Annotated in this window: 104 protein-coding genes, 2 tRNA genes and 1 riboswitch (2 of these 107 only partly in view); of the genes, 71 read left to right on the top strand and 35 right to left on the bottom strand. The window is 72.5% G+C overall.

The window, feature by feature from the left end; genetic code table 11:
• Positions 1–2284: the 5' portion of an aminopeptidase N gene (gene pepN, locus AC29IT_RS14950; RefSeq protein ID WP_358434675.1), read on the bottom strand. 296 nt of this gene lie to the left of the window's left edge; 2284 of the gene's 2580 nt are visible here — the first part of the coding sequence; the start codon lies at positions 2282–2284; its stop codon lies off the left edge, out of view.
• A gap of 313 nt (positions 2285–2597) precedes the next feature.
• On the opposite strand from pepN, the gene AC29IT_RS14945 reads away from it, so the two are divergent.
• From AC29IT_RS14945 to AC29IT_RS14930, 4 genes are all read left to right on the top strand, one after another.
• Complete coding sequence (locus AC29IT_RS14945; RefSeq protein ID WP_358434672.1) at positions 2598–3212, top strand: mycothiol-dependent nitroreductase Rv2466c family protein; 615 nt, start codon at positions 2598–2600, stop codon at positions 3210–3212.
• A gap of 234 nt (positions 3213–3446) precedes the next feature.
• Positions 3447–4196 (top strand): alpha/beta fold hydrolase, encoded by a 750-nt coding sequence (locus AC29IT_RS14940; protein WP_358434669.1) that lies wholly within the window; start codon positions 3447–3449, stop codon positions 4194–4196.
• A 129-nt stretch (positions 4197–4325) separates the two neighbouring features.
• On the top strand, positions 4326–5753 hold the full coding sequence (locus tag AC29IT_RS14935; protein WP_488219061.1) for an aldehyde dehydrogenase family protein: 1428 nt from the start codon (positions 4326–4328) through the stop codon (positions 5751–5753).
• Positions 5754–5855: 102 nt separating this feature from the next.
• Positions 5856–6530: an endonuclease V gene (locus AC29IT_RS14930; protein ID WP_488219060.1), complete on the top strand. Its 675-nt coding sequence runs from the start codon at positions 5856–5858 to the stop codon at positions 6528–6530.
• Between the two features lie 15 nt (positions 6531–6545).
• Here the strand turns inward: AC29IT_RS14930 and AC29IT_RS14925 are convergent, their stop codons facing one another.
• The 8 genes from AC29IT_RS14925 to AC29IT_RS14890 all read right to left on the bottom strand — a co-directional run bounded on the left by AC29IT_RS14925 (position 6546) and on the right by AC29IT_RS14890 (position 15568).
• Positions 6546–6905 (bottom strand): toxin-antitoxin system YwqK family antitoxin, encoded by a 360-nt coding sequence (locus AC29IT_RS14925; protein WP_488219059.1) that lies wholly within the window; start codon positions 6903–6905, stop codon positions 6546–6548.
• Positions 6906–6953: 48 nt separating this feature from the next.
• On the bottom strand, positions 6954–7205 hold the full coding sequence (locus tag AC29IT_RS14920; RefSeq protein WP_488219058.1) for a hypothetical protein: 252 nt from the start codon (positions 7203–7205) through the stop codon (positions 6954–6956).
• A gap of 180 nt (positions 7206–7385) precedes the next feature.
• On the bottom strand, positions 7386–7766 hold the full coding sequence (locus AC29IT_RS14915; protein WP_488219057.1) for a hypothetical protein: 381 nt from the start codon (positions 7764–7766) through the stop codon (positions 7386–7388).
• Positions 7767–7776: 10 nt separating this feature from the next.
• The gene (locus AC29IT_RS14910) at positions 7777–8652 is read right to left on the bottom strand and encodes an immunity 49 family protein (protein WP_488219056.1); all 876 of its coding nucleotides are present in this window, start codon (positions 8650–8652) and stop codon (positions 7777–7779) included.
• A gap of 15 nt (positions 8653–8667) precedes the next feature.
• Positions 8668–13671, bottom strand: coding sequence for a WXG100-like domain-containing protein (locus AC29IT_RS14905; protein ID WP_488219055.1), 5004 nt, complete (start codon positions 13669–13671; stop codon positions 8668–8670).
• A 46-nt stretch (positions 13672–13717) separates the two neighbouring features.
• Complete coding sequence (locus AC29IT_RS14900; protein WP_358434647.1) at positions 13718–14038, bottom strand: WXG100 family type VII secretion target; 321 nt, start codon at positions 14036–14038, stop codon at positions 13718–13720.
• Complete coding sequence (locus tag AC29IT_RS14895) at positions 14035–14589, bottom strand: YbaB/EbfC family nucleoid-associated protein (protein WP_358434644.1); 555 nt, start codon at positions 14587–14589, stop codon at positions 14035–14037. Before AC29IT_RS14895 ends, AC29IT_RS14900 begins: the two co-directional genes overlap by 4 nt.
• Positions 14590–14770: 181 nt before the next feature.
• Positions 14771–15568: an MBL fold metallo-hydrolase gene (locus tag AC29IT_RS14890; protein WP_488219054.1), complete on the bottom strand. Its 798-nt coding sequence runs from the start codon at positions 15566–15568 to the stop codon at positions 14771–14773.
• A 112-nt stretch (positions 15569–15680) separates the two neighbouring features.
• Here AC29IT_RS14890 and AC29IT_RS14885 point away from each other — a divergent pair, with 112 nt between their 5' ends.
• The 3 genes from AC29IT_RS14885 to AC29IT_RS14875 are packed head-to-tail and all read left to right on the top strand — an operon-like array spanning position 15681 to position 17348.
• Positions 15681–16151, top strand: coding sequence for a ribose-5-phosphate isomerase (locus tag AC29IT_RS14885; protein ID WP_358434639.1), 471 nt, complete (start codon positions 15681–15683; stop codon positions 16149–16151).
• 6 nt (positions 16152–16157) lie between these two features.
• On the top strand, positions 16158–16499 hold the full coding sequence (locus tag AC29IT_RS14880; protein WP_358434636.1) for a hypothetical protein: 342 nt from the start codon (positions 16158–16160) through the stop codon (positions 16497–16499).
• A 27-nt stretch (positions 16500–16526) separates the two neighbouring features.
• The gene (locus tag AC29IT_RS14875; protein WP_488219053.1) at positions 16527–17348 is read left to right on the top strand and encodes an Fpg/Nei family DNA glycosylase; all 822 of its coding nucleotides are present in this window, start codon (positions 16527–16529) and stop codon (positions 17346–17348) included.
• A gap of 60 nt (positions 17349–17408) precedes the next feature.
• On the opposite strand, the gene AC29IT_RS14870 is transcribed toward AC29IT_RS14875, so the two are convergent.
• The 3 genes from AC29IT_RS14870 to AC29IT_RS14860 form a co-directional block, all read right to left on the bottom strand.
• A complete protein-coding gene (locus AC29IT_RS14870) occupies positions 17409–18176 on the bottom strand; it encodes a hypothetical protein (protein WP_488219052.1) in 768 nt (255 codons plus the stop codon).
• 427 nt (positions 18177–18603) lie between these two features.
• On the bottom strand, positions 18604–19236 hold the full coding sequence (locus AC29IT_RS14865; protein ID WP_488219051.1) for a 2'-5' RNA ligase family protein: 633 nt from the start codon (positions 19234–19236) through the stop codon (positions 18604–18606).
• A gap of 46 nt (positions 19237–19282) precedes the next feature.
• Positions 19283–20767 carry an MDR family MFS transporter gene (locus AC29IT_RS14860; protein WP_358434624.1) on the bottom strand — a complete coding sequence of 495 codons (1485 nt, stop codon included), beginning with the start codon at positions 20765–20767 and terminating at the stop codon, positions 19283–19285.
• Between the two features lie 323 nt (positions 20768–21090).
• Here AC29IT_RS14860 and AC29IT_RS14855 point away from each other — a divergent pair, with 323 nt between their 5' ends.
• Positions 21091–22209, top strand: a complete 1119-nt coding sequence (locus AC29IT_RS14855; protein WP_488219050.1) for a restriction endonuclease — start codon at positions 21091–21093, stop codon at positions 22207–22209.
• 45 nt (positions 22210–22254) lie between these two features.
• Here AC29IT_RS14855 and AC29IT_RS14850 read toward each other — a convergent pair whose 3' ends face one another.
• Both AC29IT_RS14850 and AC29IT_RS14845 read right to left on the bottom strand, forming a co-directional pair.
• Positions 22255–23721, bottom strand: coding sequence for a dihydroorotase (locus tag AC29IT_RS14850; protein WP_358434618.1), 1467 nt, complete (start codon positions 23719–23721; stop codon positions 22255–22257).
• Positions 23718–25097, bottom strand: a complete 1380-nt coding sequence (locus AC29IT_RS14845; protein ID WP_488219049.1) for an FAD-dependent oxidoreductase — start codon at positions 25095–25097, stop codon at positions 23718–23720. The genes AC29IT_RS14850 and AC29IT_RS14845 overlap by 4 nt, the downstream gene beginning before the upstream one ends.
• Before the next feature lie 206 nt (positions 25098–25303).
• On the opposite strand from AC29IT_RS14845, the gene AC29IT_RS14840 reads away from it, so the two are divergent.
• The 8 genes from AC29IT_RS14840 to AC29IT_RS14805 all read left to right on the top strand — a co-directional run bounded on the left by AC29IT_RS14840 (position 25304) and on the right by AC29IT_RS14805 (position 33734).
• Positions 25304–26092, top strand: coding sequence for an IclR family transcriptional regulator (locus AC29IT_RS14840; protein WP_488219048.1), 789 nt, complete (start codon positions 25304–25306; stop codon positions 26090–26092).
• Positions 26089–27300, top strand: coding sequence for a CaiB/BaiF CoA transferase family protein (locus AC29IT_RS14835; protein WP_488219047.1), 1212 nt, complete (start codon positions 26089–26091; stop codon positions 27298–27300). Before AC29IT_RS14840 ends, AC29IT_RS14835 begins: the two co-directional genes overlap by 4 nt.
• Positions 27297–28151, top strand: a complete 855-nt coding sequence (locus AC29IT_RS14830) for an HpcH/HpaI aldolase/citrate lyase family protein (protein WP_488219046.1) — start codon at positions 27297–27299, stop codon at positions 28149–28151. The genes AC29IT_RS14835 and AC29IT_RS14830 overlap by 4 nt, the downstream gene beginning before the upstream one ends.
• Positions 28148–28960, top strand: coding sequence for a cyclase family protein (locus AC29IT_RS14825; RefSeq protein ID WP_488219045.1), 813 nt, complete (start codon positions 28148–28150; stop codon positions 28958–28960). Before AC29IT_RS14830 ends, AC29IT_RS14825 begins: the two co-directional genes overlap by 4 nt.
• Positions 28957–30384, top strand: a complete 1428-nt coding sequence (locus tag AC29IT_RS14820) for an MmgE/PrpD family protein (RefSeq protein WP_488219044.1) — start codon at positions 28957–28959, stop codon at positions 30382–30384. The genes AC29IT_RS14825 and AC29IT_RS14820 overlap by 4 nt, the downstream gene beginning before the upstream one ends.
• 91 nt (positions 30385–30475) lie before the next feature.
• Positions 30476–31762 carry an MFS transporter gene (locus AC29IT_RS14815; protein WP_358434597.1) on the top strand — a complete coding sequence of 429 codons (1287 nt, stop codon included), beginning with the start codon at positions 30476–30478 and terminating at the stop codon, positions 31760–31762.
• Positions 31759–33084: an MmgE/PrpD family protein gene (locus tag AC29IT_RS14810; RefSeq protein WP_488219043.1), complete on the top strand. Its 1326-nt coding sequence runs from the start codon at positions 31759–31761 to the stop codon at positions 33082–33084. The genes AC29IT_RS14815 and AC29IT_RS14810 overlap by 4 nt, the downstream gene beginning before the upstream one ends.
• A gap of 11 nt (positions 33085–33095) precedes the next feature.
• Complete coding sequence (locus AC29IT_RS14805; protein WP_358434591.1) at positions 33096–33734, top strand: aspartate/glutamate racemase family protein; 639 nt, start codon at positions 33096–33098, stop codon at positions 33732–33734.
• Positions 33735–34263: 529 nt separating this feature from the next.
• On the opposite strand, the gene AC29IT_RS14800 is transcribed toward AC29IT_RS14805, so the two are convergent.
• Positions 34264–34337: transfer RNA gene (locus AC29IT_RS14800), tRNA-Gly, on the bottom strand.
• A 127-nt stretch (positions 34338–34464) separates the two neighbouring features.
• Between AC29IT_RS14800 and AC29IT_RS14795 the strand changes: the two genes are divergently transcribed.
• From AC29IT_RS14795 to AC29IT_RS14760, 8 genes are all read left to right on the top strand, one after another.
• A tRNA-Pro gene (locus AC29IT_RS14795) sits at positions 34465–34538 on the top strand.
• 200 nt (positions 34539–34738) lie between these two features.
• Positions 34739–34909 carry a hypothetical protein gene (locus AC29IT_RS14790; RefSeq protein WP_488219042.1) on the top strand — a complete coding sequence of 57 codons (171 nt, stop codon included), beginning with the start codon at positions 34739–34741 and terminating at the stop codon, positions 34907–34909.
• 243 nt (positions 34910–35152) lie between these two features.
• Entirely contained in the window at positions 35153–36577 is a 1425-nt protein-coding gene (gene tig / locus AC29IT_RS14785) for a trigger factor (RefSeq protein WP_488219041.1), read from the top strand.
• A 285-nt stretch (positions 36578–36862) separates the two neighbouring features.
• Entirely contained in the window at positions 36863–37435 is a 573-nt protein-coding gene (locus AC29IT_RS14780) for an ATP-dependent Clp protease proteolytic subunit (RefSeq protein WP_358434747.1), read from the top strand.
• Between the two features lie 37 nt (positions 37436–37472).
• Positions 37473–38102: an ATP-dependent Clp protease proteolytic subunit gene (locus AC29IT_RS14775; RefSeq protein WP_358434582.1), complete on the top strand. Its 630-nt coding sequence runs from the start codon at positions 37473–37475 to the stop codon at positions 38100–38102.
• Between the two features lie 446 nt (positions 38103–38548).
• On the top strand, positions 38549–39829 hold the full coding sequence (gene clpX, locus AC29IT_RS14770) for an ATP-dependent Clp protease ATP-binding subunit ClpX (RefSeq protein ID WP_358434579.1): 1281 nt from the start codon (positions 38549–38551) through the stop codon (positions 39827–39829).
• A gap of 174 nt (positions 39830–40003) precedes the next feature.
• A complete protein-coding gene (locus AC29IT_RS14765) occupies positions 40004–40627 on the top strand; it encodes an RBBP9/YdeN family alpha/beta hydrolase (RefSeq protein WP_488219040.1) in 624 nt (207 codons plus the stop codon).
• Positions 40628–40744: 117 nt separating this feature from the next.
• On the top strand, positions 40745–41641 hold the full coding sequence (locus AC29IT_RS14760) for an alpha/beta hydrolase (RefSeq protein WP_488219039.1): 897 nt from the start codon (positions 40745–40747) through the stop codon (positions 41639–41641).
• Between the two features lie 54 nt (positions 41642–41695).
• Here the strand turns inward: AC29IT_RS14760 and fdhD are convergent, their stop codons facing one another.
• The gene (fdhD, locus tag AC29IT_RS14755) at positions 41696–42541 is read right to left on the bottom strand and encodes a formate dehydrogenase accessory sulfurtransferase FdhD (RefSeq protein WP_488219038.1); all 846 of its coding nucleotides are present in this window, start codon (positions 42539–42541) and stop codon (positions 41696–41698) included.
• 213 nt (positions 42542–42754) lie between these two features.
• On the opposite strand from fdhD, the gene AC29IT_RS14750 reads away from it, so the two are divergent.
• Genes AC29IT_RS14750 through ligD form a run of 3 tightly spaced genes read left to right on the top strand, consistent with a single transcriptional unit; the run spans position 42755 to position 44879 of the window.
• Entirely contained in the window at positions 42755–43354 is a 600-nt protein-coding gene (locus AC29IT_RS14750) for a YwqG family protein (RefSeq protein WP_488219037.1), read from the top strand.
• A gap of 47 nt (positions 43355–43401) precedes the next feature.
• Positions 43402–43992 (top strand): DNA polymerase ligase N-terminal domain-containing protein, encoded by a 591-nt coding sequence (locus tag AC29IT_RS14745; protein WP_488219036.1) that lies wholly within the window; start codon positions 43402–43404, stop codon positions 43990–43992.
• The gene (gene ligD, locus AC29IT_RS14740; RefSeq protein ID WP_488219035.1) at positions 43989–44879 is read left to right on the top strand and encodes a non-homologous end-joining DNA ligase; all 891 of its coding nucleotides are present in this window, start codon (positions 43989–43991) and stop codon (positions 44877–44879) included. The genes AC29IT_RS14745 and ligD overlap by 4 nt, the downstream gene beginning before the upstream one ends.
• Before the next feature lie 4 nt (positions 44880–44883).
• On the opposite strand, the gene AC29IT_RS14735 is transcribed toward ligD, so the two are convergent.
• Positions 44884–46098 carry a helix-turn-helix domain-containing protein gene (locus AC29IT_RS14735; protein ID WP_488219034.1) on the bottom strand — a complete coding sequence of 405 codons (1215 nt, stop codon included), beginning with the start codon at positions 46096–46098 and terminating at the stop codon, positions 44884–44886.
• Positions 46099–46473: 375 nt separating this feature from the next.
• Between AC29IT_RS14735 and AC29IT_RS14730 the strand changes: the two genes are divergently transcribed.
• Positions 46474–47025 carry a hypothetical protein gene (locus AC29IT_RS14730; RefSeq protein WP_358434552.1) on the top strand — a complete coding sequence of 184 codons (552 nt, stop codon included), beginning with the start codon at positions 46474–46476 and terminating at the stop codon, positions 47023–47025.
• A 527-nt stretch (positions 47026–47552) separates the two neighbouring features.
• Here AC29IT_RS14730 and AC29IT_RS14725 read toward each other — a convergent pair.
• A complete protein-coding gene (locus tag AC29IT_RS14725) occupies positions 47553–49889 on the bottom strand; it encodes an FdhF/YdeP family oxidoreductase (protein WP_488219033.1) in 2337 nt (778 codons plus the stop codon).
• A 123-nt stretch (positions 49890–50012) separates the two neighbouring features.
• Between AC29IT_RS14725 and AC29IT_RS14720 the strand changes: the two genes are divergently transcribed.
• From AC29IT_RS14720 to AC29IT_RS14675, 10 genes are all read left to right on the top strand, one after another.
• A complete protein-coding gene (locus tag AC29IT_RS14720; RefSeq protein ID WP_488219032.1) occupies positions 50013–52649 on the top strand; it encodes a valine--tRNA ligase in 2637 nt (878 codons plus the stop codon).
• A 21-nt stretch (positions 52650–52670) separates the two neighbouring features.
• The gene (locus AC29IT_RS14715; RefSeq protein ID WP_488219031.1) at positions 52671–52889 is read left to right on the top strand and encodes a hypothetical protein; all 219 of its coding nucleotides are present in this window, start codon (positions 52671–52673) and stop codon (positions 52887–52889) included.
• Positions 52886–53092, top strand: coding sequence for a DUF397 domain-containing protein (locus AC29IT_RS14710; protein WP_488219030.1), 207 nt, complete (start codon positions 52886–52888; stop codon positions 53090–53092). The genes AC29IT_RS14715 and AC29IT_RS14710 overlap by 4 nt, the downstream gene beginning before the upstream one ends.
• 124 nt (positions 53093–53216) lie before the next feature.
• Entirely contained in the window at positions 53217–53411 is a 195-nt protein-coding gene (locus tag AC29IT_RS14705) for a DUF397 domain-containing protein (RefSeq protein ID WP_358434537.1), read from the top strand.
• A 120-nt stretch (positions 53412–53531) separates the two neighbouring features.
• The gene (locus AC29IT_RS14700; RefSeq protein WP_488219029.1) at positions 53532–53726 is read left to right on the top strand and encodes a DUF397 domain-containing protein; all 195 of its coding nucleotides are present in this window, start codon (positions 53532–53534) and stop codon (positions 53724–53726) included.
• Between the two features lie 155 nt (positions 53727–53881).
• The gene (gene folC, locus AC29IT_RS14695; RefSeq protein ID WP_488219028.1) at positions 53882–55249 is read left to right on the top strand and encodes a bifunctional tetrahydrofolate synthase/dihydrofolate synthase; all 1368 of its coding nucleotides are present in this window, start codon (positions 53882–53884) and stop codon (positions 55247–55249) included.
• Positions 55246–55683, top strand: coding sequence for a DUF4233 domain-containing protein (locus AC29IT_RS14690; protein ID WP_358434532.1), 438 nt, complete (start codon positions 55246–55248; stop codon positions 55681–55683). The genes folC and AC29IT_RS14690 overlap by 4 nt, the downstream gene beginning before the upstream one ends.
• 56 nt (positions 55684–55739) lie before the next feature.
• A complete protein-coding gene (locus tag AC29IT_RS14685; protein WP_358434529.1) occupies positions 55740–55988 on the top strand; it encodes a ribbon-helix-helix protein, CopG family in 249 nt (82 codons plus the stop codon).
• Positions 55985–56413, top strand: coding sequence for a TA system VapC family ribonuclease toxin (locus tag AC29IT_RS14680; protein WP_488219027.1), 429 nt, complete (start codon positions 55985–55987; stop codon positions 56411–56413). Before AC29IT_RS14685 ends, AC29IT_RS14680 begins: the two co-directional genes overlap by 4 nt.
• 85 nt (positions 56414–56498) lie before the next feature.
• On the top strand, positions 56499–56657 hold the full coding sequence (locus AC29IT_RS14675; protein WP_224959660.1) for a hypothetical protein: 159 nt from the start codon (positions 56499–56501) through the stop codon (positions 56655–56657).
• 30 nt (positions 56658–56687) lie between these two features.
• On the opposite strand, the gene AC29IT_RS14670 is transcribed toward AC29IT_RS14675, so the two are convergent.
• Positions 56688–57788 (bottom strand): zinc-binding dehydrogenase, encoded by a 1101-nt coding sequence (locus tag AC29IT_RS14670; RefSeq protein WP_358434521.1) that lies wholly within the window; start codon positions 57786–57788, stop codon positions 56688–56690.
• Between the two features lie 301 nt (positions 57789–58089).
• On the opposite strand from AC29IT_RS14670, the gene ndk reads away from it, so the two are divergent.
• Positions 58090–58500 (top strand): nucleoside-diphosphate kinase, encoded by a 411-nt coding sequence (gene ndk / locus AC29IT_RS14665; protein WP_224959664.1) that lies wholly within the window; start codon positions 58090–58092, stop codon positions 58498–58500.
• A 360-nt stretch (positions 58501–58860) separates the two neighbouring features.
• Positions 58861–60822: a TIGR03960 family B12-binding radical SAM protein gene (locus AC29IT_RS14660; RefSeq protein WP_358434517.1), complete on the top strand. Its 1962-nt coding sequence runs from the start codon at positions 58861–58863 to the stop codon at positions 60820–60822.
• A gap of 88 nt (positions 60823–60910) precedes the next feature.
• On the opposite strand, the gene AC29IT_RS14655 is transcribed toward AC29IT_RS14660, so the two are convergent.
• Complete coding sequence (locus AC29IT_RS14655) at positions 60911–61807, bottom strand: AraC family transcriptional regulator (RefSeq protein WP_488219026.1); 897 nt, start codon at positions 61805–61807, stop codon at positions 60911–60913.
• Between AC29IT_RS14655 and AC29IT_RS14650 the strand changes: the two genes are divergently transcribed.
• Positions 61763–63034 carry an aldo/keto reductase gene (locus AC29IT_RS14650; RefSeq protein ID WP_488219025.1) on the top strand — a complete coding sequence of 424 codons (1272 nt, stop codon included), beginning with the start codon at positions 61763–61765 and terminating at the stop codon, positions 63032–63034. The two genes, AC29IT_RS14655 and AC29IT_RS14650, sit on opposite strands and share 45 nt — an antisense overlap.
• 82 nt (positions 63035–63116) lie before the next feature.
• On the opposite strand, the gene AC29IT_RS14645 is transcribed toward AC29IT_RS14650, so the two are convergent.
• On the bottom strand, positions 63117–64487 hold the full coding sequence (locus tag AC29IT_RS14645; RefSeq protein ID WP_488219024.1) for a S8 family peptidase: 1371 nt from the start codon (positions 64485–64487) through the stop codon (positions 63117–63119).
• Positions 64488–64718: 231 nt separating this feature from the next.
• Here AC29IT_RS14645 and AC29IT_RS14640 point away from each other — a divergent pair, with 231 nt between their 5' ends.
• Entirely contained in the window at positions 64719–65552 is an 834-nt protein-coding gene (locus tag AC29IT_RS14640; RefSeq protein ID WP_488219023.1) for a TIGR03936 family radical SAM-associated protein, read from the top strand.
• A 172-nt stretch (positions 65553–65724) separates the two neighbouring features.
• A complete protein-coding gene (locus AC29IT_RS14635; RefSeq protein WP_488219022.1) occupies positions 65725–68985 on the top strand; it encodes a translation initiation factor IF-2 N-terminal domain-containing protein in 3261 nt (1086 codons plus the stop codon).
• Positions 68986–69064: 79 nt separating this feature from the next.
• Here the strand turns inward: AC29IT_RS14635 and AC29IT_RS14630 are convergent, their stop codons facing one another.
• From AC29IT_RS14630 to AC29IT_RS14620, 3 genes are all read right to left on the bottom strand, one after another.
• A complete protein-coding gene (locus AC29IT_RS14630; RefSeq protein WP_488219021.1) occupies positions 69065–69784 on the bottom strand; it encodes an ASCH domain-containing protein in 720 nt (239 codons plus the stop codon).
• A 97-nt stretch (positions 69785–69881) separates the two neighbouring features.
• On the bottom strand, positions 69882–70853 hold the full coding sequence (locus AC29IT_RS14625) for a glycosyltransferase family 2 protein (RefSeq protein WP_488219020.1): 972 nt from the start codon (positions 70851–70853) through the stop codon (positions 69882–69884).
• Positions 70850–72589: a hypothetical protein gene (locus tag AC29IT_RS14620; RefSeq protein ID WP_488219019.1), complete on the bottom strand. Its 1740-nt coding sequence runs from the start codon at positions 72587–72589 to the stop codon at positions 70850–70852. The genes AC29IT_RS14625 and AC29IT_RS14620 overlap by 4 nt, the downstream gene beginning before the upstream one ends.
• A 433-nt stretch (positions 72590–73022) precedes the next feature.
• On the opposite strand from AC29IT_RS14620, the gene rplU reads away from it, so the two are divergent.
• The 4 genes from rplU to proB all read left to right on the top strand — a co-directional run bounded on the left by rplU (position 73023) and on the right by proB (position 76324).
• The gene (gene rplU, locus AC29IT_RS14615) at positions 73023–73331 is read left to right on the top strand and encodes a 50S ribosomal protein L21 (RefSeq protein ID WP_224961929.1); all 309 of its coding nucleotides are present in this window, start codon (positions 73023–73025) and stop codon (positions 73329–73331) included.
• Positions 73332–73345: 14 nt separating this feature from the next.
• On the top strand, positions 73346–73606 hold the full coding sequence (gene rpmA / locus AC29IT_RS14610) for a 50S ribosomal protein L27 (RefSeq protein ID WP_224961931.1): 261 nt from the start codon (positions 73346–73348) through the stop codon (positions 73604–73606).
• A gap of 109 nt (positions 73607–73715) precedes the next feature.
• Positions 73716–75203 (top strand): GTPase ObgE, encoded by a 1488-nt coding sequence (gene obgE, locus AC29IT_RS14605; protein ID WP_358434738.1) that lies wholly within the window; start codon positions 73716–73718, stop codon positions 75201–75203.
• On the top strand, positions 75200–76324 hold the full coding sequence (gene proB / locus AC29IT_RS14600) for a glutamate 5-kinase (RefSeq protein ID WP_488219018.1): 1125 nt from the start codon (positions 75200–75202) through the stop codon (positions 76322–76324). Before obgE ends, proB begins: the two co-directional genes overlap by 4 nt.
• Here proB and AC29IT_RS14595 read toward each other — a convergent pair.
• Positions 76321–77601, bottom strand: coding sequence for an MFS transporter (locus AC29IT_RS14595; protein WP_488219017.1), 1281 nt, complete (start codon positions 77599–77601; stop codon positions 76321–76323). The two genes, proB and AC29IT_RS14595, sit on opposite strands and share 4 nt — an antisense overlap.
• Before the next feature lie 83 nt (positions 77602–77684).
• Positions 77685–79802 (bottom strand): RecQ family ATP-dependent DNA helicase, encoded by a 2118-nt coding sequence (locus AC29IT_RS14590; protein ID WP_488219016.1) that lies wholly within the window; start codon positions 79800–79802, stop codon positions 77685–77687.
• A 96-nt stretch (positions 79803–79898) separates the two neighbouring features.
• On the opposite strand from AC29IT_RS14590, the gene AC29IT_RS14585 reads away from it, so the two are divergent.
• Together AC29IT_RS14585 and nadD are read left to right on the top strand one after the other, a co-directional pair.
• Complete coding sequence (locus AC29IT_RS14585) at positions 79899–81215, top strand: glutamate-5-semialdehyde dehydrogenase (protein ID WP_488219015.1); 1317 nt, start codon at positions 79899–79901, stop codon at positions 81213–81215.
• 93 nt (positions 81216–81308) lie between these two features.
• Positions 81309–81932, top strand: coding sequence for a nicotinate-nucleotide adenylyltransferase (gene nadD, locus AC29IT_RS14580; protein WP_358434485.1), 624 nt, complete (start codon positions 81309–81311; stop codon positions 81930–81932).
• 89 nt (positions 81933–82021) lie between these two features.
• Here the strand turns inward: nadD and AC29IT_RS14575 are convergent, their stop codons facing one another.
• The 3 genes from AC29IT_RS14575 to AC29IT_RS14565 form a co-directional block, all read right to left on the bottom strand.
• Positions 82022–82198: a hypothetical protein gene (locus AC29IT_RS14575; protein WP_488219014.1), complete on the bottom strand. Its 177-nt coding sequence runs from the start codon at positions 82196–82198 to the stop codon at positions 82022–82024.
• A 236-nt stretch (positions 82199–82434) separates the two neighbouring features.
• Positions 82435–82677 carry a hypothetical protein gene (locus AC29IT_RS14570; RefSeq protein WP_488219013.1) on the bottom strand — a complete coding sequence of 81 codons (243 nt, stop codon included), beginning with the start codon at positions 82675–82677 and terminating at the stop codon, positions 82435–82437.
• Between the two features lie 241 nt (positions 82678–82918).
• On the bottom strand, positions 82919–83428 hold the full coding sequence (locus AC29IT_RS14565) for an N-acetyltransferase family protein (RefSeq protein ID WP_488219012.1): 510 nt from the start codon (positions 83426–83428) through the stop codon (positions 82919–82921).
• 132 nt (positions 83429–83560) lie between these two features.
• Between AC29IT_RS14565 and rsfS the strand changes: the two genes are divergently transcribed.
• The 5 genes from rsfS (at position 83561) to AC29IT_RS14540 (ending at position 88880) form a co-directional block, all read left to right on the top strand.
• A complete protein-coding gene (gene rsfS, locus AC29IT_RS14560; RefSeq protein ID WP_358434476.1) occupies positions 83561–83944 on the top strand; it encodes a ribosome silencing factor in 384 nt (127 codons plus the stop codon).
• Positions 83941–84552 carry a histidine phosphatase family protein gene (locus tag AC29IT_RS14555; RefSeq protein ID WP_358434473.1) on the top strand — a complete coding sequence of 204 codons (612 nt, stop codon included), beginning with the start codon at positions 83941–83943 and terminating at the stop codon, positions 84550–84552. Before rsfS ends, AC29IT_RS14555 begins: the two co-directional genes overlap by 4 nt.
• A 27-nt stretch (positions 84553–84579) precedes the next feature.
• Positions 84580–85440 (top strand): DegV family protein, encoded by an 861-nt coding sequence (locus AC29IT_RS14550; protein ID WP_488219011.1) that lies wholly within the window; start codon positions 84580–84582, stop codon positions 85438–85440.
• A 159-nt stretch (positions 85441–85599) separates the two neighbouring features.
• Complete coding sequence (locus tag AC29IT_RS14545; protein WP_488219010.1) at positions 85600–86514, top strand: ComEA family DNA-binding protein; 915 nt, start codon at positions 85600–85602, stop codon at positions 86512–86514.
• Positions 86511–88880, top strand: a complete 2370-nt coding sequence (locus AC29IT_RS14540) for a ComEC/Rec2 family competence protein (RefSeq protein WP_488219009.1) — start codon at positions 86511–86513, stop codon at positions 88878–88880. The genes AC29IT_RS14545 and AC29IT_RS14540 overlap by 4 nt, the downstream gene beginning before the upstream one ends.
• Positions 88881–88936: 56 nt before the next feature.
• Here the strand turns inward: AC29IT_RS14540 and thrC are convergent, their stop codons facing one another.
• Positions 88937–90205 (bottom strand): threonine synthase, encoded by a 1269-nt coding sequence (gene thrC / locus AC29IT_RS14535; RefSeq protein ID WP_358434461.1) that lies wholly within the window; start codon positions 90203–90205, stop codon positions 88937–88939.
• Between the two features lie 12 nt (positions 90206–90217).
• A riboswitch (SAM riboswitch) is annotated at positions 90218–90345 on the bottom strand.
• 106 nt (positions 90346–90451) lie between these two features.
• Here thrC and holA point away from each other — a divergent pair.
• On the top strand, positions 90452–91435 hold the full coding sequence (holA, locus tag AC29IT_RS14530; protein ID WP_488219008.1) for a DNA polymerase III subunit delta: 984 nt from the start codon (positions 90452–90454) through the stop codon (positions 91433–91435).
• Between the two features lie 267 nt (positions 91436–91702).
• On the opposite strand, the gene rpsT is transcribed toward holA, so the two are convergent.
• Positions 91703–91963, bottom strand: a complete 261-nt coding sequence (gene rpsT, locus AC29IT_RS14525; protein WP_224960363.1) for a 30S ribosomal protein S20 — start codon at positions 91961–91963, stop codon at positions 91703–91705.
• A 228-nt stretch (positions 91964–92191) separates the two neighbouring features.
• On the opposite strand from rpsT, the gene AC29IT_RS14520 reads away from it, so the two are divergent.
• From AC29IT_RS14520 to AC29IT_RS14490, 7 genes are all read left to right on the top strand, one after another.
• On the top strand, positions 92192–92998 hold the full coding sequence (locus AC29IT_RS14520; RefSeq protein ID WP_488219007.1) for a TSUP family transporter: 807 nt from the start codon (positions 92192–92194) through the stop codon (positions 92996–92998).
• 256 nt (positions 92999–93254) lie between these two features.
• Positions 93255–93458: a cold-shock protein gene (locus AC29IT_RS14515; RefSeq protein WP_358434451.1), complete on the top strand. Its 204-nt coding sequence runs from the start codon at positions 93255–93257 to the stop codon at positions 93456–93458.
• Between the two features lie 92 nt (positions 93459–93550).
• The gene (locus tag AC29IT_RS14510) at positions 93551–93931 is read left to right on the top strand and encodes a VOC family protein (RefSeq protein ID WP_488219006.1); all 381 of its coding nucleotides are present in this window, start codon (positions 93551–93553) and stop codon (positions 93929–93931) included.
• Positions 93932–94030: 99 nt separating this feature from the next.
• Positions 94031–95887, top strand: a complete 1857-nt coding sequence (gene lepA, locus AC29IT_RS14505) for a translation elongation factor 4 (RefSeq protein ID WP_488219005.1) — start codon at positions 94031–94033, stop codon at positions 95885–95887.
• Positions 95888–96199: 312 nt separating this feature from the next.
• The gene (locus AC29IT_RS14500) at positions 96200–98560 is read left to right on the top strand and encodes an arylsulfatase (protein ID WP_488219004.1); all 2361 of its coding nucleotides are present in this window, start codon (positions 96200–96202) and stop codon (positions 98558–98560) included.
• Positions 98561–98671: 111 nt separating this feature from the next.
• Entirely contained in the window at positions 98672–99565 is an 894-nt protein-coding gene (locus AC29IT_RS14495; protein ID WP_488219003.1) for a LysR family transcriptional regulator, read from the top strand.
• 90 nt (positions 99566–99655) lie between these two features.
• On the top strand, positions 99656–100720 hold the full coding sequence (locus tag AC29IT_RS14490) for a DNA polymerase III subunit beta family protein (RefSeq protein ID WP_488219002.1): 1065 nt from the start codon (positions 99656–99658) through the stop codon (positions 100718–100720).
• A gap of 33 nt (positions 100721–100753) precedes the next feature.
• Here the strand turns inward: AC29IT_RS14490 and AC29IT_RS14485 are convergent, their stop codons facing one another.
• Complete coding sequence (locus AC29IT_RS14485; RefSeq protein ID WP_224960355.1) at positions 100754–102214, bottom strand: XRE family transcriptional regulator; 1461 nt, start codon at positions 102212–102214, stop codon at positions 100754–100756.
• Positions 102215–102334: 120 nt separating this feature from the next.
• On the opposite strand from AC29IT_RS14485, the gene aceA reads away from it, so the two are divergent.
• Positions 102335–103657: an isocitrate lyase gene (gene aceA / locus AC29IT_RS14480; RefSeq protein WP_358434432.1), complete on the top strand. Its 1323-nt coding sequence runs from the start codon at positions 102335–102337 to the stop codon at positions 103655–103657.
• A gap of 332 nt (positions 103658–103989) precedes the next feature.
• Positions 103990–104553 (top strand): Uma2 family endonuclease, encoded by a 564-nt coding sequence (locus AC29IT_RS14475; protein ID WP_358434429.1) that lies wholly within the window; start codon positions 103990–103992, stop codon positions 104551–104553.
• Between the two features lie 87 nt (positions 104554–104640).
• On the opposite strand, the gene AC29IT_RS14470 is transcribed toward AC29IT_RS14475, so the two are convergent.
• Positions 104641–104859, bottom strand: a complete 219-nt coding sequence (locus AC29IT_RS14470) for a hypothetical protein (protein ID WP_488219001.1) — start codon at positions 104857–104859, stop codon at positions 104641–104643.
• A 316-nt stretch (positions 104860–105175) separates the two neighbouring features.
• On the opposite strand from AC29IT_RS14470, the gene AC29IT_RS14465 reads away from it, so the two are divergent.
• Complete coding sequence (locus AC29IT_RS14465) at positions 105176–106228, top strand: NAD(P)H-dependent flavin oxidoreductase (RefSeq protein ID WP_488219000.1); 1053 nt, start codon at positions 105176–105178, stop codon at positions 106226–106228.
• Positions 106229–106319: 91 nt separating this feature from the next.
• The gene (locus AC29IT_RS14460) at positions 106320–106952 is read left to right on the top strand and encodes an MOSC domain-containing protein (protein ID WP_488218999.1); all 633 of its coding nucleotides are present in this window, start codon (positions 106320–106322) and stop codon (positions 106950–106952) included.
• Here AC29IT_RS14460 and AC29IT_RS14455 read toward each other — a convergent pair.
• Positions 106927–107934, bottom strand: a complete 1008-nt coding sequence (locus AC29IT_RS14455; protein ID WP_488218998.1) for a methyltransferase — start codon at positions 107932–107934, stop codon at positions 106927–106929. The two genes, AC29IT_RS14460 and AC29IT_RS14455, sit on opposite strands and share 26 nt — an antisense overlap.
• A gap of 282 nt (positions 107935–108216) precedes the next feature.
• Positions 108217–108885: a GntR family transcriptional regulator gene (locus AC29IT_RS14450; RefSeq protein WP_358434416.1), complete on the bottom strand. Its 669-nt coding sequence runs from the start codon at positions 108883–108885 to the stop codon at positions 108217–108219.
• A gap of 135 nt (positions 108886–109020) precedes the next feature.
• Here AC29IT_RS14450 and AC29IT_RS14445 point away from each other — a divergent pair, with 135 nt between their 5' ends.
• The 5 genes from AC29IT_RS14445 to AC29IT_RS14425 all read left to right on the top strand — a co-directional run.
• Positions 109021–109827, top strand: a complete 807-nt coding sequence (locus AC29IT_RS14445; RefSeq protein ID WP_488218997.1) for a sugar phosphate isomerase/epimerase family protein — start codon at positions 109021–109023, stop codon at positions 109825–109827.
• A gap of 202 nt (positions 109828–110029) precedes the next feature.
• Positions 110030–110794: an SDR family NAD(P)-dependent oxidoreductase gene (locus AC29IT_RS14440; protein ID WP_358434411.1), complete on the top strand. Its 765-nt coding sequence runs from the start codon at positions 110030–110032 to the stop codon at positions 110792–110794.
• A gap of 101 nt (positions 110795–110895) precedes the next feature.
• Positions 110896–112233, top strand: a complete 1338-nt coding sequence (locus tag AC29IT_RS14435) for a GntP family permease (protein ID WP_358434409.1) — start codon at positions 110896–110898, stop codon at positions 112231–112233.
• A gap of 90 nt (positions 112234–112323) precedes the next feature.
• Complete coding sequence (locus tag AC29IT_RS14430; protein ID WP_358434406.1) at positions 112324–114027, top strand: dihydroxyacetone kinase family protein; 1704 nt, start codon at positions 112324–112326, stop codon at positions 114025–114027.
• A 195-nt stretch (positions 114028–114222) separates the two neighbouring features.
• Positions 114223–114902 carry the start of a CoA-acylating methylmalonate-semialdehyde dehydrogenase gene (locus tag AC29IT_RS14425; protein ID WP_358434404.1) on the top strand. 820 nt of this gene lie beyond the right edge of the window, so the window shows 680 of its 1500 coding nt (coding positions 1–680); the start codon lies at positions 114223–114225; its stop codon lies beyond the right edge, outside the window.

Raw genomic sequence — 114902 nt, 5'->3', positions numbered from 1 at the left:
CGTTCGGCAGTTCGTCGTCGTGCACGGCGCGCTGCCAGGCGCGTTCCTTGGACTCGGGGGTGGGGATCAGCGACCGCGCCCGCTCGGCCTTGCGGCGGCCGGTGGCGGTCCGGTCCTGGTCCAGCTCGGCGTCGATCTCGGCTTCCGCGGCCGCACCGTGCGCGACGAGCGCCTGTAGCAGCAGCCAGCGCAGGTCGGTGTCGACGGCGAGCCCCGGCAGCGGCGCCGTGCCGTCCAGCCAGCCGCGCACCGCCGCCAGGTGCGGCTCGCCCAGCACCGAGGAGGCCAGCGTGTTCACGAACGCCAGCTGGTGGTCCGAACCCGGCTCGGCGGTCTGCGCCAGCTCGAGCATCCGGGTGGAGAACCGGTTCCAGCCCTCCGGCTGCCAGTCCGCGTCGGCGTAGGAGGCCAGCGCGGTCTGGGTCTGCAGCAGCACCCGCTGCACCACGCCGATCTCGCTCTCCGCGCCGATGCCGGAGTCGGCGGAGCGGCCCAGCACGAGGCTGACGAAGTCGCGCGCCTTGAGCTCCGCCTCCCGGGTCATCTCCCAGGCGGTGGACCAGCACAGCGCCCGCGGCAGCGACTGCTCGATGTCGCCGATGCGGTCGATGAGCGTGGCCAGCGACTCGGGGTCGAGCCGCATCGTGCAGTAGGTGAGGTCGTCGTCGTTGACCAGCACCAGCTTGCCGCGGTGCACGCCCACCAGGTCCGGCACCGCGGTGCGCTCGCCGCTGACGTCGAGCTCCACCCGGTGGGTGCGCACGAGTCGCCCGGTCGCCGGGTCGTCGTCGTAGACGCCGATCGCGAGCCGGTGGGTGCGGTGCTCACCGGCGCCGGGACGGGCGCCGTTCTGCACGACGGTGAACTCGGTGAACCGGCCCTCGTCGTCGGTGCTGAACCGCGGGCGCAGCATGTTCAGCCCGGTGGTCTGCAGCCACTGCGCGCTCCACCAGGACAGGTCGCGCCCGGACGCCTCCTCCAGGGCGAGCAGCAGGTCGTTGAGGGTGGCGTTGCCCCACGCGTGCCGCTCGAAGTAGACGCGCAGCCCGGCGAGGAAGTTCTCCAGCCCCACGTAGGCGACGAGCTGCTTGAGCACCGAGGCGCCCTTGGCGTAGGTGATGCCGTCGAAGTTGACCTCCACCGCCTGCAGGTCGGGGATGTCGGCCGCCACCGGGTGCGTGGAGGGCAGCTGGTCCTGCCGGTACGCCCAGGACTTCTCGACGCTGGCGAAGGTGGTCCAGGCGCTCGTGTACTGCGTGCCGCCGACCTGCGCGAGCACGCTTGCCCAGGTGGCGAAGGACTCGTTGAGCCACAGGTCGTCCCACCAGCGCATGGTGACGAGGTCGCCGAACCACATGTGCGCCATCTCGTGCAGCACGGTCTCGGCGCGGCGCTCGTAGAGGTAGCCGGTGACCTTCGACCGGAAGACGAAGTCCTCCAGGAAGGTGACGCAGCCCGCGTTCTCCATGGCGCCCGCGTTGAACTCGGGCACGAAGCACTGGTCGTACTTGCCGAACGGGTAGGGGACGCCGAACGCCTTGTGGTAGAAGGCGAAGCCCTGCTTGGTCTCGGTGAACAGCCGCTCCACGTCGAGGTGCTCGGCGAGGGACGCGCGGCAGTACAGGCCCAGCGGGATCGGGTCCTGGCCGTCTTCGCCGGGGAACTCGTCGCGCCACTCCGCGTAGGGGCCCGCGACGAGCGCCACCAGGTAGGTCGACATCCGCCGGGTGGTCTCGAACGCGTGGGTTCGGGTGTCGCCGGTGCCGGTGACCTCGGCGGGTGCGTTGGAGATGACCTTCCAGGACGCGGGCGCGTGCACCGTGATCCGGTAGGTGGCCTTGAGGTCGGGCTGGTCGAAGCAGGTGAACATCCGCTTCGCGTCGGCCGTCTCGAACTGGCTGTAGAGGTAGACGCCGCCGTCGACCGGGTCGATGAAGCGGTGCAGGCCCTCGCCGGTGTTCGTGTAGGAGAGGTCGGCGCGCACCACGAGCTCGTTGTCCGCGGCGAGCTCCGGCAGCGCGAGCCCGATGTCCTCGGCGTAGCCGGACACGTCGAGCTCGACGCCGTTGAGCGTCGCCCCGTGCACCTGCGCGGCCATCAGATCGATCCAGGTGGACTCGCCGGGCCGGGTGCTGCGGAACCGCACCGTCGTGGTGGAACCGAAGGTCCGCACGTCCGGCCCGTTCGCGCCGTCGGAGAGGTCCAGTTCGATCACGTAGGACTCGACGTCGAGCAGCGCGGCGCGCTGTTCAGCCTGGTCCTGGGTGAGGTTCGGCGGAGCCACGGATCACCTCGTTGTTCGTTGGGATGGCGCACCGGACGATCCGCGCCGGTGCGGGGCGCTGGAAATCCAATCACGCCGCGGCGCGGCCGTCCCGCCCGACGCCTGATCATCGCCGCCGGGCGTGTCGGCCGTGCCCGGAAATCCCGGGGAATTCGCGGTATCCGGGCCGTTCATCCGGGAATACCGGCACATTCCCCACTCGATCGGGCCGAACGGGAAGACTCGCGGACGGCGCCGGGTTGTACCGGGAGCGGGTGACCGCCCGCGCCGGCCGACGTGCGTGCCGGGTACGGAGCACTGTGGAGGGTTGTCCATGAGCACCGAGCGTCCGAAGGTCGACTTCTACTTCGACCCGGCCTGCCCCTTCGCTTGGGTCTCATCCCGCTGGATGCTGGAGGTCGCCCAGGTTCGCGACATCGACCTGCACTTCCGGGTGATGAGCCTGTCGGTGCTGAACGAAGGGCGGGACGGCCTCGCCGCGGACTACCAGGACCTGATGAAGCGGGCGTGGGGCCCGGTCCGGGTCGCGATCGCCGCCGCCGAGCAGCACGGCGAGGAGGTGCTGAGCCCGCTGTACACCGCGCTGGGCCGCCGCATCCACGACGAGGGGAACAAGAACTTCGAGCAGGTGATCGCGGCCGCGCTGGACGAGGTCGGGCTGCCCGCGTCGCTGGCCGGTGCCGCACAGGTCACCGACTACGACGAGAAGCTGCGCGCCAGCCACCACGCCGGGATGGACCCGGTGGGCGACGAGGTGGGAACCCCCACCATCCACGTGGACGGGGTGGCGTTCTTCGGACCGATCACCACCCGCATCCCCCGCGGGGAGCAGGCGGGCGAACTGTTCGACGCGGCGCGCACGCTGGCCGGATATCCGTACTTCTTCGAGCTCAAGCGAACTCGAACCGAATCCCCGCGCTTCGACTGAGCTCCGGCTGCGGTCCCCGGCGGTCCGGTCGCGGAACCTCGGCGGTCAGCTCGCCGCGGGTTCGACGTCTCCGGTGGCTTCGCGCCACCGGAGACATCGCCGTCCTCGCGAGGCGGCCGCTGCGAACCCGCGGGTGCGCTGGTCGTCGCCGCAGCGGTTTCGCCGCTGACAGGACGGGGATCGCGGCTGTAGCGTCCCGGCTTCGGTGGTGTTCGGGTCGGTGGGGGTGTCGCGGTGGGCGCCGAGGTGGTGATCACGCGGTCGGGCGCGCGGACGCCCGGTGCTCCGGCGCTGCTGTGCCTGCCGGGCACGATGTGCGATCCGGTGATCTTCGACGGGCTGGCGGCGGCGACCGGCACCGACGTGCTCGTCGCGCCGTGGCTCGAATGGCCCGGGCCGCACGAGGTGGCGCGGCTCGGGGAACGGGTCGCGGAAACGGCCGCGGAGCACGGGCCGGTGGTGCTGCTGGGGCACTCGACCGGTGCGGTGATCGCGCTGTGCGCCGCGCTGCACGACCGGGCGTCGCACGCTCCGGCGGTGCGCGGCGTGCTCTGCTGCGACAGCGGCGCGAACATGCGCGGCCACGGCGACGTGGACGCGATCATCGACCGCGTCGCGCGGAACTGGGGACCCGAGCTGTGGCGGGCGGTGGCGCGCCGCTCGGTGCACCTGCCGCCACCCGCGGCCGTCGCCGAACTCCTCGACGCCTACCCGGCCGGGCTCGACCGGGAGGCGGTGCTGGCGGTGCTGCGCAGCCAGCGCGACACCGACCTGCTCCCGCGGCTCGGCGAGCTGGCCGGACTGCCCGCGCTCGTGGTGCACGGCCGCTTCGACACCGCGCGCACCCCGGGGCATGCGCGTGAGCTGGCGCGTGCGCTCGACGCACCGGAACCCGTGCTGCTGGAGTGCGGGCACACGCCGCCGGTCGAACTGCCCGCCGAGTTCGGCGCGGCAGTGGCCGCGTTCCTGCAGCGGCTGCCCTGAACCGGCTGCCCTGAACCGGCGTTCCTGCTCGCCGCGCGCCCGAAAGTTCCGATCTTCGGATGGTGCGCTCGCGTTCCGGGGTGTGCCAGGCTCGGTGGAAGCCCGATCATCGATCTCCCGGAGGAACTCATGGCGGCGCCCACGACCAGCCGGACCGACCACGTGATCGGTGGCGACTACGTCGCCGGCACCGGGGAGCGGATCGAGGTGGTCAACCCGGCCACCGAGCAGGTGATCGGTTCGGTTCCCGCCGGAACGGCTCGGGAAGTGGACGCGGCGGTCGCCGCGGCCCGCGCCGCTTTCGACGACTGGGCCGCGCGCCCCGTCGAGGAGCGTTCCGCCGCGGTGCGCCGCATCTCGGAGGGCATCGCGCGCCGCCGCGACGAGATCGCCGCGACCGTCACCGCCGAGATGGGGTCGCCGATCACCTTCGCCACCCAGGTGCACGCGAGCGTGCCGGTGGCGACCTCGCGCGGCATCGCCGACCTGCTCGACCGGGGCTACGAGTGGACCGAGGAATCGGGCGGTTCGCTGATCGTGCGCGAGCCGATCGGGGTGGTCGCGGCGATCACGCCGTGGAACTACCCGCTGCACCAGGTGGTGGCGAAGGCCGCCCCGGCGCTGGCCGCGGGCTGCACGGTGGTGCTCAAGCCCAGCGAGGTCGCCCCGCTCACCGCCGCGATCTTCGCGGAGGTCGTCGCGGAGGCCGGGCTGCCCGCCGGGGTGTTCAACCTGGTGCACGGCACCGGCCCGGTGGTGGGGGAGGCGCTGGCCGCGCACCGCGACGTGGACATGGTGTCGTTCACCGGATCCACCCGCGCCGGTCGCCGCGTCTCGGAAGTGGCGGCGCAGACGGTGAAGCGGGTCGCGCTGGAGCTCGGCGGCAAGTCGGCGAACGTGGTCCTCGACGACGCGGACCTCGCGAAGGCGGTGAAGCTGGGCGTCGCGGGCTGCTTCCCGAACGGCGGCCAGAGCTGCAACGCGCTGAGCCGGATGCTGGTGCCCGAATCCCGCTACGCCGAGGCGGTGGAGCTCGCCGTCGGCGCGGTCGGCAAGTACACCGTCGGCGACCCCGCGGACGAGGGGACCCGCATCGGGCCGATGGTCTCGGACGTGCAGCGCGACCGCGTCGTCGACTACATCCGCACGGGCATCGCCGAGGGCGCCTCGGTGGCCGTCGGCGGCCCGGACGCACCGGACGGGCTGGACACCGGCTACTTCGTGCGCCCCACCGTGTTCACCGGGGTCACCCCGGACATGACGATCGCCCGCGAGGAGATCTTCGGCCCGGTGCTGTCGATCCTGCCGTACCGGGACGAGGAGGAGGCGATCGCGATCGCCAACGACTCCGAGTACGGCCTGTCCGGCGCGGTCTTCGGCTCCGACGAGCGGGCGCTGGCGGTGGCACGGCGGCTGCGCACCGGTCAGGTCGCGGTCAACGGTGGTGCCTTCGACCCGAACGCCCCGTTCGGCGGCTACAAGCAGTCCGGCAACGGCCGCGAGTTCGGCAGGCACGGCCTCGAAGAATTCCTGGAGGTCAAGGCCATCCTCCGGTGAGCCGCGCGGCTCGGCGGATGTCCGAGGGCGAGGCGGTCGCGCGGCTCAACGAGTGCTGGACAGGTACCTGACCCGCCGACACCCGCCGCTTAACCTGGTGGCGTGGTCGAGGTCCAGGAGTGGCACGAGTGGCCGTCGTCGGCGGCGGAGGCCGTCGCCGTGCAGGAACGACTCCGGTCGCAGGTGCGGTTCGACGGGTTCCCCGCGGAGGTCCGCACGGCCGCCGGGCTGGACGTCGCCTACGGCGCGGACGACGACGAGGTGATCGCCGCGGTCACGGTGCTCGACCTCGCGGATCTGTCCGTCGTGGACAGCTCAGTGGTGCGGACCCGCGTCGACTTCCCCTACGTGCCCGGCCTGTTCGCCTTCCGCGAGGCCCCGCCGCTGCTGGCCGCGCTGACCGGGCTGGCGGTGGATCCGGACGTGCTGGTGTGCGATGGGCAGGGCCTCGCACACCCGCGGCGGTTCGGGCTGGCCTGCCACCTCGGGGTGCTCACCGGCCTGCCGAGCATCGGCGTCGGCAAGACCGCGCTGGGCCGCTACGACCCGCCCGGCCCGGAACGCGGCGATCGAGCTCCGCTGCTGCTGGACGACGAACCGGTGGGCGTCGCGCTGCGAACCCGCCGCGCGGTGAAGCCGGTGTTCGTCTCGGTCGGCCACCGCTGCACCCTCGACGAGGCCTGCGACCTGGTCCTGCGCCTCACCCCGCACTACCGGCTCCCGGAGACCACCAGGACCGCCGACCGGCTGGGCCGCGCCGAAGCCCGCGGCACCTGAGCGCACCCGCTCCGGTCACCGGCGCCCGGTCGGCTCCACGACGAGGTTTCCGCCGCGGTCCCACCGCTCGTGGCGCACGAGGTTCCCGGCGGCGTCGAACTCGCGCCGTTCGGCGAGGCGGCCGTTCGCGTGCCACTCGCGTTGGCTGCCGACGGACCGGCCATCCCGCATCCGGCCGTCCTTCCGCAGCCGTCCCGAGGACCGCCATTCCCGGTAGGGGCCGTCGGGGTATCCGGCGAAGTACGAGCGGGTCGAGACGAGTTCGCCGTCCGCGGACCGTTCCACCACGACGCCGGTGAACGGTTCGCCGCGGTGGAAGACCAGACCGGTGGGATCCATCTCGATGTCGTCCTCATCGACGCGAACCTCACCCACGTCGGTCCTCCTCGCTGCTCGGCCCTTCCGCGCGAGTGCCGGGGCGGATCAGCGCGCTTCGTCCGCTGCGCGCAGCTCGTCGGCGAACCACGCCGGGACGTTCGACTCGTCCCGGGGGAACGTGGCCTGCTCGTCGGTGTACGCGCGCAACGGCGGTTCGTCCTGCCACTGCGGTGCGTTGTCGCGGTCGTGGACGATCTCGAACTCGTCCGGCGGGCGCAACCGGGAGAACGTGGAGAACCAGGCGCCCAGGCGCGGCCGGCGCATGCCGACGCGGAGGCGCCGGAGCAGGTTCCACACCTCCTCCGGAGGCGCCCACCGGACCGGTTCGCCCGCCGAGTCCTTCGCCCGGCGCCCACCTGGACGTGCCGGCCGATCGCCTCGTGCTCGACGGCGAGGCGGCTCCAGTCCTGCGATGCGGAACGCAGGACGATGTCGGTGACCTCGTCCAGCAGCGCCTGCTGCTCGGTTCCAGGTTCGTCATCGTCTGCTCGAATCCGTTCTCGCCGGCGGGCTGATCCAGCCGCCCTGGCAGCGTCCGGCGAAGACGGGGCCGGGTGCGGTTCGTTCTCGGATCCGCTCCTCCGGGAACGCCCTGCGGCGCACGGCGAACCGGTTCAGTTCGTATTCGAGGTTCCCGTCCGGGTACCGATCACGGACGAACCCTTCCTGGATGCCTTCGGCGTGCTCGGTGGAGCACATCGGTGTGCCGTCTTCCGAAAATTCCTCCTCCGCGCCGGTGAACGGTTGCCCACGGCAGTGGACAGGGCCTGCGTGGGCCTCCAGTTCATTCTCGTGAACTCGGAGCATTCCGTTCTTCGTGCGGCATCTGGTCTTGCGCTGTTCGCCTGGATCGTCCACCGGGAATTCGTCAGGGGCTGATCCGAGTGCCGTTGATCAGGTCCTGCGGGAGGTAAGGGGATCGGACCTCGACGGGCATGCCGAAATCGTGCGCGAGCGCGGCGAGCGCGGTCGGTCCGGGTGCCCAGAATCCGTCGGGGTCGGTCGCGCGTTCTTCGTCGGCGGACCAGAAACTCCGGTGGAGCTCGACGGCTTCGCGCAGGTCGGTGTTGAATTGTTCCGCGTTGCGGCCTGCCACGTCGAACAGGAGGTTCATCGACGGGTAGTAGCGGTGGAGGACGATGTCGGGCGGAGTTCCTCCGGTGAGCTCTTCGGGGGCCGTGAGCTCAATGCTCCGATTGATCCTGGGGTAGAGATCCTCGTCCCGGGTGAAGAACGCTTTGAGCGCGTCGACCCAGGCGTACATGTATTCGTCGAAGCGGCCGCCGGCGTTGCGCAGAGTGTCGGTGGGGGTCGCGCACAATTCGACGACGAGGTGCCGGGCGCGGCAGATCACCGCTGTCCAGAGTGCGTCGAGCCAGTCCGCTGCGCTGTGGATCCTGGTCGGGCCGACTGCTTTGAGGAGGAGGTCGTCATCGCCGAGGGTCCAAGGGAATCGGCCTTCTTTGTTGGCGGCGGCGAAGAATCCGGTACCTGCTTGGGCGGCGAGGAGCACGCTGTCGTAGGTGGCGCGTTCCGCGCCGTCCGGGTCGACCAGCAACCGATGGGCGATCTGCATCCGCGCGTACTTCGCGATGTAGTACGTCGACGTCGGGCGTTCGGACGCGTTCGCCAGGAACCCTTCGAGCTGCCCGGGCAGTTCCGCGAGGATCTCGTCGGTCACCGCGGTGCGCTCGGCGTGCCTGGTCATCGGGTTCATGTCCGGCCCCTTGTCGGTCTGCCACATTTCATCACTGCACGGTCAGTCTTCGGCGGAGAGATCGAACCGTCTCCGATTGTAGCCGGTGTACGTGTCTTGCCTGATCGGGTTACCACGCGCATCGAGCTGTGGAGAACCGTTCTCGTCGAGGACCGGGACCGAATCGACGGTCGGTCGAACCTCGTCGTAGACCAGGCTGGGCTCGAATCCCGGCGTTCCGCGCTCGAGGTCGTCGAGGGTCAGCGAGTCGGCGAGCGCGGCGGCGATACCGCGCTGGTCGGCATCGGCGCCTTTTCGCATCCGATCCACGATCGTCTCGAAGTAGGGCCGGGACCCCTGCTGGGACGTCTCGCCCGTCAGGTCCTTGCGAGCTCCCAAATCGGCGCTGGGGCCCTTCGCTTCGATGACGACGATTCGACCATCGGGAAATTCGCCGATGACGTCGAACACTCCGGGACCGTGGAGAGTCGTCACCCGCGTAGGCGGAACACCGTAATCGTTGGCCAGGGAATCCCGAGCCGCCGACTCGCCGAAGGCCTCTCCCGTCAAGGTGACCGCGTGGTGCGCCTGCCGCAGTTGTTCGGCGCTCGCCTCCGCTTGGCGGGATTCGTCGCGCGCGATCTCGGTTCCGTCGGCGTCCTTCCGGGCCGCGTACTGCGCGTCGTCCGCCTTCGCGTCTCGTAGCCCGTCGAGGTGCGCGCGGCGCTGGTCGACCAGGTCGGCGTGCCGGGCCACATCACCGGGGCGGGGCTCCTGGTGCCCGAGATCGCTCCACCTCGCGAAGTTGTCGATCGAGTTGCTGGGCACCGTGTACGTGTCGGTGTCGGCGGCGTAGTGCAGTGGAGGCACCGCCTCGCCCGCGCCGTCCTCGATCCCCTTGACCCGGCGATTGCACACCCCGTCGGGATTGGGGCTGTTGTAGTAGCGGTTCCGGTACGCGGGGTCCTGCTCAGCGCGGTCCCTCGCGGTCGGATGCGCCTTGTTCGCTTCCGTGCCGGGGGTTTCGGACTCCACCGGTTCCCCCCGCGGCGGCTGGCGGAAGTCGTCGCTCCCGGAGCGTCGGCGCCCCCGGCTCTCCGCGTCGTCCGGGGCCGGGCCGGGGTCGTCGCCGTCCCGGGTGGGGTGGAAGCCGTCGGTGCCGTCGGGGGTGTGGGTGCCGTCGGGGTGGTGGGTGTCCCAGCCGCCGTTCGGGGGCCAGCCGGGGCGGCCGTCGGGGCCCAGGTCGGAGGCGAAGACGCGGCCGTTGCCGTCCGTCCAGGCGAGACCGCGGGGAGCCGTGACGGGCACGCCCAGCTCGTGGGCCAGGTCCCGGGCGAGGCCGCTGGTACCCGCGTCGCAGGACAGCAGGCGCAGCGGCTTTCCGTCCCAGTTCGGGTCGCGGCGCAGCACGTCCGCGAACTCCTGCGCGCTGAACGCGTGATCACCGACGCGGATCCGGCCGTCCGGCAGCGCGTGCACGTCCACCGTGTGGTGGATGCCGTCGTCGGGGACGCGCTGCGCGAGGTCCCGCATGCCCGGGTCGTGGTGGTAGGAGGAGCCGCCCGGCGTGTGCTCGCGGGTCGCCTCCGCCTGGTCCAGCTGGTGCTGCCGTTCGGGAGTGCCCGGTTCGGCGTCCCGGTCGGGCGGCGAGTCGGCGTCGTGCGGGCGCTGGTCGGGGTCGTGCTGCCGGTTCGGGCCGTCGTGCGGCTCGGGGGTGTCGTGCGGGCGCGGTTCGGCGCTGTCGTGCGCGGGGGCCTCGGGCCGGGGCGGGCCGTCCGGGCGTGCGGCGCCTTCGGCGCGGGTGGGGTCGGGGCCGTCCGCGCGCGGCCGCTCCGGGCTACCGGTGTGCGGCCGGTCCTGCGCCGACGGCGGGGAGTCGGGGCGGTGCGGGCCGCGGGTCTCCGGCCCATCCGCGGCGCGCGGCGACGCGGCCGGCCCGTTCGCGGGACCGGTGTCGGTGGTGCCACCGGTGCGGTGGGAATCCGCGGCACCGGAGTGGTGCGGTGCGGGTGAGTCGGTTCGGTGCGCCGGGCCGTCCGCCCTCGGTGGCGCATGCGGACCGTCCGTCCTCGGTGGCGCGGCCGGGTCGCCCCAGTGCCGCGGATCGCCGGAGTGCCGCGGGCCGCCCGCCGACGGTGCGCCGGGGCGGGCGGGGGCTTCGCCGGCCGGGCCGTCCGCCCGCTGCGGTCCGTCCGGTCGTGCCGGGTTCGCGGGGCCGTCCGGATGCGATCGGACCGGCGGCCCGTCCGGGCGGGCCGGGGAGTGCGGTGCGGCTGCCGAGCGCTGGTCGGGGACCTCCGACGACCGGGTGTGCCTGCCGCCGGACGGCGGCGCCGCCGGTGCCTCCGCCGCTCCCCGGGCCGCCGGTGCGCGTTCGCCGCGCGGGCCGCCGGGCCTCGGCGAGTCGCCACCGATCGGGCGGCCCGCCGCCCCCGGCGTGCCGGACGTTCCGGTCCAGCCGCCGCCCGCGCCGGGACGGGACCCGCCGGACCCGGCGGGGTTCCCACCAGCGGGCGCGCCACCAGCCGGAGCGCCGCCTGCCGGGGCGCCGCTCATCGCGCCGCCGCCCGCGGCACCGCCCTGATCACCGCGAGCGGGCGTGCCCGGCGCGGCGGGGGCGACCGCCGGTTCCGCCGGGCGAGCCGGTGCGTCCACATTGGACGCGGAGGCGGTGCTTGCGGGGCCGTTGCCCCCCGGCTGGCCGCGGTGCGCGGAATCCCCGCCGCCGGGCGAAGCCGCACCGCCACCGCCCAGGCCGCCACCGGCACCTGCGGCGCTCGACGAGCCCGCACCGTCGCCGTGCGACCCGGCATCCGCCGAACCACCGGAACCGCTCGGACTCCCCGCTCCCGAACCGGCGGAGTCCGCCCGCGCGGACGCGCCGGAACCGTCCGGCGCGGCGGCGCGGGCCGAGCCGCCGTCGTCCCCGCGCGGCGAACCTGCGGAGTCCGCGGAACGCGTCGAACCGCCGTCGGCATCGGCGCCGCGCCCGACATCGGAGTGCGCGCCCGTGGAACCGGTGGACCTGGTGGCGGGCCCGTCGGCGTCGGAGGTGCGCGCCGAACCGCCGTCGGCGTCCGGAGATCGGGTGGAGCCGCCGTCCGCGGCAGCGGCGCGCTGCGCGCCCGCATCGGAGTCGGTGGACCGCGCGGAGCTCCCGTCGGCATCGCCGGATCGCGTCGCACCGCCGTCCGAGCCCGGGGCGCGGCCGCCGTCGGAGTCCGGCCCGCGCGAGGTGCCACCGTCGGAGTCCGCGGCTCGCGTCGCGCCACCCTCGGCTTCGGTGGTGCGCGTGGACCCGCCCTCCGACTCGGCGGCCCGCGTCGCGCCACTGCCGGAGTCCGCGGCGCGGCCGGAGCTCGCATCGGAATCCGCGGACCGCGCGGACCCGCTGTCGGTGTCGCCGGACCGCGTGGACCCGTCGGTGTCCGTGGTGCGCGCCGAGCCGCTGTCGGCTTCGCCGGACCGCGTGGGCCCGCTGTCGGTATCGCCGGACCGAGTGGACCCGCTGTCGGTGTCCCCGGTGCGCGTGGACCCGGTGTCGGTGTCCGTGGAGCGCGTGGACCCGCTGTCGGATTCGGCGGTGCGCGCCGAGCCGCTGTCGGTATCGCCGGATCGCGTGGACCCGCCGTCGGCGTCCCCGGACCGCGCGGACCCGCCGTCGGACCCGCTGTCCGCGCCGGAACGCGGTTCGCCGCCGCCGGAGCCAGACTGCCCGCCGTCCCCGCGCGCCCCGGACTCCGAGCCGCCGGACGCCCCGGAATCCGAGCCTCCCGACGAGCCGCTGCTCGCCGCCCCGGATGAATCTCCCGAGCCGGCACCGGAATCACCGGACAGCATGTCCTCGATGGACGAACGAGATCCGCCGGAACCGCCGTCCGCGGCCGAATCCGAGCCGCCCGTCCCGGAACCGGATTCGCTCCGATCCGAGCCGCCCCCGTCCGAGCCGCCCGAGGCCGAGCTGCTCGACGACGAAGCCCCCGCGCCGTCCCCGGCATCCCCGGCCCCGCTCGTGTCCGGCACCTCCGGTGCGTCGAAGTGGTTCGACAGGGCCGCGCCCCCGGCGCCCATGCCCGCGCCCATCGCGCCGCCGGACATGGCGCCGGTGCCGACGTCGCTCCAGTCGATCTCGCCTTCGGTGATGAGCTGTTCGGCGGCGCTGCCGATGGCGCCCTGCGCGGCACCGGTGGCCGCGCCCTTGACGGCTTCGGCGCCGACGCTCTTCGCGGCGCTCTCCCCGGCCGCGCCGGCCGCATCGCCCGCGGCCCGTCCGGCGGCGCTCGCCGCGCTGCCCGCCGCATCGCCCGCGGCGTCCCCGGCGGCCCGCCCGGCCGCGCCCGCCGCGGTTCCGGCGGCGTCCCCCGCGGCGTCGCCGACGGCTCCGGCGGCCTTGCGGGCGGCGACGTTGCCGACGCCCTCGAAGACGCCGCCGACGGTGCCGCTGATCGCACCGCTGATGGCGGCGTCCTTGAACTTCCCGCCGTCCAGGCCCTTGCGCTCGCCGGAGGCGATCTGGACGCCCTGCACCGCGGCCTCGATGGCGACGGAGGTGGCGACCTCGATGGCGACGTTCTTGGCGATGCTCAGCACCAGCTGCTTGAAGATCTGCATCACCACGGTGCGGGTGATGCCCTGGGCGATGGGGATGCCGGCGGTGGACGCGCCGAAGCTGAACGCCGCGCTCGCGATCATCGCGGCGATCTGGATGGCCAGCGCGATCAAGGAGGCGATGATGGTGAGCTTGGTGTGCTCCACGTCCAGCGCCGCGTCGTCGCAGCCCTGCGCGAGCTGCTCGCACGCCTCCTGGATCTTCGGCAGCGCGGCCTCGCCGCCGTTGCCGATGTCCTGCCACAGCTGCTCGAACGCGTCGTGGGTCTGGCCCTCCATGCCGCTGAGCGACTGGGTGGCGCCGCCGTTCGCGTCGGTGGTGACGCCTTCGACGCCGTCACCCGCGGCGCGCCAGGCGTCCGCGAGGCGGCGCAGCGCGTCCTCGTCACCTTCCGGCCAGGACTGTCCGACGACGATCGGCAGCAGCCACTTGACCTCGTCGGGCATCTCGAGACTCATCGCGGTACGACTCCCCAGTCGATCTACGGCCCGCGCGGGCCCGGTGTCAGCTCTGCGGCACGTTCGCGATGTCGGAGGCGGACTCGGCGTCGCGGCCTTCGGTGTCGTCGGCGGTGGCCTTCAGGTTGTCCATGATGTTGCCGAGGGCTTCGGCGAGCTTCCCGATGCCGTCGGTGACGTCGGTGCTGTTCTGCACGTAGGTCTCGGCGAACTTCTGCCCGGCCTCGTCATCGCCCCAGCACTCGCCTTCACCGTCCAAACTGGACTTGAGCTGCTTGAGGACCTCGTCGAGCCGGTCCCCGGCGGCGCCGATGCGCGCACCGCCCGCCCGGATCTCCTCCGGGCGCATCCGCATCCGGCCGCTCACCAGCGGCCCTCCGTCATGAACGACTGCGGCGGCTCGTCGTCGTCCTCGGCGGGGCGGTCCCGCTGCGGCCGCGAGGCCTGCTTCCCGGTGCGGGCGGCGCGTTCCGCGGCCGGATCCGGCGGGGCGACGAGCGGGCCGCTGCTGGGCATGAAGTCCGCCAGGTAGGGGGCGCCCGCGAACAGGTCGGGCAGCTCGGGTGGCTCGGCGAGCGAGGCGAAGTCCGATTGCAGGGACTGCTGGGCGCTGCCGGTCGCCTCGCGGACGACGCTGGTGATGGTGCGGGCCAGCTGTTCCGGGGTGGTGCGCTCGAAGGCCTTCGAGCTCAGCAGCAGCTGCTCCAGGGTTCCGGTCGCGTCCACCCGGGCGGTGATCACGCCGTCCTCCGAGGTGACCTCGTGGGTCTTGGCCGCCGCCTCGGACTGCTTCTCCTGGATCTCGGCGGTGCGGCGGCGCAGGTCCGCCAGCATGCCGTCGATCTGGCCGCGCAACGCGTCGTTGCCCGCCTGCAGCTGCTGCCGCCGCGCCGCATCGGACTGGTCCGGACTGGACACCGTCGCCTCCCAGAGTGTTGTTCCGCCGCACACCGTCGAGATCGCCCCAGCGCAGTGCCGTTGTGCGGGTCTTCGGCCGGGGGTTCTCCGGCCGTTGCCGAGCATGACGCCCGCGATCGTCGATCGGTGCCCTTCGTGGCGAAAATGACTCCGTTCGGCCCAGTCGATCGGGCCGAAAGGTCTAGTGGTGCCTGCGCAGGGCGCGTTCGGTGGTGTCCGCCGGGTAGGGGGAGTCGCGCAGCACCTGGGCGGTGGTCAGCTCGCCCCGCTCGTGCCCGGCGCAGAGCGCGGCCAGCAGGGCCAGCTCGTCCCGCTGGGTGCGCACGGCCGCCGCGTCGACGGGTTCCCCGTGGCCGGGCACGACGACCTCGGGTCGCAGCGCGAGCAGCGCGTCGAGCGCATCCGGCCAGGTCCGCGGGTGGGCGTCCTCGAAGTCCGGCGGCGCGCCCTGCTCGACGAGGTCGCCCGCGAACACCACGCCCGCGTCCGGCACCTCCACCACCAGGTCGTGATCGGTGTGCGCCGGGCCGAAGTGGTGCAGCCGCACCGGTCTGCCGCCCAGGTCGAGCTCGGCGCGGTCGCCGACCGGCCGGTCCGGCGGGACGACCTCGCTGCGCTCCACCGCCGCCGCGACCTCCGGGCGACCCTCGTCCCGGTAGTGCGCGCTCCACTCGCGGCGCTGCCGCTCGGCGTGCCCGCGCAGGAAGGCCGCGCAGCCCTCGTGGGCGTGCACCGGGGCGGGCCGGAACGCGGCGGTGCCGAAGCAGTGGTCGAAGTGGCCGTGGGTGAGCACCACCTCGCAGGGCAGCGCCGTCTTCGCCCGCACCGCCGCCGCCAGCTCCGCGCCCTGCCGGTGGTCGCCGCGGGTGTCGATCACCAGCGCTCGCTCGGCGCCCAGCACCAGCCCGGTGCCCAGGTCCAGCTCCGCGTACCGCCGCACCCACACCGCCTCCCCGACGGCCACCCAGCGGCCGGTCACGACGAGGCCCCCGGCTGCTCGCCGCGGGCGGGACGGGTGGTGCGGAGCCCGGTCATGGATCAACCGTAACCAGGGTGCGGGTCGGCGGTGGGGCGTTTGGCACACTGCCTGCGTGCGCGTCTACCTAGGATCCGATCACGCAGGCTTCGACCTGAAGAACCACCTGGTCACGTGGCTGACCGAGCGAGGTCACGAGGTGACCGACGTGGGCCCGGCGGCCTACGACGCCCAGGACGACTACCCGCCGTTCTGCGTCGAGGCGGCCCGCCGCGTCGTCGCCGACGAGGGCAGCCTCGGGCTCGTCATCGGTGGCTCCGGCAACGGCGAGCAGATCGCCGCGAACAAGGTCCCCGGCGCCCGCGCGGCCCTGACCTGGAGCGTCGACACCGCGAAGCTGGCCCGCCAGCACAACAACGCGCTGCTCGCCGGCATCGGTGCGCGGATGCACGCCGTCGAGGAGATCGAGGAGATCGTCGAGGCGTTCCTCGGCACCGAGTTCGAGGGCGGCAGGCACCAGCGCCGCATCGACCTGCTCTCCGACTACGAGCGGACCGGCACCCCGCCGGCGCTGCCCGCGGAGTGAACTGACATGACCGGTGCACGCCCGGCGACCGCGCTGCTGACGCCGCTGGTGGCGTTCGGCGGTGCGGTGCTGGGCGTGCTCGTCCTCTTCTCCGCCCAGCGCGCGTTGAGCCCCTACCTGGTGGGCGGCCCCGGTGCGACCTGCACCGCGCCGGATTGCGCGCTGGGCGTCGGCCTGTGGCTGCTGGTCGGCGGATTCCTCGCGGTGTGCTTGGCGTTCGTCGCCGGGACCGCGGTGGCGCTGGTCAAGGGTGCGGCGCCGGGAGCGGTGCGCCGCGGCCTCGTCGTCGCCGGCTGCTGCGTGCTGGCCTACCTGATCGAATCGATCGTGCTGTGGGTGCTGTTCTGAGCGCGGCGCGACGGCCGGCGGCGTGCGATGCCTGAAGGCCACACCTTGCACCGGCTCGCCGGGCTGCACGATTCCCGCTTCGGCGGTCACCTGGTCCGGGTGTCGAGCCCGCAGGGCCGGTTCGCGGGCGGCGCCGCCCGGCTGGACGGGGCGCGGTTCGAGCGCGCCGAGGCGCACGGCAAGCACCTGTTCCACTTCTACGGCCCCGAGGCCGTGCACGTGCACCTCGGGTTGTACGGCACGTTCACCGAATTCCCGTTGCCACCGCAGGAACCGCGCGGGCAGGTGCGGATGCGGATCATCGGGCCCGGCTGCGGCACCGACCTGCGCGGCCCCACGGCCTGCGAGCTGATCACGCTCGACGAGGTGGCCGCGCTGCGCGACCGGCTCGGCCCCGACCCGCTGCGCGCCGACGCCGAACCCGAACGCGCGTGGGAGCGGATCTCGCGGTCCCGCACGTCGATCGCGGCGCTGCTGCTGGACCAGAAGGTGCTGGCCGGGGTGGGGAACGTGTACCGGGCGGAAGTGCTGTTCCGGCACGGCATCCCGCCGCGCACCCCGGGCCGCGAACTGGGCGAGCGGGCGTGGAAGCTGATCTGGACCGATCTGGTCGAGCTGATGGCCGACGGCGTGCGCGTCGGCCGCATCGACACGGTCCGCCCGGAGCACGAACCGGCGGCGATGGGCCGCGAGCCGCGGCAGGACCGGCACGGGGGAGAGGTCTACGTGTACCGGCGGGCGGGGGCGCCGTGCCTGGTCTGCGGTACGCCGATCGCCACCGCGGACCTGTCCGGGCGCAACCTGTACTGGTGCCCGGTGTGCCAGTCGACCCCCGCCACCGCGGGGTGAACGGCCCGTTCGCCCGGTGCGGGCTGGTGGGTGGCCCGTTCACCTGAGCGGAACCGGGTCTCAGAAGCCGAAGTCGCCCAGGTCGAAGTCGAAGTCCCCGAAGTCGCCGAAGTCGCCGCCTGGATCGTCGCCGCCGAAGTCGTCGGGGGCTCCGGGGTCTCCGCCGTCGCCGAGCGCGCCCGGGTCGCCGAGGTCCCCGACGTCCCCGGCCGCGGCCGCTTCCGGCACCCCGGCCATGCCGCTGAACATGGCGCTCATCAGCAGGAACGAACCTGCGCCCCAGGCTCCGGCGACCAGCGCGGGTTTCCACCACGGCTCGCTGTACCAGCCTTCGGGCACCGGGCGGCCCGCGACGCGTCCGCCGGGGTAGTAGTGCGGGGTGGTGTCGCCGGGGGTGGGGGAGGCGACCTGCTGCTTGCCGTCGACCTCGACCTCGCGGTGCTCGGTGACCTTCCCGGCCCCGTGGCTGAGGTCGGGCAGCTCGGGTCCGGGGTCGAGTCCCATCGCGGTGCGGGCGGCGCGCACGTAGTAGAGGCCTTCCATCGCGGTCTGCGTGGTGAGCCTGCACTGCTCCGCGGAGGACGCCTGGTCGAGCTGGGAGACGGCGGCTTGGTGCCGTTCGGCGGCATCGGCCATGGCCTGCTTCGAGGCGTCGTCGGTGCCGTCGATGTTGAGCACCTGTCCGCCGAGCCGCTCCACCCAGCGCCGCGCCTCGGCGCGCGAGTCGTCGAGTTCTCGCTGCTGGTGGGCGAGGTTCTGCCTGCGGGACCACCACACCGCACCGATGATCACGACCGCGGCGACGATGATCAGGATGAGTGCGCCCATGGTCCCTCCGAACCGATCCGGGGCGGACCTGCCGCCGCGTCCACACTTTCGACGGTACCCGTTCGGAGGAAGTGCCGGAGCGGTCGAGCAACCCTCAGCGACCGATCGATGACGCGAGGTGCCGCCCCCACCGCCACCTGCTGAACCGTGCGGCGAACCAGTTCCTCCGCCAGCGCCGAACCGCGAACCGGTCTTCCTATCAGCGGCGAACCAGCCTGCTCGCCAGCGGCGAAGCCGTCTTCCTGTCAGCGGCGAAGCCGCTGAGCAACGACCACCAGAGCAACCGGCACCGCCGCGGGTTCTCAGCGGTTCCCTCGCGAGGACGGCGTTTTCGCCTGTGGCGGAGCCACCGGTGAAAACGATCCCGCAGCGAGGGAACCGCTGAGGTTCCGCCACCGGACCGCTGTGCAACGGAGGTGGAGAAAGCTCAGCCCAGCGGGACTTCGGTGATGGTCTCCCACTCTGAGCAGGAGTGGTCCCGGTTGAGCCGCACCAGCGACACCGCGGAGCTCTTCGCGGTGGTCGGGTCGACGTCGGTGCCGCCGAGGGTGGCGACCGCGAAGATCGCGGGCCCTTCGGTGGTGGAGAACGCGAGGCTGATGTGCCGGTCGACCTCTTCGGGCTCGGCGGGCAGCTGGTCGGCGCCGAGCACGTCGGCGGTCGCGGCGCGCAGCCGTTCCCGCAGGTCCCACAGCGAGGTCTGCGGTTCGGCGGGCAGCGACAGCGATTCGGGCAGCACCACGGCGCGGTGGAAGGCCAGCGCGAGCGGGTTGAACCCGGCGAGGCGTTCGCGGGCGGCGGCGGCGAGTTCGTCGGTGCGCTCCGGTGGGACCTCGTCGGTGAACCCGACCTCTTGCACGAGGATGTGCATCCATTCGAGCGGGACGAGGTCGAACCCGGGCAGGTCGCGCAGCGCGTACTGGTACTGGTTCACCAGGTTGCGCAGCCCGGGCTGGTCGGCGAACGGCAACAGCCAGGCGTAGCTGGTGCGGCCGGAGTGCCATCCGGGTCGCCAGCGGGCGTGGTTGCGGACCTGGTCGGCGTGCGGCAATTCGGTCACCCTTCAAATAGTGCACCGGCAGGCGCCGTTGTGGGGCGACCTTGAGCTATCTCACGGTGGTGGTGTCGGTGCGGTCACCGCCGTGTTTCCCGTCCTGCGGGCCGGGTTTCCGCACCTGGTCGAGGGTGGCGGCGGCGTCGGAGTCGCGCACCCGCAGGGACAGCAGCAGTCCGGCGACGCCGAAGCCGATGGAGGCGAGGAACGCACCCCGGTAGGCGGCCATCTGCACCTGCTCGGCGGCGCCGGCCGCGGTCATGTCCACGGTGGACGCGAAGGCGGTGCTGAGCGTGACGAAGAGGGTGGCGCACACGGCGGTGCCGAGCGCGGTCGCGACCTGTCTGCTGGCGTTGAACAGCGAACTGGCGTGCCCCATCGCGGGCCCGGTGATGCGCGCGAACGCGGCGGTCTGCAGCGGCGTCATCAGCAGCCCCATCCCGAGGCCGAGCCACATGAGCAGCGCCACCAGGAACCACACCGGGGTGGTGGTGCCGAGCAGCTGCAGCGCGCCCCCGACCGAGATGATCATGCAGAACCCGATGAGCAGCAGCCTGCGCGGCCCGACGCGCCCGTAGATGCGGCTGACGACCTGGGTGGCGATGAGCATGGTCAACGCCTGCGGCATCAGCACCAGCCCGGATTCGAACGGGGTGTAGCCGCGCAGGTTCTGCAGGAACAGCGGCAGCAGGAACAGCGTCCCGAAGATCGCGCCGGTGGAGCAGATGAGCAGCGCGTTCCCGGTGCCGAACAGCCGGTCGCCGAGCAGCCGCAGGTCCAGCATCGGTTCGGGGGTGCGCAGTTCGCGCACCACGAGCCCGCAGATGAGCAGCACCGCGGCCAGCAGCACGCCCCACGCCGACGGCCGCCCCCAGCCGAGCTGGGCGCCCTGGTCGAGCGAGACCAGCAGCGTGGCCAGCCCCGCCCCGGCGAGCACGAATCCGGGCAGGTCGAAGCGGCCCGGCCGGTCGCGTTGCTCCTCCTTGAGGAACAGCACGGTGAACAGCAGCGCGACGGCGCCGACGGGCACGTTGATGAAGAAGATCCACCGCCAGCTGGCGTACTGCACGAGCACGCCGCCGAGCAGCGGCCCGAGCGCGGGCGCGACGGTGATCGGGATGGACAGCACCGCGGAGGCCTTGGCGCGCTCGTGAGCGGGGAACGCGCGGAACAGCATCGCCTGTCCGACGGGCACCAGCATGCCGCCGCCGACGCCCTGCAGGATGCGCGCGCCGATGAGCATCCACATCTCGGTGGACAGCCCGCACAGCACGGACGCGAGGGTGAACAGCACGATGGCGAGCTCGAAGGTGCGCTTGCTGCCGAACCGGTCGGCGATCCAGCCGGAGGACGGCACGAACACGGCGAGGCTGATCATGTAGCCGGTCAGCACCCACTGCAGGGTGCCTTCGCCCACGTGGAACTCCCGCCCGAGCGTCGCGAGCGCGACGTTGAGGACGGTCATGTCCAGGATCTGCATGATCAGGCCGAGGACGAACGTGATCCCGACCAGCCACTTGTACTCAAGACGTCGCACTGCTGTCCCCCGGCTCCCCTCCTGCGGCTGCGCTGCGCGCGCCGACCTCCAGGATGAGGCACACCACCGACAGGGGGCCACGGGGTTTCGCCGCCACCACCGCACCGGCCGCACCCGCACCAGCCGAAACGCCCGTTCCCGGGAAGAACGGGGAAAACCGGTGATCCGGCGAGCCGGAACTCGACGTGGAGCTCCGCAGCGGCCGAAGGGGAGGAAGCGCCCGAGTCCTGCGCGGAGAGTGGTGTAACGGATGCGGAGGGTGTCGTCGATTCGTTCTGCGACGGGCTCCTGATCCGGGAGCTGCGGGAAGGTGGAGGCACGCCATGAGCATCAACGACCGCGTCTACGAATTGGCGAACAAGGTGCTCCAGCAGAAGGCGGCCATCGAAACCGAAGAGGCGACCAAGAACGCGTTCGTGATGCCTTTCATCGGAACCGTCCTCGGGTACGACGTGTTCAACCCGTCGGAGGTCATCCCGGAGTTCACCGCCGACGTCGGGGTCAAGAAGGGCGAGAAGATCGATTACGCGCTGGTCCACGGTGGCGAGGTCCAGGTCCTGGTCGAGGCGAAGAAGATCGGGCAGCCGCTCAGGATCGAGCACTCGTCCCAGCTGTTCCGCTACTTCGCCGTCACGAACGCCCGCGTCGCCGTTCTGACGAACGGTCAGGTCTACGAGTTCTACACGGATCTCGACGCCCCGAACAAGATGGACGAGAAACCGTTCCTGGTCCTGGACCTCGGTGCCGTCGACCCCACGGTGCTGCCCGAGCTGGCGAAGCTGACGAAGGAGTCCTTCGACCTGGATTCGGTGCTCAACGCCGCCGGTGAGCTCAAGTACGTCGGGCAGATCAAGCGGGTGCTGGCCGCCGAGTTCCGCGAGCCGAGCGCCGAGTGGGTCAAGTTCTTCGCTTCGCGCGTGTACGAGAAGAACGTGACGTCGAAGGTGCGCGAGCAGTTCGCGACGCTGGTGTCCAAGGCTTCCGCGCAGTTCCTCGCCGAACAGGTCAACTCCCGGCTCAAGACCGCGCTCGGGGAGGACGCCTCGCCCGCCCTCCCCGAGTCCGTGGAATCCGGCGTGAGCAGGGCCGCCACCGGCGATGTCGTCGAAGGCACTGCGGATCCCGCGAAGGCGGCGAAGCTCGTCGTCACCACCGATGAGGAGATCGAGGGGTTCCAGATCGTGCGGGCGATCGTGTGCAGCGATGTCGACGTGGACCGGGTCGCCGCCCGTGACACCCAGACCTACTTCGGCATCCTCTTCGACGACAACAACCGGAAGCCCATCGCCCGGTTGTGGTTCAACCGCGCGCAGAAGTACCTCGGGGTGTTCGACGAGGACAAGAACGAGAACAGGGTGCCCATCGGTTCACCGCAGGACATCTACCAGCACGCCGACGTCCTCCGGAAGACGGTGTCGGCCTATCTGAACCGCGAAGCCTGACGGCCGGCCGTTCGGCCGCCAGGTCGGCGGCCGAACGGGCCGGGATCAGCGGCCGGTGGGGCGGTGGAGGTAGCGGCCTGCGGGGTCGCCGCGGACGGTGCCCTCGTCGAAGATCCGCCTGCCGCGCAGGAACGTGGTCTCGACGGTGGCGCCGATCTCCATGCCGCGGAACGGCGTGTACTCCTGGGTGGATTCGGAGTCGCCGGGGTCGACGACGAACGAGCGGTCCGGGTCGACGAGGGCGATGTCGGCGTCGAAGCCGGGCGCGATGTCGCCCTTGGTGGGCAGGCCGAGGCGCCGGGCCGGGTTGGTGGACAGCAGTTCGGCGACGGAGGACATCGGCAGCCCGCGCCTGCGGCCTTCGCCGACGAGGCCGGGCAGCAGGTATTCGGTGCCGCCGAACCCGGATTTCGCGGCGAACACGTCGGACGGGTCGTCGCCGAACTTCTTCTCCTCCTTGCAGCAGGCGTGGTCGGACACGACCCAGCTGACGTCGCCCGCCAGCAGGTGCTCCCAGAGGGCTTCGACGTCGGCGCGGGGCCGCAGCGGCGGGTTGACCTTGCCGCCGACGCCGTCGGCGGTGCTGACGTCGGCGAGCAGGTGGCCGATGGTGACCTCGCGGCGGAAGTCGACGTGCGGGAAGGCCTTCGCCATCACCATCGCCGCCTCCATCGCCTTCGCCGACGACAGGTGCAGCAGGTTGATGGTGGGCAGGCCCGTCTCGTGCGCGAGGTAGGAGGCGATGGTGACCGCCAGGCCTTCGGAGTGCGGCGGGCGGGACGCGCTGTAGGCCTCCAGCCCGGAGAGCTCGCCCTCCTCCTCCACGAGCCGGGTGTACGCGGTCATGATCTCCGCGGTCTCGCAGTGCAGCGACAGCGAGATCTGGTCGGCGATGTCCGGGTTGGCCTCGCGGGCGGCCTGGATGCCGCGCATGACGAACTCGAAGTGCGCGATGTCGTAGCGCTCGCCCTCGGGGATCATCAGGAAGTCGCTCTGGTCGGTGGAGCGCCCGTGCAGCCCGTGGCTGCCGTAGAACATGAAGATCTTGAACGAGGTGACGCCGTGCTCCCGGACCAGCGCCGGGATCTCGTCGATGTGCGAGGACTGCATCGGGGCGAGGTGGAACGCGTAGTCCACGTACGAGCGCCCCTCGGCCGCGCCGAGCACCTCGGGGAACACCTCGGCGTACGGGCCGCCGCGGTTCAGGTAGTACTGCCCGGTCCGCATGTAGGTGAGCGAGGTGGTCACCCCGCCCTGCGCGCAGGCGCGGCTCTCGGTGGCGGTGTCCTCGGCCAGCGGGTTGTAGATGCCCCAGTGCTGGTGGGCGTCGACGACGCCGGGGAAGGCGAGCAGCCCGCGACCCTCGTGGACCTCGGTGCCCTCCGGTACCGCCAGGTCCGGTCCGACCTCGGCGACGACGCCGTCGGCGATCGCGATGTCGGCGCGGAACGGTTCGCCGCCGCCGGGGCGGACGACTCGGACGTCGCGGACGATCAGGTCGGGTCGGGTCATCGGGCACCTTCCGAGGGGTTGCGGGTGGACCGGGCGAGGTGCCCGGCGGCCAGGTAGGCGAGGCCCAGCGCGGGCAGCAGTCCGTTGCCCGCCAGGTAGCCGGCCGCGCCGTGGCCGGAGATCCCGGCGGCGGCGCCACCGGAGGCGTACAGGCCGGGAACGGGTTCCCCGGCGAGGTCCAGGACGCGGGCGTGCTCGTCGACGAGCAGCCCGCCCTGGGTGTGGAACAGCGCCGGGACGATCTCGACGGCGTGGTACGGCGGGTGCAGCGCGGCGGTCGCGGCGCGGCCGAACCGGTCGGCGCGGGTTCCGGCGGCCACGGCGGTGAGCTCGGCGAGCTCCCGCTCCAGCGCCGCGGCGGGCACCCCGATCAGCCCGGCGAGCTTCGCCGGGTCGTCGGCGCGGCGCACGGCTCCGGCGGCGAGCACGTCCCGGTAGTCGCCGAAGGCGCGGCACAGCCCGTCGATCCGCTCGTCGAAGACCAGCCAGCCGCGGCCGCCGGGCCGCCCGGCGAGCACCGCGGCGTATTCGGAGTAGCCGGTCGTCTCGTCGCCGAACCGGGTGCCGCCGGAGTCGACGACGGCACCGCCGTGCATCACCGCCGTCCAGGTCACCAGGGTCCGGGCGGCCGCGGACAGCGCGGCGTGGCCCTGGTAGGCGTCGAGGAACCCGGTGGCGGCGCCGAGCTCCCGGCCGATCCGCAGCGCATCGCCGCGGGAGTGCTCGCCGCCGTGGTAGTGCGCGTCCGCGATCTCCGGCAGGTGGGCCGCGACGAGCTCGCGGTCGGCGCCGTAGCCGTTGGTGGCCAGCAGCACCGCGCGGGCGGTGATCTCCTCGCGCTCCCCGGCCGGGTTCTCCAGCACGGCGGTCCGGCCGTCCGGCGCCGGTTCGACGCCGACGAGCCGGGCCGGGGCGAGCAGGTCGATGCGCTCGCTGCGGTCCACCGCGTCGAGCAGGTGCCCGAGCAGCGCCGAACCGTGCCGCCCGGGGAGGCTGTGCACCCGCGGGACCGCGTGGCCCGGGTAATCGAAGTCGGTGGGCAGCTCGATCGGCAGGCCCACGTCGTCGGCCAGCCATTCCACGAGCTCGGCGCCCACCCGCGCCAGCGCCGCCGCGATGCGCCGGTCGGCGGTGCCGCCGGTCTTGCGGTCGACGTCGGCGAGGAACAGCTCGGGTGAGTCGGAGATCCCGGCGGCGGCCTGGAAGCGCGATCCGGGCCCCGGGATCATCGCGGTCGACATCGAGGTGTTGTTGCCGCGGCGGAAGTCCGCGTCCGAGTCGACCACCAGCACGTCGAGCCCCAGCTGCGCCCCGCGGATCGCGGCGATCAGCCCCCCGCCCGCTCCGGCGACCACGAGATCGACATCGATCGTCATCGCTTTCTCCTCACTACCAGCACGGTTCAATTTGTTTCGCTGAGCGGAACGAAATTGAATGCGGCTGGTGTTTCGATAAGAGCACTCTGCCTGGCTCTATGCAAGAACCTGCACGAATTTCTTGACATTGCGCGGTTCGAGCACTCACTGTCGTTCCGGTAAGCGGTACGACGATCGGGGCAATCGGAGGGGACGACGTGGCGGAGATGACCGGGGGCACCGGGGCCACCGAACGGGTGGCGGACGTGCTGCTGCTGTTCACCGACGGGCCGCCGACGCTCGGCGTGAGCCGGGTGTCCCGCGAACTCGGCCTCTCGAAGGCCGTGGTGCACCGCATCCTGCAATCGCTGACCGCGCGGGACCTGATCGCCTACGACGCGGCGAGCCGCGAGTACCGGCTCGGACCGGCCGCGGCGGCGCTGGGCAGCCGCGCGCTGCGCGAATCCGACCTGCGGGCCACGGCGCTGCCGTTCCTCGCCGAACTGCGCGACCGGCTGCACGAGACCGTCACGATCAGCGCGAAGGTGCACGGCGGCCGCGTCTACCTCGACCAGGTCGTCGGCACCCACGAGATCACCATGTCGGTGGAGCTCGGCCGCCGGTTCCCGCTGCACGCCGGATCGTCCGGCAAGTGCATGCTCGCCCACTCCGCGCCGGACGAGGTGGACCGGCTGCTCGCCGGGGAACTCGCCGCGCTCACCCCCGCGACGCCCACCGATCCGGCCGCGCTGCGCGCCGAGCTGGCGGAGATCCGGCGGCTCGGCTACGCGGCCTCCGAGGGGGAGCGGCAGAGCGACGCCGGTTCGGTCGCGGTCCCCGTGTTCGGCCCCGGCGGGCTCGTCGGCGCGGTCTCGGTGTGCGGGCCCCGCTACCGGGTGACCGACGAGTTCGTCGCCGCCACCGCACCCGAGCTGATCGAGACCGCGGACCGCGTCACCGCCCGGCTCGGCGGACTCGTCCCGCAGCGACCCGTCACCAGTGGAGGAACGCGATGACCCACGACCACCCCGCGGACTCGGTCCTCCCGGCGCTGGACGGCCTGAAGGTCCTCGACGCCTCCACCCTGTTCGCCGGGCCGCTGGCCGCCACGCTGCTGGGCGACCACGGCGCCGACGTCATCAAGATCGAGCACCCGCGCGGCGACCCGGCGCGGACGCACGGCGCGCAGAAGGACGGCGTCGGGCTCTGGTGGAAGATGCTGGCCCGCAACAAGCGGGCGATCACCCTGGTGCTGTCCACGCCGCGCGGCCGGGAGCTGTTCCTCGACCTCGCGGCCGACGCCGACGTGGTGATCGAGAACTTCCGGCCCGGCACGCTGGAGCGCTGGGGTCTCGGCTGGGAGGAGCTGTCCGCCCGCAACCCGCGGCTCGTGCTGGCGCGGGTGACCGGGTTCGGGCAGACCGGCCCGTACTCGTCGCGGCCCGGCTTCGGCACCCTCGCCGAGGCGATGAGCGGATTCGCCGCCATGACCGGGGAACCGGACGGGCCGCCGACGCTGCCGCCGTTCGGGCTCGCCGACGGCGTCGCCGCGCTCACCACCGCGTTCGGCATCCTCACCGCGCTGCGGGCGCGGGAGAGCACCGGGCGCGGGCAGGTGCTGGACACCGCGATCATCGAGCCGCTGCTGCACCTGCTCGGGCCGGGCCTGATCGCCTACGACCAGCTCGGGGTGCTGCAGCCGCGCACGGGGAACCGCTCGTCGAACAACGCGCCGCGCAACACCTACCGGTGCTCCGACGGCCGCTGGGTCGCGGTCTCCACCAGTGCCCAGTCGATCGCCGAGCGGGTGATGCGGCTGGTCGGCGCCCCGGAGCTGATCGAGGAGCCGTGGTTCGCCAGCGGCGCGGGCCGCGCCGAGCACGTGGCGGAGCTGGACGCGGCCGTCGGTTCGTGGATCGCCGCCCGCGACCGGGACCAGGTCGTCGCCGCCTTCGAAGAGGCGCAGGCCGCCGTCGCCCCGATCTACACCGCGGCCGACGTGCTCGCCGATCCGCACTTCAACGCGCTCGGCAGCATCGTGACGATCGACGACGAGGAGCTGGGCCCGGTCCGCTTCCAGAACACCCCGTTCCGGCTGTCGGACACGCCCGGTTCGGTCCGCACCACCGGCCCGCGGCTCGGCGCGCACACCGCGGAGGTGCTGGGGTCCCTCGGCGTCGACGCCGGTGAGCTGGACCGGCTGCGCGAGCAGGGGGTCGTGTGAGCGCCCTCGGCCGGGCGCGGAGCTGGCTGTACGTGCCCGCGCACCGGGAGGACCTGGTCGCGAAGGCCCTCGACGGGGCCGCCGACGCCGTGGTCCTGGACCTGGAGGACGCGGTCCCGCCCGCGGCGAAGGACCGCGCCCGCGGCTGCGCGGCGGCCCGCGCGGGCGAGCGGACCTGGGTGCGGATCAACGGTTCCGGAACCCCGTGGGCCGCGGCCGACGCCGAAGCGCTGGCCGGGTCCGGCGCCGCCGGGCTGCGGGTGCCGAAGGCGGAGGACCCGGCCGCGGTCGCCGCGCTGGCCGAGCGGACCGGGCTGCCGCTGCACCTGCTGGTGGAGAGCGCCCGCGGCCTGGAGCGGGCCTTCGAACTCGCCACCTGCCACCCGCTGGTCGCCGGGATCTCCCCGGGCGAGACCGATCTGGCCGCGGACCTGCGGATCCGCGACCGCGCCGAGCTCGGCTGGGCGCGGTCCCGGATCGTCACCGCCAACCGGGCGGCCGGGCTGCCCAGCCCGGTCGCCAGCGTGTGGACCGACCTGGCCGACACCGCGGGACTCGCCGCGGACAGCGCCGCCCTGCGCGACGCCGGGTTCTTCGGCCGCTCCGTGATCCACCCCCGCCAGATCGACCCCGTCCACCAGGCCTTCACCCCCGACGCGGACGAGGTGGCGCGGGCGCGGTCCCTGCTGGCCTCGGTCGGCGCCGCGGGCGACGCCGCCTGGGTGGACGCCGACGGCCGCTTCGTCGATCCGGCCGTCGTCGCCGGGGCTCGCTGGGTCGCCGAACTGGCCGATGAGCTGCAGCAGCACCACGAACCGGGCCGTGCCGCGGCCGGGAAGGAGAACCCGTGACCGACGCCCTGCTCGGCGCCGTGCGCGCCGGGACCCGCATCATCGAGCTCGGCCACCCGCTGTACACGGGGATGGCGGGCTCGCCGAACCACCCCGGATTCCGGATGACCCTGGAACGCCGCCACGGCGACGCGGTCCGCCCCGACGGCGGCTCGGCGTCCAACGAGGTGATCGTCACCGGCGGGCACACCGGCACCCACGTCGACGCGCTCGCCCACGTCAGCCACGACGGCAAGCTGCACGGCGGCGCCGACGCGGCTGAAGCGCAGCGCGGCGGCAAGCACACCGTGCACGGCGCGGAGACGATTCCGCCGATGGTGACCCGCGGGGTGTTCCTCGACGTGGCCGCGGTGCACGGCGTGGACGTGCTTGAACCCGGCTACGGCATCACCGCCGAGGACCTGGCGCTGGCCGCGGAGCGCGCAGGCGCCGAACCCGGTCCCGGCGACGTCGCCGTGGTGCGCAGCGGGTGGGGCGGGCTGTTCGGCGACCCGGTCGCCTACGTCGGCAAGGAGACCGGGGTGCCCGGGATGACCGTGGACGGCGCCGAATGGCTCGTCGAACGCGGCATCGTCGCCACCGGCGGCGACACCACCGCCTACGAGCAGATCCCGGCGGGCGCGGGGCACCGCGTGCTGCCGGTGCACCGGGTGCTGCTGGTGGAGCACGGCATCCACATCGTCGAGCACCTCGCGTTGGAGGACGCCGCCGAAGCCGGGCTGGGCGAGTTCCTCGCCGTGTTCGCCCCGCTGCGCATCGTCGGCGGCACCGGCGCCCCGGTGCGGCCGCTGGCGGTGGTGCAGCCGTGACCACTCCCGCGCAGCGGATCGGTGAGGTCGGCGCCCGGCTGGCCGCGGACGGCATCGAGGACGCGCTGGCCGACGACGTGGCGGGCCGGATCGTCGACGTGCTCGGCAATTCCCTCGCCGCGGTCGGCGCGGAACCGGCGCGGATCGCCGGGGCGGTCGCCGCCGAGTGGGGCGGGCACCCCGCCGCGACCGCGATCGGGCTGCCCGGCCGGGTGCCGGCACCGTCGGCGGCGCTGGTCAACGGAACCCTGGCGCACAGCCTGGACTTCGACGACACCCACCTGCCGTCGGTGCTGCACCCGTCGGCCTCGGTGGTGCCCGCGGCGCTGGCCACCGCGGAACGCACCGGCGCCGGTGGACGCGCGGTGCTGGCCGCGGCGGCGATGGGCATCGAGGTCACCTGCCGCCTCGGCATGGCCGGTTACGACGAGGAGCTCGGCAACTCGGTGTTCTTCGAGCACGGGCAGCACGCCACCGCGATCTGCGGCGCGATCGGCGCCGCCGTCGCCGCCGGGATGCTGCAGGGGCTCGGCGCGGAAGAACTGGCGTCCGCGGTCGGCATCGCCGCCAGCATGGGCGCCGGGGTCATCGAGGCGAACCGCACCGGCGGCACCATCAAGCGGGTGCACTGCGGCTGGGCCGCGCACTCCGGGGTCGCCGCCGCCGACCTGGCGCGGCACGGCCTCACCGGGCCGCCCACCGTGATCGAGGGCCGGTTCGGGTTCCTGCGCGCGTTCTGCGGCGAGCGGGCGCATCCGGAACGGGTCACCGACGGGCTCGGCGAGCAGTGGGAGACGCCGGGCGTGTTCTTCAAGCCCTACCCCTGCAACCACTTCACGCACGCCGGCATCGACGCCGCGCTGCGGCTGCGGGAGCGGGGCGTGGTGGCCGAGCAGGTCCGCGAGCTGGTGCTCGGGGTGCCCGCCCCGGTGCTGCGCACCATCGCCGAACCCGCCGAGGAGAAGCGGCATCCGCGCTCCGGCTACCACGCCGCGTTCTCCGGCCCGTACACCGTGGCGGCGGCGCTGCTGGGCGGCGGCGGGCTCGGCGTGTTCCACGAGGACTTCACCGACGCCGCCGCGGCCGACCCGCGGCGCCTGGACCTGGCCGGGCGGGTGCGGGTCGTCGCCGACGAGCAGGCCACCGCCGGATTCCCCCGGCAGTTCCCCGCCGTCCTCACCGCCGAGCTCGCCGACGGCAGCACGGTGACCGAGCGGATCACCGAGAACCGCGGCGGCCCCGGTCGCCCGCTGTCCGCCGACGAGCTGGCGGCGAAGTTCACCGGCAACGCGAGCCGGGCCGTGGGACCGGACCGGGCGGCGGACGTCGTCGCCTCGGTGTGGGACCTGCGCGCGGACCGCGCGGTCGCCGAGGTGCTGGACGGCATCCGCACCGCGCTCGCCGAGTCCGAAGTGGACGGCTGAACCGCGCACCGAGCACTGGCAGACAACGACGTCTCGTCCGCTCCGTTCGAACGGAACGAACGATTCCCCACCCGGAATCGAGGAATTCCCCATGAGCACACGGTTTCGCTTCGTGACGCTGGGGCTGGTGATCGGCCTCATCGTCATCAACTACATCGATCGCAGCGCGGTCTCCTACGCGGTGGAACCGCTGGAGCAGGCGTTCGGGATCACCACCGCGCAGTACGGGATCATCAGTTCCGTCTTCTCCATCGGCTACATGGTCGCCGCGTTCCTGTCCGGGCCGCTGGTGGACCGGTTCGGGACGCGGCGGGTGCTGCTGTCCGCGATCGCGCTGTTCTCGGTGACGACCGCGCTCATCCCGGTCGCCGGTTCGTTCGCGGGACTGCTGGTCATCCGGTTGCTGCTGGGCATCGGGGAGTCGCCTGCGTTCCCGGCGGCGACCCGCACGGTGAGCCGGTGGCTGCCGATCCGGGAACGCGGCGTGGCGCTGGCCCTGTGCGGCGGGGTCGCGGTCTCCGGGAGCCTGCTGATCTCCGGTCCGCTGCTGACGGGGCTGACCGATCTGGTGGGCTGGCGCGGCATGTTCTGGACGCTGGCGCTGTTCGGCGTGGTGTGGGCGGTGCTGGCGGCGCTGCTGCTGCGCGACCTGCCGTCGGAGTCGGCGCGGGTGAACGACGCGGAGCGGGCGCTGATCGCGGCCGGGCAGGAGTCCGATTCGGCGCCGGGCCGGTCCCGGGTGCGGTGGCGGCCGCTGCTGACCAACCGGAACCTGTGGGTGGTCGCGGGAGGCTACTTCGCGTGGGGCTTCATGTTCTGGGGCTTCATGTACTGGCTGCCGTCGTTCCTGTCGAACGCCTACGGGTTGAGCGTGGAGCAGGCGGGCGCGTTCTCCATCGCGCCGTGGGCGTGCGGCATCGTCGGCGCGCTGGTCGGCGGGTACGTGGTGGACCGGGTGTACCGGCGCAGCCCGCGGATCCGCACCCGGTTCGCGGTGATGGGGGTGGCGCTGCTGCTGGCGGGCTGTTCGCTGATCCCGCTCGCGATCGCGCCGACGCTGACGGTGGCGTTGATCTCGATCTCGCTGGGCGTCGGTTTCGGGTTCATCACCGGCGGCATCTGGTGGGTCGCGTCGATCGACGCGGCCCCGGACCAGCCGGGCAGCGCCGCCGGGTTCGCCGATGCGGCGTTCGCGTCCTCGGGGATCGTGGCGCCGTCGGTGATGGGGTTCATCGTGGCGGGCACCGGGAGCTTCACCAGCGGCTTCGTCGTGATGGCCGGGCTGGCGGTGGCGGGCGCGCTGCTGATGCTGCTGGTGCCGCGGGAACCGGTCCCGGCGGCCGGACCGGCGGCGCGAGCCGTGAGCGAGCGGGCGTGAGCGCGGCGGCGGTCCGGGAGGCCGTGACCGGGCTCGGCCGGTGGGTGTCCGAGCTGAGCTGGCAGGACGTGCCGGTGGAGGTGCGGGAGCGGCTGGCGACGGTGCTCACGGAGTCGATCGCGGTGACCGCGCTCGGTTCGCGGGAGCCGGAGCAGCGGGCGCTGGTCGCCGCGTGGGACGCGCCGGACGGGGTGTCCCCGCTGTTCGGGACGGGCCGCGCGGTCGCGGTGGACGCGGCGGCGTGGTTGAACGCGGTGGCCGCGGTGCGCCTGGAGCTGGACGACGGACACCGGCTCGCCGCGGGGCATCCGGCGGCGCACGGCTTCCCGGCGGTGCTGGCGCTGGCCGCCCGGCGCGGGGTGCGCGGTGCGGAGCTGTGCTGCGCCCTGCTGGCGGCGTACGAGGTCGCGGCCCGGTTCGGCCGGGCGACGCGGCTGCGGCCGGGCACCCATCCGCACGGCAACTGGGGGGTGACCGGTGCGGCGGCGGGCTGCGCGCGGGTGCTGGGGCTGGGCCCGGCGGAGACGGCGGCGGCGATCGACGCGGGCGGTGGCCTGCCGGTCGCGGGCCCGTTCGCGGCCGCGCTGGACGGCAACCCGGTGCGGGACGCCTGGGTCGGCGCGGCGAACCAGTCGGGGCTGGCGGCGGCGCGGCTGGCCGCGTCCGGGTCCGGGCTGGTCACCGGGGTCGCGGCGGACGCGTTGGGCGGCTTGCTGGGCGAGCTCGACCCGGCGGTGCTGGCCGGCGACGGCTGGGAGGTGCTCGGCGGCTACTTCAAGCAGCACTCGTCGTGCTCGTTCACGCACGCCGCGATCGATGCGGCGCTGGCGGTGCGGGACCAGGTGGGGCCGGATCCGGCGGACGTCCTGGTGGAGATCCACGCGCTGGGCGCCGGGCTGGACCGGACGAGCTGGCCGACGGCGCTGGCGGCGCGGTTCTCGCTGCCGTTCGCGGTGGCGACGGCGTTCCGGCGCGGTCGGGTCGGGCCTGCCGAGTTCTCGGCGGCGGCGCTGGCCGATCCGGCCACGGCCGAGCTGGCCCGCCGGGTCGAGGTGCGCGCGGCGCCGGACCTGGACGCCCGGTTGCCCGCGGAGCGGCCGGTGCGGCTCACCGCCTCCGGGGTCGTGGTGGAGCGCCCGAACCCGGTCGGCGATGCCGCCTACCACCCGTTCTCCGCCGCGGACCGGGTCCGCGTGCTGGGCGGGCTGCTGGGCGAGCCGGAGGTGGTGGCGGACGTCCGGGAGCGGTGCGCCGCGCTGCCGGACGCGGTGGACGCCGCCGCGGAGTTGCGCGCGCTGGGCGCGTTGTGCCAGGTCCGATGAGGAGGAACGCCATGCTCGTGCACGCCGTCACGCCGATCGTCGTCGGCCCGCGGGAGGTCGCCCGCAGGCAGGCCCGCTACGACGCGCTCTCGCCCGCGGGGGTGCGCGTGGTGCTCTCGGACCTGCCCGCGGGCGGCCCGCGCGCCCTGGAGTCCGCGGCGGACGTGCGCCGGTCGACGGAGCTGGTCGCGGAGTCGCTGGCGGCCGCGCCGGAGTGCGATGCGGTGCTGCCGGATTGCGTGCTGGATCCGGCGGTGCCCGCGGACGGCGGCCTGCTCGGCGGCCGCCCCGCGTTGGGCCTGCTCCGGTTGACGGTGGGGGCCGCGGTCGCGGCGGGACATCGGATCGGCGCGGTGACCCGCAACGCGGCGATCGCCGCCGAGCTGCGCCACCGCATCGACGACTACGGCTGGTCGCACTCCTTCGACGAGGTCGCGGTCCTGGACCTGCGGGTGGAGGACATCACCGACCCGGCCCGCTGGTCGGCGGCGATGAGAGATCCCCTGGAAGCGTTCGGAGCCGCGGGCGTCACCGCCGTCATCAACGGCTGCTCCGCGGTCGAAACCGAACAACCCCCCGGCACCCCCACCGTCCTCGACCCGATCAGAACGGCCCTGACGGTCCTAGCAGCCCTGACCCCCACCCCCTGACCAAGCCCCCAGGTCGCGCAACCCCCACCCCGCCGGCGAAGGCCGAAGGCCGAGAAAGGCGCCCCCAGCAAGGGCGAACCCGGAGCTCGGCCCCCGCAGGGAGATGCGAAGGGGAGACCGGCCAGCGCCAATGGTCCGGCACCCTGCCGCCCAGAACGCGCAGGCGAAAGCCGAGCAACCGAGGAACGACGCCGACCGGTCACCCAGCCCACCCACCGACGAAGGCCGAAGGCCGAGAAAGGTGCCCATCGCACTGTGGGGGTGTACGGGCGCGTCCCTGGTGGGGAGCTGCGAAGGGGAGTCCGGCCAGGGCTGATGGTCCGGCACCCTGCCGACCGGAGCGCGCAGGCGAAAGCCGAGCAACCGAGGAACGACGCGGGGCCGTCACCCAGCCCACCCACCGCCGAAGGCCGAAGGCCGAGAAAAGCGCCCACCGCACCGTGGGGGCGTACGGGGGCTCGGCCCCCGTATGGAAATGCGAAAGGGAGAGCGGCCAAGATCAAAGATCTGGCACAGCTCTCCCACGACCTGGAGCGGGCGACGGGAATCGAACCCGCGTAGCCAGTTTGGAAGACTGGGGCTCTACCATTGAGCTACGCCCGCATGCCCGGTCGGACGTCTCCCGGCGGTGTCCCGCCGCGGTCTTCCCGACCTTGCGTGCCCCAGCTTAACGGGTCGCGATAGGCTCTTCGCAACGCACCCGGGCGGTGGGGGTGCGGCGCAGGTAGGACGGGGTGTGGCGCAGTTTGGTAGCGCACTCGCTTTGGGTGCGAGGGGTCGTGGGTTCAAATCCCGCCACCCCGACGGTCCTTCGGGGAGGCGTGGTCGTGCGGCCGCGCCTCCTTTTCGCGTTCGGGGCGCTTCACGGAACGTGATCTTCGCGGGTGATTCGTTCGACTTCCGGTAACGGTGAGCAGTCGTGGCCCGATTTCGCGGTCGTGCACGTTCACGTTGCTGTGTCGAGGACCACGCGCCGGGTCCGGATCCCCGCCTTGGTGGTGGGGGTGTTGTTGGCGCTCGCGGTGCTGCTGCTGGTCGGGGTGTCGTTGTTCGTGGATGTCCCGGGTGGGCAGATGGCGCCGCCGACGGTGGGCATCGGGACCGCGGTGATCCCGACTCCGCTGGGGTCGTCGGGGCCTGGTCTGGGTGACGCCGTGTTCTCGGCGCCGCGCTGATCCGGCGCGGTGCCGGATGCCGGGTTTTCGCGTTCCTCGCGTGGAATCGGCGGTGGTGCGCGGGTTCGCGCGGGCCCGCGCGCACGCGACCCGTGGCCGGCTGAGGCAACCCCCGGGGGCCCGGGTCTCGCCTGGGCAATAGACTCGGAGGTCAGCCCGGCGTCGCCGGAGCGCCCCCGACGTGGGGTGGCGCTCCCGCCGGCACCGCCGGGGTTCCGAAGCACGTTCGCACTAGGAGACCACGTGAAGAGCACCGTCGAGCACCTGAGCCCGACGCGCGTACGGATCAACGTCGAGGTGCCGTTCGACGAGCTCAAGCCGAACTTCGACCGCGCGTACAAGGCACTGGCCAACCAGGTCCGCATCCCGGGCTTCCGGCCGGGCAAGGTTCCCGCCCGGGTGCTGGAGAGCCGCATCGGCCGGGGTCCTGTGCTCGACGAGGTCGTCAACGAGGCGGTTCCGGCGAAGTACATGGAGGCCATCAACGGCACCGAGGTGCGCACCCTCGGGCGTCCGGAGATCGAGGTCACCAAGATCGAGGACGGGGACCAGATCGAGTTCACCGCCGAGGTCGATGTGCGTCCGGAGATCACCGTTCCGGCGTTCGGCGAGCTGTCGGTGTCGGTGGACGACGTCGAGACGACCGAGGACGAGGTGCAGGAGCAGCTGGACGAGCTGCGCGCCCGCTTCGGCACGTTGACCGGCGTGGACCGTCCGGCGCAGCAGGGCGACTTCGTCAGCATCGACCTGTCGGCCACGGTCGACGGCGAGGACGTCGAGGAGGCGCGCACCAGCGGCCTGTCGTACGAGATCGGCTCCGGCCAGCTCATCGAGGGCATCGACGACGCGCTGATCGGCGCGTCGGCGGGTGACACGAACACCTTCAACACCGACCTGGTGGCCGGCGAGTACGCGGGCCGCGAGGCCGAGGTCACGGTGACCTTGGCGTCGGTGAAGGAGCGGCACCTGCCGGAGGCGGACGACGAGTTCGCCCAGATGGCCAGCGAGTTCGACACGGCCGAGGAGCTGCTCGCCGACCTGCGGGAGCGGCTGGGCCGCGTCAAGCGGATGCAGCAGGGCATGCAGGCCCGGGACAAGGTCCTGGAGGCGCTGATGGAGACCGTCGAGGTCCCGCTGCCGGAGAACGTGGTGCAGTCCGAGGTGGAGGTTCGCGAGCACGACGCGATCCACCCGTTCGACCACGACGAGGCGAAGTTCGCGGAGTGGCTGGAGCAGCAGGGCCAGACCCGCGAGCAGTTCGACGCGGAGACCCGCGAGGAGGCGGAGAAGGCGGTCCGCACCCAGCTGGTGCTGGACACGATCGCCGACGCCGAGAACGTCTCCGTTTCGGACAACGAGCTGACCGAGCGGATCATCTACCAGGCGCAGCGCTTCGGCGTGAGCCCGGACCAGTACGTCCAGCAGGCGCAGCAGTCCGGCCAGCTCGGCGCGATCTACGCGGACGTGCGGCGCAGCAAGGCGCTGTTCTCCGTGGTGCGCCAGGCCACCGTGGTGGACGCGTCCGGCGCTGAGCTGGACCTGGACGAGCTGTTCGGCTCGCAGGACGACGCAGGCGAGCAGCCGGAGGTCGTGCCGGGCGAGGTCGAGCAGGCCGAGGACGCGAAGTCCGACGCGAAGGACGATTCGGCCGCGGCGAAGTCCGAGTGACGGTTCTTTCGCGATGATTTCGCCGTGAGCGGAAGGATTCTGCGAACGGCGGGAGCAATGCACAAGCTCTGAGCGAACGTGGGCGGTACCGGGAAGCTGGTGCCGCCCACGTTCGTTAGGGTCGGTTGCAAGCGGATCACCGGAGACGGAAAAGCAAGGCGTTCCCAGCGGGTCGGCGGCCGCAGTCGGTGTGGCCGGTCCTTTGTGGAAGCCCCCATCGTGGAAGAAGGCAGGGGAGACGTGACGCAGCACCTGACTGTTCCGGCGTCGGACTCGACGCCGCACATGCGGTCGACGAACGGGCTCTCGCTCAACGACTCGGTTTACGAGCGCTTGCTGCGGGAGCGGATCATCGTCCTGGGTTCCCAGGTCGAGGACACCATGGCCAACCAGATCTGCTCGCAGCTGCTCCTGCTCGCGGCCGAGGACCCGGAGCGGGACATCTCGCTCTACATCAACTCGCCGGGCGGTTCGGTGACCGCGGGCATGGCGATCTACGACACCATGCAGCTGATCAAGCCGGACGTGGCGACCGTCGCGATGGGCTTCGCGGCGTCGATGGGGCAGTTCCTGCTGTCCGCCGGTGCTCGCGGCAAGCGGTTCACGCTGCCGCACGCGCGGATCATGATGCACCAGCCGTCGGCGGGTCTCGGCGGCACGGCTTCGGACATCGCGATCCAGGCCGAGGTGTTCACCAAGCACAAGCGGGAGATGGCGGAGCTGATCGCCGAGCAGACCGGCCAGACGGTGGAGAAGATCACGGCCGACTCGGACCGCGACCGCTGGTTCACGGCGGAAGAGGCCCGCGACTACGGCTTCGTGGACCACATCGCCTCCGCGGCGAACCTGCCCAGCTGACCGCGCGCCCGGAACCACTAACGAGGAGTCACCTGTCGTGAGCTCATTCCAGCTTCCGCAGTCCCGGTACGTGCTGCCCTCCTTCGTCGAGCGCACCGCGTACGGGGTGAAGGAGTCGAACCCGTACAACAAGCTGTTCGAGGAGCGCATCGTCTTCCTCGGCGTCCAGGTGGACGACGCGTCGGCGAACGACGTGATGGCGCAGCTGCTGTTCCTGGAGTCGGACGACCCGGACCGCGAGATCCAGATCTACATCAACTCGCCGGGTGGTTCGTTCACGGCCCTGATGGCCATCTACGACACCATCCAGTACGTCCGCCCGGACGTGCGCACGATCTGCCTGGGGCAGGCGGCGTCGGCGGCGGCGGTCATCCTGGCGGCGGGCACGAAGGGCAAGCGGCTCGCGCTGCCGAACTCCCGCATCCTGATCCACCAGCCGTCCACCGAGGGCATCTACGGCCAGGTCTCCGACTTGGAGATCCAGGCCAACGAGGTGCAGCGGATGCGCGACCTGATGGAGACGACGCTGGCCACGCACACCGGCAAGGACAAGGAGCAGGTCCGCCGGGACGTGGAGCGGGACAAGATCCTGACGGCGGAGCAGGCGCGGGAGTACGGGATCGTCGACGAGGTCCTGCCCTACCGCAAGCTGTCCGCGCAGTCCTGATCCGGTCGGCCCGCGTGGCGACCGGAGGTGGTGCCGCGGTGGCCTCCTCGCGCCCGGCCCGTCGGTTCGGCCGGCGGGATCGAGGTGAGGGGGTCGCCGCGCACCCGGGGTGGTCGCGGCACGGAGTGCCGCCGCTGCGAAGATGTTGATCTACGACGGTGCCTGCGCGGCGCCCTGCTCCGCTGATCACGGCGGTGCGGTGCGGGAAAGCCGCTCGCGGGAGCGTTCCGGTGAGTGGGATGCTGTGGTGCGCTCGACGCGCCGGGCGTCCGCGACACGCCGGGAGCGCGGCCACCGGCCGCCGCACCCGGTGCATGCCGGAGACTGGCGAGCAGCGGAGTCTGCGAGTCTCCCCGAATCCGGGGAGCGGCAGGTACCGTCGGAACGAGCACATACGGTCAGGCACGTCACCGGACGGCGTGTCGGAGGGGACGGGGTCAGCGGTCATGGCACGTATCGGTGACGGCGGCGACCTGCTGAAGTGCTCCTTCTGCGGGAAGAGCCAGAAGCAGGTGAAAAAACTCATCGCCGGCCCCGGCGTGTACATCTGCGATGAGTGCATCGATCTCTGCAACGAGATCATCGAGGAGGAACTGGCGGAGGCCGGTGAGGTCAAGCTCGACGAGCTGCCCAAGCCGACCGAGATCCACGAGTTCCTCGACCAGTACGTCATCGGGCAGGACCCGGCGAAGCGCAACCTCTCGGTCGCGGTCTACAACCACTACAAGCGCATCCAGATGGGTGAGCGCGCCCGGGACAGCCGCGAGGAGAACGTCGAGCTCGCGAAGTCGAACATCCTGATGCTCGGTCCCACGGGCTGCGGGAAGACCTACCTGGCGCAGACGTTGGCGAAGATGCTCAACGTGCCGTTCGCGATCGCCGACGCCACCGCGCTCACCGAGGCGGGCTACGTCGGCGAGGACGTCGAGAACATCCTGCTCAAGCTCATCCAGGCGGCCGACTACGACGTGAAGCGCGCCGAGACGGGCATCATCTACATCGACGAGGTCGACAAGATCGCCCGCAAGAGCGAGAACCCGTCGATCACCCGCGACGTCTCCGGCGAGGGCGTGCAGCAGGCGCTGCTGAAGATCCTGGAGGGCACCACGGCGAGCGTGCCCCCGCAGGGCGGCCGCAAGCACCCGCACCAGGAGTTCATCCAGATCGACACGACGAACGTGCTGTTCATCGTGGCGGGGGCCTTCGCGGGGCTGGAGAAGATCGTCGAGGACCGCGTGGGCAAGGCGAGCGTCGGGTTCGGCGCCCAGCTGCGCTCGAAGGAGGAGGCGAACTCCGCGGACCGGTTCTCCGAGGTGCTGCCCGAGGACCTGATCAAGTTCGGGCTGATCCCCGAGTTCATCGGCCGGCTGCCCACGGTGGCCAGCGTGACGAACCTGGACAAGCCCTCGCTGGTGCAGATCCTCACCGAGCCGCGCAACGCCCTGATCAAGCAGTACAAGCGGCTGTTCGAGATGGACAACGTGGAGCTGGAGTTCACCCGCACCGCGCTGGAGGCGGTCGCCGACCAGGCGATCCTGCGCGGCACGGGCGCCCGCGGCCTGCGCGCGATCCTGGAGGAGGTGCTGCTGCCGGTGATGTACGACATCCCGAGCCGCACCGACGTCGCGAAGGTCGTCATCACCGAGCAGACCGTCCGGGAGAACGTCAACCCCACGATCGTGGCCCGGCAGGCGACGCGGCGGGAGCGCCGCGAGAAGTCCGCCTGACCGCGCGCATCGCACGCACTGCCGCCGCCGTCCCGTTCCGGGGCGGCGGCGGTGTCATGTCCGGGTCCCGCGCGGGTGGTTTCCCGCTCCGGATCTCCAGATCGCCCAGCGGCACCGCGCGCCATGCATGATCATGCGGGATGGAGGTTGCGTCGTCCGGCTGGGGGAGGGCCGATGAGCGAGCTGCACGTGCTGCTGGTGCCGGGCGGGGCCGATTCCGGGCCTTGGCACTGGCAGCAGTGGCTGACGGCACGGGCGCGGGAAGCGGGCGCCACCGTCACCCGGTGCCCCGGCCCGGTGGAGCCGGCGGGGTGGACGGCCGCGCTGCGCGCCGAGCTGGCCGCGGTGTCGCCGGACGCGGAACTGGCCGTGGTCGCGCACCGCGGCGGCGCCCGCACCTGGCTGCGGCACGCGGCCGATCCGGGCGAGGACGAGGTGCGGCGGGCCGACCGGGTGCTGCTGGTCGCCCCGGCCGAGCCGGGCGTTCCCGGCGCGGGTCCGGACGTGCCGGGGGAGCCGGATGCGCCCGCGCTGCGCGCGGCGGGCGGTCCGACGCGGATCGTGGCGGGCACCGAGGACCCGGAGCTGTCGGTGTGCGCGGCGCACGCGCTCGCGCACCGGCTGCGGGTCGAGCTGGACGTGCTCGCCGACGGCCGCGGCCTGGACCTCGCCGCCGGCTACGGCCCGTGGCCGGCCCTGCTGCGCTGGGCGATGTACGGCTCGGTCCCGGTGGCCGACCGGTTCGGCACCGCCCCGCACGTCGCGGGCTGGTCCGCGGTGCCCGAAGGGGCCCGTTGACGGAGGTCATGACCGGCGCGACGTGGGTGAGCTCTCGGTCACGGCGGGGCAGGTCCGGTAGCGCCGACGGGCGTTGGCACGATGGACGGTCGGAGGGAACGAAGGCCCGGAGGTGCCATGCAGCGCGGGAAGCCGCGGAACGTCCCGATGCCGAACCGGCGCACCCTGCTCGCCTCCGGCTTGGCCGGGGCCGGGGCGCTCGGCCTGGGGCTGACCAGCGACACCGGTGGCGCGCTGGTGCCCGCCGAGCCGCTGCCGCTGGCGAAGCAGAGCAACGTCTCGGTGGAGCGGGTGCACTCGCAGGCCCGCAACCGCGAGGTCGAGATCGTCACCATGTACCCGCAGGGGGTGTCCCGGGACCGGATTCCGGTGTGCCTGATGCTGCACGGCCGGTTCGGCGACGCCCGCAAGTCGGCCGGTGGCCTGCCCAGCTGGCTCACCACGGCCGTTGCCACCGGCAAGGTGCCGCCGTTCGCGTTCCTCGCCGTCGACGGCGGCGGCAACAGCTACTGGCACCAGCGCTTCGGCGATGATCCGATGTGGATGCTGCTGGACGAGGTGCCGCGCTGGCTGGCGGAACGCGGCATCGGCGGCGACGACGGGCAGCCGTTCGCGGTGTCCGGGATCTCGATGGGCGGGTTCGGCGCGCTGCTCTACACCCGGCGCCGCAACGAGCTGGAGATCCCGGTGGAGGCCACCGCCGTGGTGTCCCCGGCGCTCATCACCAACTGGCCGGAGATGGCGCGGCGCCGCGCGTTCGCCGACGAGGCCGACTGGAGCGACATCGACCCGATGCGGCACATCCCGGAGCTCGGGAACGTGCCGCTCGGCGTGTGGTGCGGCACCCGGGACCGGTTCATCTCCGGCACCCGCAAGTTCGTCCGCAAGGCCCGCCCGGAGATCGCGTCCGTGAGCACCCCCGGCGGCCACAACAGCCGCTACTACCGGCTGGCGCTGCCGGAGGTGGTCGACTTCGTCGGCGGCTACGCGCCGGACAAGTCCGAGCACGGCTGACGCGGCGGGGTCCGCCACCTGCCGCTGAGCGCCGCAGGTCGGCGGCCCGCTCGCTCAGAGGACCGGGGTGGGTTCGGGTTCGAGGACGCGGTGGGTGCCGGTGTAGACGTTCATCGAGCTGCCGCGGAGGAAACCGATCAGCGTCATGCCCTGCTCGGCGGCCAGCTCCACCGCCAGCGAGGACGGCGCCGACACCGCGGACAGCAGCGGCACCCCGGCCATCGCGGCCTTCTGCACCAGTTCGAACGAGGCCCGCCCGGACACCATGAGCACGCAGCCGCGCAGCGGCACCCGGCGTTCCAGCACCGCCCAGCCGAGGACCTTGTCGACCGCGTTGTGCCGCCCCACGTCCTCCCGGCACACCAGCAGGTTCCCGTCGGCGTCGAAGAGCGCGGCACCGTGCAGTCCGCCGGTCGAGTCGAACACCTTCTGCGCGGCCCGCAGCCGGTCGGGCAGCGCGGAGAGGGTCTCCGGGGTGATCTCCAGCGGATCGTGCTCGGGGGAGTGCCGGGTGCTCAGCCGCACCGAGTCGAGCGCCGCCTTCCCGCACACCCCGCAGGAGGAGGTGGTGTAGAAGTTGCGCTCCACCGAGGTGTCCGGCGGCGCCACGCCCGGCGCGAGCAGGATGTCCAGCACGTTGTAGGTGTTGCGCCCGTCCGGCCCCGGGCTGTCGCAGTAGCGGGCGCTGTGCAGGTCGTCCTTGTCCGCGATGACGCGTTCGGTGAGCAGGAAGCCGTGCGCGAGCTCCACGTCGTGGCCGGGGGTCCGCATCGTCACCGACAGGGCGCGGCCGTTGACCCGGATCTCCAGCGGCTCCTCAGCGGCGAGGGTGTCCGGCCTGGTTCGGGAACCGCTCTCGGTCACGCGGAGCACGGGGCGCCGCACGGTGACTCGTCCCATCGTCAGCCTCCTGGGTCGGCTCGGCTCGGATGCCGCAACGGTCCCAGTATGCGCCGCGCGCCCGGGCTCCCGGCCAGGCGTCCGCGACTGCTCCGTTCGGGTGTGAGATCGGCACCGCCCGACCGGCGGAGGATGGTTCGGACGGGTGAGATCGCTAGGGTCTCGCGGGACACCGGACATGCGCCGGGGAACCCCGCTACAGCAAGGATTCCGATGCCCGACCTCGCCGCCCAGCCCCGCCAGAGCCTCCGCTTCGTCGAATCCGAGGAGCCCATCACCGAGCCGGTCACGAAGTTCGGCGGGCAGCCGGTGTGGCTGTCGACGCCGCAGTGGCCGATGTCCGAGGAGCACGGCAGGCCGATGCGGTTCCTCGGGCAGATCCGGCTGCCCGGCGAGCAGGTGCGCCTGGCCTACCTGTTCCTGACCGAGGACTACCCGGAGACGGCGGACGAGGTGGTGGACACGTTCGCGCCCGACTCGGGGGAGAACGCGTTCTTCGCCCAGCCCGGTGAGCCCGCCGACTTCTACCAGGTCGCGACGATCGCGAAGGGGCCGACGTTCGGGCCGGACCACCGGGTGGAGCTCGCGCCGTTCGACGGCGAGGTGGACGTGGACGACTTCGCGACGCGGCTCGGCGGGGCACCGCAGTGGCTGCAGGGCGACGAGTCGCCGGGGGAGCCGTTCCGGTTCGTGGGGCAGTTCGACAGCTCGGTCGACTTCCCGTTCGAGGTGGACTTCGGCGACGCCGGGGTCGGGTACGCGTTCCTCGACGAGGCCAGCGGGCAGGGCCGCTTCCTGTGGCAGTGCAGCTGATCTGACCTGCGGGTGTGCCGGGTGCCCGCGGCGGGTACGGCTGCGGCATGGCACGGGACGAGCTCGGCGAGTACCGGGACAAGCGCGACCTGGCGCGGTCGGGCGAACCCGGCGGTGGTGCGCCGGGGGAGGAGCCGTTGTTCGTGGTGCAGCGCCACGACGCCTCCACGCTGCACTTCGATTTCCGGCTGGAGGTCGGGGACGTGCTCAAGTCGTGGGCGGTGCCGAAGGGCCCGTCCACCGACCCGAGCGAGAAGCGGCTGGCCACGCCCACCGAGGACCACCCGCTGGACTACGCGTCCTTCGAGGGCACGATCCCGGAGGGCTACGGCGCGGGCACCGTCGTCGTCTGGGACACCGGCCGGTACCGGAACCTCACCGAGCACCGCGGGCGACCGGTGGAGATGGCCGAGGCGCTCGACCGCGGCCACGTGAAGGTGCTGCTGGAGGGGAGCAAGCTGACCGGCGCGTTCGCCCTCACCCGCGCTCCGCTGCGCGGCCGCGAGGAGTGGCTGCTGGTGAAGGTCGACGACGACGGCGCCGACCGGCGGCGGAACCCGGCGCGCACCCGGCCGGAGTCGGTGCTCTCCGGCCGCACCAACGCCGACGTCGCCGCCGGACGGGACGCGGAGCGGTGACCGGCACCGAAGCGCTGGCGGCCGGCGACGAGCGCATCGATCTGACGCACCCGGACAAGGTGCTGTACCCGGCGGACGGCTACCGGAAGCGGGACGTCGCCGAGTACTACCGGGCCGTCGCCGACCGGATGGTGCCGCACCTGCGCGGCAGACCGCTGACGATGCGTCGCTTCCCGGACGGGGTGGGCAGGCCCGGCTTCTTCCAGAAGGAGGCGTCCCTCCACTTCCCGGACTGGGTGCGTGTCGAGCCGGTGCCGCAGCGCGGAGCGGGCGGGCCGGTGCACCACGTGGTGTGCGACGGAGCGGCGACAGTCCTCTACCTGGCCACCCAGGCGTGCCTGGAGTTCCACGTGGGCCTGGCCGCCGTGGACGAGCCGGACCGGCCGCTGCTGCTGGTGGTGGACCTGGACCCGCCGCCGGACGCGGATCTCGCGGAGCTGCGGTCGGTGGTGCGCGAGTTCCGGGACCGGTTCGCCGACGCGGGCCTCGCCCCGCACCTGCAGGCCACCGGCGGGAAGGGCTTCCACGTGGTGGCGCCGCTGGCGGGCCGCCGCGGGTTCGACGAGGTGCGCGCGGCGGTGCGGGACATGGCGCAGGACGCGGTGCGCGCGTCGCCGGAGCGGCTCACCACCGAGCAGCGCAAGGACGCGCGGGGCGACCGGATCTTCCTGGACGTGGGGCGCAACGCCTACGGGCAGACGATGATCGCGCCTTGCTCGCTGCGCGCCCGCGACGGCGCGCCCGCGGCGGCGCCGCTGGACTTCGCCGAGCTGTCGAAGGCGACGCCGCGCTCCTACGGCCTCGCGAACCTCCCGCGCCGCCTCGCCCGCAAGCGAGATCCCTGGTCCGACCTCGCCGCCACGGCCGCCGACTTCCCGCGCCCCTGACGGCTCAGGCGGTGTCGCGGAGGTGGTGGGTGGCGCGGGCGGCGAGGAAGTCGGCGACGGCCGGGTCGCGGTGGTGCGGCAGCAGCGCGTTCGCCAAGGCGGTGAGGCGCTCGTGCACGCGGGCCGAGGACAGGGCGGGAGCTGCGGCGAGCACCGTGCTGCCGGTCGCCGCCGCCTCGTCGTAGCGCCCGGCGTCGAACAGCACCTGGGCCAGCGAGACGAGGCTCAACGCCTTGCTGCGCACCCGTTCCGGTGGCCGCAGCCCGACGGCTTCGCGGGCGTGCCGTTCCCCGCGGTGCAGGTCGCCGAGGCTGCGCCAGCACTCGGTGGTCTCGCTGGCCAGCGACGCCCGGTCGAACGGGGCGATCCAGCGGCAGGGTTCGTCGACGACGGCCAGTTGCTCCCGGGCCAGCGCGAGGCGCCGTTCGGTGCCGTACCGGTCGCCCTGCGCGGCCAGCGCCCGCGCGTGCAACGCGTGCAACCGGGCGACGAGGCGGGACGTGCCCGCGGTGCCGATGGTGTGGGTGAGGCCGTTCAACGCGTAATCGGCGGCGGACTTCGGCTGGCCGAGTTCGGTGGACAGGTGCGACAGCGAGGCGCACACCTCGGCCTGCAGCGCGTGGTCGGCGGCACCCGCGGCGAGCCGGTACGCGGTGTGGAAGTGCTCCCGCGCGGGCACGTCGTTGCCGCTGTCGTGCGCCATCCACCCGGCGAGCTCGACGACCGAGGCCGCCGCCGCCAGCACCTCGGCTCGCTGCGGTTCGGCCCGCACCAGCGGCAGCACCGCGGTGGTGAAGTAGTGCCGGACCGTCTCGTAGAGCGTGCCGCCGCCCACGCTGCGGTCGGCCGATTGGAAGGACGCCGACACCACCCGGATGGAGTCCACAGTGGACGAAGGGGCGCCGCTGGGTGCGCTGGTCGTGCCCCGGGGCCGGAAGCCGAGCGCCGCGTCGTCGACGGCGCCCAGCACGGCCCGCAACGCGGCCCGGTAGGCGGCGGTGGGCCAGCGCACCGCGCCCCGCTCCCACTTGGCGATGTGGTGCGCGTCGAGCGCCCACCGCTTGCCGGTGGACTCCAGCAGGTGGTCGTTGACGGCCTCGGCGAGCTCGGCGCGGGAGAGCGGTTCGCCGGGCGCCACCCGCGAGGGCAGGGCTTCCCGGGCGCGGCGCAGCCGCTCGTTGCGCTCGGGTCGGGGTCGGGCGGAGGAATCGCCGGTCATGATGATCAGCCTCCCAACGAGTACGGAGTGTATCCATCTCGTTCCGCTACGTCGTCGATCTTGCCCCGAGTTGCCCCGGACGGCGGGCGCCGCTGCCCCGAGTGCCGAGGTGGCCGCCCGTCCGCCGAGGTCCGCCGGGTTGCTCCGGTGCGCGCGGACCGGGGCCCGGCCGGTGAGCTCCGACGCGCGACCCGACCTGGCCGGTCCTCCGGCGGCTCCGGCGGCGATGCCCACGTTCGGCGGAGCGGGACCGCTGGATGGGCGGTACGCGGCCTCGCGGGCCCTGCCGATCTCGGTGGGATGGGGATCAAACGAGGGCGCTCCCACCTGTGCGGGAGCGCGCGGACGCTGTCCGGGCGTCCCTGCCGGAACAAGGTGAGTTCGAGCTACCCGTCGCGGTACTGCAAGGAGCACCGGTTCTGCGGACGTCGGGGGGCGTTCCGGGTGCACGCGGACGACGTCCGGGACCGGCGGCGGCGCGAGCGGGAGGCGATCGCCGTGCTCGTCACCGACCCGTGGCCGCGCACCGTCCAGCAGCGCTGCCTGGCCGTCGTGGACGGCCCGGCGTGGGAGGAGTTCCTGGCGGAGCGCGCGAGCCGGGCCTGCCGGGTCCTCGCCGCCCTCGCCGCCCGAGTGGAGCGGGCCGACCGGCTGCCGGTCGAGCGGCTGCACGACCTGGTGCTCGGCGAGGGGGAGCGGGACCAGGCGGTGCGGCGGGTCGCCGCCGCGGTCGCGGTCGCGGTGTCCCGCCGGGTCGGTGATCCGGCGGAGGTGGTGTTCGCGATCCGCCTGCTCGGCGTGTTCTCCTGCGCGTCCGTCGACCAGGTGGGGCGCTGCCCGTGCCGCCGCGCGATCGTGGAGCGGTTCGGGGCGCGGGCCGCGGCGGACAAGCTGGCGCGGGGTCTGCCGGACCGGCTCGCGGCCTGAACCGAGCGCTGTCGGCGGCTCCGGCGGACGGACCGCGGTGGAAACCCGGGCGGCTTCGGGGATCGCCGTCGCGGGGTGGCCGAGGCGCCGGGAGGTCCGGCCGCTGCTGGGGCGCGGGGTGCGCCGAGAGGTCCGGCTACCGCGGGGACCTGGGACGCGCCGGGAGGTCCGGCCATTGCGGGTACGCGGGGTGCGCCGAGGAGCCGGCGCCGCGGGGACCCGGGCACGCCGCCGGAAGCGCGGACGCTGGGAATCCCGGCCGCCGCCCGGGCTCAGGCCACCGTGCGATCTGGTGTGCTGTGCGATCTGGCCCGCTGCGCGAACCGGCCTGCCGTGCGATTCGATCTGCTGCGTGATCCGGCCGCTGTGTGATCCGGCCGCTGTGCGATCTGGCCCGCTGTGCGATCCGGTCCGGTGCGCGGTCTGGCCCGCTGCGCGATTCGGCCTGCCGCGTGATCCGGCCCGCTGCGCGAACCGGGCCGCCCGCGCGGTGCGGACGGCCCGGTTCGGTTGCAGTCGTGCGCGGATCAGCCCGCCGAGCGCTCCAAGCGGATCAGCACGGCCTTCGAGACCGGCGTGTTCGACTTCTCCGCCACCGCGCCGAGCGGCACCAGCGGGTTCGCCTCCGGGTAGTAGGCGGCGGCGCAGTCCCGCGCGGTCGGGTAGGCGACGATGCGGAACGCCTCCGCCCGCCGTTCCTCCACGGTGGCCTCACCGTCGGGTCCGGGCTTGCCCGGCCACTCGGAGACCATGTCCACCAGGTCGCCCTCGGCGAAGCCGAGCGCGGCGATGTCCTTCTCGTTGACCATGACCACCCGGCGCGCGTCCTCGATGCCGCGGTAGCGGTCCGAGAGCCCGTAGATGGTGGTGTTGTACTGGTCGTGGCTGCGCAGGGTCTGCAGCAGCAGCCGTCCTTCCGGCACCTCCAGCGGCTCCGCCTCGTTCACCGTGAAGTTGGCCTTGCCGGTGGTGGTGGTGAAGGTGCGGCTGTCCCGCGGCGGGTGCGGCAGCACGAAGCCGTCCGGGCGGCGCACCTTCTCGTTGTAGTCGGTGCAGCCGGGCACGACGGCGGCGATGTGCTCGCGCACCGCGTCGTAGTCCTTCTCGAACGCCTCCCACCGCACCGGGTGCCCGTCGCCGAGCAGCTTGCGGCCCAGCCGGGACACGATCGCCACCTCGGACAGCAGGGTGCCGGAGGCGGGGGAGAGCCTGCCGCGGGAGGCGTGCACCACCGACATCGAGTCCTCGACGGTGACGAACTGCGGCCCGGACTCCTGCACGTCCTTCTCGGTGCGGCCCAGCGTCGGCAGGATCAGCGCGGTGTCCCCGGCGACCGCGTGCGAGCGGTTCAGCTTGGTCGACACCTGCACGGTCAGGTCGCAGCCGCGCAGCGCCCGCTCGGTGCCTGCGGTGTCGGGGGTGGCGGACACGAAGTTGCCGCCGACGGCGAAGAACGCCTTGACCTCGCCGGCCTGCATGGCGTGCAGCGCGTCGACGGTGTCGTAGCCGTGCTTGCGCGGCATGGGGATGCCGAACTCGGCCTCCATCGCGTCCATGAACTTCTCGGGCATCTTCTCCCAGATGCCCATCGTCCGGTCGCCTTGCACGTTGGAGTGGCCGCGGACCGGGCAGACGCCCGCGCCCGGCTTGCCGATCATGCCGCGCATCAGCAGCAGGTTCACCGCTTCGCGGATCGTCGGCACGGCCTTCTTCTGCTGGGTGAGGCCCATCGCCCAGCAGATCACGGTCCGCTCGGACTCGATGAGCATCCGCGCGATCTTCTCGATCTGCTCGCGGGACAACGCGGTGGCCTTGAGCGTCGCGTCCCAGTCGATGTCGGTGGCCTGCGCGTAGAACTCGTCGAAGCCGTGGGTGTGCTGCTCGATGAACTCGCGGTCCAGCACGGTGCCGGGCGCGTCCAGCTCGGCCTTCGCCAGCAGTGCGGTCAGCGCCTTGAACAGGGCGAGGTCGCCACCGATGCGGATCTGGGCGAACTCGTCGCACAGCGCGGTGCCCTTGCCGACGACGCCGCGCACGTTCTGCGGGTTCTTGAACCGCATCAGCCCGGCCTCGGGCAGCGGGTTCACCGCGATGATCTTGCCGCCGTGGCCCTTGACCTTCTCCAGGGTGGAGAGCATCCGCGGGTGGTTGGTACCCGGGTTCTGCCCCACCACCATGACCAGGTCGGCGTGCTCGACGTCGGCCAGCGACACCGAGCCCTTGCCGATGCCGATGGTCTCGGTCAGCGCCGAGCCGGACGACTCGTGGCACATGTTCGAGCAGTCCGGCAGGTTGTTGGTGCCGAAGCTGCGCACCAGCAGCTGGTACAGGAACGCGGCCTCGTTGCTGGTACGGCCCGAGGTGTAGAACGCCGCCTCGTCCGGGTGGTCGAGCGCGCGCAGCCCGTCGGCGACGACGTCGAGCGCGGCGTCCCAGTCGATCGGCCGGTAGTGCGTGTCGCCGCTGCGCTTGATCATGGGCTGGGTGAGCCGCCCCTGCTGCCCCAGCCAGTAGTCGCTCATGCCCGCGAGCTCCTCGACGGAGTGCTTCGCGAAGAACTCGGCGTCGACGCGCCGGGTGGTGGCCTCCTCGGCGACGGCCTTCGCACCGTTCTCGCAGAACTCGGCGGGGCTGCGCTTGTCGCCGTCCGCCTCCTGCGGGTCCGGCCACGCGCAGCCCGGGCAGTCGAACCCGGAACGCTGGTTGAGCAGCGGCAACGTGAGCATGGTGCGGCCGGCGCCCATCTGCTCCCAGCCGCGGCGCAACGACACCATCACCGCCTTCACGCCTGCTGCGTGGTCCTTCGGGTGGTGCGTGGACAGCGCCGACTCGTCGATGTCCTGTTCGGGGGCTTTGCGCGACATGCCTCCCAGGGTCCCCCGTCAAGGTCGGGTCGGCACAGTCCGCGTGATGTGGTTCACACACCTGGCTCAACGCGGGAGGTGAGGCCCGGTGAGGCCGCCGCGGGCGGTTCGTAGAATCGGCGTGTGACACAGACCAGCGCACCCGCACAGCCCCGTGAACTTCCGTCGAGCTGGAACCCGGCCGACGTCGAGGCCGAGCTGTACCAGCGCTGGGTAGCCGCCGAGTACTTCACCGCCGACGCGCACAGCGACAAGCCGCCGTTCTCGATCGTGATCCCGCCGCCGAACGTCACCGGCAGCCTGCACATCGGCCACGCTTTCGAGCACACCTTGATGGACGTGCTCACCCGACGTCGCCGGATGCAGGGCTACGAGGCGTTGTGGCTGCCCGGCATGGACCACGCCAGCATCGCCGTCCAGGCCCTGGTGGAGCGGCAGCTCCGCGAGGAGGGCGTCGACCACCGCGAGCTCGGCCGGGAGAAGTTCCTGGAGCGGGTGTGGGAGTGGAAGGAGCAGCACGGCGGCTCGATCCTGTCCCAGATGCGCCGCCTCGGGGACAGCGTCGACTGGAGCCGTGAGCGCTTCACGATGGACTCGGGGCTGTCCCGCGCGGTGCAGACCATCTTCAAGAAGCTGTTCGACGACGGCCTGATCTACCGGGCGGAGCGCCTGGTGAACTGGTCGCCGACGATGCGCTCGGCGATCTCCGACATCGAGGTGGAGCACCGCGAGGTCGAGGGCGAGCTCGTCTCGATGCGCTACGGCTCCGGGGACGCGGAGATCGTGGTGGCCACCACCCGGGTGGAGACGATGCTCGGCGACACCGCGATCGCGGTGCACCCGGACGACGAGCGCTACCGGCACGTCGTCGGCACCGAGGTGGAGCTGCCGCTGACGGGCCGCAGCATCCCGGTCGTCGCCGACGAGCACGTCGACCCCGAGTTCGGCACCGGCGCGGTGAAGGTGACCCCCGCGCACGACCCGAACGACTTCGAGATCGGGCAGCGGCACGACCTGCCGATGCTCACGATCATGGACGAGCAGGGCCGCATCGCCCGCACCGGCACCGAGTTCGACGGCATGGACCGCTTCGAGGCCCGCGTCGCCGTCCGCGAGGCGCTGCGCGCCGAGGGCCGCATCGTCGCGGAGAAGCGCCCCTACCTGCACAGCGTCGGGCACAGCTCCCGGTCGAAGGAGCCGATCGAGCCGCGGCTGTCGCTGCAGTGGTTCGTCAAGGTCGGCCCGCTCGCGCAGGCCGCCGGGGACGCGGTGCGCGACGGCCGGGTCGCGGTGCACCCGCCGGAGATGGCGAAGCGCTACTTCGACTGGGTCGACAACCTGCACGACTGGGCCATCTCGCGGCAGCTGTGGTGGGGCCACCGGATCCCGATCTGGTACGGCCCGAACGGCGAGGTCGTGTGCGTCGGCCCGGACGAGGAGCCGCCGTCCGGCGAGGGCTGGTACCAGGACGAGGACGTGCTCGACACCTGGTTCTCCTCGGGCCTGTGGCCGTTCTCCACGATGGGCTGGCCGGACGAGACGCCGGACCTGGCGAAGTTCTACCCGACCAGCGTGCTGGTCACCGGCTACGACATCCTCTTCTTCTGGGTCGCCCGGATGATGATGTTCGGCCTGTACGCGATGGACGGCGTGCCGCCGTTCGACGTGATCGCGCTGCACGGCATGGTCCGCGACGCGCACGGCAAGAAGATGTCGAAGTCCGCGGGCAACACGGTCGACCCGCTGGAGTGGATGGACACCTACGGCACCGACGCGCTGCGGTTCACCTTGGCGCGCGGCGCGAACCCGGGCGCGGACGCGCCGATCAGCGAGGAGTGGGTCGCCGGCTCGCGCAGCTTCTGCACGAAGCTGTTCAACGCCACCAAGTTCGCGCTGATGAACGGTGCGCGGGTGCCGTCCGAGCTGCCGGCTCGCGCGGAGCTGACCGACGCGGACCGCTGGATCCTGGACCGCACCGACCAGCTGACGTCCGATGTGGACGAACTGCTGGAGGACTTCCAGTTCGCCAAGTCCACCGAGGCGCTCTACCACTTCACCTGGGACGAGTTCTGCGACTGGTACCTGGAGCTGTCGAAGGTCCAGATCGACGCGGGCGGTGACCGCGCGGAACGCACCCGCGAGGTGCTGGGGCACGTGCTGGACGTGCTGCTGCGGCTGCTGCACCCGACGATCCCGTTCGTCACCGAGACGCTGTGGACCACGCTCACCGGCCGCGAGTCCGTGGTCATCGCCGACTGGCCGAAGGCGGCGGGCACGTCCGCCGACGAGGACGCGGCGCGGCGGGTGGAGGCCACCCAGAAGCTCATCACCGAGATCCGCCGGTTCCGCTCGGACCAGGGCTTGAAGCCCGGCCAGCGGGTCGCGGCGCGGTTGAGCGGCCTGGACGCGCTCGGGTTGGTGGAGCACCTGCCCGCGGTGCGGTCGCTGGCGAAGCTGAACGAACCCGGCGAGGACTTCACCTCCTCGGCGTCGCTGGAGATCGGCCTGGTCGGCGGCAACGTCGAGGTGGAGCTGGACCTCTCCGGCGCGGTGGACGTGGCCGCCGAGCGCAAGCGGCTGGAGAAGGACCTCGCCGCGGCCCGCAAGGAGCTGGAGGGCACCGAGAAGAAGCTCGGCAACCCGTCCTTCACCGACAAGGCTCCCGCCGAGGTCGTCGAGAAGATCAAGGTCCGCCGCGAGACGGCGCAGACCGACATCGCCCGCATCGAGTCCCGCCTGGCGGCGCTGCCGACGGCGTGACCGCTCCGGTCCACACCTGAGGTGAACGGCCCGTTCGACCAGCCGCACTGGTCGGGCGGGCCGTTCGCCTTCCCGGGCTCAGCGCTCGGCGGCCGGGGCGGCGAGCTCCGCCAGCGCCCGCGTGCCCGCCGCCACGACGTGGTGTTGCGACGTGCCTTCGACACGCTCACCGGGCTTGCGGCATCCGGCGATGACGCGCTCAAGTTGATCCATCGCACGGAGCAGGAGATGAGCCGATGACGAATTCAGCGAACACCGGGTGGTTCAAGAGCAGGCGCAGCGCGGCGGCCAGCGACAACTGCGTCGAGGTGCGGTTCTGCTCGGGCGAGGTGGGCGTCCGCGACACGAAGGAGCGGTCGGGACCGGCGTTCGCGTTCTCGCCGGGTGCGTGGGGCGCGTTCGTGTCCGGCGCGAAGGCGGGCCGCTTCGACCTCCCGGCCTGACGTCTTGAGTTGGCCGAGGTGAGTGGCCCATTCGCCTCGTGAGGCTGGGCTGATGGGCCATTCACCTGGCGGGGCCGGGTTGTAAGACTGGAATGTGGTGGATCGGCTGGGGTCGGGAGGCGTGATGGACACCGGGTGGTTCAAGAGCAGCCGGAGTTCCGGCGGGAGCGACAACTGCGTCGAGGTGCGGATCTCGTCCGGCGAGGTCGGTCTCCGCGACTCCAAGGAGCGGTCGGGTCCGGCGTTCGCGTTCTCCTCGTCGGTATGGGGGGCGTTCATGGCGCAGGCGAAGGTGGGGCGCTTCGACTTCCTGTCCTGACGACCGGCGCCGCCGAGGTGAGTGGCCCATTCGCCTCGTGCGGCTGGGCTGATGGGCCATTCACCTGGCGGGCCGGTGAGGCTGGGGGAGTGGTGGGGCGGATGAGTTCGAGGAGGCGTGATGGACACGGGATGGTTCAAGAGCTCTCGGAGTTCTGGGGCCAGCGACAACTGCGTAGAGGTGCGGATCTGCTCCGGCGAGGTCGGTGTCCGTGACTCCAAGGAGCGTTCGGGTCCGGCGTTCGCGTTCTCGGCGGGGGCGTGGGGTGCCTTCGTCGCGGGCGCGAAGGCGGGCCGCTTCGACCTCCCGGCGTGACACCCCGAGATCGCCGAGGTGAGTGGCCCATTCGCCTCGTGCGGGTGGGCTGATGGGCCGTTCACCTGGGGCGGTTGGGGCGCGGGGTCGGGGTCGGGACTTACCGACGTAGACTTGAGCTGGACGTTTGTCGTCGGGGTAGGGGAGTGTGCCAGTTGTCCGGCACCGAATCCGGTGCGCTGCACGAGCTGCGCGTGGTGGAGGCCGAGCTCAACGAGCGCTGGCCGGAAACGAAGATCGAGCCGTCGCTGGACCGCATCCGGGCGCTCACCGACCTGCTGGCCGAGCCGCAGCGCAGCTACCAGGTGGTGCACATCGGCGGGACCAACGGGAAGTCCTCGGTCTCCCGGATGGTGGACTCGCTGCTGACCCGCATCGGCTTGCGCACGGGCCGCTACACCAGCCCGCACCTGCAGCTGGCCACCGAGCGCATCAGCATCGACAACAAGCCGATCACCCCGGAGGCCTACGTCGAGGCCTACCGCGACATCGCGCCGTACGTGTCCATCGTGGACTCGCACCACGACGTGAAGATGTCGAAGTTCGAGGTGCTGACCGGGATGGCGTTCGCCGCCTTCGCCGACGCGCCCGTCGAGGCCGCGGTGCTGGAAGTCGGGCTCGGCGGTGGCTGGGACGCCACCAACGTCGCCGACGCGCACATCGCGGTGCTCTGCCCGATCGCGCTGGACCACGCCGACTACCTCGGCACCGACCTCGCGGGCATCGCCCGGGAGAAGTCCGGGATCATCAAGCCGGACTCGATCGTGGTGCTCGCCGCGCAGACCGCCGAGGTGCAGACCCCCATCCTGGAGCGGGTCGCCGAGGTCGGCGCCACCGTCGCCCGCGAGGGCAACGAGTTCGGCGTGCTGTCCCGGACCGTGGCCGTCGGCGGCCAGATGCTGAAGCTGCAGGGCCTCGGCGGCACCTACGACGAGATCTTCCTGCCGCTGCACGGCGAGCACCAGGCGCGCAACGCCGCCCTCGCGCTCGCCGCCGTCGAAGCGTTCTTCGGCGCCGGGGCCGAGCAGAAGCTCGACCCGGAAGCGGTGCAGGAGGCGTTCGCCGGGGTCATCACGCCCGGCCGCCTGGAGCGGGTCCGCGCCGCACCGGCCGTGCTCGTCGACGCCGCGCACAACCCGCACGGCGCCCGCGCCCTCGCCGACGCGCTCAGCTCCGAGTTCTCCTTCCGCCGCCTCGTCGCCGTGATCGGCGTGCTGTCCGACAAGGACGTGCGCGGGCTGCTGCGGGAACTCGAACCCGTCGTGGAAGAGGTCGTGCTCACCAAGAACTCCTCGCCGCGGGCGATGGACCCCGACGAGCTCGCCGCCCTGGCCAAGGACATCTTCGGCGCGGAACGCATCGTCGTGGAGCCCCGCCTGGACGACGCCGTGGAGACCGCCATCCAGATGGCGGAGGAGACCACCGGCGATTCCGACACCGTCTCCGGTGGCGGCGTGGTGATCACCGGGTCCGTGGTGACCGCCGGTGAGGGGCGCGCCCTGTTCGGCAAGGAGCCGTGGTGACCGAGATCGGATCGTTCCTGTCCCTGCCCACCGCGCCGGACGGCGTGCGCGACCCGTGGAAGGGCCTGCGCGGCGTCATGGCGGGCACGCTGGTGATGGAGTTCCTCACCTTCGGGCTCGCGCTGCCCGTCGTGTGGCAGTTCGGCGGCGGCGTCACCGGCGTCGGGTTCTCCGCCGTCGCGGTGCTCACCGTGCTCATGCTCTTCGCCGGGTTCACCCAGCGGAAGCCGTGGGGGCTGCCGTTCGCGCTGGTGCTGCAGGTGGCGATGGTCGCCTGCTACCTGGTGCACCCGGCCGTCGGGATCATGGGCCTGCTGTTCGCGGCCGTGTGGGGCTACATGCTGTACCTGCGGCACGACGTGGCGAAGCGGATGCGCGAAGGCCGCCTGTACGACCAGCTCGGCCACCCCGAGGGCTACCCGCCGGAGCAGTGATCACCGCCTGGTCGGGTAATGGTGCATCATGATGCGGGTTGCGTATTCTCGCGTGCATGAGAACGACCATCACGATCGATGACGCCCTGCTCGATCAGCTCAAGATCAGGGCGGCTCAGGAGAACACGACGGTCAGCGCGCTCATCGAGGACGATGTCCGGCTAGGGGAACTGCGACGCGCTCAGCAAGCCGCGCCCGAACGCGGACGTTTCCGGCTGCGCACTTACGACCTGGGAAAACCCAGCACGGGCGTCGACATCAACGACAACGCGGCCGTGCTCGACGCCATGGAACGCCGAGCGTGATCGCCTGCGATGTCAACATTCTGATCAACGCGCACAACGTGTCCGCGCCGAAGCACGAGGAGTACGCGTCGTGGTTGGAGGACGCGCTCAACGGATCCACCCCGGTGGGCATCCCCTCGATCGTCTTCAGCGGGTACCTGCGCATCATCACGAACACCCGGTTGTTCCCTCGACGTTTCACGGCGGAGGAAGCGCTGGAGGAGATCGCGGCCATCCGGACGGCCCCGGCGTTCGTCTCGCTCGATCCGGGGCCGCGGCATTGGGAGATCTTCACCGAGTTGTGCCGCAAAGCCGAGGTGTCGGGCAACCACGTCCCCGACGCCTACCTCGCCGCCATCGCGATCGAGCACGGCGCGGAGTGGATCACGGCCGATCGGGGCTTCGCGCGCTACCCGGGCCTGCGCTGGCGCCATCCGCTGGACTAGGAGCCGTTCGGGAACGCGGGGCCGTTCGGCGACGGCACCTGATCGTGGCCTCGACGCCCGTGTTGATCATCGGTATCCATGGCACATGGAGATCAACAAGGATCGTGCGCAGGACCGGCAGCCGCCGCTGCGCACCCGCAGCTTCCCGTTCCCGCCCGGCGAACTCGCCGAACCCCGGCCCGGCATCGTCGTCAACGACGACGCCGCGCTGGTGGAATGCCTGGACACCGACCGGCGGCGCTGAGCGCCCGGGGTGTTCGGCGCGCCCGGGTGCTCAGGCGATGTCGATGACCGCGCGGCCGCGGATCTCGCGCCGGTTCAGCGCGTCGTAGGCGTCCTGCACCTCGTCGAAGGCGAACCGGCGGCTCACGGTGTCCTGCGGCCGCAGCTGGCCGCGCGCCACCATGTCCAGCAGCACCGGCATGTCCCGCTGCGGTTTCGCGCCGTAGGAGCCCTTGATCTGCAGCTTCCGCCGCGCGATGGTCGCCAGGTCGAACTCGCCGACGCTGCCCTTCGGGGCGATGCCGACCACCACGACCTGACCGCCCTCCACCACGGAGTCGCGGGCCACGCCGAACGTCGCCGGACTGCCCAGCGCCTCGAAGGCCACGTCCACGCCGCGACCGCCGGTGAGCTCCCGGATCGCCGCCGGCGCGTCCACCTCCGCCGAGTTCACCACGTGCGTCGCGCCCAGCGCGCTCGCCGCGTCCAGCTTGTCCTCGGAGATGTCCACCGCCACGATCGTCGACGCCCCGAACAGCGCGGCCAGCTGGATCAGCGAACTGCCCACCCCGCCCGCGGCGACCACCGCCACCGCATCGCCGACCCGCACGTCCGCGGCGTGCCGCAGCGCCCCGTAGGCGGTCATCGTCGAGCATCCCACCGAGGCCACGTCGGCCAGCTCCACCTCGTCCGGCACCTGGTACACCGAGGTCACCGGCGTCACCGAACGCTCCGCCAGCCCGCCCATCGAGTACATCCACACCGGCTCGCCGCCGGGCCGGAACAGCCGGGTCTGGCCGTCGTAGAGCAGGCCCTTCGCCCGGTTGTGCGCGAAGAACTCCAGGCAGATCTCCGAGTTCCCGCGCGTGCACTGCGCGCACCGGCCGCACGGCATGATGAAGCTGGTGACCACCCGGTCGCCCACCCGCACCCCGGTCACGCCCGGCCCGACCTCGGAGACGACGCCGGCGACCTCGTGGCCGAGCACGGCGGGCACCGGGAACGGCAGCTCGCCCTTGAGCACGTGCAGGTCCGAGTGGCAGGCACCGCAGGAGAGCACGTCGATCGCGACCTCCCCGGCCTTCGGGTGCGGGTCGGCGATCTCCTCGATGGTCATCGGCTCGTTCACGGCGGTGTGCACGGCTGCTCGCATCCGGACCTCCTCGTCGGACCGGCCGGTCGGTACGGCCGGGGGCGAATCTAGCCCGCGATCTCCGGCGGCACCAGGGGCCGGAGATTCAGCCGCTCGTCGCCCGCAGGTCGCCGGGCCGACGCCGGATCCGGGTACACCAGCGGGCGGACCGCGGCCGCGGGCCACCCCGCGGCCGATGATCACCGCGGCCGAGGTCAGCGGGTCCCCGGTCGCCCCGGGGGAGGGCATGTCACCTGCGCCGATACCCTTTTCCGCAACACGGGCGCGGAGAATCCGCGCCGTCCACCCGAAGGAGAGCAACGTGAGCGAGCGCACCCTGGTCCTGGTCAAGCCCGACGGGGTCGAGCGCGGCCTGGTCGGTGAGGTCATCGGCCGGATCGAGCGCAAGGGCCTCAAGCTGGTCGCGCTGGAACTGCGCCAGGTCGACGAGGACCTCGCCAAGCAGCACTACGCCGAGCACGACGGCAAGCCGTTCTTCGGCTCGCTGCTGGAGTTCATCACCTCCGGCCAGGTGCTGGCCGCCGTCGTCGAGGGCCCCCGCGCCATCTCGGCGTTCCGCCAGCTCGCCGGTGGCACCGACCCGGTCGAGAAGGCCGCCCCGGGCAGCATCCGCGGCGACTTCGGCCTGGAGGTGCAGTACAACCTGGTGCACGGCTCCGACTCGCCGGAGTCCGCCGAGCGCGAGATCAAGCTCTGGTTCCCCAGCCTCTGAGCGTCGACGGTCGCTGAGCACTGACGGTCGCTGAATGCAGGCGACCGCTGAATGCAGGCGACCGCTGAGGACAGCCGGCCTCCGGGCACTGATGGCCGCTGGGCGCCGACGGCCGCTGGACTCGGACGGGCCCGGGACTCGGACGGCCCGGGACTCGGACGGCCGCTGGGCTCGGACGAGACCGGGGCTCGGACGGGCCCTGAGCTCGTACGGGCTCCGAACCCGGACGGTCCCGGCGCGGTCCGACCGCGCGGCGCGACCGCCGCCGGGACGGACCGCGGCGCGGCCCCGGCACCGCTGATCGGGGCCGCGCCCACCACCCCCGGACCTGCTGCGACCCCGGCCACTACCCTGGCCGGTGTGAGTGTGGAGTCCGTGTTCGACCGCTTGGAGCCGCTGCTGCCCCGCGTCTCCAAACCCGTGCAGTACGTGGGCGGGGAGCTCAACGCGACCGTCAAGGAGTGGGACGCCACCACCGTGCGGTGGGCGTTGATGTATCCCGACGCTTACGAGGTCGGGCTGCCCAACCAGGGCGTCATGATCCTCTACGAGATCCTCAACGAGCTCTCCGACGTGCTCGCCGAGCGCACCTACTCGGTGTGGCCGGACCTCGAGGAACTCATGCGGGAGCACGGCATCCCGCAGTTCACCGTGGACGGGCACCGCCCGGTCGGCGCCTTCGACGTGCTCGGCGTCAGCTTCGCCACCGAACTCGGCTACACCAACCTGCTCAGCGCACTGGACCTCGCGGGCATCCCGCTGCACGCCGTCGACCGCACCGAGGAGCACCCGGTGGTGCTCGCCGGCGGGCACGCCGCGTTCAACCCGGAACCGGTCGCCGACTTCCTCGACGCCGCCGTGCTCGGGGACGGCGAGGAATCGGTCCTGGAGATCACCGCCGCCATCCGGCGCTGGAAGGACGAGGGCCGCCCCGGCGGGCGCGACGAACTGCTGCTGCGCCTCGCCGAGAGCGGTGGCGTGTACGTGCCGAAGTTCTACGACGTGCGCTACGCCGCGGACGGCACCATCGCCGAGGTCGTGCCGAACCACGAGCGCGTCCCGTACCGGGTGTTCAAGCGCACCACCATGGAGCTCGACGAGTGGCCGTACCCGAAGCAGCCGCTGGTGCCGCTCGCCGAGAGCGTGCACGAGCGGATGAGCGTGGAGATCTTCCGCGGCTGCACCCGCGGCTGCCGGTTCTGCCAAGCCGGGATGATCACCCGGCCGGTGCGGGAGCGCTCGCCCGAGGGCATCGGCGAGATGGTGCAGAAGGGCCTCGAAGCGACCGGGTTCGAGGAGGTCGGGCTGCTGTCGCTGAGCTCCGCCGACCACTCCGAGATCGCCGAGGTCACCAAGGGCCTCGCCGACCGCTACGAAGGCTCCAACACCAGCCTGTCGCTGCCGTCGACCCGCGTCGACGCGTTCAACGTGGACCTCGCCAACGAGCTGTCCCGCAACGGCCGCCGCTCCGGGCTCACCTTCGCCCCCGAAGGCGGCAGCGAACGCATCCGCCGCGTCATCAACAAGATGGTGTCCGAAGAGGACCTCATCCGGACCGTGTCCGCCGCGTTCGCCAACGGCTGGCGGCAGGTGAAGCTGTACTTCATGTGCGGCCTGCCCACCGAGGAGGACGAGGACGTCCTGCAGATCGCCGAGATGGCCAAGGAGGTCATCCGGGCCGGTCGGCAGGTCTCCGGGCGCAAGGACATCCGCTGCACCATCTCCATCGGCGGGTTCGTGCCCAAACCGCACACCCCGTTCCAGTGGGCCGCGCAGTGCGACCCGGAGACCGTGGACGAGCGGCTGCGCAAGCTGCGCCACGCCGTCAACTCGGATCGCTCCCTCGGGCGCAACATCGGAATGCGCTACCACGACGGCAAGCCGTCGCTGGTCGAAGGACTGCTGTCCCGCGGTGACCGCAGGCTCGGCGCCGTCATCGAGCGGGTGTGGCGCGAGGGCGGCCGGTTCGACGGGTGGAACGAGCACTTCTCGTACCAGCGCTGGGTGGACTGCGCTGCCGAGGAGCTCGCGCGGTTCGACGTCGACGTCGCCTGGTACACCACCCGGGAACGCGCGGAGCACGAGATCCTGCCGTGGGACCACCTGGACTCCGGGCTGGACAAGGAGTGGCTCTGGGCCGACTGGCAGGACGCCCTCGACGCGCGGGAGCAGGACGACTGCCGGTGGACGCCGTGCTTCGACTGCGGGGTGTGCCCGACGATGGGCACCGACATCGAGATCGGGCCGTCCGGGCGCGTGCTGCTGCCGATCAGCCCGGTCGGCAAGGGCTCCCCGGTCAGCAATCCGGCGTTCACCGAGTGAGCGCCAGCCCGGCCGGCCTCGGTCGGCCGGGCTGGGACCGGCCGCGAACCGGGCCGGTGGAGCTCGCCGCGCCTGCCGGGCGGCGGTCCTAGCCGTCGCGCCGCGCCGCGTTGCGGAACTGCCGCGGCGAGGTCCCCACCACGCGCCGGAACGCCGTGCTGAAGGCGCTCTCCGAGCGGTAGCCCGCGGCGGCCGCCAACTCCGAGAGGGTGCGGTCGCCGGTGCGCAGTGCGTCGCGGGCCAGCCGCATGCGCCACTCGATCAGATAACCCAGCGGGGCCGTGCCGACCTTCTCCTTGAACGTGCCCGCGAACGTGGACCGCGACATCCGGCTGATCTCGGCGAGCTCGTCCAGGGTCCACCGCCGCCCGACGTCGGCGTGCATCGCCCGCAAGGCCGCGCCGATCCCGTCGTCGGCGAGGGCGGCGAGCCAACCGCCGGGTCGTTCGACGTCGTCGGCGTGCGCCCGCAGCATGTGGACGAAGATCATCTTCGCGATGTGCTCCAGCATGAGGGAACGTCCGACGCCGCTCGACTCGATCTCCGCGACCAGCAGGGAGGCGAGGTGCATGAACAACGGTCCCCTGGGGTCCTGCGCGCGGACGAGCACCATCGGCGGGAGCACGTCGAGCAGCAGTGCCGCGTCGTCGGCGGCGAACGTGAAATCGACGCCGCACGTGTAGGTGTCCTCATCGGTGGCGGCTCCGATGCGGAACCCGCGGCCCACCGCGTTGGGCGGCAACGTCGCAGCCGCCCTGGGCGCCGCGTCCAGCGAGCTGCCCAGCACGTACGGCGGCGGGTTGCCGAGCAGGTAGAAGTCCCCCTCGCGCAACAGCACCGGTTCTAGACCGTCCAGGCTCAGCCGGCATTCGCCGTCGACGACGACGCCGAGCTTCACGTGCGGGAAGGGGTCGTACCGCACCGCCCACCGGCCGGCGGCGTGCAGCGGTGCGGGCACGACGGCCCGCGGGTGGAGCAGCTCCATGACGTCCACGAGCGGATCACGGGTCCCCAGCTCCTGACCGCCGGACGATGCGTAAAGAAGTTCGGACGCCACGTTATGGACCGTATCAGCGCCTGGCGGCAGGGTGATCTGAGCGGGAATGCGCTCGGGGTGATCCGAACGCGTTCCCCGGTGCGGACATCGAGCCAGGGAGTGGTCGGAACCATGCGTTATCGATTTCTGGGGCGGTCGGGACTGCGCGTCTCGGCGTTGGCGCTCGGAACGGGGAATTTCGGCGGCGGATGGGGGCACGGCGCGACGGTCGCGGCGGCTCGCGACATGTACGACCGGTATCGCGCGGCCGGCGGGAACTTCATCGACACCGCCACGAACTACCAATTCGGCGACGCCGAGGAATACCTGTCGGACATGATCGCCACCGATCGCGAAGACGTCGTCCTGGCGACGAAGTACTCCATGGGCACGACGATCGACAGCGGCCTCCAGATGACCGGGAACGGCCGGAAGTCGATGGTGCAGTCGCTCGAGGCCAGTCTTCGGCGGCTGAAGACGGACCGCGTCGACCTGCTGTGGGCGCACGCGTCGGACGGCGCGACGCCGATCGAGGAGATCATGCGGGCCTTCGACGATCTGGTGCGCTCGGGAAAAGTCCTGCACGTGGGGTTGTGCAGCTTCCCGGCGTGGCGGGCCGCGGCGGGAGCGACGATCGCCGCGCTGCGCGGATGGTCGCCGCTGGTCGCGATCCAGGTCGAATACAGCCTCGTCGAACGGGCGGCGGAACGTGACCTGCTGCCGATGGCGGACGCTTTCGGAATGGGCGTCCTGGGCTATTCGCCGCTCGGCGGCGGCGTGCTGACCGGGAAGTACCGCCGCGGCGAGAGCGGCCGCGCGCAGAGCTCGATCAGCAGGTTCCTGCACCGCGAATCCGACGGGAACAAGGCGGAGGTCCTCGACGTGGTGGAGGCCGTCGCCGAGGAATCCGCCACGACTCCGGAGGAAGTGGCGATCGGGTGGTCGATGGCGAAGGGCGTCATCCCGATCATCGGCCCGCGGACGGCGGATCAGCTCCGCACGAACCTCGCCGCGGCGGAGCTCCGGTTGAACCCGGAGCAGGTCGCCCGATTGGACGCCGTCAGCGCGTTCCCGCTGGGCTATCCGCAGGAGCTGCTGGCGGATCCGGGATCGATCAACGCCATCACGGGCGGCAACGCGGACCTGCTCGACGTCCCCCGGCACGGCGTCCGGTAGCGGACGGCGGCGCGCCCCGGAGACCCGTCGGCCCGGGGCGCCGCGTCACCGGACGGGGCCGCGCCGTGCTCCGGACCGGCGTTCACCCCGCCACCGCGGCCTGCGCGTCCACCAGGCCGTGGCCGTAGAAGCCGTTGTAGGTGGCGTAGCCGCGGCACAGCGCGTCCTGCAGCCCGTCGCCGTCCAGGTCGTAGTCCGAGGGGCAGGGCAGCGGCCGCGCCGTCTCCAGCAGCGTGCGGCGCAGCTCCGCGGCGCTCGCACCCGGATCGCGGGCCGCCAGCAGCGCCGCCACACCGGCCACGTGCGGTGCGGCCATCGAGGTGCCGCAGGTCGAGCGGTAGTCGCCGCCCGGCACCGTGGAGCGCACGCACTGCTCGTCGCGCTGCTCCCCGCCCGGCGCGGCCAGGTCCACCGCGCCCAGCCCGTACGAGCTGTACCCGGACTTGACCTCGTCGGGGCCGACCGCCGCCACCGAAACCACGTCGTCGAGCCCGGCGGGCACGGCCTCGCACACCGGTTCGCGCTCCGGCGGCACCGCGGTCAGGTCGGTCCGCTCGTTGCCGACGGCGGCGACGGTGAGCACGTCCCGCTCGGTCGCGTAGCGGACCGCCCGGCGCACCGCCTCCTGCGGCACCGGGGACCCGGCGCGGGAGCAGCCCAGCTGCGCGGACTCCACCAGGAAGCTGCTGTTCACCACGTCCACGCCGTGCTCGGCGGCCCACACGAACCCGCACACCGCGGCCTCCGGGTGCACGTACCCGTCCCCGTTGACCACCCGGATCGAGGCCAGCCGGGCCTCGGGGGCGACCCCGGTGACCTCGGCGCCGTCGTCGGCGGCGGCGATGATGCCCGCCACGTGGGTGCCGTGCGCGTCGCCTTCCGGCGCGGCGTCCAGCTCGGGGTCCTCCGGGGTGAGGCAGTTCGCCGAGCGGGACACGTCCACCGCCGCGGCCAGTTCCGGGTGCGCCGCGTCGATGCCCGAGTCGAGGACTCCGACGACGGCGCCCGCGCCGCGGGTGGTGGCGTGCGCTTCCCGGGCGTGGACGGCGCGGAGGTTCCACTGCTCGGCGCTGGAGGGCCCGGTGCCGGAGTCCTGCTGGGCGCCGCCCGCGTCGTCGTCGCCCGCTTCGGCGCGGTCGGCGAGGACCTGCCGCTCGGCGCTGTAGGCGCGGTCCCGCCCCATCCGCGCGGTGAAGTCCGGTTCGGCCGAGTCCACCACGCCCACCCCGATCTCCGGGTAGTACGCGGCCGTCGAGCCGCAGTCGGCCGCCGTCTCGGCCGCCGCCGCGGTGCGGGACAGGCCGGGCTCGAACAGCACCACGTAGCGCAGCTCGGGCCCGTCCGCGGTGCAGGACCGGGCCGGTTCCGCGTCGGCTGCGGGGCCGGTGCCGACCAGCAGACCCAGCAACGACAGGCTGGTCGCGGCGACGCCGGCCGACCGGGCGAGGGGCACGTCGAACCTCCCACGTGACCGGGCGATCGCCCGCTGGCGGCCGCCGGGACACGCGCGACGGTAGCCAGCTCGCACCGGGCGGTACAAGGGCCGGACGAACATACCGCGCGGTCCTCGACCACCTGCGCGGAACCAGGCGGTACCGTCGGGGCACGGCCCGGTGGCTCCGCTCCCGGACCGTCGCTGATCGCCACCGGCCGCCTCGTGCGGCCGCACCCGGGAGGAGCCCTGGTGAGTCGCCGCGACCACCCCAACCCGTCCGCGGCGCCGGTGCAGAAGCTGCGCCTGCGCTACGCCAAACGAGGACGCCTGCGGTTCAGCTCGCACCGCGACCTCGCCAGGGTGTTCGAGCGGGCGGTGCGCCGCGCGGGGGTACCGATGGCGTACTCGCAGGGCTTCAGTCCGCACCCCAAGATCTCCTGGGCCGGTGCGGTGCCGACCGGCGTGGCCAGCGAAGCCGAGTACGTCGAGCTCCAGCTGGTGCAGGAGGTGGACCCGGAACTGCTGCGCTCGGAGCTGAACCGGGTGCTGCCACCTGGGATGGAGCTGGTCGAGGCCGTGGTCGCCGGGCCGGGAGCGCTGGCCGAACGCCTCACCGCGAGCCGCTGGGCGATCGAGCTGCCGGACATCGGCGTCGAACCGCTGCGGGCCGCCGTCGCCGCACTGCTCGCCGCCGAGTCGGTCGAAGTGGAACGGATGACCAAGGACGGGCGCCGGACTTTGGACGCCCGAGCGGCGCTCGTGTCGGCGGAAGTCCTGGACAGTGCAGATCCAACTGCGGTGCGTGACCAAGATTTCGCTTCCGTCGCCCAAGTGGACGATTGGCCGAAGGGTCGTGCACCGTATGGGATACTCGTAACGGTCGTGCGGCAGACAACACCCGTCGTTCGACCCGACGATGTGCTGAACGCTCTGCGCGTCGTCGCCGATCTGGACCCGTCCGCGGCCGCTCGAGCGACCCGGTGGGAACAAGGTCGGCTCGACGACGAGGGAGGGCTCGCCGACCCGTTCGCCCAGGACAGGGCGACGGCCGTGGCCCATCGGGAGACAATCCCGGCCGGGTGACGTGCCAAGGCGCGGACACCGTCGGACCCACCGTGGGACTTCCCGGTTCACCCAGATCCGGGACGGAGGGGACCAGCAGAATTGCCGTCGCCCACGGGCGACGGAAGACCGCAGAACGCACATGCTCCTGTGCGGCCGCGTCCACGGACGCGCCCGGGGGCGGAGGAGTTGAATGTCGAACACGGAAACGCCCGCTGGGAACGCCAGCGGGCCATCGCCCACATCCACCCGGGAAGGCGGCTCGGACACGTTCGAGCTGCCCGCCAAGCTGCGCGTGCACGCGCTGGCGAAGCTGCTGGGCGCCAGCAGTCGGGAGGTCATCACCTCCCTCGATTCGCTCGGTGAAGCCGTGCGCAGCGCGCAATCCAACATCACGCGCGAGGTCGCGCTCCGGGTGGTCCAGCAACTGCGCCCCGAACAGATCGTCGACGAGGCCGCCGCCGAGCGGCAGCCGGCCGAGGACGCCCGGGGGACGGCCGCGGCCGAGCGGCCCGCCGAGCAGGACGCGGCGCCCGAGCAGGCTGCCGAGACCACCCCGCTGAACCCGGTGTTCGCGGCCCCGCAGGCGATGTTCCTCGCCCCGGAGCCCGTCGCGGCCCGCCCCGCGCCCGCCGCGCCGAAGCCGGAACCGGCAGCCGAGACCGGCGACGACCAGGACGATCAGGACGACCAGGACTACTCGGGCGACGGCGACCACTCCGCCGACGGCGAGGACTCCGCCGACGGCGACGACGAGAACGGCGGCCGCCGCCGTCGCCGCCGCGGCCGTCGCGGCCGGGGCCGGGGCAAGGGCGGCGAGGGCGAGCAGTCCGACGCCGCCGACGAGCAGCCCGAGGAAGAGGCCGACAAGCCCGCCAAGCAGGACAAGGGCGGCAAGGGGCGCAAGGACTCCCGCAAGGACGGCGGCCGCAAGGACGACGCGCGCGAGGACTCCGGCGACACCACCGCCGAGGACGAGAAGGACGGCAAGTCCGCCGACGCGCCCGCCGACGGCGGTGGCGAGGATTCCAGCCGCCGTCGCCGCCGTCGCCGCCGCCGCAAGGGCTCCGGGGACGACGACGGGCCGTCGCGGGACGACGATCCGCCGAACACCGTCGTGCACGTCCGCGAGGAGCGGCAGCAGGACCACGGTCGCCAGGAGAGCAGCGACGACGAGGTCCGCGCGATCAAGGGCTCCACGCGGCTGGAGGCCAAGCGCCAGCGCCGCCGCGACGGCCGCGAGGCAGGCCGCCGCCGCGCCCCGGTGCTGTCCGAGTCCGAGTTCCTCGCCCGCCGCGAAGCGGTGGACCGCAGCATGGTGGTGCGCGAGAACGGCGACCAGACCCAGATCGCGGTGCTCGAGGACAACGTCCTCGTCGAGAACTTCGTCACCGCCTCCGGCTCCGGTTCGCTGGTCGGCAACGTGTACCTGGGCCGCGTGCAGAACGTGCTGCCCAGCATGGAGGCCGCGTTCGTCGACATCGGCCGCGGCCGCAACGCCGTGCTCTACGCCGGTGAGGTCGATTGGGACGCCGCCGGGCTCGCCGGGAAGGCGCGCCGCATCGAGCAGGCCCTGTCCACCGGCGACAGCGTCCTGGTGCAGGTCACCAAGGACCCCGTCGGCCACAAGGGCGCGCGGCTGACCACCCAGATCAGCCTGCCCGGCCGGTTCCTGGTGTACGTGCCGGGCGGCGGTGCCACCGGCATCAGCCGGAAGCTGCCGGACAACGAGCGCAAGCGGCTCAAGGAGATCCTCAAGCGGATCGTCCCGGACAACGCCGGAGTCATCATCCGGACCGCCTCCGAGGGCACCAGCGAAGAGGCCCTGGACCGCGACGTGCGCCGCCTGCAGGCCCAGTGGGAGGTCATCAAGGAGAAGGCCGACACCCCGAAGGCCCAGGCGCCGCAGCTGCTCTACGAAGAGCCCGACCTGCTGATCAAGGTCGTGCGGGACCTGTTCACCGAGGACTTCTCGTCGCTGGTCGTCCAGGGCGGCGACGCCTGGGACACCATCGAGGCCTACGTGCAGCACGTGGCGCCTGACCTGATGAGCCGGCTCACCAAGCACACCGGCAAGGGCGACGTCTTCACGGATCAGCGGATCACCGAGCAGATCGCGAAGGCGCTGGACCGCAAGGTCTGGCTGCCCTCCGGCGGCTACCTGGTGATCGACCGCACCGAGGCGATGACCGTCATCGACGTCAACACCGGCAAGTTCACCGGCTCGGGCGGCAACCTCGAGGAGACGGTCACCAGGAACAACCTGGAGGCGGCCGAGGAGATCGTGCGCCAGCTGCGGCTGCGCGACATCGGCGGCATCATCGTGATCGACTTCATCGACATGGTGCTGGAGTCCAACCGGGACCTGGTGCTGCGCAGGCTCACCGAGTGCCTCGGGCGCGACCGCACCCGGCACCAGGTGGCCGAGGTGACCTCGCTCGGACTGGTGCAGATGACCCGCAAGCGGGTCGGCACCGGTCTGCTGGAGGCCTACAGCAGCACCTGCGAGCACTGCCGCGGGCGGGGCCTGATGGTCTCGACGGACCCGGTGGTGCACCAGCACGGCGGTGGCTCCGGCAACGGCGGCGGTGGCGGCAACGGCGGCGGCTCGCGCCGGAACCGCAACAAGGGCAAGCACGACGGTTCCGGGGACTCGGACGGCGCGCAGCACGCCGAGCGGAACGGGACCGTGCAGGAGCAGTCGTCCAAGGACGGCAAGCAGGAGTCCGGCAAGGATTCCGGCGGCAAGCAGGACTCCGGCAAGCACGAGCAGGCGAAGGGCTCCGGCAAGCACGAGTCGGGCAGGCACGAGTCGGGCAAGGACTCGGGCAAGCAGGACGGCGGCAAGCACGACTCGGGCAAGCACGACTCCGGGAAGCGCGAGCAGGGCAAGCCGGAGTTCGCCGAGCACGGCGCCGAGCAGAACGGCGCCAAGGCGGACGGCGGCAGGCAGGACGCTGGCAGGCAGGACTCGGGCACGCCGGATCAGGCCAAGCAGGACCGGGCCGAGCAGGACTCGGGCAAGCAGGACTCCGCCAAGCAGGAGTCGGGCAAGCAGGAGTCGGGCAAGCCGAACGAGGCCAAGCCCGCGCAGCAGGAGCAGACCCGGCCCGCCGCTCCGGCCGAGCAGCCCGTGAAGCAGCCGGAGACCCCGGCCGCCCAGCAGTCCAGCCCGGACACCGGCGAGACCAACGGCCGCTCCCGGCGGCGCAAGGTCAGCCGTCCGGCGGGCAGCGCGGGAACTCCGGCCGAGCCGGTGGTCCTCGCGGTCGAGAAGCCCGCCGAGCCCGCCACCAACGGGGTTCCGGAGGTGCCGGCGCCCGCCACGGCCTCGGTCACCCGCAGGCCGCGGCGCCGGGCGGCGTCCCGGGCCGCGGGCGCGCCGGTGAACTCCCCGGAGGCCGTCCCCGGTGATGCCGCGGACGCCACCGCCGGAGCGAACTCCGAGAGCTGAGCAGCACCGCCGCGGGCGGGGCCGGGAACTTCCCGGCCCCGCCCGCGGTCGTCTCACCCCTGTCCGAGCCCTGGCGCCGTCACCAGCGCGGCGCGAACCGCACCACGTCGACCTCGGCCGTCCCGGTCAACCCGGGGTAGTGCGCGGCCAGCGCCGCGCGCAGCTCGGCCAGGCCGGCGAACCCGTCCAGCACCGCGTCCTCGTCGGTGAGCGCGTCCGCGGCCTTGCGCGATGCTCCGGTGATCTCGGCGGGCAGCGTCGTCGCCGACCCGTCCGCGTGCTCGAACACCAGCCGCACCGGTCCGGTCCGCACCGGGTCGTGCACCCGCACGGTGCTGCGCTTGGAGCCGTCGCGGACCGCGTCCAGGTAGCCGTCCCACAGGTGCAGCGCCGGTGGCGGCCCGTCCGGCGCGTAGTCCCGGTAGTCGTAGGGCAGCGGCAGCAGGTCGGCGATCGGCACCGCTTCGAGGCCGTTCTTGCCGTGGACGATCGCCCGCGAGCCCGGGAAGTAGTCGTAGAGCTGCTGCCTGCACCGGCCGCAGGGCGGGATGACCTGCCTGCCCCGGGCCAGCACCGCCACCATCGTCGTCAGCGGTGCGGACCCGGAGGCGGCGGCCTGGCCGATCACGACGGGTTCCGCGCAGGGACCGCCGGTGAAGTGCGAGACGTTCATCCCGGTGAAGACCTCGCCCCGCTCGTCGTAGGCGGCGGCCGACACCTGGTGGTCGTCGTTGAGCGTGGCGCGATCGAGCACTGCGGTGGCCCGCCGCACCAGTTCGAGGTCCGCATCGGTGAGCATGGGGCCCGATGCTAGGCGGCGGCGTGCCGCCTCGTCTGCTCCTTTTCCCGCGGCCGGACGAGTTCTCGCGACCGGATGAGCGCGGTGCGGGCAGGGCTCACGCGGTGGAGCGAGCGGGCGCGGTGTCCGCGGCGACCAGGTCGGTGACGTCCGCATCGCGCCCGGTGCGGTGCAGCACCAGCTCCGCGAGCAGCCCGGTGGAGATCATCTGCACCGCGAAGATCTCCAGCAGGATGCCCAGCGTCAGCAGCGGCCGCGTCCCGATCGACTGCTCGGTGAACACCCACACCCCGGTCAGGTACAGCAGGATCAGGGTGCCCGCCGTGCCCGCGGCCATGCCGAGCCCGCCGAACAGGTGCGCCGGCCGCCGCCCGTAGCGGGTCAGCGCCACCACGGTGAGCAGGTCCAGCGCGCCGCGCACGTAGCGCTCCAGCCCGTACTTGGAGGTGCCGTGCTCGCGGGCCCGGTGGTGCACGGCCAGCTCCCGCACCCGGTAGCCCAGCTGGTGGGCCAGCGCCGGGATGTAGCGGTGCAGCTCGCCGTACAGCGGCACCCGCCGGTACACCTCGGTGCGGGCCGCCTTGAGCCCGCAGTTGTGGTCGGAGAGCCGCAGCCCGGTGATCACGCCGGTCATCCAGTTGAAGAACTTCGACGGCAGCCGCTTGCCCAGCGGGTCCTTGCGCTGCGCCTTGTGCCCGCTGACGAGGTCGGCGCCCGCGTCGAGCTCGGCGAGCAACCGCGGCACCTCGGCCGGGTCGTCCTGCAGGTCGGCGTCGAGGGTGACCAGCAGCCGCCCGCGCACTTCGCCGACGCCCGCGGCGAGCGCGGCGGCCTTGCCGAAGTTCCGCCGCATCCGCAGGCCGCGGATGCGCGGGTCGGCGGCCGCGTGCTCGGTGATGACCCGCCAGCTGTCGTCGGTGCTGCCGTCGTCGACGACGAGCAGCTCCCAGCTGCGCTGCTGGGCGTCCATCACGGCGGTGATCTCGGCGAACAGCTTCGGCAGGCTCGCGGCCTCGTCCTTCGCCGGGGTCAGCAGGGACACCTCGACGGTCGCGGCGGATTCGCTCACGAGGTCACCTCCGGGTGTTCGGTGAGCGGGCGGATCCACCAGCCGTCGGGGAAGCGGAACGCGACGCGCAGCGGGCCCGCGGTGTCGGCGGGGACCACCGCGCGGTAGCCGAGGCCGATCTCGATGCCGGGGGTCTGGCCCTCGGCGTCGGAGCGGGGGATGTCCACCACGCCGCCGCCGACGACTTCGCCCTGCTGGTCGAGGACCGCGACGCACCGGGCGCGTTCGATGCCGGAGATCGCCCAGCCCTTGAGCATCCGGGCACCTCCCTGCACCTGGTCGGTCTCCACGTTGAGGACCACGTCCCAACCGGCGGGCCGCGGTTCCCGGTAGCTGCCGATGCTGGGCACCCGCCAGTCGGCGGTGCTCACCCGCGAGCCGATCTCGACGCCGTCGCCGCAGCCGAGGGTGAACTCGTCGGAGAACGGGTAGTGGCCGAGCGCGCGCAGCCGCGGCAGCAGCCGCTCGGGGGACGGGAAGCGGTCGGTGAACGCGTCGGTGGTGCCGACCTTCGCGGCGACCGCGAGCAGGTCCTGGTTCGGCGCGTCCTCGCGGACCGCCTGCGCCATCGGCGCGCCCAGCGCGACGGTGCCGAGCACGGTGGTGAACACCGCGATCGACCGGACGCCGGGCCACCGCGCCCAGGCGACGGCGATGACCAGCACCGCGATCCACAGCGCCGCGGTCATGCTGTTGTACCGGCTCTGCAGCCCGGCGGATTCGCCGAACGCGGCCCGCGAACCGGAGATCATCACCGCGCAGCCCACCGCGTACACGGCGAGGCCCCACCAGGGCGCGCTGGCCGCGCGGTGCTCCGGGCGCAGGCAGCCGGGCAGGTGCAGCGCGAGGACCGCCAGCCCGGCGACCCCGGCGACGAGCGCCAGCGACGGCTCGGTGCCGGTCCACACCATGCCGAGCATGCTCAGCCCGGCCAGCAGGGCCTGCGCCGGATCGTCGGTGGGGGAGGCCCCGCCGCCGCCCTGCGGCCCGCGCAGCAGCAGCCAGGCGGCGACCACGACCACGCCGACGACCATCGGGGTGGCGACCCGCCCGCGCCGCTCGCCGCGCATCCAGCCGACCACCGACAGCGCGGGCCACACCGCGAACGAGGTGCCGTAGCTGATCGAGGCCAGCAGTCCCAGCAGCACCGCGGGCAGCAGCCGCCCCCGCTGCATCGCCAGCAGGGCGCCCAGCACCAGCAGCATCGCCAAGATCCACGAGGCGCCGCTCATCGAGCGCACGAAGTTGTGGATGCCGTGCGGGTTGAACACCAGCGTCGAGGTCGCCACCACCAGCGCCGCCCGCTGCCACCGGCCGAGCGAGGCGGGCAGCATCACCGACACCAGCAGCACGCAGCCCACGCCGAACGCCAGCACCACCAGCCCCAGCGGGTGGTTGAGCCCGTGCCCGAACCGGGCGCTGAGCCAGAACAGCAGGCTCGGCAGCACGAACGGGTGCTCGTTGCGGAAGCCGAACAGCGCTTCCGGCCGCAGCGAGCCGTCCTCGCCGGTGATGTCCAGCAGGACCCACCAGTAGTCGTAGAAGTGCAGCTGGGGTGCGCGCAGCACCTCCCGCAGCATCATCAGCGGCGGTACGAGGGCCGACAGCAGCAGCAACCGGGGCCCGAGCGGACCTTCGCGCAGCCGCCGGAAGCGGTCGCGCGCCGGGTCGTCCCGGCCCTCGGCTGCGGTGTGCTCGTCGCGCCCCGGAACGGACTCGGCGGCGATCTCGGTCACGCGAATTTCCCCATGTCACGGTCGAACGGCGACCCACCGTAGCAAGCGGTCCGGCGCGGTCCGGGGCTTCGCCCGCATTGATCGGTGCGCCGTTCGCCACGTCCGGCGGGCGGGTCCGACGGGCGGGTTCCGGGGGTGCTCGCCGGGCCGGGCAGGGCTTGGCATACGCTGTCGTCCTGCCCGCTCGCGGCTGCTCCGACCCCTCGCGGTCGGGAGCCACCGGGTGGTCTGTATGCTGTGTGAGCACTTCTCGCCGCCGGACGGGCGGAGAGGCAAAACGCCTGTAGAACCCGGTGTGCCCCTCGTGGGGACGAGGGTCGCGACACAGGAACCCCCCGAAGCCCGGCCTGGCCGGGCGGTAGGAACTCCGGTTCGCCGGAGAGGGCGTCAACGGGTGAACCAAGCGAACCGAGTAGCAGGAGACTTCCGACTCATGTACGCGATCGTCAAGACCGGCGGCAAGCAGTACAAAGTGGCGGTCGGGGACGTCGTCGAGGTCGAGAAGCTCGAAGGCGACTCCGGCACCGAGGTCACCTTCCCGGCTGTTCTGGTCGTCGACGGCACCGACGTCACCGCCGACGCCGACGCACTGGCGAAGGTTTCGGTGACCGGGAAGCTGGTCGAGCAGACCAAGGGCCCCAAGATCCGCATCCACAAGTTCAAGAACAAGACCGGATACCAGAAGCGCCAGGGTCACCGTCAGAAGTTGACCCGCGTTGAGGTCACCGGCATCACCAAGTGAGGACCTGAGTAGTCATGGCACACAAGAAGGGCGCTTCCAGCTCTCGCAACGGCCGCGACTCGAACCCCCAGTACCTCGGGGTCAAGCGCTACGGCGGCCAGGTCGTCAAGGCCGGTGAGATCCTGCTCCGGCAGCGCGGCACCAAGTTCCACCCCGGCCTGAACGTCGGCCGCGGCAAGGACGACACGCTGTTCGCGCTGTCGGCCGGTGAGGTCGAGTTCGGCAGCAAGCGCGGTCGCAAGACCGTCAACATCGTGCCGGCCGAGGTCGTCTGACCCGGCTCTCGGCACTAGCAGTTCCCGACGAGGGGCGGGTCCGGTCTCTGCACCGGCCCGCCCCTCGTTCGCGTTCGCGGAACGCATCGAATGTCAGCACTTCCCGCACCTGGAGGGACTCGTGTCGCGGTTCGTTGACCGCGTGACCATCCACATCGCCGCAGGCGATGGGGGCAATGGCTGCGCCTCGGTCCACCGGGAGAAGTTCAAGCCGCTCGGCGGCCCGGACGGTGGCAACGGCGGTCGCGGCGGTGACGTGCGGCTCGTTGTCGACCCGGGCGTGCACACGCTCCTGGACTTCCACCACCGCCCGCACGCGACCGCGGCCAACGGCAAGCAGGGCCGCGGGAGCCTGCGCAACGGCGCGATCGGCGACGACCTGGTGCTGCCGGTGCCGGACGGCACGGTGGTGCTCACCGCGGACGGCGAGGTGCTGGCCGACCTGGTCGGGCCGGGCACCACGTTCGTCGCGGCCGAAGGCGGCCGCGGTGGGCTGGGCAACGCGGCGCTGGCCTCGAAGGCCCGCAAGGCGCCCGGTTTCGCGCTGCTCGGCGAGCCGGGCGGCGAGCACGAACTGGTGCTGGAGCTGAAGTCCGTCGCCGACGTGGGCCTGCTCGGCTTCCCGTCGGCGGGCAAGTCCTCGCTGATCTCGGTGGTCTCCGCGGCCAAGCCGAAGATCGCGGACTACCCGTTCACCACGCTGGTGCCGAACCTCGGCGTGGTCACCGCGGGCGAGACGGTGTTCACCGTCGCCGACGTGCCCGGCCTCATCCCCGGCGCCAGCGAGGGCCGCGGGCTGGGCCTGGACTTCCTGCGGCACATCGAGCGGTGCGCGGTGCTGGTGCACGTGGTGGACTGCGCCACGCTGGAACCGGGCCGCGACCCGCTATCCGACGTGGATGCGCTGGAGGAGGAGCTGGCCCGGTACACGCCGGCGCTGGAGGGCGAGCACGGCGACCTCGGCGACCGGCCGCGGCTGGTGGTGCTGAACAAGGTGGACGTGCCGGAGGCGCGGGAGCTCGCCGACCTGATCCGCCCCGACCTGGAGGCCCGCGGCCTGCGCGTGTTCGAGGTGTCCACGGCCAGCCACGAAGGCCTCCGCGAGCTCTCGTTCGCGCTGGGCGAAGAGGTCGAGCGCTACCGGGCGTCGCTGCCCGAGCCGGAACCGGCGCGGGTCGTGGTGCGCCCGCACGCCATCGGCGACAGCGGCTTCACGGTGGAGACCGATCCGGAGGACGACGAGGCGTTCATCGTGCGCGGCGAGAAGCCGGAGCGGTGGGTGCGCCAGACCGCGTTCGACAACGACGAGGCGGTGGGCTTCCTCGCCGACCGGCTCGCGAAGCTCGGCGTGGAGGAGGCGCTCGGCAAGGCGGGCGCCGAACCGGGCAGCCAGGTCACCATCGGCGGCGTCACGTTCGACTGGGAGCCGTCCACCCCGGCCGGGGTCGCCGCCGTGCTCACCGGCCGCGGCACCGACTCGCGCCTGGACGCGACCGACCGGATCGGCGCGTCCGACCGGAAGGCGGCGAAGAAGGCGCGCCGCGGGAACCTCGACGCCGAAGGCGGCTACGCCGGGGGAGCCGAGGAGGACGAGTGACCGGCGCGGTGCAGTCCTCGCCGACCCGGGAGTCGATCGCGGCGGCGCACCGCATCGTCGTCAAGGTCGGTTCGTCCTCGCTGACCACCGGCAGGGGAGCGCTGGACCAGGCGCGGCTCGCGTCCCTGGTGGACGCGGTGGAGGCGAGGGCCGCCACCGGCTGCCAGGTCGTGGTGGTGTCCTCCGGTGCCATCGCCGCCGGGATCGCCCCGCTGGGGCTGCGCCGGCGCCCGCGGGACCTGGCGACGAAGCAGGCCGCGGCGAGCGTGGGGCAGCAGGCGCTGGCCCACGCCTACGCCGAGTCCTTCGCCCGCTACCGGCGCACCGTGGGGCAGGTGCTGCTCACCGCCGACGACGTGGTGCGGCGTTCGCACTACCGCAACGCGCAGCGCACGCTGAACCGGCTGCTCACCCTCGGCGTGGTGCCGGTGGTGAACGAGAACGACACGGTGGCCACCGCGGAGATCCGGTTCGGCGACAACGACCGGCTGGCCGCGCTGGTGTCGCACCTGGTCGGTGCGGACGCGCTGCTGCTGCTGTCCGATGTGGACGCCTTGTACGACGGTGATCCGCGCGGCGGCGGGGCGTCGGCGATCCGCGAGGTCACCAGCGCCGCCGACCTGGCCGGCGTGGACGCGGGCGCCTCGGGTTCCGGGGTGGGCACCGGTGGCATGGCCTCGAAGGTGGAGGCGGCGCGGGTGGCGTGCACCGCGGGCATCCCGGTACTGCTGACCTCGGCGGCGCAGGCCGCGCGGGCGCTCGGCGACGCCGACGTGGGCACCGCGTTCGCGACCACCGGCAGCAGGCTCTCCGCCCGGCGCTTCTGGTTGGCGCACGCGGCGGGGGCGCGCGGCCGGTTGTGGCTCGACGACGGCGCGGTCTCGGCCGTGGTGCGGCGGCGCCGTTCGTTGCTGGCGGCCGGGATCACCTCGGTGGAGGGCGCGTTCGACGGCGGGGACGTGGTGGAACTCGTCGACCCGGCCGGGGCCGTGGTGGCGCGCGGCGTCGTCGCTTATGACGCGGCGGAACTGCCCGAGCTCATCGGCCGGTCCAGCCACGAACTGCCCGCCGAGCAGCGCCGCGAAGTGGTGCACGCCGACGACCTGGTGCCGCTGCGCTAGCGCAGCTCGCTGCCCCGGGTCTCCGGCAGCGCGAGGATCACGAAGAACGCGAGGACGGCCGCGGCCGCGATGTACCAGAAGAACAGCGCCTCCGCGCCGAACGCGGCGAACGCCTGGATCACCAGCGGCGCCGTCCCGCCGAACACCGCGACGGTCAGGTTGTACCAGGCGCCGATGCCGAGACCGCGCAGCTCCGTCGGGAATAGCTCCGACATGATCGCCGGTGCGATCGAGGTCATCGCCGAGTAGAGCCCGACGCCGACGCAGAACACCACCAGCAGCCCCCCGAGGCCCGGCCCGACCAGCGCGGACAGCGGCACGATCAGCACCGCCGTCGCGGCCGACCACACGAGCAGCTGCGGCTTGCGGCCGAACCGGTCGGAGAGCGCCCCCATCGGGTACTGGAGCGCGATGAACAGCACCGTCGCCATCGACAGCGCCAGGAACACGTCCGTGGCGTCGGCGTGCCGGGTGTCCACGGCGAACGGGGTGAGCGCGCTGAAGAACGTGTAGTAGCAGAGCGTGGAGAGCATGCTGAACCCGATGAGCATGCCCACGGCCTTCGGGTGCCACCGCAACGTCGTCCACAGTGGACTGCGCAGCGCTCGCGCCTTCTCCCGGTTGTCGGCGAACTGCTCGGTCTCCTCCAGCGACCGCCGCAGCCAGATCCCGATCAGGCCGAGCACACCGCCGACGACGAACGGGATGCGCCAGCCGAACGCGGTCAGCTGCTGCTCGCTCAGCACCGAGGTCAGCAGGTACCCGAGCAGCGAGGCCACCAGCAGCGCCGCCCCGGTGGAGATGTAGAAGAACGCCGAGTAGCGGCCGCGCCTGCTCGCCGGGGCGATCTCGGCGAGGTAGGCGGAGGCGTTCGACACCTCGCCGCCCAGCGACAGCCCCTGCCCGACGCGCGCCAGCACCAGCAGCGCCGGTGCGCCCCAGCCGATCAGGTCGAAGGTCGGCAGCACCCCGATGAGCAGCGAGCCGCCCGCCATCAGCACGATCGTCAGCAGCATCGCGGTCTTGCGCCCGCGCAGGTCGGCGAACCGGCCCAGCAGCCAGCCGCCGAGCGGGCGGAAGAAGAACGCCAGCGCGAACGTCGCCAGCGTGTTGACCAGCGCGAGCTCACCGGGGAAGAAGCGGGTCGCGAAGTACACGCTGAACGCGCTGTAGATCGTCCAGTCGTACCACTCGATCGCATTGCCGATGCTGGCCGCGACCAGCTTGCGCACCGGAAGCCGGTGCCGCTCCGGCACTTCCGACCTCGACGTGACCATCCGCAGCCTCCCCCGCACAGATCGCGCCACACTATGGCGGCCCGCGCCGGTTGGGAACCCTTCCCAGCCCCCGGGAACCTCGGTCAGCCGGTCGAGGCGAGGGTGAACGGCAGCACCGCCGGGGCGCCCGCGAGCCGCAGCGTGCGGGCCACGATCGCCGCGGTCCAGCCGGTGTCGGCGTAGTCGTCCATCAGCAGCACCGGGCCGTCCAGTTCGGCCACTCGCGCCGCGAGCTCGTCGGGGATCTTGAACTGGCCGCGGAGCGAGCCGACGCGCTGCGCGCTGTTGCCCCGCCGCGGCGTGCCGTCCGGATTCGTGGCGACCTCGCCGAGCAGCGGCAGCCTGCCGATGGTGGCGATGCGCTGCGCGAGGCTGCGCACCAGCAGCGGCCTGCTGTTCGAGCCGATGGAGATCACGCCGACCGGCCGCTGCTCCCACTCCCACGAGGCGAGCACCTGCACGCACGCCTGGAACAGGTCCTCCGGCAGCTCCTGGTCCGGGACGCCGGTGCCCAGCAGGTCGCGCAGCCGGTTGCCCCAGCCGATGTCGGTGAGCCTGCCGACGGCCCGCCCCTGCTCGGCGCGTTCCGCCGCGGGCAGCCGTCCGGACACGGGCACGCCCAGCGCGTCCATCCCGGTCGGCCACAGCTTGCGCGGCTCCAGCTCCACGCCGGGGCGGCGCAGCCGCTCGTTCGCCCGCTGCACCACCTGCTCGTCGACCTCCGCGGAGTGGTGCTCGCCGGTGCAGTTGTCGCAGCGCCCGCACGGTTCCGCGTACGGGTCGTCGAGCTGGCGGCGCAGGAACTCCATCCGGCAGTCCGCGGTGGCGAGGTAGTCCAGCATCGCCCGCTGCTCGGCGGCGCGTTCCGCGGCGATCCACCCGTAGCGCTCGGCCTCGTAGGTCCACGGCTCGCCGGTCGCCTCCCAGCCGCCCTTGACCCGGCGCACCGCGCCGTCCACGTCGAGGACCTTGAGCACCATCTCCAGCCGGGACCGGCCCAGGTCCACGCGCGGCTCCAGCGCCGCGGTGGACAGCGTGCCCCCTTCGGCGAGCGCGTCGAGGATGGCGCGCACGGTCGGCTCCGGCGGGAACGCCATCGACGCGAAGTAGCGCCAGATCTCCTGGTCCTCCGGGCCGGGCAGCAGCAGCGCCTCCGCCCGCCGCACGCCGCGACCGGCGCGACCGATCTGCTGGTAGTAGGCGATCGGCGAGGACGGCGCCCCCAGGTGCACCACGAACCCCAGGTCGGGCTTGTCGAAGCCCATGCCCAGCGCCGAGGTGGCGACCAGCGCCTTCACCCGGTTCGCCAGCAGGTCCTCCTCGGCGCGCTGCCGCTCCTCCGGATCGGTGCGGCCCGAGTAGGACGCCACCTCGAAGCCCTGGTCGCGCAGGTAACCGGCGACCTCCTCGGTGGCGGCGACGGTGAGCGTGTAGATGATCCCGGAACCGGTGAGCTCGCCGAGGTTGCCGGCCAGCCACGCCAGCCGGGCCTGCGCGGTCGGCAGCGACACCACGCCGAGCCGCAGGCTCTCCCGGTCGAGGGTGCCGCGCAGCACCAGCGTCTCCTGCGGATCGCTGAACTCGCCGCCGACGCCGAGCTGCTCGGAGACGTCCTGCACCACCCGGTCGTTGGCGGTGGCGGTCGTGGCCAGCACCGGCACGCCCTCGGGGAGCTCGCCCAGCAGCGTCCGCAGCCTGCGGTAGTCCGGGCGGAAGTCGTGGCCCCAGTCGGAGATGCAGTGCGCCTCGTCGACCACCAGCAGGCCCGCGCTCTGGGTGAGCTCCGGCAGCACGGTGTCCCGGAAATCCGGATTGTTCAGCCGTTCGGGGCTCACCAGCAGCACGTCCACGTCGCCGACGGCGATCTGCTCCTCGATGGCCTGCCACGCCTGCGGGTTCGCCGAGTTGATGCTGGCGGCCCGGACCCCGGCGGCCTCGGCCGCGGCGACCTGGTTGCGCATCAGCGCCAGCAGTGGCGAGACGATCACCGTCGGGCCTTCGCCGAGTTCGCGCAGCAGCGCCGTGGCCAGGAAGTACACCGCCGATTTGCCCCAGCCGGTGCGCTGCACCACGAGCGCGCGGCGGCGGTGCAGCACGAGCGCTTCGATGGCGCGCCACTGGTCGTCGCGCAGCACGGCGTCCGGACCGGCCAGCGCGCGGAGCCGTTCGTCGGCGAGTTCCCGCAGGGCTTGTTCGTCCACGCCACGATTCCTACCGGACGGCTCCGACGCGCCCGGCACCGCCTGCCGGTTCGTCACCAGCGGAACTCCGTTGCGCCGCCCCACTAGGCTGGGTGCGTGACGACGAGCATCGATGCCTCCACCGACCAGCACGCGCAGGCCTCCGGCGACGAGCTCCGCGAGCAGGTGCGCACGGCGGCCCGCGCCGCCCGCGACGCCGCGGCGGAACTGGCCCTGCTGCCGCGCGGCGCCAAGGACGCCGCGCTGCACGCCATGGCCGATGCGCTGGTCGAACGGGCCCCGGAGATCGTGGCGGCGAACGAGCTCGACGTCGCGCGGGCCGAGGAGAACGGCACCGCCGCCGGGCTGATCGACCGGCTGCGGCTGACCACCGACCGCGTCGCGGGCATCGCGGACGGCCTGCGCACCGTCGCCGGGCTGCCGGACCCGACCGGTGAGGTGGTGCGCGGCAACGTGCTCGCCAACGGGCTGCAGCTGCAGCAGGTGCGGGTGCCGCTGGGCGTCGTCGGCATCGTCTACGAGGGCAGGCCCAACGTGACCGTGGACGCGGCCGGGCTCACCGCGAAGTCGGGGAACGCGGTGCTGCTGCGCGGTTCCGCCTCCGCCGAGCGCTCGAACACCGCGCTGGTCGCGGTGCTGCGCGACGTCCTCGTCGAGCAGGGGCTGCCTGCGGACGCGATCCAGCTGCTGCCCAGCCACGACCGCGCCTCGGTGCGGCACCTGATCACCGCGCGCGGGCTGGTCGACGTGGTGATCCCGCGCGGCGGCGCCGGACTGATCTCGACCGTCGTCGAGCAGTCCACCGTGCCCACCATCGAGACCGGCGTCGGCAACTGCCACGTCTACGTCGACGCCCGCGCCGACGTCGACACCGCGCTGCGCATCCTGCTGAACTCCAAGGCCCGCCGCCCCAGCGTGTGCAACGCGGCCGAGACGGTGCTGGTGCACCGGGACATCGCCGCCGAGTTCGTGCCCCGCGCCGTCGCCGAGCTGCGCGCCGCGGGCGTCACCGTGCACGGCGACGAGGAGGTCGCCCGGCTCGGCGGCTCCGGCGTCGTCGCCGCCGAGGAGTCCGACTGGGACACCGAGTACGGCTCGCTGGACATCGCCGCCGCCGTCGTCGACTCGCTGCAGGTCGCCACCGAGCACATCCGCGCGCACGGCTCCGGGCACACCGAGGCGATCGTGACCGACGACGTGCGGGCCGCCCGCTCCTTCACCGCCCGCGTCGACTCGGCGGCCGTCATGGTCAACGCCTCGACCGCGTTCACCGACGGTGCCGAGTTCGGCATGGGCGCCGAGATCGGCATCTCCACCCAGAAGCTGCACGCGCGCGGCCCGATGGGGCTGCCGGAGCTGACCTCCACCAAGTGGCTCGTGTACGGCGACGGGCACGTGCGCCCCGCGAGCTGAGACCGCCGGTGACCGATCCCCGGGGTGGGATCGGTCACCGTCAGGACGTTCATCGGGGCTGGTCGAGGCGTCGCTCGTTTAGGGTCTGCAGTCATGACTCGTCGGCGCCGTATCGGGGTCATGGGTGGCACCTTCGACCCGATCCACCACGGCCACCTCGTAGCGGCCAGTGAAGTGCAGGCCCAGTTCGGCCTCGAACAAGTGATCTTCGTGCCGACCGGTCAGCCGTGGCAGAAGGGCCACGAGGCGGTCAGCCCCGCCGAGGACCGCTACCTGATGACGGTGGTCGCCACCGCCTCCAACCCGCGGTTCCTGGTCAGCCGGGTGGACGTGGACCGCAGCGGCCCCACCTACACCGCCGACACCCTCAGCGACCTGCGCGCGCTGTACCCGGACGCCGAGCTGTACTTCATCACCGGCGCCGACGCGCTGGAGCAGATCCTGTCCTGGCACCGGGTGGAGGAGCTGTTCGACCTCGCCCACTTCATCGGCGTGACGCGCCCCGGCTACTCGCTCAACGGCGCGCACCTGCCGCAGGGATCGGTGTCGCTGGTGGAGATCCCGGCGATGGCGATCTCCTCCACGGGCTGCCGCGAACGCGTCCACGCCGGACTGCCGGTCTGGTACCTCGTCCCCGACGGGATCGTCCAGTACATCACCAAGCGCGGCCTCTACCGCCCGGACGAGGGCGGGCCAGCCCCGGAATGGGGTCCGTGATCGTCCGGTACGACCTCGGTACGACTCGCTCGGGATCGCCCGCGTAGCGCCACGTCGGCCGAGGTGCACGTGCTGTCGATCGCTCCAGGTCAGTCGTGCGCGTAGGCGTTCAGCGGGTCCGCGCGGGGGGAGATATCGGCCTGCGCGCCGGTGTCGTCGTGCTGCGCGAGCCTGCGCGGCGCCGGGTGCGCGTCCGACAGCGTTCCGGCTCGTCCGGCCGAACTCGCCGCCGCGTCCGCGCCGCTCCGGGCGGAGGTCGGGACCACGACGGACGCAGCCCTGCGGCGTCGTGCGCGCCCGCGGTGGAGATCGACATCGGCGAGGCCCGCCGCGGTCAGAGCACCTTCTCGAACAGGGTGACGCTGAACAGGCCGTCGGTGAAGTCGCGGCGTCCGACCTCGCGGAAACCGAGGTCGCGGTAGAAGGCGCGGAGGACCTCGTTCGATTCGCCGCAGTCCAGCCGCAGGAACCGCGCCCGACTCGCCCGATCTCGATCGCCTGCCTACCGCAGCAACGAAGCGCCGAGCCCGTGCCCGGCTTTCCGCCGGCTCACCACGAGGCCGGGTACGTAGACGGCCGGTGTGGGGTCGTCGCCCCAGAAGGCCGGGTCGGAACGGAGGATCCGCAAGGCCGCGACGAGACCGAGATCGGCGTCGCGCAGGACGTACCACTCCCGTCGCGCGATCTGGGCCGCGATGTCGTGCGGGCGCACCTCGCCGGGTTTCCACTGGTCGACGTCCTTCACCCGGAGCCAGTCCTCGAGCTCCCGCCGAAGCCGGTGGAGACCGGGCACGTCCGCCGACATCGCCGGTTGGAGGGACGGTGTCCGCGCATGAGTCACGAAAGCCGACGTAGCGGTCCGGAACCGGCGCGCGGCCGTCGTGCGGAACCACTCGCGCCCCCGTCCAGCAGCCGGTGCCGGGCGCTCATCCGGTGGCAGTGGTACGACCCCGAGCACCGGACCCGGTATGCCGCCAAGACTGCGGTCAGGTCAGGTCCAGGGCGAGCAGGACGTCGTCGACGTAGGCCCCGCCCAGCAGGAACTGCTCGCGCTCGACGCCCTCGACCCGGTAGCCGAGCCGCTCGTACAGCCGCTGCGCCCGCGCGTTGCCGCCGAGCACCCGCATGGTGATGCGACGCGCGCCCCGGGCGACCGCTTCCGCGCGAGCGGCGCCGAGGAGCTCGGTCCCGGCCCCGCGGCCCTGGTGCTCCGGTGCGACCGACAGACCGTAGACCTGCTGCACGTGCGCGGCGGCCGCGCCGAGCCGGGGCTGGGCCGCCGCCATCGGGACGAGCTTGATCAAGCCGATCGGCTCGTCCGTGGCGAGCGCCACGAGGACGTTTTCCGGGACGACCGGCTCGCGGAAGAACGGGGCGTCGGCGGCGGGTCGGGGGAACACGGATGATTCCGGGGTCCACGCGGCGCGCACGATCCGCGCCAGCGCCCGCTCGTCGTCGTGCCGTGCCGAACGCGTCCGAATCTCGTCTCCTCGCACCGTTCCAGTGTCCGATCGGCGGCAACCGGTTTTCCCGTTCCGCCGTCCGACCCCGGCGGGTCGCGGGAGGCGTGCACGCGCTGGCTATCCTGGGGCGCGTGGGCGGAACCGTGCCCGCCTGAGAGGAGAGACGTGGCAGCCACTGAGGAAGCCCGCAGGCTGGCCCTGGTCGCGGCGCAGGCCGCGGCCGACAAGAAGGCGAACGACCTCGTGCTGCTCGACGTCTCCGAGCAGCTGGTCATCACCGATTGCTTCGTGATCGCCTCGGCGCCGAACGAGCGCCAGGTCGATTCGATCGTGGAGAACGTCGAGGAGAAGATGCGCGCCGCGGGCACCAAGCCCGTGCGGCGCGAAGGCGCGCGCGAGGGGCGCTGGGTGCTGCTCGACTTCGTCGACGTGGTGGTCCACGTGCAGCACACCGAAGAGCGCGAGGTGTACGAGCTGGAACGGCTGTGGAAGGACTGCCCGCGGATCGACTTCGTGGACAGCGCCGAGCAGCGGGACGGCGACGAGTGAGCTTGGCTCGCCTGGTGCTCTGGCGGCACGGTGAGACGGACTACAACGCCGCCGGCCGCATCCAGGGGCACCTGGACACGTCGCTGACCGAGGCGGGTATCGCGCAGGCGCAGCGGGCCGCCCCGGTCGTCGCGGCCTTCGAACCGGAGGTCGCGGTCGGGTCGGACCTGCGCCGCGCGAGCGCCACCGCTGCCGCGTTCACCGAGCTCTCCGGGATGCCGGTGCGGCAGGACAAGCGGCTGCGGGAGACGCACCTGGGCGAGTGGCAGGGCCTCAGCGGCGCCGAGGTGGAGCACGGCTGGCCGGGCTCGATGGCGGTGTGGCGTTCGGACGCCACCTGGTCCCCGCCGGGCGGCGAATCCCGCGTCGAGGTGGCGGAACGGGCCTTCGAGGTCGTGTCCGAGCTGGACACCACCTACCAGGAGACCGCGCTGGTCTGCGCGCACGGCGGCCTCATCACCGGGCTGACGGCCCGGATGCTGGAGCTGCCGGTGGAGCTGTGGCCCAGCCTCGGCGGGATCTCCAACTGCCACTGGGTGGTGCTGACGCGCCGCACCGGGACCGACCGGTGGCGGCTGACCACGTACAACGGTGGTGTCCCCGCCTGAGCACCGCTCCTGGTTAGGGTGGCGCGCGTGTCCGTAGCCGTCGTCACCGATTCGACCGCGTACCTGCCCGCGGGTTTCGCGCAGCGGCACGCGCTCCGGGTGGTCCCGCTGCACGTGAGCGTGCAGGGCGCGGATTCGATCCCGGAGCACGAGTTCGACTCGGGCCGGTTGACGGCCGCCTGGGACCGCAAGGAGCGCGTGACCACGTCCGGCGCGAGTGCGGGCGAGTTCGCCACCGCCTACCGGGAAGCGCTGGAGAGCGGCGCGGACGGCGTCGTGTCGGTGCACCTGTCCCGCCGGTTGTCGGGCACCTGGGACGCGGCTCGGCTGGCGGCGCGCGAGGTCGATCCGGAGCGGATCCGGGTGGTCGACTCGCGGTCCGCGGCGATGGGGCTGGGATTCGCGGCGCTGGGCGCGGCGGACAGCGCCCGGGCCGGGGCGGGCCTGTCGGCGGTGGAGAGCCGGGCGGCCCTGATCGCGCAGCGGACGCGCACGTTGTTCTCCGTGCAGACCTTGGAACACCTGCGCCGCGGCGGCCGGATCGGCGCCGCGGCCGCGGTGCTGGGCACCGCGTTGGCCATCAAACCGCTGCTGCACGTCCACGACGGGCGCGTGGAGCTGCTGGAGAAGGTGCGGACCACGGCCCGCGCGCACGCCCGGCTGCTCGACCTGGTGGCCCGCGGCGCGGAGTCCGGGTCGCTGTCGGTGGCGATCCACCACCTGGACGCCCCGGAGTGGGCGGAGCGGTTGGCCGAGCAGTTGCGGCGCCAGGTGTCGGTGGCGCTGGAGTGCGTGGTCTCCGAGGTGGGGCCGGTGGTGGGGGCGCACATCGGTCCGGGCGCGCTGGGAGCCGTGGTGCTGCCCGGTGGCTGGCGGCTGGCGGGATGAATTTCCAATAGGGAAATTCGGATACGGCTTCTTTCCGGGGAATTCTTCATCGCCCGTTCGTGAGGAATTGGGCCGAGTTGTCCACAGGGTGGCGATTCATCCACAGATGTTGAATTCGGGTCTGGCGCGCATTCGGCGCCCGCTCCTACCGTCGAATGCATGGCCGTCCCCACTCTCTTCCGCGGCATCCTCGAGGATTCCGCCGCCCCCGACGACACCCCGCGCAGCCGCCTGCTGGCGCTGAAGCAGCAGGCAGCGCGCGATGGCGCGGGCACCGGACGAACGCTCCGGTACCGCACGTCCGACGACGACAGCGCCGATCCACCCGATGTGCCGGGCGAACCGGAATCGCGCGCCGGACCCGATTCCGCCGGTAGGCATTCCGCCCGCGAACCGTTCCACGGGCAGTTCGCCGGAATGCGCAGGCACCTGCAGCGGTGGCTGCCCGAATCCGTGCTGCGCGCCCGGATCGATCCCGGCCGCGCGGGACGGATCGGACTGCTGCTCGCCGCCGTGCTGGCACTGCTCGTCGTCGCGATCACCACCTGGCTGGGTCGCCCCGTCGCCGAACCCGCTCCTGCCCCGCCGGTCCCGCTGCCCGTGGCGGTCGCCGAACCGGAGCCACCGCCGCCGCCACCGGAACTGGTGATCAGCGTCGTCGGAGAGGTGACCCGGCCCGGGCTGGTCACCGTGCCACCGGGCTCCAGGGTCGCCGACGCGCTCCGCGCCGCCGGCGGCACCACCGGACCGGAGGTCGACATCACCGTGCTCAACCTCGCCCGCCGCCTCACCGACGGGGAGCAGCTCTACGTCGCCGTCCCGGTACCGCCGGGCGCGGACACCGGGCAGGCCGCGAATCCACCCGGCTCCGGGACGACGCCGTCCAAGGTCGACCTGAACACCGCCACGGAGGAGGAGCTCGATGCGCTACCAGGAGTCGGCGAGGTCACCGCGGAACGGATCGTGCAGTGGCGCACCGAGCACGGTCGCTTCGGTTCCGTGGACGAACTCCAAGACGTCGACGGCATCGGCGCGGCGAAGCTGGCCAAGCTCCGCGACCTGGTCCAGGTGTGAAGGTCACGTCCTACCCCCGGACCGGCGTGCTCGACCTGCGACTGGTGCCCGCGGCCGTGGTGACCTGGTCGGTGACGCTGGCCGGTCTGCTCGGCGGGTGGGGCGTGGCGGCCGCGCTGGCGATCTCGGCGGTGGTGCTGCTGCCGCTGGTGCGGGCGAGGCGGGCCCGGCGCTGGCGCAACGGGTTGCTGGTGGTGCTGGTCCTGGCCGGGATCACCGCGACCGGCGTGAGCATCCGGACCCACTCGGTCGCCGTGCACCCGCTGCACCTCGCCGCGCAGCAGGGCGAACGGGTAGTGGTCCGGGCGTCGCTCACCGCGCGCCCGAAACCGCTGCGGGGGGCGTCCTACGGTGCTCGGCGCGCCCAGGACCGCTCGGTGGTGCCGGTGCGGCTGCACTCGGTCGACGTCGGCGACCGGCGGATCGCGGCCGGCGGCCGGGCGCTGCTCCTGGTGCCGACGGAACCGTGGCGCTCGCTGATCGCGGGCCAGCAGGTGACCGCGACCGGGCGAGCCGCGCCGCCGCGCGGCGGGGAACTGCTGACCGCCGCGATCCAAGTCGGCCAGGGACCGGAGCAGGTGCGCCCGGCACCGGGCTGGCAGCGGGTCGCGGAGGGCCTGCGGGACGGCCTGCGCTCGACCTCCCGGACCGTGCTGGGCCCGGAAGCGGCGGGCCTGCTGCCGGGGCTGGTCGTCGGCGACACCGGGCTGCTGCCACCGGAAGTGGTGGAGCAGTTCGAGACCGCCGGGCTGACGCACCTGATGGCGGTGTCCGGGGCGAACCTGGCCATCGTGTGCGGGGCGGTGCTGCTGGCACTGCGCCTGATCGGTGCGGGACCGGTGCCGTGCGCGGTCGGTGCCGGGGTGGCGATGGCGGGGTTCGTGGTGCTCGCGGGACCCGAACCGAGCGTGCTGCGGGCCGCCGTGATGGGCGCGATCACGCTGTTCGCGCTGGCACTGGGCCGCGAGCGCTCGGCACTGCCGACCTTGGCGGGCAGCGTCATCGGCCTGCTGCTGCTCGCTCCCGGGCTGGCGACCACGGCGGGTTTCGCGCTGTCGGTGGCGGCGACGGCGGGACTGGTGCTGCTGGCACCCGGCTGGTCGGCGGCGCTGCACGCCAGGGGAGTGCCGGTCGGGCTCGCCGAGGCGCTCGCGGTGCCCGCGGCGGCGCACCTGGTCACCGCGCCGCTGGTGGCCGCGATCTCCGGACAGGTCAGCCTGGTCGCGGTGGTGGCGAACCTGCTGGCCGGGCCGCTCGTGGCACCCGCGACGGTGCTCGGGGTCGCGGCGACGGTGGTGGCCCCGTGGTGGGCGCTGCCGGCGAAGGCGCTGGTGTGGCTGGCAGGACCCGAACTGGAGTGGGTGCTCGCGGTCGCCCGGCACTCGGCGGCCGTGCCGGGGGCGGTCGTCGACTGGCCGTCCGGTGCGGTGGGCGGGATCGCGCTGGCGGTGCTCTCAGCGGTGCTGCTGATCGTGCTGCGCGGCCGCATCGCCCGGCTGGTGCTGATCAGCGCGGTGCTGGTCGTCGTGGTGGTGGTGATCCCGGTCCGCCAGCAGGTGTTCCCCTGGCCGGCGCCGGGCTGGTCGATGGTCGCCTGCGACGTGGGGCAGGGCGACGGGCTGGTGCTGGCCACCGGGCGGGACCGGGAAGCGGTCGTGGTCGACACCGGACCGGACCCGGCGCTGATGGCGGAGTGCCTGCGCCGCTTGCGGATCCGCAGCGTCCCGCTGGTGCTGCTGACCCACCTGCACGCCGACCACGTCGGCGGCATCTCGGCGGTGCTGTCCGGACGGCAGGTCGGTGCGGTCGCGGTCGGGCCGTTGGACGAACCGGCCTGGGCGGCCCGGGAAGTGCGGGCGGCCGCCCGCGCGCACCGGGCACCCGTCATCCCGCTGCGCGCGGGACAGCGGTTGCAGTGGCCGGAACTGGTGCTCGACGTGCTCGGGCCGCGGGGAACGCTCGCCCGCAGCACGTCCGCGGAGGACGCCAACGACGCGTCGCTGGTGGTCAAGGCGACCACCCCGGCGGGACGGGTGCTGCTGACCGGGGATATCGCGCTGCCCGGGCAGGCCGCGCTGCTCACGTCAGGTGCGGACCTGCGGGCGGAGGTGCTCAAGGTGCCGCACCACGGGTCCCGGTTCACGACGCCGCGGCTGCTCGCACAGGTGCGCCCGCGGCTGGCGGTGATCAGCGTCGGCGCCGGGAACGACTACGGCCACCCGAGCCCGCTCATCCTGGGCGAGCTGCAGCGGCTGGGTGCGCGGATCCACCGCACGGACCGGTCCGGGGACATCGCGATCGTCCCGGGCCGTGGCGGGAGCACCGCGGTGGAGCGGGGCGATCCGCTGCGGCCGGACGAGAAGTGACCGGCGCACCGGTCCGGGACCGTGGGCCGCGGTGCTCCGCGGCCCACGGCCACCGATCACAGGCCGAGGGCCTCGTTCACGGCATCGGTGTTCGGGGCGACGGTCGCCTTCGGCCCGACCTGGTCCTGCACGGCGTCCAGCGTCTTGAGGCCGTCGCCGGTGATGAGCAGCACCGTCTCCTGGTCCGGGTCGATCTGACCGGCCTCGATGAGCTTCTTCGCGGTCGCGACGGTGACGCCACCGGCGGTCTCGGCGAAGATCCCCTCGGTGCGGGCCAGCAGCCGGATACCGGCGACGACCTCTTCGTCGGTGACGTCCTCGATGGCCCCGCCGGTGCGCCGGACCACGTCCAGCACGTACGGGCCGTCGGCGGGAGCACCGATCGCCAGCGAACGCGCGATGGTGTCCGGGCGGACCGGCTGCACCACGTCGTGGTTCTGCTTGAACGCGCTGGCCACCGGCGAGCAACCGTTGGCCTGCGCGCCGAAGATCCGGTACGGGCTCTGCTCGACCAGACCGGTCTGGCCGAGCTCGCGGAAGCCCTTGTCCACCTTGGTCAGCTGCGAACCGGAGGCGATGGGCACCACGATCTGCTCCGGCAGCCGCCAGCCGAGCTGCTCAGCGACCTCGAACCCGAGGGTCTTGGAGCCCTCCGAGTAGTACGGCCGCACGTTGACGTTGACGAACGCCCAGTCCTCGTGCTCGGCGGCGAGCTCGGTCGCCAGCCGGTTCACGTCGTCGTAGTTGCCGTCCACCGCGAGCAGCGAGCCGTCGTAGACCGCGCTCATCAGGATCTTCGCCCGCTCCAGGTTGGACGGGACGAGGACCACCGAGTCCCAGCCGGCGCGGGCCGCGGCGGCGGCGACGGCGTTGGCGAGGTTGCCGGTGGACGGGCAGGCCAGCACCTTGAACCCGAACTCGCGGGCGGCGGCCAGCGCGACCGCGACCACGCGGTCCTTGAAGGAGTGCGTCGGGTTGCCGGTGTCGTCCTTGATCCAGATCCGCTTGACGCCGAGCGCCTTCGCGAGGTTGTCCGCGCGCACCAGCCTGGTACAGCCGGGCTCGGTGTTCGGGTGCTCCTCGACGTTCGTCGGCACCGGCAGCAGCTTCTTGTAGCGCCAGATGGAGCGGGGGCCTGCCTCGATGTCCTCGCGGCGGATGCGCCCGAAGTCGTAGGCGACCTCCAGCGGCGAGAAGTCCTCCAGGGACACGAACTCGGGCGCCAGCGGCTGGCGGTGCCCCTCTTCCTTCGACACCAGCTCGACGGCCGGACCGAGGTCGTAGGTCTTGCCGGTGGAGTTCGGGGCATGGGCGGCAGCGGTCATCGCGAGGTCCTTTCCTCATCTGTCCCGCGGGCGGGTCGGAGTTGGCACCAATTTCTTCGACTACCTCGCGAATGCCGCGAAAGGTCGAGATGGTTGCCGGGGCTTCATCGGGCCGTTCCCTCTGCCCCTCTGGATGAGCTATTCGGTTGTGGCTGCAACGTTACGGGAGGCCGCCGCATCCTGGCCAGCACGGGTACCGGCGCACGGACCGGCGGTGGTGTCGCAGGGTCGTGCGACGATGCCCCTATGAGTTCGCCGTCGGTGGTCTGCGATCCGCTGCACCTGATCCTCGGGGACGAGGAACTGCTGGTGGAGCGCGCGCTGTGGGAGGCGGTCGGAGCGGCCCGCGCGGCCGATCCGGAAACCGAGCTGCGCAGGATCAAAGTGAGTGAACTCACCCCGCCGGAGCTGGACGAACTGCTGAGCCCTTCGTTGTTCGCCGAAGGCCGCGTGGTGGCGCTGGAAGCCGCTCAGGACGCGGGCAAGGAGATCGCCGAGGCGATCCTGTCGCATGCGCGGCAGCCCGCGGACGGCGTGGTGCTGGTGATCGTGCACAGCGGAGGCGGCCGCGGGAAGAACGCCAAGGAGCTGCCGAGCGCGTTGCGCAAGCTCAACGCCCGCGTCACCGAGTGCAACAAGATCACGAAGGGGCCGCAGCGGGAGGCCTTCGTCAAGGACGAGGTGCGTCGCGCGGGTGGCCGCATCGACGCCGCCGGAGTCGGCGCGCTGATCGAGACGGTCGGCTTCGACCTGCGCGAGCTGTCCTCGGCGGCCTCCCAGCTGGTCGCCGACACCGGCGGGAAGGTCGACGAGTCGGAGGTGCGCCGGTACCACCGCGGCCGTGCCGAGGTGACCGGCTTCGCGGTGGCCGAGAAAGCCGTCACCGGTGACCTGGCCGGAGCGCTGGAAGCGCTGCGCTGGGCGCTGCAGCTGGGCGTCGCGCACGTGCTGATCGCGGACGCCCTGGCCGATTCGGTGCGCACCATCGGCCGCGTCGCCGCCTACGGCCGAGGCGACCCGTTCCGGCTCGCCGGAGACCTCGGCATGCCCGCGTGGAAGGTGAAGAAGGCGCAGGCGCAGGCCAGGGGCTGGAGCAGCGCCACCGTCGCTGAGGCGTTGCGCGCGGTCGCCGTGCTGAACGCGGACGTCAAGGGCATGGCCGCCGACGCGGACCACGCGCTGGAGCGCGCCGTGCTGCGGCTGGTCGAACTGCACTCCTCCCGGAACTGACCCGCGGTCGTCGTCACCCGGCGAGCCCCGCCCGCACCGTCCGGCGACGATCATCGCCGGTGCCCGGTGCCCGGTGCCCGGTGCCCGGTGCCCGGTGCCCGGTGCCCGGTGCCGCACGAACGGCACGCGAGCCCTCAACCCCGCGCGCGGGAACTACTGAGCCCGCGGCCTGCCCCCCTAGAACGCGAAGCGGGGCCCGTCCCCGGAAGGACGGGCCCCGCTTCGGGCCGGTGCGCGTGCCGGACGGAGGCCCGGCCGCGCTCGGGCTCAGAGCTTGTTGACGGCCTGCGCCAGCGCCGACTTCTTGTTCGCGGCCTGGTTGGCGTGGATGACGCCCTTGCCGGCGGCCTTGTCCAGGGTGCGCGAGGCGGCGCGCTGCAGCTCCAGGGCCTTGTCCTTGTCACCGGCGGCAACGGCCTCGCGGAACTTGCGGATGGCGGTCTTGACCGACGACTTCACCGACTTGTTGCGCAGGCGGTTGCGCTCGTTGGTCTTGATCCGCTTCATCTGAGACTTGATGTTGGCCACTGGGGCGCCTCTTTCCTCGATCGGATTCGTCGTGCCGCGCTGAATCGGCGCTGCCGCACCGGAGCTCGACGGCCCGCGGTGTGCGCAGCTTTCCTCCCTGGCGGAACGCCGCACGGCACGGTCGACGATCCTAGCAACGGTGCTCGTGCCGGCCCGCGTCGGCATCGGGTGCGAGGACGCTCACACGACGGGACTCGATCGGTGGTCGGCGGCATAGGCTCGCGCCCCGTGTTCACCCCATTGGATTGGCCCGGCTTCGCCGATCTCTCCTTGGCCGGGCTCATCTTCCTGTGCTGCGCGGCGTTCCTCGCCGGAGCGGTGGACGCGATCGTCGGGGGCGGCGGCCTGATCCAGCTGCCCGCGATGCTGCTGCTGGTGCCCGGCGGGAACATCATCTACTCGCTCGGGACGAACAAGCTCGCCGCTGTCGCGGGCACCACCGCGGCCGCGTGGACCTACGCGAAGCGGACCCCGGTGCCGTGGCGCAGTGCGCTGCCGATGGCGGCCGTCGCATTCCTGGGCGCGCTGGGCGGTGCCGTGTTCGCCGCCTCGCTGCCGCAGCTCGTGCTCACCGTGGTGGTGCTGGTGGCGCTGATCGCGGTCGGCATCTACACGTGGCGCAAACCCGATCTGGGGTCGGTCGCGGCGCCGCGCTTCGGGCCGGTCCAGCAGGTCTGGGTGATGGTGGCGGGCGGCCTGGCGATCGGCTTCTACGACGGCATCGCGGGCCCCGGCACCGGCTCGTTCCTGGTGTTCCTGCTCGTCGGCCTGGTCGGTTTCGCGTTCGTGGGGGCGTCGGCGACCGCGAAGGTCGTCAACGTGGCCACCAATCTGGGGGCGCTGCTGTTCTTCATCTCCGCGGGCAAGATCCTGTGGGGGTTGGCCCTGGTGATGGCGGTGAGCAACGCGAGCGGCAGCGTGCTGGGCGCTGCGCTGGCGTCCAGCCGCGGATCGGCGTGGGTGCGCAAGGTGTTCCTCACCGTGGTGGTGGCGCTGGTGGCCAGCCTCGGCTGGAAGCTCGCCGCCGGTCTCTGAACCCTTTCGGGCGATCAGTCAAGAGGCCTTGTCAGGCGTGATGTGAGATCGAGAACACCGGCGGGTCGCGGGAATGATCTGCCCCGGGGTGTGGTTGTATGAGTCGGCCGATTTTTGTGTTCGTGTTCGACACGCTCGCGAAAGTTGCGGGCGCGACTCTGTCCTGAGCGCAAGCTGGAGAGTTCGCCGTCTGGACTAGGCCCCGGTGTTCGCGCGGTGCGGGCACCGGTTACTCATCAGCTGTGAGGAGACAGAGATGGCACAGGGCACTGTGAAGTGGTTCAACTCCGAGAAGGGCTTCGGCTTCATCTCCCCCGACGGTGGCGGCCCGGACGTGTTCGTCCACTACTCGGCCATCGACGGCAACGGCTTCCGCACCCTGGAAGAGAACCAGACCGTGACCTTCGAGATCACCCAGGGCCAGAAGGGCCCGCAGGCCAGCGGCGTTCGCGCGGTCTGAGTGCAGTGATCTGCTCGGCGGGCCCTCCACCTTCGCGGTGGGGGGCCCGCCGTCTTTTTCGCCCGGGCCGGTGTCGCGGTACAACGGGACGCATGGACGTCGTCAACAGCCGCACGATCCTGCGCCCGCGCGACCCGGAGCGCTCGCTGCGCTTCTACCGGGACGTGCTCGGTCTCGCGATCTCCCGCGAGTTCCCGGGCGGCACGGTGTTCTTCCTCGGGCAGGGCTACCTGGAGATCTCCGGTCGCGGCGAGCACGGCCCCAGCCCGGACCAGGTGCTGTGGATCCAGGTGCGCGACCTGCACGCCGAGTTCGACCGGCTCGCCGAGCTCGGCGTCGCCGTGGAGGCCGCGCCGGTCCGGCAGCCGTGGGGCTTGGACGAGGCGTGGATCGCCGACCCGGATGGCACGCGGATCGTGCTCGTGGAGGTTCCCGCGGATCATCCGATCCGCACCGACCAGCGACCGCGCTGAGCCGGCCCCGGAGTTGGGCTCCGGTGGCAGGTCGCCGCGTGGGACGATGTGGGTTGCACGCGCGCCCCGCGAGGACCCCGAGATCCCAAGGAACACCGAGTGAGCAGCTTCGCCGATACGACCTTCACGGACCCGGAGCGCATCCGGAACTTCTGCATCATCGCGCACATCGACCACGGCAAGTCGACGCTGGCCGACCGGATGTTGCAGCTCACCGGGGTGTTGGGCGAGCGGGCGTACCGGGCGCAGTACCTCGACCGGATGGACATCGAGCGGGAACGCGGCATCACGATCAAGGCGCAGAACGTGCGGCTGCCGTGGACCGCGGACGGCGTCGACCACGTGCTGCACATGATCGACACCCCGGGGCACGTCGACTTCACCTACGAGGTGAGCCGGTCGCTGGCCGCCTGCGAGGGCGCGATCCTGCTGGTCGACGCGGCGCAGGGCATCGAGGCGCAGACCTTGGCGAACCTGTACCTGGCGATGGAGCACGACCTCCAGATCATCCCGGTGCTCAACAAGATCGACCTGCCCGCGGCGGAGCCGGACAAGTACGCGGCGGAGCTGGCGCACATCATCGGCTGCGAGCCCACCGATGTGCTCCGGGTGTCGGCGAAGACCGGTGAGGGCGTGGGCGAGGTCCTCGACGAGGTCGTCCGCCAGATCCCCGCCCCGCAGGGCGTGCACGACTCGCCGCCCCGCGCGATGATCTTCGACTCGGTGTACGACACCTACCGCGGCGTGGTGACCTACATCCGCGTCGTCGACGGCAAGATCACTCCGCGGCAGCGGATCCGGATGATGTCGACCAATGCCACGCACGAACTGCTCGAGGTCGGCATCATCTCGCCGGACCCGAAGCCCTCCGCCGGGCTCGGCGTCGGCGAGGTCGGCTACCTGATCACCGGCGTGAAGGACGTCCGCCAGTCCAAGGTGGGCGACACGGTGACCGCGGAGCGCAAGGGCGCGACCGAGGCGCTCGGCGGCTACCGCGAACCGAAGCCGATGGTCTACTCCGGGCTGTACCCGGTGGACGGTTCGGACTACCCGATCCTGCGCGAAGCGCTCGACAAGCTGCAGCTCAACGATGCCGCGCTGACCTACGAGCCGGAGACCTCGGGTGCGCTCGGCTTCGGCTTCCGCTGCGGTTTCCTCGGCCTGCTGCACCTGGAGATCACCCGGGACCGGCTGGAGCGCGAGTTCGGCCTGAACCTGATCTCGACGGCGCCCAACGTCGTCTACCAGGTGAAGCTCGAAGAAGGCGAGGACATCGAGGTCACGAACCCGTCGGACTGGCCGGAGGCGAAGATCGGCGAGATCCACGAGCCGATCGCGAAGTGCACCGTCATCGCCCCGTCCGAGTTCGTCGGCACCATCATGGAGCTGTGCCAGAGCAGGCGCGGCCGCCTCGAAGGCATGGACTACCTCTCGGAGAGCCGGGTCGAGCTGCGCTACACGCTGCCGCTCGCCGAGATCGTGTTCGACTTCTTCGACCACCTCAAGTCCCGCACCCGCGGCTACGCCTCGATGGACTACGAGGAGTCGGGCACGCAGAGCTCCCAGCTGGTCAAGGTGGACATCCTGCTGCAGGGCGAGCCGGTGGACGCGTTCAGCGCGATCGTGCACAAGGACTCCGCCTACTCCTACGGCACCAAGATGACCTCGAAGCTGCGCGAGCTCATCCCGCGCCAGCAGTTCGAGGTGCCGATCCAGGCCGCGATCGGGTCGCGGGTGATCGCCCGCGAGACGATCCGCGCCATCCGCAAGGACGTGCTCGCCAAGTGCTACGGCGGTGACATCAGCCGGAAGCGCAAGCTGCTGGAGAAGCAGAAGGAGGGCAAGAAGCGGATGAAGACCATCGGGCGGGTCGAGGTCCCGCAGGAGGCCTTCGTCGCGGCGCTGTCCACCGACGACTCCGCGAGCAAGGACGACAAGTCCAAGCCGAAGAAGTGACGTGCCGCCGACCGCTCGCCTCATGACCGGTTTCCCGGGGCGGGCGGTTCGGCAGCGGTGCCATAGGCGTCGACTATGGCGTGCATCGTGAATCGGTCTTCCCTCCGCGGTGGCGACCTGCCACCTGCGGTGATCTTGTGTGGATGTGGTGCGGGACTCGCCGGCCCGCGGTGTCCGGCTCGTGGGAACCCTTGCTCGCGGCGGTTCGCCGACTAGCATTCGAGCCGCACCGCGGGGACGCGGAAACCCTTGCGCCGCTTGCGGTTTCGCCGTCTCCCGTGCTCGTCCGCCGCACCGCACAGGAGGTCGCACATGGGAGCATCCGACGTATCGCGTGAACACCTGCCGATCCCGGACGCCCCGCCCACCGCCGTCACCGCGCTCGACGCGCGCGACCAGAACCCGGCCTTCACCCCCGCACAGCCGTTGAACGCGCCCGCCGGCGCGCCCAACGTCGTGCTGGTGCTCATCGACGACATGGGTTTCGGTGCTTCCAGCTCGTTCGGCGGACCGTGCGAGATGCCGACCGCGCAGCGGCTCGCCGACGGCGGACTGCGCTACTCCCGGTTCCACGTCACCGCGATCTGCTCGCCGACGCGCCAGGCGCTGCTGACCGGCCGCAACCACCACTCGGTGGGCATGGGCGTGACCACCGAGATGTCCAGCGCTGCCCCCGGCTACTGCGGCATCCGCCCGCGCAGCGCGGCCACGCTCGGCCAGCTGCTCAACGGCAACGGCTACAACACCGCCGCGTTCGGCAAGTGGCACCAGACCCCGGCGCGGGACGTGAGTCCGGCGGGACCGTTCGACCGGTGGCCCACCGGTGAGGGCTTCGAGAAGTTCTACGGCTTCCTGTGCGCCGAGATGAACCACTGGTACCCGGTGCTGTTCGACGGCACCAACCCGGTGGAGCCGGATCGCCGCCCCGAGGACGGCTACCACCTGTCCGAGGACCTGGTGGACCAGGCGATCGACTGGGTGCGCACCCGGCACACGTTGAAGCCGGACACCCCGTTCTTCACCTACCTGCCGTTCGGCGCCACGCACGCGCCGTACCACGTGCCGCAGGAGTACCGGGACAAGTACCGCGGCAAGTTCGACCACGGCTGGGACCGGCAGCGCGAGATCACCTTGGCGCGGCAGAAGGAACTCGGCGTGGTGCCGCCGGACACCGAACTCGCCCCGTGGGCGGAGGGCGTCCCGCACTGGGACGAGCTGTCCGCGGAGGAGCAGCGCGCGGCGGCGTCGCTGATGGAGCTCTACGCCGGGTTCGCCGAGCACACCGATGACCAGGTCGGCCGGCTCGTCGACGCGCTGGAGGAGACGGGCGAGCTCGACAACACGATCTTCATCTACATCCTCGGGGACAACGGCGCCTCGGCCGAGGGCGGTCTCGGCGGCACGTTGAACGAGCACCGGTTCGCCACCGGCATCCCGGACAGCGCCGAGTTCATCAACGCGAACCGCGACGCGCTCGGCGACGCCACGACCCACGCGCACTACCCGGTCGGCTGGGCGCTGGCGATGAACACCCCGTACCAGTGGACGAAGCAGGTCGCCTCGCACCTCGGCGGCACCCGGGACGGCATGATCGTGCACTGGCCGCGCGGCATCGAGGAGCGCGGCGGCATCCGGGACCAGTGGCACCACGTGATCGACGTGGTCCCGACGATCCTGGAGGCGGCGGGCCTCCCACACCCGACTTCGGTGCAGGGCGTGCCGCAGCAGCCGATCGAGGGCACCAGCATGCTCTACAGCTTCAACGACGCCGACGCGCCGGACCGCCACCGCGTGCAGTACTTCGAGATGGTCGGCAACCGCGGCATCTACCACGACGGCTGGATGGCGGTGACCAGGCACGGCACCCCGTGGGAGATGGTGCAGGACGGCACGCGCCGGTCCTTCGACGACGACCGCTGGGAGCTCTACGACACCAACGTGGACTGGAGCCAGGCGCACGACATCGCCGCCGAACACCCGGGCAAGCTCCGCGAGCTGCAGCAGCTGTTCCTGGTGGAGGCGGCCAAGCACCAGGTGTTCCCGCTGGACGACCGGATGACGGAGCGGGAGAACCCGAAGGAGGCCGGGCGGCTGGACCTGTTCGGCGACCGCGGCACGATCACCTTCCACGCCGGGGCGAAGCGGCTCACCGAGGAGACCGCGCCGAACATCAAGAACCGCTCGTACGTGATCACCGCGCAGCTGGAGGTGCCCGAAGGCGGGGCCGACGGCGTGGTCGTGGCGCAGGGCGGCCGGTTCGGCGGCTGGTCGCTGTACTTCCACGAGGGACGGCCCAGCTACGCCTACAACTACTTCGGCACCGACATCTACAAGATCAGCGGCCAGGTGCTGGAGCCGGGCGCGCACGAGGTGCGCCTCGACTTCGCCTACGACGGCGGTGGCGTCGGCAAGGGCGGTCGCGCGGTGCTGACCGTGGACGGCACCGAGGTCGCCGATGGCCGGGTGGACGCCACGATCCCGTACTACTTCGCCTTCGACGAGACCTTCGACATCGGGGTGGACCGGGCATCGCCGGTGGTGGACGACTACGCGCCGGTGGACAACGCGTTCACCGGGCGGCTGCGGTCGGTGCGCTTCGACCTCGGCGACGACCTGGCCAGCGATGTCGCGGACGACGAGGCGCGGGAGCGGTTCCGGGCCGCGCACGACTGAGCGGTCTCCCGAGCCGTCCCTCCCGGCCCGGCGATGCACCCGCCGGGCCGGGCGTTCGCGCGGGCCGTTCGCGCCGCGCTGGTTACGGTGGGCGCAGGAGGGGAGGCCGTCGTGGAGCGTCGTGAAGTGGAGTACTTCCTGGCCATCGCCGAGCACGGCAGCTTCACCGGTGCGGCGAAGTCGCTGCGCGTCGCACAACCGTCGCTGTCGACCGCGATCGGACAGCTGGAGAACCGGTTGGGCGGCAAGCTCTTCCACCGGCTCCCGCACGGGGTGCGGCTGACCGCGGCGGGTGAGGCGCTGCTGGAGCCGGCCCGCCAGGTGATGCGGGACTTGAGCACCGCGCAGGATTCCGTGCGCCAAGTGCTGGGGCTGGCGTCGGGACGGCTGGACATCGTCGCGCAGACCACGCTCGCCGTCGATCCGCTGGCCCGGTTGATCGGCGAGTTCCTCCGGCACTTCCCGCAGGTCGACGTGCGGGTGTTCGACCAGGAACTGGGCAAGACCGCGACCGGCAGCGTCCGGGCGGGGCAGTGCGAGCTCGGCATGGTCGACGCCAGCACGGATCCGGAGGGCATGGAGGAGGTCGTGCTGCCGGGCAGGCAGATCTACGCCGTGCTGCCGCCGGGGGAGCAGGGGCCGAAGCGGATCGGGCTGTCCGAGCTGGCCGCCCGGGATTTCGTCGCCACTCCGGAGGGCACCGCGACGCGCGCGGTCATCGAGGACGTGGTCGCCGCCCGGGGGCTCCGCGCGAAGGTGTCGGTGGAGACCGCGCACCTCGCCATGGTCGTGCCGCTCGTGCTGGCGGGAGCCGGCGTCACCCTGCTGCCGGAGTCGATGGCGGTGGGCGCGGCCAAGGAAGGCGCCACGGTGTTGCCGCTGCGGCCCAAGGTGGTCCGCACCAGCCGGTTGCTCTGGCGGCCGGGGCCGTTGTCGCCCGCGGCGGCCCGCTTCGTCGATCTCGCGATGAGCTCGGTGCGGCCGCGGGAGAAGCGCGCCCGGTAGCTCGCCGGGTCCCGGCGGACGGGTGTGGTCCGGAATCGTTCGGTTCGGCATCGTTGACCCTCAAGTCGGTCGAAGCTCGATGATGGCGCGGTGTCCAGTTCTGAAGTGATGTCCATCGGTTCCTTCGCCCAGCGCACCGGCCTGACGGCCAGCGCGTTGCGCTTCTACGCAGACTCCGGGTTCCTCGCTCCGGCGCGGGTCGACGCGGGCTCCGGTTATCGGTTCTACGAGCAGGGCCAGGTGGATCGGGCCGTGCTGCTGCGGCGGTTGCGCGAGATCGGCATGCCGCTCGCTGCGGTCGGGGACGTGCTCGACGCCGATGCCGAGCGCGCGGTGCACCTGGTGGAGGAACACGTGCGGAAGGTCCTGGGCGATGCCGCGACCGCGCAGCGCGAGGCCGCGAGCATCACCGCGTCGTGGGCGGGCGAGCCGCCGTCGGAGCCGATCGCGTTGAGCGGCCCGGTGTTCGCCGCCGCGATCGAGCAGGTGCTGTCCGCGACCACCCGGGAATCGGAGATCCCCGTGCTCAACGGGGTGCTCTTCGAATGCGGTCCGGAGGCGGTGACGGTGACCGCCACCGACCGGTACCGGTTGGCGACGCGGACCCTGCTCCCGGCGGAGCAGGTGACGGTCGGCTGGTCGGCGACGGTGCACGCGGACGACCTGCGGTCCGTCCTGTCCGGCGTGCACCGGAGCCACCGGGTATCGGTCGCGTTGGCGCGCAACGGTGTCCGAGTGGTGCTGGACGGGGCGGCGGAGCAGCACTGCCGGCTGCTCGCCGAACCATTCCCGGATCACCGGGCGATGCTCGAGGCGTTGCCCGCCGTCACCACCCGCGTCGCGGTGGAGAAGGTCGATCTCCTCCGCGCGCTGGAGGTGAGTTCCGCCGCCGAGCCGGCCCTGGCCGTCCGGCGGCACGGCCTCACCTTGACCGGGGATTCCGGGGTCGGTTCGCCGGTGCCGGCTCGGGTGACGGGTCCCGACCTCGACATCCGGTTCCAGCTGACCACGCTCTACCCCGCGGTGAGCACCGCTATCGGCGCCGACCTGCTGCTCGACCTGCGCGGTGCCGAGCAGCCGGTCACCGTTCGCTCCGCCGATCACGGTGATCTCACCGCGCTGGTGATGCCGATCCCGGCGCGGTCCCGGCCCTGATTCCCGCCGACCACCGGCGGGAGCCGGGACCGGTCAGTGCGATTCGAGGAAGGCGTACACGTCGGCTTCGTCCACCCCGGGGAAGGTCCCCGACGGCAGTGCGGAGAGCACGTGCGAATGGGCCCGCGCCGATGGCCACACCATGCCCTGCCAGCGGTTCGAGAGCTCTGTCGGTGGTCGCTGGCAGCACTCGCCGTTCGGGCAGCGCGACTTCGAGTGGTTCGTCGTCTCCCGCCCGCGGAACCAGCGGGATTCGGTGTAGGGCACGCCGAGGGTGATGGCGAAGTCGCGGCCCCGGTTGGGGTCGACGTGCGCCACGCACCAGTGGGTGGCACCGGGTTTGTCGGTGTACTGGTAGTGCGTCGAGTAGCGGTCCGGTGAGGCGAACACCATCCGCCCCGCCCAGTGCCGGCACATCCGCTGGCCTTCGATGGCGCCGGCCGGGTCGGTGGGGAACACCAGCCCGTCGTTCTCGTAGGCCTTGTAGATGATCCCGGTCTCGTCGTTGCGGACGAAGTGGCAGACCAGGTCCAGGTACTGGGTGGCTAGGTTCGTGAAGCGGTGCGCCGCCATCTCGTAGGACACCGAGAACACGTCCCGCAGGTCCTCCACCGCCAGGTCGCGGTCCGCCTTCGCCTGCTTCAGGTAGCCGACCGCGGCCTGCTCCGGCATCAGCACCGCGGCGGCGAAGTAGTTCGCCTCGACCCGCTGGCGCAGGAAGTCCGCGAAGTCCCGCGGCTGGCTGTGCCCGAGGGTGAGGTGTCCGAGGGTCTGCAGCAGGATCGTGCGCGGGCTGTGCATGCCGAGCGACTCGCGGCGCAGGAAGATCCGGCTGTGCCGCATGTCGGTGATCGAGCGCACCGAGCGCGGCAGGTCGGTGACGAACCGCAGCCCGTAGCCCATGTGCGTCGCGATGGACTGGATGACCCCTTCGGACAGCGCGCCGCCGTGGTAGCCGACCCGCTCCAGGATGCCGGAGGCGGCCTTCTCGATCTCCGGGAAGTAGTTGCCGTGCTCGCGCATCATCTGCCGCAGCTCGGCGTTCGCCTTGCGCGCCTCCTCCGGCGTGGCGACCTGCTTGGTCTCCCGCCGCTTGAGCTCGTCGTAGAGCGCCAGCACGTGCTCCAGCGCCTCGGTCGGCACCCGCTTGCCCACCTTCAGCGGTGGTACGTCCAGCCGTTGGTAGAGCGGGTCGAGCTGGGCCTGCTCGACGGCGATCTCGAGCTCCGCGCGGCGATTCGGCGGTTTTTTCGACAGCAGTTCGTCCACTGAACTGCCGAGCGCGTCGGCGAGCGCGCGCAGCAGCGAGAGCTTCGGCTCGCGGTGACCGTTCTCCAGCAGGGACAGCTGGGATGGCGCGCGGCCGACGCGTTCGCCCAGCTCAACCAGGGTGAGCCCGGCGGCGCGGCGCAGGTGGCGCAATCTCTGACCGAACACCAGGAGGTCTTGGTCGGTGGAAAAATTGCGGTCTTCTTCGGGGGCGAACTCGGCCATGACGTTGATGCTAGCAGAAAAACCGCCGAAATTTCCTAGGATTTCTTCGCTGAACGGGGTGGTTCTCCGGCAACACTGGGTTCAGCAACGCCGCAACGAACATCCCGAAAGGGGAAGACCATGAGCCTCCAGCCCGGAAGCCGCCAGCAGGCGATCAAGGCCGCCGAGGAACTCCAGCGCGAGTGGGACACCGACCCCCGCTGGAAGGGCATCGAGCGCACCCACACCGCCGCCGACGTCGTCCGGCTGCGCGGCTCCGTGCAGGAGGAGCACACCCTGGCCCGGCTCGGCGCCGAGCGGCTGTGGAACCTGCTGAACGAGACCGATTACATCAACTCGCTGGGCGCGCTCACCGGCAACCAGGCGGTCCAGCAGGTCCGCGCCGGGCTGAAGGCCATCTACCTGTCCGGCTGGCAGGTCGCCGCGGACGCCAACCTGGCGGGCGAGACCTACCCGGACCAGAGCCTCTACCCGGCGAACTCGGTCCCGCAGGTGGTCCGCCGGATCAACAACGCCCTCAAGCGAGCCGACCAGATCAGCTGGTCCGAGGCGCTGGACCCGGAGGCGGCGGAGACCGAGTCGGAGCCGACGCACTGGCTGGCCCCGATCGTCGCCGACGCCGAAGCGGGCTTCGGTGGCGTGCTCAACGCCTACGAGCTGATGAAGGGCATGATCCAGGCGGGTGCCGCCGGCGTGCACTGGGAGGACCAGCTGGCCTCCGAGAAGAAGTGCGGCCACCTGGGCGGCAAGGTCCTCATCCCCACCAGCCAGCACGTCAAGACGCTGAACGCCGCGCGCCTGGCCGCCGACGTCGCGGGCGTGCCCTCGCTGGTCGTCGCCCGCACCGACGCGCAGGCCGCGACGCTGCTGACCAGCGACATCGACGAGCGCGACCAGCAGTTCGTGACCGGTGAGCGCACCTCCGAGGGCTTCTACAAGGTCACCAACGGCATCGAGCCCTGCATCACCCGCGGCCTGGCCTACGCGCCGCACGCGGACCTGATCTGGATGGAGACCTCGAAGCCGGACCTGGAGGTCGCCAAGCAGTTCGCCGAGGCGATCAAGGCCAAGTACCCGGACCAGATGCTGGCCTACAACTGCTCGCCGTCGTTCAACTGGCGGAAGAACCTGGACGACAGCACCATCGCCAAGTTCCAGCGCGAGCTCGGCCACATGGGCTACAAGTTCCAGTTCATCACGCTGGCCGGCTTCCACGCCCTGAACTACGGCATGTTCGACCTGGCCAAGGGCTACGCGGCGGACGGCATGACGTCCTACGTGGACCTGCAGGAGCGCGAGTTCGCCGCCGAGGCGCAGGGCTACACGGCCACCCGCCACCAGCGCGAGGCGGGCACCGGCTACTTCGACCTGATCAGCACGGCGGTCAGCCCCGACTCGTCGACCACCGCGCTGGCCGGCTCGACCGAGACCGCGCAGTTCTGATCGCGACCCGACCCGGTGCCGAGGCACCGAGCGGGCGGGGGAGCGGTTCCGGTCCGCGGCGGCCGGAACCGCGCCCCTGACCCGGAAGTACGGCTGAGCGCTCGTCGCGGGAGCGCTCATCTCAGACGCACCAGCGGCCCTGTGGCGGGGTGTGCGTGATCGCAATGGTGCGAGTGGGCGGGAGTCCCCGAACGGGGGCTCCCGCCCACTGCGTTGTCACACCTTCCGGTGAGCGCTGTATCAGGACGGCGGGTGCGCCCCTCTTCATCGCAGACCGGTTCCGGCGGCCGCACCGCCGGGACGCAGCGCACGAGCGGGAAGAGGTGGCGATCATGCGGATCGAAGCGGGAGCGGGACGGCCGTTCAGCGTGCACGACCTGGACGGGTCTCCGGAGGACGGCCGCAGGTACGAGCTGGTCGACGGCGAGCTGATGGTGAGCGCGCTGCCCGGGTGGCCGCACCAGGCGGCGGTGGTGGAGCTGGCCTCGCAGCTGCACATCGCCTGCACCGCGGAGTACCGGGTGCTGCCCGCGCCGTTCGCGGTGCGGCCGGACCCGTTCACCGAGCTGCGGCCGGACGTCCTGGTCGCCCGGCACGACGACCTGACGCTGCGGAACCTGCCCGCGGCGCCGGTGCTGGCGGTCGAGGTGGTCTCGCCGAGCAGCAGGCTCAAGGACACGACGCTGAAGAAGGAGGTCTACGCGCGGCTGGGCACCCGGTTCTTCTGGCTGGTGGACCCGGACCTGGAGGAACCCGCGATCACCGCGTGGGAACTGGTGGGCGGATCCGGGTACCAGCGCATCGCCCGGGCCCTCGGGGACGAGTCGTTCGAGGTGCAGCACCCGTTCCCGGTCAAGCTGACGCCTGCCGACCTGGTGGCGGGCCTGCGGCCATGAGCACGGGCGGGGCGGGGACCAGAACCGGTTCCCGCCCCGCCCGGGGTGTGCTTCGGCCGCCCACGCGCCGGGTGGCCGATCGCCTGATCAGGCCGCCAGGCCCAGCGCGTCCAGCGCGGCACCGACCGAGGACAGCGTGGCCGCCACCGTCGAGTCCAGGGCCTCGGCGATCGGGGTGAGCTCCGCGGCGTTCGCGGGCAGCGCCAGACCGACCATCAGGGCGGGCACCGCCAGCGCGGCGAACGCGATGCGGCGGACGTGCGAGCGGGGCTCGGTGGTGGTGGTCTGTTCGGCGGTCGTGTTCATGAGGATCACCCGTTCTCGTGCTCGATCGCTTGCTGTGCCAAGAGATTCGCCGTCGTGATGACCTGGGGCAAGGTCGTTCACAGCTCGTTTTCCCGTTCGGTACACGTTCGGCGAACTCGTGTCGCGGGTCGCAGACCTTCGGTGGTGGCGCGAGAGCGCCGCATCCGCCAGGGGCGGCGGCGATCGGGATCGATCGGCGGCGCGGGGGGAACCAGGGACGAGCGGCGGAGGTGTGATCCATCCGGCGGTGTGATCCGTCCGACCCGGAGTTCGCGGTCACTCGCGCGTGCTCCGGGGCGTCACTAGGGTCCGGGACATGATCGAGCAGCGGAGCGCCCCGGTGATCGCGGCGCCGATGGCGGGCGGGATCTCCACACCCGAACTGGTGGCGGCGGTCGGCGGTGCGGGCGGATTCGGCTTCCTGGCCGCGGGCTACCTCTCCGAAGAGGACCTGCTCGGGCAGATCCGGCGGGTGCGCGAACTCGGCTCGGCTCCCTTCGGGGTGAACCTGTTCGTGCCGGGGGCGCGGCGCGAGCTGGACTTGGCGGAGTACCGGGCGCGGGTGTCGGCTGAGGCGGAGCGGTACGGCGTGCAGGCCGGATCGGCCCACTGGGACGACGACCTCTACCAGGCCAAGGTGGAGCTGGTGATCGCCGAACGGGTTCCGGTGGTGTCGTTCACCTTCGGCCGCCCGGAGAAGTCCACAGTGGAACGGTTGCACGAGGTCGGGGCGCAGGTGGTCTGCACGGTCACCACTCCCGACGAGGCGCGGCGGGCCGCCGAGGTCGGTGTCGACCTGCTGTGCGTGCAGGGTTCCGAAGCGGGTGGGCACCGCGGCGTGTTCGACGACGACCCGGACTCGCCTGCGGGTGGGGAGCTGTTCGGCCTGCTGGGCGCGCTGCGGACGATCTCCGGAGCGGTCGACCTCCCGCTGGTGGGCGCCGGCGGTGTCGTGACCGGCGCGGACCTCGCCGCTGTGCTGTCGGCCGGTGCGGTGGCGGCGCAGCTCGGCACCGCGTTCCTGGTGTCGGCGGAGGCGGGCACCGCGCCGACCCAGCGCGCCGCGCTCGAAGCCGGAACCAGGAGCACCGCGATCACCAGGGCGTTCAGCGGCCGTCCGGCGCGGGGGCTGGTCAACCGCTTCCTGGCGGAGCACGGACCGCACGCCCCGGCCGCCTATCCGCAGCTGCACCACCTCACCAAGCCGGTGCGCGGTGCGGCCGGGCGCGCCGACGACCCGGAGGCGATGTCGTTGTGGGCGGGGCAGACCTACGCCCAGGCGACACCGCTGCCCGCCGCGGACCTGGTCCACGACCTCGTCGCGCAGGCCCGGTCCGCGCTCGACACCGCACGCACCCGCCTGGGCTGAGCGGTCCCGGCCGCTCGGTCGTGTGGCCGAAATCCTCGTGCGCCGAGGTCGGGGGCGAACATAGGTTGGCCGGGTGGGTCATGTGCAGGCAGTGAACGTCGCGGTCCTGCGGACCGGCGAGTGGACGGGCCGGATGGGCAGCACCGGCATCGACAAGCGTCCGGTGCAGGGGCCGGTGCGGTTCACCGAGAGCGGCGTGCACGGCGACACCGTGATCGACCGCAAGCACCACGGCGCCTGGTACCAGGCGGCCTACGCCTTCGACGTCGAGGACCTGCGGTTCTGGTCGGCGGAGCTGGGCGCGGAGCTGGTGCCCGGCAACGCCGGCGAGAACCTGAGCCTGCGCGACTGCGACTCGAGCGCGGCCGTGGTGGGGGAGCGCTGGCGGATCGGTGGCGCGGTGCTGCGGGTGACCGCGCCGCGCGACCCGTGCCGGGTGTTCGCCGGGTTCTGGGACGTCAAGGGCCTGGTGAAGCGGTTCGCCGCGGTCGGACGTCCCGGTGCCTACCTGGCGGTGGAACAGCCCGGTGAGATCACCGCGGGTGACGCGGTCGACGTGCTGAGCAGGCCGGCGCACGCGGTCACCGTCGCCGACGTGCTCGCGCTGAACATGGGCGACCGGGACCGCCGCGAGCACGTCGCCGCCGCGGCCGTGGACCTGCCGGAGAAGTTGCGGGTCAAGCTCGGGTTCGCCGAGCTCACCGGTCCGGAAGGCATTCGATGATGCCGTGACCGTCGTCGAGCCTGATGACGGAGGCGATGAACAGCCCGGCCGCGGCGGCGATGCGCTCGGTCTGGTCCAGGTCCCGCATCCGGCCACCGACGTAGATCATCATCCGCAGGTCCATCTCGGTGAACTCGCCGTCCGGGTCCGGGAGGAGCTCCACGATGAGCACGCTGCCCTCCCGGCCGTCCGCGCCCGCGGCCTCGGCGCACCGGCCGAGCAGCCGCACCGCGTCCTCGTCCTCCCAGTCGCCGAGGACATCGCACAGCACGTAGGCGTCGGCGCCCGGCGGCAGCGGATCGAAGAAGTCGCCGGCGACCACGTCGGCGCGATCGCGGACCCCGCGCGACTCCAGGTAGCCCTCGGCCGCCGCGGCGGGCCCGGGCAGGTCCACCAGCGTGCCGCGCAGGTCCGGGTGGCGTTCCAGGATCTCGGCGAGCAGGACGCCCTTGCCACCGCCCACGTCGAGCACCCGCTCGAACCGGTCCCAGGCCGCCGCCGCGGCGACCAGCGGGGCCAGCTCGTCGGACTTGGTCTCCATCAGGTCGTCGAACGAGTCCGACAGCTGCGGGCTGTGCGCGAGGTCCTCCCGGAAGGAGCGGCCGAACGCGGCGGGGTAGGCGGGGTGCCTGCCGCGGACCTGCTCGACGAGCTCCACGAAGGCCAGATCGGCGCGACCCACGGCGCCGTCCAGGTCGAGCCACTCGCGGGTGCCGCCCGGAGCGTCGGTCCGCAGCACGCGGGAGGCGTCGTTGGGGCCGAACACGTCCGGTTCCGGTTCGGTGAACACCCCGCGCCGCACCAGGAACCGCAGCACTCTGCCGAGCGGGTCGGCCTCGGTCCCGGACCGCTTCGCGATCTCGTCGAGCGGGAGTTCCCCGTCCTGGACGATGTCGGCCAGCCGCAGCGTGGCGGCGGTGCGCACCGCGAAGGGCGTGACCAGGTCGGCCATCGCCCAGACGTCCACCGGCTCGGAGGCCATGCGGGGAGGATAGGTGCCGCGGCGGTCACCGGCAGCGGATCCGACGCGGCCTGACCGGCCCGGCGGCCCAGTCCCACCCGGGCAACCCAGTCCCACCCGGCGGCCCAGTCTCACCCGGCAACCCAGTCCCACCCGGCAACCCGGTCCAGCAGCTCAGTCAGCTGCCCAGCCCGGCAGTTCCGCAGCTCAGCTCAGCTGCTCAACCCAGCCCAGCTGCCCAGCCCAGCTGCCCAGCCCAGCTGCCCAGCCCAGCTGCCCAGCCCAGCTGCCCAGTCAGGCAGCTCAGTCCTGCAGCGCCGCGACGATCCGCTCGGCCGTCTCCCGCATGTGCTCGCCGATGACCTCGCGCGCCCGAGCGGAATCGCCCGCCTCGATGGCGTCGACGATCGGCGAGTGCCGTTGCCAGGCCATGTTCCGCACAGCCAGTTCCGGGCCGGAACGCACGATGGTGGCGCGGGTCAGCCCGGAGATGTGCTGCCAGGACTGCACGAGCGCGGCGTTGCCGGTGAGCTCGCACATCCGCTGGTGGAAGGCCAGGTCCGCTTCGACGAGCGCGGCCATGTCCTGGTCGAGCTCGCGCAACCGGTCGACCGCCGTGCGCAGCTCGGCGACGAGCGCGGCGCGGTCGGTGGCGCCGCACAACGTCTCCACGGCCAGCGATTCGAGGGCGGCGCGCACGGCGAAGATGTCCCGCACCTCGGCGCCGGTGAGCGCCCGGACCAGGAGCTTGCCGCGTTCGTCGGCGACGACGAGTCCTTCCTGCACGAGGTGGCGCAGGGCCTCGCGCAGCGTCCCGCGGGAGACGGACAGCGCTTCGCTGAGCTCGGTCTCGATCAGCCGCCTGCCGGGTTCGAGCTGGCCGCTGCTGATCGCCTCGCGCAGCTTGCGCAGCGACTGCTCGCGCAGGGTCTGCCGGTCGACGCCGCCTAGCGCCGGAACATCCAGGGACACCAGTGGATCGCCTCTCTGCTCGCTGACCCGCACATCGTAGTCGACGAACGGGTCGGCGAATAACGGTCGACTGTTGACAGTCGACTCGGCACGTCGTTAACTGTGCGCCACCTGACGCACGAAGGAGTGAGGAAGATGCCGGAGCTGGGCTGCTCGACGATCTCGTTCCGCCGGATGCCGGTGGCCGAGGCGCTCGCGACCATCCGCGAGCTCGGCTTCGGTGGCATCGACCTCGGCGGCCTGCCCGGCGTGTGCGACCACATCCCCACCCCGCTGACCGGGCCCGCGGACGAGCTCGTCGAACTGGTGCGGGACTCCGGGCTGCGCACCTGGGCGATCAACGTCGATCCGGGGCCGCTCAACGACCCGCGGCTCGACGAGCGGGACCTGCGCACCGCCGGGCGCGGACTCGTGGAGCTCGCGTCGCGGCTGGACGCCGCGGTCATCGTGCCGTGCGGCGCGCAGCAGCGGGAGCCGTTCGCGGACGAGCGGACCGACCTGGACCGGATCGCGCGCGGCCTCCGCGCGCTCGGCGACCTCGCGGCGGAACGAGGCGTGCGGCTGCTGGTGGAGGGCCTGCACCACTTCCGCTTCTGCCACACCGCCGACCGCGCGGCCGCACTGCTGGAGCGGGTCCCCGCCGAGTCCGCCGGGTTCGTCTTCGACGTCAGCCACGTGGTGGCGGGCGGGTTCGACGAGGTCGCGTTCGCCGAGGACTTCGCCGAACGCATCGAGCACGTGCACCTGCGCGACGCCGAACCCGGCGACATCAACCTCAGCATCGGCCGTGGCCGCGCCGACTTCGCCGGGGTGGTGCGGGCGCTGCGGGACGCCGGGTACGGCGGCCGGTACGTGCTGGAGCTCGAGACGCACGACGTGAGCGAGCAGGAGCGCCCCGCCGCGGCCGCCGCCGCGAAGGACGCGATCACCGCGCTGCTCTGACCCGCTACGGCGAGCCGCCAGCCCACGACGCCGGCACCCCACGACGTCGGCAGCCCACGACGTCGAGCCGTCAGCCCACGAGACCGAGCCGCCACCCCACGACACCGAGCCGCCACCCGGCGGCACCCCGCGATGCACGGCACCCCGCCACACCCCGCGGCACCACCCCGGCGCCGCGCCCATCCGAACCAGGAGGACCCGCATGTCCGACACCGCCCGCACCGCCCTGATCACCGGAGCCGGCTCCGAGCGCGGCATCGGCCGGGAGACCGCCCGCAGGCTCGCCGCCGCGGGCTTCGACATCGCCGTGCTGGACCTCGACGGCGCCGCCGCCGAGAGCACCGCGTCCCTGGTCGCGGCCGAGCACGGCGTGCGCGCCCTCGGCGTGCGGGCCGACGTCACCGAGCAGGACTCGGTGGACGCCGCCGTGACCGCCGTCGAGAACTCGGAGCTGCCCCCGATCGCCGCGCTGGTCAACAACGCGGGCATCACCCGGCCCACCCGCTTCCTGGACATCCCGCCCGCCGAGTGGGACCTGGTGTTCAAGGTCAACGTCACCGGCACGTACCTGGTCACCCAGCGGGTGCTGCCCGGCCTGGTGGAACGCGGCTACGGCCGCATCGTCAACGTGTCCTCGGTCAGCGCGCAGCGCGGCGGCGGCGTGTTCGGCGGCTCGCACTACTCCGCGGCGAAGGCCGCCGTGCTCGGCCTGACCAGGGCGCTGGCGCGGGAGGTCGGCCCGAACGGGGTCGTCGTCAACGCCGTCACCCCCGGGCTGATCGACACCGACATCACCGGGGGCCTGCTCACCGGGGAGCGCAAGGAGAAGCTGATCGCCGACGTGCCGGTGGGCCGCAACGGTCGGACCGGGGACGTCGCGGCGACGATCACGTTCCTGGCGGGCGAGGACGTCGGCTACATCACCGGCGCCACCTTCGACATCAACGGCGGCTCGCACATCAACTGACGAGCTCGGACCGACCCGCTGCGACGTGCGGGGACGTGCTGGTGGAAGCTCACGTCCCGCCCGCGGCACCGCCCTCAACGACGAGGATCACGGAGCGAACATTGGCCTCCTCCTTCCTGCTGCTGCACACGGCGATCGCGGTCGTCGGCATCGTCGCCCTGATCGTCGGGGCACGGCTCAACCCGGTCATCGTGCTGGTGCTGGGTTCGCTCTACCTGGGGCTGGCGACCGGCCTCGGGTTCGAGGGCACGGCGAAAGCCGTCACCGACGGCTTCGGCGGGCTGATGGCCGAGGTCGGCTTGATCATCGGGTTCGGCGTGCTGCTCGGGTCGCTGCTGTCGGCGACCGGGACGTTGCAGCGCATCGTCGAGCTGTTCCTGAAGGCGTTCGGGAAGTCCCGGTCGCCGTACGCGCTGGGGCTGTCGTCCGGCGTGGTGTTCCCGGCGATCTACTTCGACGTGGCGCTGGTGATGCTGGCGCCGATCGCCCGTTCGGTGGCGGCGCGCACCGGGGCGAGCGTGGCGGCCGTCGGTGGTTCGCTGGCGATCGGCCTGGAGGTGGGCCTGCTGATGGTGCTGCCGGGTGCGGCGGCGCTGGCGGTGAGCGGCTCGCTCGGCGTCGGGTTGGGCGCGATGTTGTTGTGCGGCATCGGGATCGGGGTGCTCTCGATCGTCATCTCGGTGTTCCTGCACGGCCGGTTGATGCGCCGCACCTGGAACCCGGCCAGGGACGAGGCGCCCGCGGGGGACGGTTTCCAGGGCATGGACGTGGCCCCGGCGGAGTCGCCGCGCCGCACCCTGCCGCTGGTCGTGCTGGTGCTGCCGGTGCTGGTGCCGCTGGCCCTGATCGTGCTGGGCACGGTGACGGAGACGGTGGGCGCGCCGGTGGGCTGGGTGTCGTTCCTGGCCGATCCGGTGGTAGCGCTGCTGATCGGCTTGCTGATCGGGTGCGCGCTGACCGCGTGGACGTTGTCCCGCGACGCCGTGGAGCGGGCGCTGACCAGGGGCGCGTCCACCAGCGGCACGATCCTGCTGTTCACCGGGGTGGCGGGTTCGCTCGGCGAGGTGATCAGCCGGACCGGCGTGGGCGATGTGGTCTCCGGGATGTTCCACGCGGGCAGCGCGTCGCCGCTGCTGCTGGCGTGGCTGGTCGCGGCGCTGCTGCGGCTGGCGCAGGGTTCGGGTTCGGTCGCGGCGATCACCGCGGCGACCCTGCTGGCGCCGGTGGTGGGTGGTCTGAGCACGCCCGCGGTGCTGGTGGCGCTGGCCGCGGCGGCCGGGGCGAGCTTCGGCGGGCACGTCAGCGACAACACCTTCTGGATGTTCCGCACCATGCTGGGGCTGTCCACCCGCGGCGCGTTCCAGGTGTACACGGTCGCGCAGTCGATCATGTCGGTGGTGGCGCTGCTGCTGGTGCTGGCCGCGGACCTGGTGGTGTGAGTCCGGAAGGTCATCCGGCGCGGCGGTGTCCGCGCACCGCACCCTGGTGACCGGCGCGGGAGCGCCCGCCGGTGATCCAGTGAGGGAACGATGACGCGCTTGTTCGACGATCCGGCCTCGTTCGCGGAGGACGCGCTCGCCGGGTTCTGCGACCTGCACCCCGATCGGGTGCGCCGGGTCGAGGGCGGGGTGGTGCGGGCGCTGCCCGCGGACGAGGGCCGGGTGGCGGTGGTCATCGGCGGCGGAGCCGGGCACTACCCGGCGTTCTTCGGCCTGATCGGGCCCGGTTCGGCCGATGCCGCCGTGGTGGGCGGCGTGTTCACCCCGCCGTCGCCGCGGGCGGTGCTGTCGGTGGCGCGCGCCGCGCACGGCGGGGGCGGGCTGCTGTTCGTGTTCGGCAACTACGCGGGCGACGGGACGGGTTTCGGTGCCGCGCAGGAGCGGTTGCGGCTGGACGGCATCGATTGCCGGTCGGTGGTGGTCACCGACGACATCGCTTCGGCGCCCGCGGGCCTGCGGTCGGCGCGCCGGGGGATCGCGGGCGCGTTCGCGGTGATCAAGGTGGCGGGCGCGGCCGCGGACGAGGGGCAGCCGCTCGACGAGGTGGAGCGGATCGCGCGGCTGGCCGACGACCGCACCCGCAGCCTGGGCGTCGCGTTCGACGGCTGCACGCTGCCCGGCGGGAGCGAGCCGCTGTTCGAGGTGCCGGCCGGGAAGATGGGCCTGGGGCTGGGCGTGCACGGCGAGCCGGGCTCGTCGGAAGTGGAGCTCCCGTCGGCCGATCGGCTCGCGGAGATCTTGGTGGACGGGCTGCTGGCGGAGGCCCCGGCGGGCGCGGGACCGCGGGTCGGTGTGCTGCTCAACGGGCTGGGCAGCACCGGCGGCGAGGAGTTGTTCGTGCTGTGGAACGACGTGTCGCGGCGGCTGCGCGGCGCCGGGCTGGAACCGGTGGAGCCGGAGGCCGGTGAGCTGGTGACGAGCCTGGACATGGCGGGCGTCTCGCTCACGTTGATCTGGCTGGACGCGGAGCTGGAGCGGTTCTGGCGCGCCCCGGCCGACACGCCCGCGTACCGCAAGCGGGCCCGCCGCCGGATCCCGGACCGCCCCGATCCCGCGGTGGCGCTCGAACGGATCGTGCGCGGTGCCGAGCACACCGGCACCGGGGTGGATTCGCGGGAGGCGGCCTCGGCGCTGGCCGCGGTGTTCGGTGCGGTGCGCCGGATCGTGGCGGACCACGCCGCGGAGCTGGGCCGGGTGGACGCGGTGGTCGGGGACGGCGCGCACGGCCGGGGGATGGTGCGCGGGACGGCGGCGGCGCACGAGGCGGCGGAGCTGGCGGTGCGGGCCGGTGCGGGGGCGCGTTCGACGCTGGCGCGCGCGGGCGACGCGTGGGCGGGCCGCGGGGGCGGTACGTCGGGGATGTTGTGGGGCACCGGCCTGCGCGCGTTCGCCGGTGAGCTCTCCGACGAGCGGGCGCCGACGACGGCGGAGCTGACCGCGGGGGTGGCGGCGTTCGCGGAGTCCGTGGTGCGCACCAGCGGCGCGCGCCCCGGGGACAAGACGGTGGTGGACGCGCTCGCGCCGTTCGCCGCGGAGTTCGCCGAATCGGGTTCGTGGACGCGGGCGGCGACGGCGGCGCGCCGGGCGGCGGCGGGGACGGCGTCGCTGCGCCCGAAGCACGGCCGGGCGCGGGAGTCCGCGGAGCGGGGCCTGGGCACGCCGGACCCGGGGGCGCTGTCGTTCGCGCTGATCGCGGAGGCCATCGCGGCGGCGGTGCGGACCGACTCGGAGTGACGCCCCGCGGGCACCGGAGCGTTCTTCACCCGTTCGGAGGCTGTGATCTGCAGCACCTGTTGCAGCCGTACCGACTAGGCTGATGATTGGGTCACCGAAAGTTGGAAGCCCGACTAAATGACCGGCCGCGGGACGCGGTGGACGGCGCGGGCGGGCCGGGATCAACGGTGCGAACGGCGAAAGGTGCGGTGCGGTATGTCCCAGGAGTTGGAGCACTTCATCGGCGGCGAACGGGTCGCCGGAACCTCCGGGAACTTCGGTGACGTGTTCGACCCGAACACCGGCGGGGTGCAGGCCAAGGTCCCGCTCGCCTCGGCCGAGGAGGTCGCGGCCGCGGTCGCGAACGCGGCCGAGGCCCAGCCCGCGTGGGCCGCGCAGAACCCGCAGAAGCGGGCGCGGGTGCTGATGCGCTTCCTGCAGCTGGTCGGCGAGGAGATGGACTCGCTGGCCCGGCTGCTCTCCGCCGAGCACGGCAAGACCGTCGCCGACGCCAAGGGCGACATCCAGCGCGGCCTGGAGGTCGTCGAGTTCGCCGTCGGCGTCCCGCACCTGCTCAAGGGCGAGTACAGCGAGAACGCGGGCACCGGCATCGACGTGTACTCGCTGCGCCAGCCGCTGGGCGTGGTCGCGGGCATCACGCCGTTCAACTTCCCGGCGATGATCCCGCTGTGGAAGGCCGCCCCGGCGATCGCGGCGGGCAACTCCTTCGTGCTCAAGCCCTCCGAGCGGGACCCGTCGGTGCCGTTGCGGCTGGCCGAGCTGTTCGTCGAGGCGGGCCTGCCGCCGGGCGTGCTCAACGTGGTCAACGGCGACAAGGTGGCGGTGGACGCGGTGCTCACCGACCCCCGGATCGAGGCCGTCGGGTTCGTCGGCTC

The organism is Saccharopolyspora sp. MMCC62, from assembly GCF_057736575.1.
This window is presented reverse-complemented; position numbering and strand designations above follow the sequence as displayed.

Excerpts from the sequence above, each read along its gene's own strand:
- AC29IT_RS14945 (WP_358434672.1), top strand. The coding sequence starts at position 2,598 with ATGAGCACCGAGCGTCCGAAGGTCGACTTCTACTTCGACCCGGCCTGC.
- AC29IT_RS14935 (WP_488219061.1), top strand. The coding sequence starts at position 4,326 with ATGGCGGCGCCCACGACCAGCCGGACCGACCACGTGATCGGTGGCGAC.
- AC29IT_RS14910 (WP_488219056.1), bottom strand. The coding sequence starts at position 8,652 with ATGTGGCAGACCGACAAGGGGCCGGACATGAACCCGATGACCAGGCAC.
- AC29IT_RS14905 (WP_488219055.1), bottom strand. The coding sequence starts at position 13,671 with ATGAGTCTCGAGATGCCCGACGAGGTCAAGTGGCTGCTGCCGATCGTC.
- AC29IT_RS14880 (WP_358434636.1), top strand. The coding sequence starts at position 16,158 with ATGACCGGTGCACGCCCGGCGACCGCGCTGCTGACGCCGCTGGTGGCG.
- AC29IT_RS14875 (WP_488219053.1), top strand. The coding sequence starts at position 16,527 with ATGCCTGAAGGCCACACCTTGCACCGGCTCGCCGGGCTGCACGATTCC.
- AC29IT_RS14870 (WP_488219052.1), bottom strand. The coding sequence starts at position 18,176 with ATGGGCGCACTCATCCTGATCATCGTCGCCGCGGTCGTGATCATCGGT.
- AC29IT_RS14855 (WP_488219050.1), top strand. The coding sequence starts at position 21,091 with ATGAGCATCAACGACCGCGTCTACGAATTGGCGAACAAGGTGCTCCAG.
- AC29IT_RS14850 (WP_358434618.1), bottom strand. The coding sequence starts at position 23,721 with ATGACCCGACCCGACCTGATCGTCCGCGACGTCCGAGTCGTCCGCCCC.
- AC29IT_RS14845 (WP_488219049.1), bottom strand. The coding sequence starts at position 25,097 with ATGACGATCGATGTCGATCTCGTGGTCGCCGGAGCGGGCGGGGGGCTG.
- AC29IT_RS14840 (WP_488219048.1), top strand. The coding sequence starts at position 25,304 with ATGACCGGGGGCACCGGGGCCACCGAACGGGTGGCGGACGTGCTGCTG.
- AC29IT_RS14835 (WP_488219047.1), top strand. The coding sequence starts at position 26,089 with ATGACCCACGACCACCCCGCGGACTCGGTCCTCCCGGCGCTGGACGGC.
- AC29IT_RS14815 (WP_358434597.1), top strand. The coding sequence starts at position 30,476 with ATGAGCACACGGTTTCGCTTCGTGACGCTGGGGCTGGTGATCGGCCTC.
- AC29IT_RS14805 (WP_358434591.1), top strand. The coding sequence starts at position 33,096 with ATGCTCGTGCACGCCGTCACGCCGATCGTCGTCGGCCCGCGGGAGGTC.
- AC29IT_RS14780 (WP_358434747.1), top strand. The coding sequence starts at position 36,863 with ATGCGGTCGACGAACGGGCTCTCGCTCAACGACTCGGTTTACGAGCGC.
- clpX (WP_358434579.1), top strand. The coding sequence starts at position 38,549 with ATGGCACGTATCGGTGACGGCGGCGACCTGCTGAAGTGCTCCTTCTGC.
- AC29IT_RS14765 (WP_488219040.1), top strand. The coding sequence starts at position 40,004 with ATGAGCGAGCTGCACGTGCTGCTGGTGCCGGGCGGGGCCGATTCCGGG.
- AC29IT_RS14760 (WP_488219039.1), top strand. The coding sequence starts at position 40,745 with ATGCAGCGCGGGAAGCCGCGGAACGTCCCGATGCCGAACCGGCGCACC.
- fdhD (WP_488219038.1), bottom strand. The coding sequence starts at position 42,541 with ATGGGACGAGTCACCGTGCGGCGCCCCGTGCTCCGCGTGACCGAGAGC.
- AC29IT_RS14750 (WP_488219037.1), top strand. The coding sequence starts at position 42,755 with ATGCCCGACCTCGCCGCCCAGCCCCGCCAGAGCCTCCGCTTCGTCGAA.
- AC29IT_RS14745 (WP_488219036.1), top strand. The coding sequence starts at position 43,402 with ATGGCACGGGACGAGCTCGGCGAGTACCGGGACAAGCGCGACCTGGCG.
- AC29IT_RS14735 (WP_488219034.1), bottom strand. The coding sequence starts at position 46,098 with ATGACCGGCGATTCCTCCGCCCGACCCCGACCCGAGCGCAACGAGCGG.
- AC29IT_RS14725 (WP_488219033.1), bottom strand. The coding sequence starts at position 49,889 with ATGTCGCGCAAAGCCCCCGAACAGGACATCGACGAGTCGGCGCTGTCC.
- AC29IT_RS14710 (WP_488219030.1), top strand. The coding sequence starts at position 52,886 with ATGACGAATTCAGCGAACACCGGGTGGTTCAAGAGCAGGCGCAGCGCG.
- AC29IT_RS14705 (WP_358434537.1), top strand. The coding sequence starts at position 53,217 with ATGGACACCGGGTGGTTCAAGAGCAGCCGGAGTTCCGGCGGGAGCGAC.
- AC29IT_RS14700 (WP_488219029.1), top strand. The coding sequence starts at position 53,532 with ATGGACACGGGATGGTTCAAGAGCTCTCGGAGTTCTGGGGCCAGCGAC.
- AC29IT_RS14685 (WP_358434529.1), top strand. The coding sequence starts at position 55,740 with ATGAGAACGACCATCACGATCGATGACGCCCTGCTCGATCAGCTCAAG.
- AC29IT_RS14675 (WP_224959660.1), top strand. The coding sequence starts at position 56,499 with ATGGAGATCAACAAGGATCGTGCGCAGGACCGGCAGCCGCCGCTGCGC.
- AC29IT_RS14670 (WP_358434521.1), bottom strand. The coding sequence starts at position 57,788 with ATGCGAGCAGCCGTGCACACCGCCGTGAACGAGCCGATGACCATCGAG.
- AC29IT_RS14655 (WP_488219026.1), bottom strand. The coding sequence starts at position 61,807 with ATGGAGCTGCTCCACCCGCGGGCCGTCGTGCCCGCACCGCTGCACGCC.
- AC29IT_RS14635 (WP_488219022.1), top strand. The coding sequence starts at position 65,725 with ATGTCGAACACGGAAACGCCCGCTGGGAACGCCAGCGGGCCATCGCCC.
- AC29IT_RS14630 (WP_488219021.1), bottom strand. The coding sequence starts at position 69,784 with ATGCTCACCGATGCGGACCTCGAACTGGTGCGGCGGGCCACCGCAGTG.
- rplU (WP_224961929.1), top strand. The coding sequence starts at position 73,023 with ATGTACGCGATCGTCAAGACCGGCGGCAAGCAGTACAAAGTGGCGGTC.
- rpmA (WP_224961931.1), top strand. The coding sequence starts at position 73,346 with ATGGCACACAAGAAGGGCGCTTCCAGCTCTCGCAACGGCCGCGACTCG.
- AC29IT_RS14595 (WP_488219017.1), bottom strand. The coding sequence starts at position 77,601 with ATGGTCACGTCGAGGTCGGAAGTGCCGGAGCGGCACCGGCTTCCGGTG.
- nadD (WP_358434485.1), top strand. The coding sequence starts at position 81,309 with ATGACTCGTCGGCGCCGTATCGGGGTCATGGGTGGCACCTTCGACCCG.
- AC29IT_RS14545 (WP_488219010.1), top strand. The coding sequence starts at position 85,600 with ATGGCCGTCCCCACTCTCTTCCGCGGCATCCTCGAGGATTCCGCCGCC.
- thrC (WP_358434461.1), bottom strand. The coding sequence starts at position 90,205 with ATGACCGCTGCCGCCCATGCCCCGAACTCCACCGGCAAGACCTACGAC.
- holA (WP_488219008.1), top strand. The coding sequence starts at position 90,452 with ATGAGTTCGCCGTCGGTGGTCTGCGATCCGCTGCACCTGATCCTCGGG.
- AC29IT_RS14515 (WP_358434451.1), top strand. The coding sequence starts at position 93,255 with ATGGCACAGGGCACTGTGAAGTGGTTCAACTCCGAGAAGGGCTTCGGC.
- AC29IT_RS14510 (WP_488219006.1), top strand. The coding sequence starts at position 93,551 with ATGGACGTCGTCAACAGCCGCACGATCCTGCGCCCGCGCGACCCGGAG.
- AC29IT_RS14500 (WP_488219004.1), top strand. The coding sequence starts at position 96,200 with ATGGGAGCATCCGACGTATCGCGTGAACACCTGCCGATCCCGGACGCC.
- AC29IT_RS14485 (WP_224960355.1), bottom strand. The coding sequence starts at position 102,214 with ATGGCCGAGTTCGCCCCCGAAGAAGACCGCAATTTTTCCACCGACCAA.
- aceA (WP_358434432.1), top strand. The coding sequence starts at position 102,335 with ATGAGCCTCCAGCCCGGAAGCCGCCAGCAGGCGATCAAGGCCGCCGAG.
- AC29IT_RS14475 (WP_358434429.1), top strand. The coding sequence starts at position 103,990 with ATGCGGATCGAAGCGGGAGCGGGACGGCCGTTCAGCGTGCACGACCTG.
- AC29IT_RS14470 (WP_488219001.1), bottom strand. The coding sequence starts at position 104,859 with ATGAACACGACCGCCGAACAGACCACCACCACCGAGCCCCGCTCGCAC.
- AC29IT_RS14465 (WP_488219000.1), top strand. The coding sequence starts at position 105,176 with ATGATCGAGCAGCGGAGCGCCCCGGTGATCGCGGCGCCGATGGCGGGC.
- AC29IT_RS14455 (WP_488218998.1), bottom strand. The coding sequence starts at position 107,934 with ATGGCCTCCGAGCCGGTGGACGTCTGGGCGATGGCCGACCTGGTCACG.
- AC29IT_RS14445 (WP_488218997.1), top strand. The coding sequence starts at position 109,021 with ATGCCGGAGCTGGGCTGCTCGACGATCTCGTTCCGCCGGATGCCGGTG.
- AC29IT_RS14440 (WP_358434411.1), top strand. The coding sequence starts at position 110,030 with ATGTCCGACACCGCCCGCACCGCCCTGATCACCGGAGCCGGCTCCGAG.
- AC29IT_RS14430 (WP_358434406.1), top strand. The coding sequence starts at position 112,324 with ATGACGCGCTTGTTCGACGATCCGGCCTCGTTCGCGGAGGACGCGCTC.